86 protein-coding genes, 1 riboswitch and 1 other annotated feature are annotated in these 84816 nt (G+C 50.4%); of the genes, 58 read left to right on the forward strand and 28 right to left on the reverse strand.

Going from position 1 to position 84816, the window contains the following annotated elements; genetic code table 11:
- The first annotated feature begins 431 nt into the window (after positions 1-431).
- Positions 432-1028, forward strand: a complete 597-nt coding sequence (locus A3844_RS17375) for a YutD family protein (protein WP_074083802.1) — start codon at positions 432-434, stop codon at positions 1026-1028.
- A gap of 611 nt (positions 1029-1639) precedes the next feature.
- On the opposite strand, the gene A3844_RS17380 is transcribed toward A3844_RS17375, so the two are convergent.
- The 4 genes from A3844_RS17380 to ylbJ all read right to left on the reverse strand — a co-directional run bounded on the left by A3844_RS17380 (position 1640) and on the right by ylbJ (position 6647).
- Entirely contained in the window at positions 1640-3100 is a 1461-nt protein-coding gene (locus A3844_RS17380) for a S41 family peptidase (protein ID WP_074103058.1), read from the reverse strand.
- Positions 3101-3126: 26 nt separating this feature from the next.
- A complete protein-coding gene (locus tag A3844_RS17385; RefSeq protein ID WP_074108055.1) occupies positions 3127-4302 on the reverse strand; it encodes a copper amine oxidase N-terminal domain-containing protein in 1176 nt (391 codons plus the stop codon).
- A 199-nt stretch (positions 4303-4501) separates the two neighbouring features.
- Complete coding sequence (locus tag A3844_RS17390; protein ID WP_074083805.1) at positions 4502-5305, reverse strand: NAD kinase; 804 nt, start codon at positions 5303-5305, stop codon at positions 4502-4504.
- A gap of 85 nt (positions 5306-5390) precedes the next feature.
- Positions 5391-6647: a sporulation integral membrane protein YlbJ gene (ylbJ, locus tag A3844_RS17395; RefSeq protein WP_074083806.1), complete on the reverse strand. Its 1257-nt coding sequence runs from the start codon at positions 6645-6647 to the stop codon at positions 5391-5393.
- Between the two features lie 404 nt (positions 6648-7051).
- Here ylbJ and A3844_RS17400 point away from each other — a divergent pair, with 404 nt between their 5' ends.
- Positions 7052-7435: a globin domain-containing protein gene (locus A3844_RS17400; protein ID WP_074083807.1), complete on the forward strand. Its 384-nt coding sequence runs from the start codon at positions 7052-7054 to the stop codon at positions 7433-7435.
- A 21-nt stretch (positions 7436-7456) separates the two neighbouring features.
- On the forward strand, positions 7457-8170 hold the full coding sequence (locus A3844_RS17405) for a DUF2225 domain-containing protein (RefSeq protein ID WP_074083808.1): 714 nt from the start codon (positions 7457-7459) through the stop codon (positions 8168-8170).
- A gap of 101 nt (positions 8171-8271) precedes the next feature.
- On the opposite strand, the gene A3844_RS17410 is transcribed toward A3844_RS17405, so the two are convergent.
- Positions 8272-8502: a hypothetical protein gene (locus tag A3844_RS17410; protein ID WP_074083809.1), complete on the reverse strand. Its 231-nt coding sequence runs from the start codon at positions 8500-8502 to the stop codon at positions 8272-8274.
- The gene (locus tag A3844_RS17415; protein ID WP_074108056.1) at positions 8499-8690 is read right to left on the reverse strand and encodes a YycC family protein; all 192 of its coding nucleotides are present in this window, start codon (positions 8688-8690) and stop codon (positions 8499-8501) included. Before A3844_RS17415 ends, A3844_RS17410 begins: the two co-directional genes overlap by 4 nt.
- Before the next feature lie 128 nt (positions 8691-8818).
- Here A3844_RS17415 and A3844_RS17420 point away from each other — a divergent pair, with 128 nt between their 5' ends.
- Positions 8819-10618, forward strand: coding sequence for a M3 family oligoendopeptidase (locus A3844_RS17420; RefSeq protein WP_074108057.1), 1800 nt, complete (start codon positions 8819-8821; stop codon positions 10616-10618).
- A gap of 310 nt (positions 10619-10928) precedes the next feature.
- On the forward strand, positions 10929-11339 hold the full coding sequence (locus A3844_RS17425; protein WP_074103053.1) for an O-methyltransferase: 411 nt from the start codon (positions 10929-10931) through the stop codon (positions 11337-11339).
- Positions 11340-11456: 117 nt separating this feature from the next.
- Here A3844_RS17425 and A3844_RS17430 read toward each other — a convergent pair whose 3' ends face one another.
- A complete protein-coding gene (locus A3844_RS17430) occupies positions 11457-11693 on the reverse strand; it encodes an alpha/beta-type small acid-soluble spore protein (protein WP_025707482.1) in 237 nt (78 codons plus the stop codon).
- A gap of 101 nt (positions 11694-11794) precedes the next feature.
- Positions 11795-12769: an aldose 1-epimerase gene (locus A3844_RS17435; protein WP_074083814.1), complete on the reverse strand. Its 975-nt coding sequence runs from the start codon at positions 12767-12769 to the stop codon at positions 11795-11797.
- Positions 12770-12901: 132 nt separating this feature from the next.
- Positions 12902-13146: a binding site (T-box leader), on the forward strand.
- Between the two features lie 57 nt (positions 13147-13203).
- On the opposite strand from A3844_RS17435, the gene trpS reads away from it, so the two are divergent.
- A complete protein-coding gene (trpS, locus tag A3844_RS17440) occupies positions 13204-14193 on the forward strand; it encodes a tryptophan--tRNA ligase (protein WP_074108058.1) in 990 nt (329 codons plus the stop codon).
- Here trpS and A3844_RS17445 read toward each other — a convergent pair.
- Both A3844_RS17445 and A3844_RS17450 read right to left on the reverse strand, forming a co-directional pair.
- Entirely contained in the window at positions 14190-14384 is a 195-nt protein-coding gene (locus tag A3844_RS17445; protein WP_074103052.1) for a DUF5325 family protein, read from the reverse strand. The two genes, trpS and A3844_RS17445, sit on opposite strands and share 4 nt — an antisense overlap.
- A gap of 143 nt (positions 14385-14527) precedes the next feature.
- Complete coding sequence (locus A3844_RS17450; RefSeq protein ID WP_074083817.1) at positions 14528-15532, reverse strand: metal-dependent hydrolase; 1005 nt, start codon at positions 15530-15532, stop codon at positions 14528-14530.
- 259 nt (positions 15533-15791) lie between these two features.
- Here A3844_RS17450 and cyoE point away from each other — a divergent pair, with 259 nt between their 5' ends.
- A complete protein-coding gene (cyoE, locus tag A3844_RS17455; RefSeq protein ID WP_074083818.1) occupies positions 15792-16724 on the forward strand; it encodes a heme o synthase in 933 nt (310 codons plus the stop codon).
- Between the two features lie 13 nt (positions 16725-16737).
- The gene (locus tag A3844_RS17460) at positions 16738-17358 is read left to right on the forward strand and encodes an SCO family protein (RefSeq protein WP_143192100.1); all 621 of its coding nucleotides are present in this window, start codon (positions 16738-16740) and stop codon (positions 17356-17358) included.
- Between the two features lie 139 nt (positions 17359-17497).
- Here the strand turns inward: A3844_RS17460 and A3844_RS17465 are convergent, their stop codons facing one another.
- The gene (locus tag A3844_RS17465) at positions 17498-17854 is read right to left on the reverse strand and encodes a DNA primase (RefSeq protein ID WP_074103051.1); all 357 of its coding nucleotides are present in this window, start codon (positions 17852-17854) and stop codon (positions 17498-17500) included.
- Between the two features lie 383 nt (positions 17855-18237).
- A complete protein-coding gene (locus A3844_RS17470; protein ID WP_074108059.1) occupies positions 18238-19407 on the reverse strand; it encodes an MFS transporter in 1170 nt (389 codons plus the stop codon).
- A 292-nt stretch (positions 19408-19699) separates the two neighbouring features.
- Here A3844_RS17470 and A3844_RS17475 point away from each other — a divergent pair, with 292 nt between their 5' ends.
- The 14 genes from A3844_RS17475 to A3844_RS17540 all read left to right on the forward strand — a co-directional run bounded on the left by A3844_RS17475 (position 19700) and on the right by A3844_RS17540 (position 35848).
- Positions 19700-20137 (forward strand): hypothetical protein, encoded by a 438-nt coding sequence (locus A3844_RS17475; protein WP_074083821.1) that lies wholly within the window; start codon positions 19700-19702, stop codon positions 20135-20137.
- A 63-nt stretch (positions 20138-20200) separates the two neighbouring features.
- A complete protein-coding gene (locus A3844_RS17480) occupies positions 20201-21346 on the forward strand; it encodes a transglutaminase domain-containing protein (RefSeq protein WP_074108060.1) in 1146 nt (381 codons plus the stop codon).
- Between the two features lie 115 nt (positions 21347-21461).
- Positions 21462-23534, forward strand: coding sequence for a peptidoglycan D,D-transpeptidase FtsI family protein (locus A3844_RS17485; protein WP_074103048.1), 2073 nt, complete (start codon positions 21462-21464; stop codon positions 23532-23534).
- Positions 23535-23568: 34 nt separating this feature from the next.
- A complete protein-coding gene (locus tag A3844_RS17490; protein WP_074108061.1) occupies positions 23569-25689 on the forward strand; it encodes a peptidoglycan D,D-transpeptidase FtsI family protein in 2121 nt (706 codons plus the stop codon).
- A gap of 103 nt (positions 25690-25792) precedes the next feature.
- Positions 25793-26533 carry a Cof-type HAD-IIB family hydrolase gene (locus A3844_RS17495; protein ID WP_074083825.1) on the forward strand — a complete coding sequence of 247 codons (741 nt, stop codon included), beginning with the start codon at positions 25793-25795 and terminating at the stop codon, positions 26531-26533.
- A gap of 25 nt (positions 26534-26558) precedes the next feature.
- A complete protein-coding gene (locus A3844_RS17500) occupies positions 26559-27044 on the forward strand; it encodes a DUF456 domain-containing protein (protein ID WP_074108062.1) in 486 nt (161 codons plus the stop codon).
- 27 nt (positions 27045-27071) lie between these two features.
- On the forward strand, positions 27072-28700 hold the full coding sequence (locus tag A3844_RS17505; RefSeq protein WP_074108063.1) for a putative polysaccharide biosynthesis protein: 1629 nt from the start codon (positions 27072-27074) through the stop codon (positions 28698-28700).
- A gap of 117 nt (positions 28701-28817) precedes the next feature.
- The gene (locus A3844_RS17510) at positions 28818-29162 is read left to right on the forward strand and encodes a thioredoxin family protein (protein WP_074083828.1); all 345 of its coding nucleotides are present in this window, start codon (positions 28818-28820) and stop codon (positions 29160-29162) included.
- Between the two features lie 221 nt (positions 29163-29383).
- On the forward strand, positions 29384-30310 hold the full coding sequence (locus A3844_RS17515; RefSeq protein WP_143192104.1) for a COX15/CtaA family protein: 927 nt from the start codon (positions 29384-29386) through the stop codon (positions 30308-30310).
- A gap of 55 nt (positions 30311-30365) precedes the next feature.
- The gene (locus A3844_RS17520) at positions 30366-32135 is read left to right on the forward strand and encodes a UbiD family decarboxylase (RefSeq protein ID WP_074108065.1); all 1770 of its coding nucleotides are present in this window, start codon (positions 30366-30368) and stop codon (positions 32133-32135) included.
- Between the two features lie 12 nt (positions 32136-32147).
- Complete coding sequence (locus A3844_RS17525) at positions 32148-32909, forward strand: Cthe_2314 family HEPN domain-containing protein (RefSeq protein ID WP_074108066.1); 762 nt, start codon at positions 32148-32150, stop codon at positions 32907-32909.
- 75 nt (positions 32910-32984) lie between these two features.
- A riboswitch (SAM riboswitch) is annotated at positions 32985-33127 on the forward strand.
- A gap of 98 nt (positions 33128-33225) precedes the next feature.
- Positions 33226-34242: a methionine ABC transporter ATP-binding protein gene (locus tag A3844_RS17530; protein WP_074103042.1), complete on the forward strand. Its 1017-nt coding sequence runs from the start codon at positions 33226-33228 to the stop codon at positions 34240-34242.
- Positions 34242-34910: a methionine ABC transporter permease gene (locus tag A3844_RS17535; RefSeq protein WP_074083833.1), complete on the forward strand. Its 669-nt coding sequence runs from the start codon at positions 34242-34244 to the stop codon at positions 34908-34910. Before A3844_RS17530 ends, A3844_RS17535 begins: the two co-directional genes overlap by 1 nt.
- A gap of 59 nt (positions 34911-34969) precedes the next feature.
- The gene (locus A3844_RS17540) at positions 34970-35848 is read left to right on the forward strand and encodes a MetQ/NlpA family ABC transporter substrate-binding protein (protein WP_074108067.1); all 879 of its coding nucleotides are present in this window, start codon (positions 34970-34972) and stop codon (positions 35846-35848) included.
- A 213-nt stretch (positions 35849-36061) separates the two neighbouring features.
- Here the strand turns inward: A3844_RS17540 and A3844_RS17545 are convergent, their stop codons facing one another.
- Positions 36062-36310 (reverse strand): NifU family protein, encoded by a 249-nt coding sequence (locus A3844_RS17545; RefSeq protein WP_074083835.1) that lies wholly within the window; start codon positions 36308-36310, stop codon positions 36062-36064.
- Positions 36311-36392: 82 nt separating this feature from the next.
- Between A3844_RS17545 and A3844_RS17550 the strand changes: the two genes are divergently transcribed.
- Positions 36393-36647, forward strand: coding sequence for a YuzB family protein (locus A3844_RS17550; RefSeq protein WP_074083836.1), 255 nt, complete (start codon positions 36393-36395; stop codon positions 36645-36647).
- A gap of 11 nt (positions 36648-36658) precedes the next feature.
- On the opposite strand, the gene A3844_RS17555 is transcribed toward A3844_RS17550, so the two are convergent.
- Positions 36659-37720, reverse strand: a complete 1062-nt coding sequence (locus A3844_RS17555) for an NAD(P)/FAD-dependent oxidoreductase (protein ID WP_074083837.1) — start codon at positions 37718-37720, stop codon at positions 36659-36661.
- A 71-nt stretch (positions 37721-37791) separates the two neighbouring features.
- Positions 37792-38898 carry an aminofutalosine synthase MqnE gene (gene mqnE, locus A3844_RS17560; protein ID WP_074083838.1) on the reverse strand — a complete coding sequence of 369 codons (1107 nt, stop codon included), beginning with the start codon at positions 38896-38898 and terminating at the stop codon, positions 37792-37794.
- A 339-nt stretch (positions 38899-39237) separates the two neighbouring features.
- Here mqnE and A3844_RS17570 point away from each other — a divergent pair, with 339 nt between their 5' ends.
- The 4 genes from A3844_RS17570 to A3844_RS17585 all read left to right on the forward strand — a co-directional run bounded on the left by A3844_RS17570 (position 39238) and on the right by A3844_RS17585 (position 41625).
- Positions 39238-39597, forward strand: coding sequence for a HesB/IscA family protein (locus tag A3844_RS17570; protein ID WP_074108068.1), 360 nt, complete (start codon positions 39238-39240; stop codon positions 39595-39597).
- A 569-nt stretch (positions 39598-40166) separates the two neighbouring features.
- Positions 40167-40595: a GNAT family N-acetyltransferase gene (locus A3844_RS17575; RefSeq protein WP_074108069.1), complete on the forward strand. Its 429-nt coding sequence runs from the start codon at positions 40167-40169 to the stop codon at positions 40593-40595.
- 44 nt (positions 40596-40639) lie between these two features.
- A complete protein-coding gene (locus tag A3844_RS17580) occupies positions 40640-41137 on the forward strand; it encodes a DUF6933 domain-containing protein (protein ID WP_074108070.1) in 498 nt (165 codons plus the stop codon).
- Between the two features lie 221 nt (positions 41138-41358).
- Positions 41359-41625, forward strand: a complete 267-nt coding sequence (locus tag A3844_RS17585; RefSeq protein ID WP_074083843.1) for a hypothetical protein — start codon at positions 41359-41361, stop codon at positions 41623-41625.
- A gap of 348 nt (positions 41626-41973) precedes the next feature.
- Here the strand turns inward: A3844_RS17585 and A3844_RS17590 are convergent, their stop codons facing one another.
- Positions 41974-42837 (reverse strand): helix-turn-helix transcriptional regulator, encoded by an 864-nt coding sequence (locus tag A3844_RS17590; RefSeq protein ID WP_074083844.1) that lies wholly within the window; start codon positions 42835-42837, stop codon positions 41974-41976.
- A 163-nt stretch (positions 42838-43000) separates the two neighbouring features.
- Between A3844_RS17590 and A3844_RS17595 the strand changes: the two genes are divergently transcribed.
- The 6 genes from A3844_RS17595 (at position 43001) to A3844_RS17625 (ending at position 47629) form a co-directional block, all read left to right on the forward strand.
- A complete protein-coding gene (locus tag A3844_RS17595) occupies positions 43001-44287 on the forward strand; it encodes a Gfo/Idh/MocA family oxidoreductase (RefSeq protein WP_074108071.1) in 1287 nt (428 codons plus the stop codon).
- A gap of 235 nt (positions 44288-44522) precedes the next feature.
- The gene (locus A3844_RS17600; RefSeq protein ID WP_074108072.1) at positions 44523-44909 is read left to right on the forward strand and encodes an ADP-ribosylation/crystallin J1; all 387 of its coding nucleotides are present in this window, start codon (positions 44523-44525) and stop codon (positions 44907-44909) included.
- Between the two features lie 295 nt (positions 44910-45204).
- Positions 45205-45612, forward strand: a complete 408-nt coding sequence (locus tag A3844_RS17610; protein WP_074108074.1) for a DUF7674 family protein — start codon at positions 45205-45207, stop codon at positions 45610-45612.
- A gap of 11 nt (positions 45613-45623) precedes the next feature.
- Complete coding sequence (locus A3844_RS17615) at positions 45624-46169, forward strand: DMP19 family protein (protein ID WP_074103033.1); 546 nt, start codon at positions 45624-45626, stop codon at positions 46167-46169.
- A gap of 41 nt (positions 46170-46210) precedes the next feature.
- On the forward strand, positions 46211-46939 hold the full coding sequence (locus A3844_RS17620; protein ID WP_074108075.1) for a class I SAM-dependent methyltransferase: 729 nt from the start codon (positions 46211-46213) through the stop codon (positions 46937-46939).
- A gap of 150 nt (positions 46940-47089) precedes the next feature.
- Positions 47090-47629 carry a GNAT family N-acetyltransferase gene (locus tag A3844_RS17625; protein ID WP_074108076.1) on the forward strand — a complete coding sequence of 180 codons (540 nt, stop codon included), beginning with the start codon at positions 47090-47092 and terminating at the stop codon, positions 47627-47629.
- A gap of 155 nt (positions 47630-47784) precedes the next feature.
- Here A3844_RS17625 and A3844_RS17630 read toward each other — a convergent pair whose 3' ends face one another.
- A complete protein-coding gene (locus tag A3844_RS17630) occupies positions 47785-47994 on the reverse strand; it encodes a hypothetical protein (RefSeq protein WP_074083851.1) in 210 nt (69 codons plus the stop codon).
- A gap of 74 nt (positions 47995-48068) precedes the next feature.
- Complete coding sequence (locus tag A3844_RS17635) at positions 48069-48410, reverse strand: DUF805 domain-containing protein (protein WP_074108077.1); 342 nt, start codon at positions 48408-48410, stop codon at positions 48069-48071.
- A gap of 336 nt (positions 48411-48746) precedes the next feature.
- Between A3844_RS17635 and A3844_RS17640 the strand changes: the two genes are divergently transcribed.
- Both A3844_RS17640 and sda read left to right on the forward strand, forming a co-directional pair.
- Complete coding sequence (locus A3844_RS17640; protein ID WP_074108078.1) at positions 48747-49409, forward strand: YheC/YheD family protein; 663 nt, start codon at positions 48747-48749, stop codon at positions 49407-49409.
- 326 nt (positions 49410-49735) lie between these two features.
- Complete coding sequence (gene sda, locus A3844_RS17645; protein WP_042217282.1) at positions 49736-49879, forward strand: sporulation histidine kinase inhibitor Sda; 144 nt, start codon at positions 49736-49738, stop codon at positions 49877-49879.
- Positions 49880-50014: 135 nt separating this feature from the next.
- Here the strand turns inward: sda and A3844_RS17650 are convergent, their stop codons facing one another.
- Positions 50015-50989 (reverse strand): NAD(P)/FAD-dependent oxidoreductase, encoded by a 975-nt coding sequence (locus A3844_RS17650; RefSeq protein ID WP_074083873.1) that lies wholly within the window; start codon positions 50987-50989, stop codon positions 50015-50017.
- A 322-nt stretch (positions 50990-51311) separates the two neighbouring features.
- Here A3844_RS17650 and A3844_RS17655 point away from each other — a divergent pair, with 322 nt between their 5' ends.
- Both A3844_RS17655 and A3844_RS17660 read left to right on the forward strand, forming a co-directional pair.
- The gene (locus A3844_RS17655; RefSeq protein WP_074083854.1) at positions 51312-52505 is read left to right on the forward strand and encodes an NAD(P)/FAD-dependent oxidoreductase; all 1194 of its coding nucleotides are present in this window, start codon (positions 51312-51314) and stop codon (positions 52503-52505) included.
- A 1-nt stretch (position 52506) separates the two neighbouring features.
- Positions 52507-52788: a hypothetical protein gene (locus tag A3844_RS17660; RefSeq protein WP_074083855.1), complete on the forward strand. Its 282-nt coding sequence runs from the start codon at positions 52507-52509 to the stop codon at positions 52786-52788.
- Positions 52789-52884: 96 nt separating this feature from the next.
- Here the strand turns inward: A3844_RS17660 and hemQ are convergent, their stop codons facing one another.
- Positions 52885-53643 carry a hydrogen peroxide-dependent heme synthase gene (gene hemQ / locus A3844_RS17665; protein WP_074087165.1) on the reverse strand — a complete coding sequence of 253 codons (759 nt, stop codon included), beginning with the start codon at positions 53641-53643 and terminating at the stop codon, positions 52885-52887.
- Positions 53644-53864: 221 nt separating this feature from the next.
- Here hemQ and A3844_RS17670 point away from each other — a divergent pair, with 221 nt between their 5' ends.
- From A3844_RS17670 to dnaI, 3 genes are all read left to right on the forward strand, one after another.
- Positions 53865-54161, forward strand: a complete 297-nt coding sequence (locus A3844_RS17670) for a YuiB family protein (RefSeq protein ID WP_074108079.1) — start codon at positions 53865-53867, stop codon at positions 54159-54161.
- 229 nt (positions 54162-54390) lie between these two features.
- A complete protein-coding gene (locus A3844_RS17675; RefSeq protein WP_074087162.1) occupies positions 54391-55935 on the forward strand; it encodes a replication initiation and membrane attachment family protein in 1545 nt (514 codons plus the stop codon).
- 18 nt (positions 55936-55953) lie between these two features.
- Entirely contained in the window at positions 55954-56910 is a 957-nt protein-coding gene (dnaI, locus tag A3844_RS17680; protein ID WP_074108080.1) for a primosomal protein DnaI, read from the forward strand.
- Between the two features lie 95 nt (positions 56911-57005).
- On the opposite strand, the gene A3844_RS32375 is transcribed toward dnaI, so the two are convergent.
- On the reverse strand, positions 57006-57161 hold the full coding sequence (locus A3844_RS32375) for a YqzM family protein (RefSeq protein WP_143013460.1): 156 nt from the start codon (positions 57159-57161) through the stop codon (positions 57006-57008).
- 349 nt (positions 57162-57510) lie between these two features.
- Here A3844_RS32375 and trxA point away from each other — a divergent pair, with 349 nt between their 5' ends.
- Positions 57511-57828 carry a thioredoxin gene (trxA, locus tag A3844_RS17685; RefSeq protein ID WP_020430371.1) on the forward strand — a complete coding sequence of 106 codons (318 nt, stop codon included), beginning with the start codon at positions 57511-57513 and terminating at the stop codon, positions 57826-57828.
- A gap of 218 nt (positions 57829-58046) precedes the next feature.
- Positions 58047-60032, forward strand: a complete 1986-nt coding sequence (uvrC, locus tag A3844_RS17690; protein WP_074108081.1) for an excinuclease ABC subunit UvrC — start codon at positions 58047-58049, stop codon at positions 60030-60032.
- Positions 60033-60120: 88 nt separating this feature from the next.
- On the opposite strand, the gene A3844_RS17695 is transcribed toward uvrC, so the two are convergent.
- The 4 genes from A3844_RS17695 to A3844_RS17710 form a co-directional block, all read right to left on the reverse strand.
- Entirely contained in the window at positions 60121-61812 is a 1692-nt protein-coding gene (locus A3844_RS17695; protein ID WP_074108082.1) for a CPBP family intramembrane glutamic endopeptidase, read from the reverse strand.
- Between the two features lie 110 nt (positions 61813-61922).
- Entirely contained in the window at positions 61923-63479 is a 1557-nt protein-coding gene (locus A3844_RS17700; protein ID WP_074108083.1) for a hypothetical protein, read from the reverse strand.
- The gene (locus A3844_RS17705; protein WP_074108084.1) at positions 63476-64207 is read right to left on the reverse strand and encodes an ATP-binding cassette domain-containing protein; all 732 of its coding nucleotides are present in this window, start codon (positions 64205-64207) and stop codon (positions 63476-63478) included. Before A3844_RS17705 ends, A3844_RS17700 begins: the two co-directional genes overlap by 4 nt.
- Positions 64194-64589 (reverse strand): GntR family transcriptional regulator, encoded by a 396-nt coding sequence (locus A3844_RS17710; RefSeq protein WP_074108085.1) that lies wholly within the window; start codon positions 64587-64589, stop codon positions 64194-64196. The genes A3844_RS17705 and A3844_RS17710 overlap by 14 nt, the downstream gene beginning before the upstream one ends.
- Positions 64590-64772: 183 nt before the next feature.
- Here A3844_RS17710 and A3844_RS17715 point away from each other — a divergent pair, with 183 nt between their 5' ends.
- The 3 genes from A3844_RS17715 to A3844_RS17725 all read left to right on the forward strand — a co-directional run bounded on the left by A3844_RS17715 (position 64773) and on the right by A3844_RS17725 (position 67732).
- Positions 64773-66140: a TrkH family potassium uptake protein gene (locus A3844_RS17715; protein ID WP_074108086.1), complete on the forward strand. Its 1368-nt coding sequence runs from the start codon at positions 64773-64775 to the stop codon at positions 66138-66140.
- Between the two features lie 15 nt (positions 66141-66155).
- Entirely contained in the window at positions 66156-66827 is a 672-nt protein-coding gene (locus A3844_RS17720) for a potassium channel family protein (RefSeq protein ID WP_074087152.1), read from the forward strand.
- Positions 66828-67291: 464 nt separating this feature from the next.
- Positions 67292-67732 carry a cell wall hydrolase gene (locus A3844_RS17725; RefSeq protein WP_074103019.1) on the forward strand — a complete coding sequence of 147 codons (441 nt, stop codon included), beginning with the start codon at positions 67292-67294 and terminating at the stop codon, positions 67730-67732.
- A gap of 556 nt (positions 67733-68288) precedes the next feature.
- On the opposite strand, the gene A3844_RS17730 is transcribed toward A3844_RS17725, so the two are convergent.
- Positions 68289-69188, reverse strand: coding sequence for a LysR family transcriptional regulator (locus A3844_RS17730; protein ID WP_074084062.1), 900 nt, complete (start codon positions 69186-69188; stop codon positions 68289-68291).
- Positions 69189-69804: 616 nt separating this feature from the next.
- Here A3844_RS17730 and A3844_RS17735 point away from each other — a divergent pair.
- The 8 genes from A3844_RS17735 to A3844_RS17770 all read left to right on the forward strand — a co-directional run bounded on the left by A3844_RS17735 (position 69805) and on the right by A3844_RS17770 (position 77521).
- On the forward strand, positions 69805-70470 hold the full coding sequence (locus tag A3844_RS17735) for a succinate dehydrogenase cytochrome b558 subunit (RefSeq protein ID WP_074108092.1): 666 nt from the start codon (positions 69805-69807) through the stop codon (positions 70468-70470).
- 91 nt (positions 70471-70561) lie between these two features.
- Entirely contained in the window at positions 70562-72304 is a 1743-nt protein-coding gene (sdhA, locus tag A3844_RS17740; RefSeq protein ID WP_074084063.1) for a succinate dehydrogenase flavoprotein subunit, read from the forward strand.
- A gap of 68 nt (positions 72305-72372) precedes the next feature.
- On the forward strand, positions 72373-73137 hold the full coding sequence (sdhB, locus tag A3844_RS17745) for a succinate dehydrogenase iron-sulfur subunit (RefSeq protein WP_074084064.1): 765 nt from the start codon (positions 72373-72375) through the stop codon (positions 73135-73137).
- Between the two features lie 276 nt (positions 73138-73413).
- Entirely contained in the window at positions 73414-74202 is a 789-nt protein-coding gene (locus tag A3844_RS17750; RefSeq protein WP_167374695.1) for a DUF3891 family protein, read from the forward strand.
- A 43-nt stretch (positions 74203-74245) separates the two neighbouring features.
- Positions 74246-74983, forward strand: a complete 738-nt coding sequence (locus tag A3844_RS17755; protein WP_074108088.1) for an ion channel — start codon at positions 74246-74248, stop codon at positions 74981-74983.
- A gap of 44 nt (positions 74984-75027) precedes the next feature.
- Positions 75028-75963 (forward strand): metallophosphoesterase, encoded by a 936-nt coding sequence (locus A3844_RS17760; protein ID WP_074108089.1) that lies wholly within the window; start codon positions 75028-75030, stop codon positions 75961-75963.
- A 36-nt stretch (positions 75964-75999) separates the two neighbouring features.
- Complete coding sequence (locus A3844_RS17765; RefSeq protein WP_074084067.1) at positions 76000-76542, forward strand: GNAT family N-acetyltransferase; 543 nt, start codon at positions 76000-76002, stop codon at positions 76540-76542.
- Positions 76543-76783: 241 nt separating this feature from the next.
- Entirely contained in the window at positions 76784-77521 is a 738-nt protein-coding gene (locus tag A3844_RS17770; RefSeq protein ID WP_244169793.1) for an NADPH-dependent oxidoreductase, read from the forward strand.
- A gap of 99 nt (positions 77522-77620) precedes the next feature.
- Here the strand turns inward: A3844_RS17770 and A3844_RS17775 are convergent, their stop codons facing one another.
- Positions 77621-78433 (reverse strand): histidinol-phosphatase, encoded by an 813-nt coding sequence (locus tag A3844_RS17775; RefSeq protein WP_074108090.1) that lies wholly within the window; start codon positions 78431-78433, stop codon positions 77621-77623.
- Positions 78434-78561: 128 nt separating this feature from the next.
- Positions 78562-79464, reverse strand: a complete 903-nt coding sequence (locus A3844_RS17780) for a LysR family transcriptional regulator (RefSeq protein WP_074084071.1) — start codon at positions 79462-79464, stop codon at positions 78562-78564.
- Positions 79465-79806: 342 nt separating this feature from the next.
- On the opposite strand from A3844_RS17780, the gene A3844_RS17785 reads away from it, so the two are divergent.
- The 5 genes from A3844_RS17785 (at position 79807) to A3844_RS17805 (ending at position 84614) form a co-directional block, all read left to right on the forward strand.
- Entirely contained in the window at positions 79807-80262 is a 456-nt protein-coding gene (locus A3844_RS17785; protein WP_074084072.1) for a chemotaxis protein CheX, read from the forward strand.
- A gap of 27 nt (positions 80263-80289) precedes the next feature.
- The gene (locus tag A3844_RS17790; protein WP_074084073.1) at positions 80290-81066 is read left to right on the forward strand and encodes an SDR family NAD(P)-dependent oxidoreductase; all 777 of its coding nucleotides are present in this window, start codon (positions 80290-80292) and stop codon (positions 81064-81066) included.
- Positions 81067-81170: 104 nt separating this feature from the next.
- Positions 81171-82652 (forward strand): DEAD/DEAH box helicase, encoded by a 1482-nt coding sequence (locus A3844_RS17795; protein ID WP_074084074.1) that lies wholly within the window; start codon positions 81171-81173, stop codon positions 82650-82652.
- Positions 82649-83395, forward strand: coding sequence for an ABC transporter ATP-binding protein (locus tag A3844_RS17800; RefSeq protein ID WP_074084075.1), 747 nt, complete (start codon positions 82649-82651; stop codon positions 83393-83395). The genes A3844_RS17795 and A3844_RS17800 overlap by 4 nt, the downstream gene beginning before the upstream one ends.
- A 1-nt stretch (position 83396) precedes the next feature.
- The gene (locus tag A3844_RS17805; RefSeq protein ID WP_074108091.1) at positions 83397-84614 is read left to right on the forward strand and encodes an ABC transporter permease; all 1218 of its coding nucleotides are present in this window, start codon (positions 83397-83399) and stop codon (positions 84612-84614) included.
- Positions 84615-84816: the final 202 nt, after the last annotated feature.

Here is an 84816-nt window from a genome sequence, read left to right on the forward strand (position 1 = left end):
CTTTTAGTCTTTAGTCTTTTAGTCTTTAGTCTTTTAGTCTTTAGTCTTTTAGTCTTTAGTCTTTTAGTCTTTAGTCTTTTAGTCTTTAGTCTTTTAGTCTTTAGTCTTTTAGTCTTTAGTCTTTTAGTCTTTAGTCTTTTAGTCTTTTAGTCTTTAGTCTTTAATGAAGTGGGTCGTTGTGGAGAGTTGGAGCGCAGCAATCAACTTGCTTTTGATTTTTGCTGCCACCTCCCGCGTTGAGGGAGTCATGGAGAGGGATTTTGGAATTGGAGGAGCGCCAGCGTCCGCCTTTGTCTGCAGATTTCAACCGCTTATTGCGGTTCAATCAGAGAAATCTGCAGACAACAGCGGCCGGAAATCCAAAAACCCGCGGAATGACGGCCATCAACGCCCCCCCTCTTAGTTTAATTTGAAAGGCAGGCGACAAACGCTTGATCGTTATAGGTGGAAAGGGCTACGAGCTCGTATTGGATCATAAGGACGGCTGGAACCCGGAGGCATTTCGCGGAAGATACAGTGAAGTGCTGGACAGGTACGATTACATTATCGGGGATTGGGGCTATAGCCAATTACGCCTGAAGGGCTTTTACCGGGATAACCACCCCAAGGTGAACAGGGATACCGCCATTTCAGGTATGGTGGATTACATTAATGAATACTGCAACTTTGGCTGTGCCTATTTTGTGCTCCACAAGCTGAAGGAAATGCCGAAAGAAGGCACCTTCAAGGATATTCTGATCAAAGAAATTCCTGAGCCTGGAATGGAGGATGAACTTGAGCAGGCTGCGGTAGAACCAGCTGTAACTGCAAGGGTTCTCCGGGAGCATGTCTCCAAGCCTTCTTCCAATTCTAATCCGGCAGCCCGTGACAAGAACATGGGCGGGGCACCCAAAGAGAACGGAGCGAAAGACAGACCCGTTCGTGAGCATCAAAGCCGGAATCACCGCAATAAAGAAAGTCAGGGCAGAAGAAACAACAAGGATTCCCAGGGCAGACCACCGCAAAACCAGCCCCAGAATCCTTCCTAAGATCATTAAGAAATACACAAAAAGGTGTCGCAGCAGCCAGCTCTGAACTGGCTTCCGTGACACCTTTTTAAATGAAAAAATATGGTCTGTATGTTTATAGATGATGTTGCTTTTCTAATGGGTATGATGGAAATAGTACTTGTTTGCAAGGAACTTCAAGAGCGAGCAAATTGGAATAAGTGAACTTAAATTTACTCAAGAGCGATCCGTAAGCGGTGCGAGTTGGAATAAGTATACTTAATACAGACGAATTCACCTGTAATGGTGCGAATCGGCCAGATTAAAGGTACTTTTTCCCACTATTGCTTATTTTGGAGCGGGATAGGGCGGATTAAGTTCACTTTTTCCACTTGAGCTTGCCGCCAAAGACGAAGACGGCCAAGCAACTACTGGGGAGGTGCAGGTTCACTAAGCTAGTAGGAACTCCCAGCGCCGGCTCTAACTACTCCCAGCCTCAGTTCCAGCTCCCAGCCTTTAACCTCAACCTCATCCCTGCACCTAGCCCCACGCCCAACCTCATCCCAGCATCCAGCCCTGCTACAGCTCCCCGAGACCAGAACGGCTGTGCTATCCAGTTAAGGATGGCACAGCCGTTCTGGTCTTGATCCGGTTTACTTTGCGGTTAACTTCAATTGTTTCTGCGCTGCATTGTAGCTCCATACCAGGGACGGGAACTTATGCTGAAAGGCTTTTACATCAATAAAGGTTTCGTTGTCCTGCGACAGCGCCTCTTTGGTGGTCACGGAGAACCCGGATACTTTACCGGCACCGTTTGTAACCAGAACTTTCTTGTTCTTGGCATCCCAGGATACTTCGCTCTCCATCAGTGCAGCCAGGACGCGTGAGGAAGCGTAGATTGTATTTCCTTGCTTGATCAATCCGACATTTCCGGCAAAAGGAATGCCGTTCAGATCGAGAATGTGATTGTCTCCTGCAGCACTAATACTGGTCATTCCCGCAATTTGCAGGGCGGTGATCAGCTGTGCCGTCTTGCCTTGGACCTCAATATCAGGGGACAACCCGATATGATTGAAATCCTCTTTGCTTGGAGTCAAGTATTTCTGTGTGGTCAGCTTCAGTTCGGCTCCATTAGATACGGGAAGCAGACTCTGAATCCGCGCTTTGCCGTAAGAGCGTGTACCTACGACCGTAGCCAGCTTGTTGTCCCTCAAAGCACCGGTCAGCGCTTCAGAAGCACTGGCGCTGTTTTCGTTCGTCAGCACTACAACCGGCACCCCGATTTTACTGCCATCTGTAATGGTTACTGGTGTCAAAACACCGCTTTGATCCGAGGTGTACATCATAATGCCCTTGGCCATGAATTTGGAGGCAATATTGTAGGCTGAATCCATGTAGCCGCCTGGATTGTTCCGCAGATCGAGCACCATGGATTTCATACCTGCGGCACGCATTTTGCCGAGAACGGCGGTGAACTCTTCATCGGCGGTTTGCGTGAAACCGTCGATAGAGATGTAGGCAATCTTATCTCCGAGCATTTTACCTTTGACTGAGGTTGAAGCGATATCGCTGCGGACAACGATGTAAGATTTGACCATTCCGTTTCTGCTCACGAGCAGAGTTACTTTAGAGCCTGCTGCACCGCTCAGCTCGTCACCTTCGGTATCTTCGATTTTGACACCATCAATTTTGAGGATCGAATCTCCGCGCTTAAGCCCGGCTTTCTCTGCTGGTGAACCGGCCATAACTTCTTCAATATACAATTCTTTGGCGGTGTACATCATTCTGACGCCGATACCGACATATTCGAGATCGACCTGTTGGCTGAACTTTGCAGCCTCGTCCTTGTCGAAGTACTGGCTGTAGGGATCATCCAGTGTATTTACCATGCCGTCAATAGCTCCGCGGATCAGTGTATCCTGGTCCACTCCCTCAATATTGTATTTCTCCAGATTCTGCATAATTTCATTAATAAGGTCCGTACCCGTTGCCGCTTGCGTATTGTCTGTGCCCGTGGCAGCCTGAGAACTGTCCGCCAGAGCAGCTGGAGCAAGAATAAGAGATACTGCCAGACAGCCACTAAGGACTGAGGTCATTAACTTGCCTGATTTCATGATTGCATACACCCTTTTTTATATGATTAGTTTGAAGTATTACTGCCCATTAGATAAGAGTCATCAACAGTCCATAGACCGCCGCTGGATTTGGAGAAAACATAAACAGAAGATTGGGTTTGGCTTTCAGCTGAATCGGCTTCTTTAATAGTGTACTCCACATATACGGCAGCCTCATCCGCAGAGTAATAGAAGACATTTGAGCTATTCAGCGTGTAGACCAGGTTGTAGCCTTTAAAATATTCAGTCAGATTCTCCTTCAGGGCAGCTTCATGATCTTTCCCGTAAGTGGTCTGTGCAATTAAGCCATCGATATCCTTGGCGTTTCTTGCCGCATAATATTTGCTTAGGCTGTCCTTGATGGCGGCAGCATCGTGATGAGGAAGGACCGCAGCTGTCTTCCCTTGTTCAGGAGTAAGCAGAACGGTGCTGTCTTGGGATTCGGAGCTTTCAATCTTCCATACACCATTCTTGCGAACAAGCGTGTTCAGGTATTCTACCTGCGCATCCGGCAGATAGCGGCCGCCCTTGCGCACAGATTTTTCTACAGTATGCACGATGGCTTCATTGCCCTGAATGCTTAAGATATCCACACTTTCGATGGTGTTGACCATATCATACGATTTGAAGTATTCCTTCATATTGTCGATCGACTCGGTCTGGTCCGAATGGTGAACTACGAGCGAATAGTATCCTGCCGCATTTTCAGAATTAAGATACTCATTGGACAAATGAATAAGGTCAGTAATTTCCTTCTCATCTTTCGCAGTGTCAACGGAGGTGAGGATCATCACACTTCTGCTGGCCGTATCCCAGACAGCTGAACCGCCGGTAGCTTCAGCCACGAACCGTAAGGGTATGTATGTAGTGCCTTGGCTGGAGACCGGAGCGGTGGCTAGTTTCTTGACTAGACCATTTACTGTTGCCCGGTTACTGCCGATTTTGAGGGTGATTTCCAGATTGCTGCTTGTCCCGGTGACCGTTCCGGTTTTTGCATCCCAGAGCACCTTCATCCCCAGCTTTTCAAAAATGACCCGAAAAGGGACAAGTACAGAATTGTTCTTCAGATAAGGAGAACCGGCGGTGAAAGCAACGTTGCTTCCATTAATGTTGACTGTAATCGGTTTGTCTGCGGCAAAAGCAGGTACCGCCAGCATCAAGGCCAGCAGGCTTATGCCCATGAGGGATAAAAATTTCTTCAATAATGGTTCTCTCCTTTAAATAACAACTCTTTGTAAAATAGGTTCATTATACCATCGGAAATTTCTTGCTGTCTATCCAATCATGTAAGCTTAGTTAAAGCATGACAAAGCCGGAGATGCAGCGTCGTCTCCGGCTTTGTCTTTACGGGAAGGCTGCTCTATCTGAACAGACGAAATCCCTGTATTTTGCTGAAATATGCTAGATCAGGAAAGCTTCACGAACCCGGTTCCAAAATGGAAAAGGGCGGTACCTGGCAAAGCTGATTTTTTTGTCGGATACCTGGCAGCGCACGGAGATCAGGTCATCAACAGGAATGTTGTTGTGGTCAATGGTTAGCAGCAGCCGCTGGTCCTTACGCGAGAAAATATCGCAGTGATGGTGCTTCGGCAGCAGCAGAGGAGATCCCATTGTGCGGAAGACCCGGTTGTTGATGGAGGCAATTTCCGCAATCTGCAGGGCTTCTATGGAAGGATGCACCATCGCACCGCCGAGGCTTTTGTTGTAGGCAGTGCTGCCTGACGGTGTGGACACACACAGACCATCCCCGCGGAACATTTCGAATGTCACATCATTGATGTCAATCTGAATGACTACCGTTCCGTCTACACCCTTCAGGGTGAACTCATTCAAGGCAATATGAGAGGTGGAGCCGGATTTCTTGTGGATCTCTAGCTCAAGCAGCGGATATTTGACCATGCGTGGCTTCTGGGGCTCCGAGGTGCCAATCCCACACATGTAATCAATCAGAGTAGGCAGTTCGTCTGCCTTCCAGTCCGCATAGAATCCTAAATGTCCAGTATGGACGCCCACAAAAGACAGATTGGGGATCTGATCGATAAAAGTGTGAAAGGCGTGCAGCATCGTGCCGTCCCCGCCAATCGAGATCACGATTTCCGGAGACTTCGCATCCAGCTCCAGATTCCGTTCCGCTGCCAGCTTGTGAAATTGCTCCGCAAGTTTGATGGACAGTTCGTCCCCGCGGTCCAGAACATAATATCTCAAGATGTATAAGCTCCTTTGTATGTTTCAGTCATACACCGATCATAATCAATCTGGACCCGGAACACAATATTTGAAGTGGTAAAAGTCACAGCCTCCGTCCAAAGCGCGGAATACGGCGGATGAGGAGAACCAGGAGAGAGAGCAGCAGGGCTGTGCCCAGAAGTACCCCAAGCCAGCTCATACTGCTGGCCAAGCCGGACAGCGGGGAGGCAAAACCGGCGACGGCAGGAGTTGCACTATAGCCAGTTGAGAGGCCCGAACGGACCACGGGGTTCCAGAGCAAAAGTACGAGTCCCGTAGACAAGAACGCATGCACCAGCCTGGCAGCCATAAAGGGCAGATAGCGAAGCCCTGTTCCATTCAGGATGCTGGCAACCTGAGCGTGGACGGATAAGCCGCCCCAGGAGAGTACACAGGCTGCGGCGGCTACCTTGTATTGTAGCGGGACCGAATCGGCCGCTGAGCCGGCAGAACGGGCACCCAGCGTCACTTCGAAGAGGCCGCTGACGAGAGCCCGGGACAGGTCAGCCGGGAACCCCGCCCAGGTCAAAAGTCCCTCGGTAACGCTGATGAGTGCGGACATGATTCCGGCACGGGACATCAGCTCCATCAGCACATTGAAGAATACCACCAGGCCGCCTACCACAATAATGAGCTGCAGCGAAGCTTGAACGGCTCCCTTCAGCAACTCTCCGAGGCTTCGTCCATCCCTGCGTCTTGCTTCTGCCATAGAACGAAGAGCCAGGCGGATTCTCCCGGTATCTCTGTCGTCAGAAGCCTCCGGAAGGTTGGAGGCAGGAGAAGTTACGGGAACGGTGGCATTCTCGCGCCGGCCGTGAAAAGACATCAGAAGTCCTACTAAGAAGCCGCCTCCGTAATGGGCCAGCGCAAGGATAAGTCCCAGAGAAGCATCATGAAAGAACCCTACGGAGACCGCGCCCAGCAGAAAAATCGGGTCGGAGGAAGTGGTAAAAGCCACGAGCCGTTCGCCTTCTACACGGTTCAGCAGTTCCTGTTCACGCAGCTTTGCGGTTAATCTGGCGCCAACAGGGTATCCTGATACATAACCCATAGCCGCGACAAAGCCTCCACTGCCGGGAATATTGAAGAGTGGACGCATGAGCGGGTCGAGCAGAGCCCCGAACAGATGAACTACACCGAAGCCCAGCATCATTTCGGATATCACGAAAAAGGGAAAAAGCGAGGGGAACAGCACGTCCCACCAGACGGTAAGCCCGCGTACGGCTGCATCCAGAGAGCTTGCCGGATTCAGCAGCAGGAGCATCATACATCCGGCAAGGAGGACACCCAACAGCAGGCCGTAGTTTTTTTTCAGAATCATCGGCAACGCCTCCCGGTATATGGATAAATGTATGCAAAAAGAGGGACAAACAGCACAAAAAAATTCAGAAAGCGGTTACACTTGGATGTGCTTTTTGACTGAAATTATGGTAATATAAAATTAATTAATGCACACCTTATTAGGGATGGAGTGATGGTGATGAGTGTAGTTGCCGGAGTTCTGGTTTGTGCTTTTGTATATGTTATCCGGGTCTCTCTTGTCCCACCTGGTGATGAGGAATTTCGGACCTATTAAATACTCTAGGCGCTAAACCATGGTTTAGCGTCTTTTTTCTGTGGGTAAGCTTCACAATATGTTACTTACGGCAGGATAACCGGGCAGCGTAAATTTTGGTATAATAAAAAAGCCGTTACATGAATACGGAAGAAAGCTGGTAACCGCCGATGAATCCAAACGACAGCTTATATGACAACCTGGGAGGCGCAGAGGGTTTGCACCGGCTGGTAGAGGTTTTTTATGCCAAGGTGCAGCTTCATCCGCAGCTCGGCCCTTTGTTCCCGGCAGATATTACTCCTGTCCTGGAGAAACAGTATCAATTCCTGAGTCAATTTTTTGGTGGACCCACACTCTATTCTGAGCTGCATGGACATCCGATGATGAGGGCAAGGCATATGCATGTCCCGATTACCCCGGAGCGTGCGGAAGAGTGGCTGGCTTGTATGAAAGAGGCGCTAGAGGAAACGGGTGTGGAGGAGCCGCTGCGTTCATTTGTATTAAGCCGGCTTGCGGGTCCTGCACATCATTTTGTCAACATGCCCCAGGAGTAACGCGTAGTTGATCGTGAAAGGATGAGGGCATTGCCGGATTTGATACCTTTATACACTATTAAAGTAATCTGCTGCAACTGTGAGAAAGAATTTATAACCTCAAGAGTTCGTCCCAGCCTCAAAAAGGCAATTCGCCGTGATGCAGATTTCTGCTCTTACTACAAGGATGAGAACCCGGATTATTACGTCGTGCGCGTCTGCCCGGCCTGCGGTTTTGCCTCTACGGAGAATTCTGCGGACAAGCTCGCTGACTGGCAGCGCAAGTCTTTCGGCGATCAGGTGGGCAGCCGCTGGATTTCCCGGGACTTTGGTGATAAACGCAGCTGGGAGATTGCACTTGAGACCTATAAGCTTGCATTGATCTGTGCCCAGAGCATCAAGGATAAGGACCGGATTATTGCCAGTCTTTTGCATCATATTGCCTGGATGTACCGGTATCAAGGGGATACTGCGCAGGAGCAGCGTTTCTTGCGTTATTCACTCGACATGTATATTAAGGTCTTTGAAAATGATGGCATTGGCGGTAACGATGCCCGTCTGATGTACCTGATTGGTGAGCTGAACCGCCGCATCGGCGAATTTTCAAACGCAGTGAAATGGTTTTCGCGTCTGATCAATGACCAGAAGATTATGGATGCTGCGATGATCCGGGCGGCCCGGGAGCAGTGGGCTCTTTTGCGTGAACAGATGAATGGGGGAGAACTAAGTCCGGACGGATTATCGTCGGGTACATAAGGAGTATCTGCTGGACATCACTAAAAAAGGCACAGGAAGCTTCTCCTGTGCACCTGTTAAGCTATAGTCAACGGAAAAATGCAGCGGTCTGTGCTGAATGATCAGCGGACAGACCGGTCAAAGAGCAGGTAATCGGCGTCGTTGTCGATTACAGTCAGGCTGGTCTTACAGCAAGGGAAGACCAGCAGCCTTTTTTTGCCGTCCCGGACAAGCTGCAACTCGTCCGGTTTCATAGGCAGAAGCACGTTCTCCTTGTCGCAGAACGGACAGTACTGCACATACATGTCTCCTAAAGTGATGTCATAAGGCCAGGTATGGCTGAAGGGTATCATTGTTCGCCCTTCTCGGACGGCTGGGACCCGGCATCGCTGCCGGCGGTGTCTTCACTCTGCTTCTTGGATAGCTCCGCGATCTTTTGCAGCAAGATATGTTGAGGCATATGCATCAGGTGTTCCAGTGGAACACCGAGTTGTTTAGATAATGTAATCGCCGTTTCCGGTGAAATCTGCAATGGCTTCATGGGGAGGTCCTCCTTATAAATAGGGTTGGCGGTACTTCGGGGCATCTGCCCGTATCTGAATTCACTTTACCATGGCTGCAGGCCAAATACAAAGAAAACCAAATGTTAGTAAAGGAAGGGGAAACGAAATGAAACAACCTTTATCATTGACCTGGGAATTGGATTCTATATTTCCGGGAGGATCTGCTTCACCGCAATTTGAGAGTTTTTTGAAAAAGCTGGAGACCGACATCCAGGTTCTAGGACAGCAGGTTGCAGAGTCAGCTTCACCAGCAAATGTCGATTCAACTCGTGCACTGGATGAAGTTATAGCATTGCTGCAGAGCTGTTCCGGCCGTCTGGTTCAGGCTTCGGAATTTGCCGGATGCCTGGGTGCGCAGAATCAGCAGGACAAGGGCGCTGTACGGCTGTCCTCCAAGGTTACGGGCCTTCGTGCAGGCTTCGAGGGCGTCAGCTCCAAGTTCGATAATGTGCTGCGGCAAACCCCTGACGATGTATGGAGCGAGTGGATGGCCCGCCCGGAAATTGCTCCATTGGAGTTTGTTCTTAGTGAAAGCCGGGACTTAGCCCGTGAGAAGATGAGTCCGGAACTGGAGGGACTCGCGCTCAAACTGGCTGTTGACGGTTATCATGGCTGGAGCGAGCATTACGAAACGATTGTAAGCTCCATACAGATCCCATATGAGGATAAAGAGGGGGCCAAACTGCTGTCTGCCGGACAGGCCTTCAACAAGCTGGATGATCCCGACCCTAAGGTGCGGGAGATCATGTTCCGCAAATGGGAAGAAGCCTGGGCCGGTGCGGCCGACTATTGTGCAGACACCCTCAATCACCTGGCTGGCTTCCGTCTGAATCTGTATCAAGGCCGTGGCTGGGAGAATGTGCTCAAGGAGCCGCTGGGCATTAACCGCATGTCAGGAGCATCACTGGATATGATGTGGGACGTGATTACCAAAGCCAAACCGGCACTGGTCTCTTACTTAAACCGTAAAGCCAAGCTGCTCGGGCTTGAATCTCTGGCCTGGGTAGATGTAGATGCCCCGGTAGGCGAGTCCTCCGGCAAAATTCCCTACGATCAGGCAGCAAAAGACATTGTAACGCAGTTCCGCAAATTCAGTCCGAAGCTGGCTGATTTTGCCGAACGCGCTTTCGACAGCAATTGGATTGAGGTGGAAGACCGACCAGGTAAACGCCCAGGCGGATTCTGTGTATCCTTTCCGGAAAGCAAGGAATCCCGCATTTTTATGACCTATAGCGGCACCCCATCCAATGTGTCGACCCTGGCTCATGAACTTGGACATGCTTATCATTCCTATCTGCTGGAAGATCTTCCTCTGTTCAATCAGAACTATGCTATGAATGTGGCAGAGACCGCTTCAACCTTCGCAGAGGTCATTGTAGCCGATGCCCAAGTTAAGGCTGCAGCAAGCAGCGAGGAGAAAATTGCCCTGCTTGAAGCGAAAATCCAGAATAGTGTGGCCTTCTTCATGAATATCCACGCCCGCTTTTTGTTTGAAACCCGTTTTTATGAGAAGCGTAAGCAGGGGCTGGTGAATGCCGAAGAATTGTCGGAGCTGATGGTAGAAGCGCAGAAGGAAGCCTACTGCGGAATTCTGTCTGAATATCATCCGCATTTCTGGGCAGCCAAGCTGCATTTCTATATTACGGATGTGCCATTCTACAACTTCCCATACACCGTTGGCTACATGTTCAGTACAGGATTGTACCGGCTTGCCCTCCAGGAAGGTGCATCTTTCGCCGATAAATACGACAGTCTGCTGCGTGATACAGGTATCATGACCCTAGAGGATTTGGTGTCGAAGCATCTGGGTGTGGATTTGACGAAGCCCGATTTCTGGCAAGGTGCAACAGATTTGATTACTGCAGATATTAACGAATTCTTGAGAATGACAGAACATTCAGCCTAAAAGTTTGTCAGAACCAAGGCGTTTCATCTTTTTGCAGGCAAAAAATGAGGTTTGAACACCTTGTATTAATACGCAAAAACCCCTTTTTAGGGGTTTTTTTGTGTTGAAATACTGTCGAAATTAGACGATTGATAGAAGGAAATATACGATAAAACAATGAAATTTACGCATATATAGGGATAAACACCCAATTATGTTGAATAATGTTGAACGCTTGTACTAGGTGGCCTATAATGAGCCTAAAGCCTTATATAAGGGCTGCTAGAAAGTGAAAATAACATGAGCTTACAAAACTTTTAGGGGGAGACACATGCTGAGAACGGAACAACTATCACTGGCAAGACAGATTGATTTGGTGTTTAAGGAACTGCAGGAGGAATTGTCAGGACTGTCTTCCGGCACGGTTTTTGTGCAAATCAGAAATAACGTCATTGGGAAGTTCGGGATCCGCCATAATCCGCTGGCAGGTCGCAGTGGGGCTTTTGAGGAAGAACAAGAGGGGCTAACCGTTGGACAACAGTCTTCGTTCCGGCTTATGGCTCTGGAAAGCCTGAAATTTAAACGGCGCTGGACGCATGGTGAAATCAGCTATGAATTTGCCGTCCGTCAGGGAATGGTGGTTGTTGATGCCACACTCGAATCCAACTATAACATGGCCAATCTGTTGATCCGCTATCCACGCAATGTTCATGCCGACAAGTCCGATCAATTCTACGGCTAAGATATACATAGATCTGCACAAGCAAAAGCCCTCTTGCGTCTCGGTGAGAGGCGCAAGAGGGCTATAAAGCGGGTCCGCTTAGGCATTCAGCCTGGCGGGATACTTATGATAAGGCTGTTACTGCGAACGACCGGACAATTGTTGCTCTGCCAGCTGCACCAGACGTTTGGTGATATATCCTCCCAAAGAACCGGTTTCGCGGGAAGTGTAGTTCCCATAATAACCGTCAGCTGGGATAGTTACTCCAAGCTCCTGTGCTGCTTCATATTTCAATTGCTGCAGGGCTGCATTTGCTTGAGGAACGACTAGGTTATTGGAACGGCTACCACGACCTTGTTGACCTGCTTGACCCATGTTTGTTCACCTCCTTCGCCCGTTGTGAAGATAGTATGAGCGCTAGGAGATAAATTCATGCACGGTTCAGGAAGGTTTCGAGGATGGTAATTATATGAAAGTTAGAGTTCGGGATAGATGATTTCAAGAAGGCTTGAAACCGCAAGAGTTTGGCCTGGTTTTAAGGTAATTATGCCTGTGAAGGAAGAATCTTTGTCCAGGTTGGGTGCATCGGGAAGCCAGGTATAGGGCTCAATACAGAGAAATTGGTCTGCTGTTCCTTTGGTATATATCACCCAGTGGCGGAAGAATTCCTTGTCTGCGGTATATCGAAGCCCATAGCCGTCATTCCGCATTAGTACAGCTTCCGCAGACTGCTCATCTCCAATTCGCAGTACGGTGTCCAGATTTGTACCCGCCAGTTCCATGCCTTGATTCAGAGCTTCAAGCTCACCTAAAGGCAGCAGATTGCCGCTGGTCAGCAGTTCATTGTTCAATTCATAGACACTTTGGACGGGCAGCTCAAGCTTCCAGCGATCCGGCTCGCCATCTATCATAAACCAGGTGTGGTACCCCATTCCAAAAGGGATATTCTTGTCTCCCAGATGTGAAACCTTGAGCGTTTGCTTGAAACGGGCATCCTGCAAACGGAATGTCATCTCAAACTTTAAAGGGACGGGAAATTGCTCCATCCATCGGGGATCATCCGCAGTATTGAATTCTGTAGTCACTGCGCAGCCTTCCTCGTCTTCTTCAATATCGCTTACACACCAGGATTGCGCGCGGTGCAGGCCATGAATGTGGTGCCCTCCTGCTGAATTCGGCTCGAACTGATAGCTTGTGCCTTCGAATTGGAATTGTCCTTCACGGATACGTCCGGGAGGAATCAGTAGGGGCATGCCAAAATGATAAGGCTTCTGCAGGTAAAAGGATAGGTCGCTCTCCTCGGGCCTGCGCAGAATTTCACGGTTTTCCTTACGGTCCCACAACGAAATGACGTTGTTACCCAGTCGCGGCAAAAGCGTGACTTCCAGCTCACGGCTATGCAAAATATAGGTATCATAACCGCCCCACTGCCCTTTGGTCACCTGTTTCATGAAATGTATGCTCCTTTATTGTAACTGTAATCGAAAGACACGAATACCCTTATCATACCAGATTTATATACAGGGGTTAAGTCATTTGACAACTTCCCCAGTTCGCTCTATGATGGATGCATTCATGAACATGACAATGCGATGACAGGGACAAGTAAGCGGAAGAAGCACCTTCAGAAAGCCGGTGGTTGATGCGAACCGGTGGGGCACTTCAGGCTGAATGGACCTTGGAGCGCCGCGTTCGAACAGGTTTGGGACCTTAGTAGACCGGCCGGCTCTTCCCCGTTAACGGAAGTCAAGGCTGCTTGATACATCTCTTTTTTGGAAGAGACTGCTGGCGGCGAATAAGGGTGGTACCACGGTCTCACGTCCCTTGCGGATGTGGGGCCTTTTTGTGTGCTGCCGGAAGTAAAAACATAATCGGAGGGAATAAGATGGCTAAAAAAGTATTGTCCGGCATTCAGCCGAGCGGTTCACTGACCCTGGGGAACTACATTGGTGCGATCAAAAATTTCGTTAAGCTGCAAGAAGAGCATGAGTGCTACTTTATGGTTGTGGATCTCCATGCCATTACGGTCTCCCAGGACCCAGCTGCACTGCGGGAGAATTCAGAATCAGTAGCGGCTCTGTACCTGGCGGCAGGGATTGATCCCGTGGTTTCCAATGTCTATATGCAGTCCCATGTACAGCAGCACGCAGAGCTGGGCTGGATTATAACTACCTTAACCGCAATGGGCGAGCTGGAGCGGATGACACAGTTCAAGGATAAGTCTTCCGGCAAGGACTCTGTAGGCGCGGGTCTGTTCGTATACCCGTCATTGATGGCGGCTGACATTCTGATTTACAATGCTGACCTGGTACCCGTCGGGGAAGACCAGAAGCAGCATCTGGAGCTGACACGCGATTTGGCGGGACGTTTTAACCACCGTTTTGGTGAATTCTTCACGGTTCCAGAGCCTTACATTCCAGAAGTTGGCGCACGTATAATGTCACTGGATGACGGCACCAAAAAGATGAGCAAAAGCAATCCGAATCCTGGCAGCTATATCGCTCTGCTGGATCCGCCGGATGTTATACGCAAAAAAATAAGCCGTGCCACAACGGACTCCGGCCGTGAGGTGATCTTTGATCCGGCGACCAAGCCTGAGATCAGCAACCTGATGAGTATTTACGCTGAATGCTCCGGAATGACGCTTCAGCAGATTGCTGACCGTTACGAGGGCCAAATGTATGGAGGCTTCAAAAAAGATCTGGGTGAGGTTTTGGTAGCTACGCTTGAGCCTCTGCAGCAGAAATACCACGAGATCCGCAGTTCGGGCGCGCTGACTGACATTCTTGCTGAAGGCGCGGAACGCGCGCGTAATGTGGCCGCTCAGACGCTTGCTGGTGTTAAAGAGCGAATGGGCTTTCTGCCGCTGCGCTAAGAGGGCTGTTGTGATTTAGTCTCTGCCTTGCGTCTCATTCGGGCTTTGAGGATAAAACCCCAGCCAATATTCGCAATGCATAACACACCCAGCAGCAGAGCCAGCCAGATATTAGTGCTGATGGAGATGGATGCTGCGGTAAGAAGAAGAATGGAGGAGCACGCGAACCAGAGGGACAAGCCTTTGCCCATATAACGTCAGCCTTCTTTCTGTTGTAGTGAATAGAGATTTGAAGCATAGCAGACTCTTGAAAATTTACCCGCTGCGTAGTTCTGAGTAGCGGGATTTTTAATTGTCAAAACTAATGAAAACGCTTTATGGTGATTGTGATAGTCTAAAGCTTCATCGAACCGGGGTCAATAGCAAAACGTTCATCGAGCTTTTCACTGCTCAGCCAGCCAACATAAGTGTTAAGGGGTTGGTACTCATTGTCCATGACCAGCACGGCAACGAACGGGAATTGCTTACGGTGTAAATAACGTACATCTCCCCAGCGTACAATATATCCAGAGGCCACTTGCTCGACCTCGGCTACGGCATAGGAGGTAAAGTATAGAAAAGCCTGAATATCGGGATGGTTTTTGGAATGCTCAACGGCGGGGTGAGTGGAGCACACCGCATGCTTGAACCATTCGAGCCGTCCGCTGTTCAGAAGTCCGATATTATAGCTGCCGTCCGGTTTGGCTTTGACGACATTCCAACGCGTCGGTGAGATGGTCGGAATTACGAAATACCGTTCACCTGGGCTGTGATGGATATCTTTGTTCTTCAGATTTCTTGTCAACCGGGCATGCACCACTGTCCGCCAAATATAATAAAGCGCGATGCAGGCATACAGGGTAACAAATAATGGGGCCGGTGGAACAAGTCCGCTGATCCAGAGGATAATGGCCGCCGCATGGCTGCCGAATATAAACGGATCAAAGATATGGATAATGTTCCAGGCGATCCATTTTTCTGTGAAAGGACGTGCGGCCTGGGTACCATAGGTGTTGAACAGGTCTGTAAATACATGAACAGCTACGCCGATAAAGCTCCACATGGCGATATGGCTCAGGTGATGAAGATCTGCGAACCCAAAGACGGGTCCGATGACCAGTGTAATCAAGGCAGGCCACAGGAGTAAAAACGGCAGTGAGTGAGTGATTCCCCGGTGGTTACGGATATACAGCGCATTGTTTTTGAGGCGCAGCGCAGTATCGGCATCCGGGGCCTGAGAGGCCAATACGGTAGCGATCATGACCGCACCGGCTAATGTTGGCTGGGAAGCAACGACGGGATCAACAAAGGACAGTCCGGCAAGTCCCAGGCCCATAACGAAATGTGTAGCGGTATCCATTGGTCAGATCTCCTTTGTACGGAAGTTCTCTATTAATATCTACCCAATTTGACGTCCAGTTATTTAGGGGGTGTAAAATAAATATCGTCACGCAATTGTCAAATTGATGAACATCTTGGTCAATGATTGTCAAACTCTTTCTCTGTTTGTTATGATAAAGTTAACAGCAGAGTGAATAATGTTCTCAACTAAGAACGTTAAAAATCGGTTTTATGCTCCAGTGGAACGTAGAAGTCCCTTAGAAGGAGGAACACCAAACGTGGACAATCAATTGAGATATCAGGCTTCTTCAGATTCCGCAGCGCTGTCTGCCAAATCACCGAAGGAAGGTGCCAGCTGGCGCGACTTCATTACGGTGACGAAACCAGGCATTATCCGCTCGAATCTTATCGCTGCTTTTGCAGGATACTGGGTGGCTTCCGGCTGGGATGTGCAGTATGGACGGCTCATTCTGACTTTACTCGGCACTATGCTGGTCATGGCTTCTGCCTGCGTGTTCAATAATTATTTCGACCGTGATCTGGATATGAAAATGGAAAGAACACGTGAACGCGGGCTGCCGACAGGAAGACTGAAGCCAGGTGTTGTGCTTGCATATGCCATAGGGCTTGGGATAGCCGGTCTCGCGGTGTTGTTTGCCTTTTGTGGCATACTGGCCGGATTATTCGGCATCGTCGGCATGTTTGTCTATGTAGTAGTTTACACCCTTTGGCTCAAAAGAACATCTACATGGAGCACTTCGGTAGGTGCAATTTCAGGCGCAATGCCTCCAGTTATCGGGTATGTTGCTGTAACCGGGACAGTCGATCTCGGGGCCTGGCTGCTGTTCGCCATGCTGTTTCTCTGGCAGCCGCCGCATTTCTGGGCGCTTGGCATCCGCCGCAAGGAAGAGTACAGAGCGGCTGGATTTCCGCTCCTGCCTGTAGTCAAAGGCACCCGGCGGACCAAATTCCAAATGATTCCTTATGTGGCGCTGCTTCTGCCGATTCCTGTACTGATGTATGCTTACGACTATGCTGGAATTTTTTACCTCATTATCTCTGCAGGTTTGTCCCTCGCCTGGCTGTACTTGACCCTGAAGGGATTCCGGGCGAAGGATGATGATGCGTGGGCGAAACAGAACTTCTTTTTCTCCATTAATTACCTGACAGTCAGTCTGATTGTGCTTGTGCTGAATACGATCCACGGCTAAGGGGGAGTGTCCTGTGCAGACCTTGAAACGCTACAAGTGGACCTGGCTGATGCTGCTCTTGGCCTTAGGTCTGGCTATTTATCTGGCTGTGATCTCGTTAGGCGGCAGGAATGATAAGCTGCCTGTAATCGGTGAAGTGCAGGACTTCTCGCTTGAAAATGTGGATGGCCGGCAAATCACACTGGCAGACACGGAGGGAAAGCCGAGACTGGTGTATTTCTTCTTCACGGAATGCCCGGATGTGTGTCCCATTACCACCTTTATGCTGTCACAGACTCAGGATTTGCTGATTAAGGATGGCAGCTTCGGCAAGGATGTGGAATTCGTCTCCATTTCCTTTGATCCCAAGAATGACACACGTGAAGCAATCAAGACGTTCGCTGACCGTTTTCATGCGGACTACAGCGGCTGGTATTTCCTTCGCGGCGATCAAGAGCAGGTCCGCAATCTGGCGGCCGACTCCTTCAAGGTGCTGATTTACGGGGACAACAAGGATAATTTTGCCCATGCGAATCTGATTGGTCTGGTGGACCGCCACAACCGGCTCCGGGGACTCTATGATGCAGGAGAAACGGAGAACGTGACACCGGAATTTTTGGCAGGCGAACTGAAGAAATTGATTGGGGAAAAATAAAAAGCATTGAAAATAACGCCTTGTTCACTTCTTGCGTGGGACGCAGGAAGTGAACAAGGCGTTATTTGGATTGTTGGAGAACTAAGGTAACCGGTTCTTTGTAGTGCCGAAGCTAGCAACTGCAGCTTGTCCTATACGCTTACGTTTCCATGTAAGGTAATGGCTCTGGATAAATGATGAACTCCTCAAGTCCGGCCTTTTCCAGTTGAGTGATATTGTATTCATCGGGGGTTCCTTCCACTCCGGCATAGCCTTTACGGGTATAAATATGAACGGCATCCGGGAAAGCATCACGCAGGATACCGCGGATTTTTTTGCCTGAGCTGTCATTGTCCATGTACAGGTATACCTCTCCGTCGCCTATTCTGCGCCGCAGCGTCTCCAGCTTCAGTGTGTTTAGAGTGCCGAATGTGCATTGGATGTCAATCTCTGGCGCCAGCAGCCGCCGTAATCTGCTGCGGTCGTTTTTACCTTCAACGATGATAGTGATGGACATATACGGTCATCCTTCCCCCGTGGTGATGTGTCTATGTCGATATTTTACCTAAAAGTCGTCATTATATCAGCGATTTATTTGTTACACAATCTATAAGATGAATTTTCATTCCCCGGGAAATGTCGTAAAAAGAAACAATCACCCGGATGTAAAAGAGCCGGGTGATCGGGGGATTTGTCATTTCGGCAAATGCGGACAAACTTAGAATATTCCGGCACTGAGGATGATTACCAGCAGAATGTAGAGTACCAGAATGGTTCCTGTAGAAGTCAAGAATACAGGAGCTACGGGAGCGGGATTGGGGCCCGGACAGAAAGCACCATAGGGGTTGTATATTAGCCTACCCACATCATCCAGTGTTTCAGGGGAAGGAGGTGTCCTATTTAAGCGGCCGGACTGTTCCACTCCGGCCGGTAGGCCAGCTTGTCTGAGGTTCTGGGCGGCAGCAGCAGCAGAGCGGTCATCAGTAGCACAAAGGCAATGAAATACGGGGAGACGTAGTCCCGGAGCTGTCCTGCTGCAACCGGACCGGCAAAAGCGCCAAGCGACATGGCAATGGATTGCAGCGAGAAGGTCCGGCCCATGCGTCCGGCACCTCCAAGGCTGATGAAGAGTGAGGCCATCGCCGGAAAGAGCACGCCTTTGGCAGCCCCAAGCAGAAAGAGAACCACGCCGGCGGGAATGCCCCGGAACGCAGCCATCGTGAAGAAGCAGAGTGCCATGGCCAGGAGTGCTGCAGCGATTCTTATTCCTGGTGCAAGCCGGTTCAGAAAGAAGAGACTGAGCGTGACTAGTGCCCCCAAGCTAAGCAATGACAGCAGGATTCCGGTAGAGATCATTCCATCACTGCCCTGTGACAGGGGTAGTTCAAAGAAAAGTACTCCTTGGGAGCAGGAAACAAAGAAGGGCAGCAGATAATAGCGCCGGGATACTGGAGGGTTCGCCTGGGCCGGAGCTTGTGAGAGTGAGTGCAAAGGCAGAGCAGGGTTCGAGGCGGCCAGGCTCTGAACATGCTTAGGCACGCTGAATAAGGCCATCACACCTGTGAAGATCAGCAGCCAGCCCAAAGTGGTGAAGGTGCCGGAGTAGCCGGCCTTTGCCACAATAAAAGCTCCGGCCGCTGGTGAGACAACGGACGCTAACGTATGGATGATCCCGTGGCCGGACATATATTTCCCTTGGGTCGCGGGATCAGAAGAGAGCGAGGCCAGGAGTGTCATGCAGGCCGGGGAGAGGAAGGCCAGGGCGAAACCGCTCGCTGCCCGCAGCATCAGCAGATGCCAAGGAAGCTGTGCGTGAGCCTGAAGCAGCAGAATGGCCCCGGCTGCCGTAAGCGCGAACACAATGTAACGGCGGCTGCCGTTACGGTCGACCAGCACACCGGCCAGCAGATTGCCGGGAAGATGCGTCAGCGAATACATGCCCATCATCCAGCCAATGAAGGCCGGTCCCGCCCCCAGAGAGATGGCAAACGGTGTAAGAATAGGGTACTGGGCATGCAAATCGAAGAAGGCCAGAAAGAGAAATAAATACAGCCACAGCGCGGTTTTCAAAAGAAAGCACCTCCACAGGGGCCTGACTCTGTACCAAGGCACAGGCAGGCGCTTTTTAACAAATAAGGGTTAATGAAGCGATCACTAGTTACCAAGGATTCGGACAATGACCTACTTGTACTTTACGTGTGGTCTGGTAGGCTTATACCATTTTCTTGGGGATGGCTGGCAGGAAGCTGCTTAGCCATGAATTATATAGGTCATTCATGTATAATAATTATTATTATTGAAATGTCCCGGGGACATGCGCCCTGTAGTGACGAAATATGGCGATAGGGGTGTTGTGAAATTGATGGATCCGGCAGTGTGGTCACAGTTTATTAGGGAGAATTGGCTGGTTATCGTTATTGCTCTTGTGCTGCTGTTTGCGGTAATTAATCTGATTAAGACAGTTCTGAAATGGGCGATAGTCATTGCTATTGTAGCTGGCTTGTTCATTTACAGCGGGGTTACGCTTGACCAAATTGGCAACGCTGTGAATAAGGTTACGGATGGAACGGTAAGTACACTCAAGAGCGAAGCACAGGATATGATGCTGAAGGAAGCCAAGGAAGCCAAGTACACTTCTGGAGGCGACGGCACCTTTACCATTACAACACCTAATCTTGAAGTCAAGGGTGCTGCCGGTGAGGATAAGGTGGAAGTGATTTTCCGCGGAGTGAGTCTCGGTAAATGGAGTATGACGGAAACCACCCAATCCTTTATTGAGGAAGCCCGGAAAAATCAATAGGTTTCCAGGAAGGCTGCTTATAGTTGATATGACTTTACAGAGAAATGGAACGGGGGGACAAACATGCTTAAGGGATGGATAGACAGCCTAAGTGAAGCCAACATCATCTCCATCCTGTTGGTTGTGGTTGTCCTTTTTTCACTGCTGCAGGGCTGGGGCAGAGGCTTCGCAAGAGCGGCGGGAGGCTTGTTCGGCCTGCTAGGAAACGGGGTGCTTACTATTCTGGCGCTGGCGCTGGCCATTCCTGCGGCGATGCATTTGTCGCCTATCGCAGGAACCTGGGCGTCAGGGATAGTACTTCCGGACACTCAGCTCAGCGGATGGCAGCAATTGTATTACACTGCCGTATCTGTGCTGGCAGGATCACCCTTTGTACGTTTTCTGCTGCTTCTATTGGTATCTTACAGCTTGATCCGGCTGCTGCTCGGGCTGTTGTTCCTGCTGCTTCCTTTCCGCCTGCCCCGCTTTCGGACGAGAGAATCGGACCGGAAGATTACCTTAGCCAGCCGTCTTAGCGGTGCGGTTATCGGCGGTGTTATTGGACTGGTGCGCGGTCTTGTCCTTATTCTTGCGTTGTACATTGGTGTCGGCCTGAATCCCGATAGCGGCTTCAGCCGTTATGTGGAATCCTCCCCCATCTACAGCGAGAGTGCGGCTGCAGTATTTGAGCCGCTTGCCGGTGAGGATATGCGCAGCAGACTGCCGGTACTGACCCAAGCGGTGGCTGATGAGATGAATGATATTTTGCGGCGGAAATATGAAGTCATTGATCATGAGATTTCACCCGATATTGTGGGGGCTGCCGCTGATATTGCCGGACAAGCTGAGGGAACTGAGGACAAGGCCAAACTGCTGTATGACTGGGTTGGCTCACGGATTGCCTATGACTATGGTAAGGCTGAGAATTACGAGCGGAACCGCATCTGGCATGAACAGACCCCGCAGGATACCTTTGATACCCGGCTTGGTGTGTGTATTGATTATGCCCGCCTTTACGCCGTAATGGCACGCTCTCAGGGACTTCAGGTGCGTGTAGTTACGGGACAGGGCTACGATGGCCAGGGCGGATATGGCGCCCATGCCTGGAATGAAGTATACCTGCCGGACAGGCATGCCTGGATACCGCTTGATTCCACGTGGGCGAGCAGCGGGGACTGGTTTAACAGCAAGGATTTTGATAAAACCCATATTAAAGAAAGTGTGCTCTGAGAAGGAAGCGGCAGCCTTGAGATATATGGTACAATAACAGGGCATATTGAGCAGCCTCTCAGACTCTGGTTTGAACAGGTTCTATAACTGCAATCTGATAAGGAGAGGACACACTGTGAAATGGTTTGGCCACCCGGGGATACGTCCGGATGAAGCTCATGGCCGAAGTGCACCCAGTCTCCGCATAAATCTGTTTTTCTTCGGCACTTTTTTTATTTTTTGTGTCATAATTATTCGTCTTGCCTCACTGCAGTTCGTCGAAGCTGCGGCTTTGACCGAAGTAGAAGAGAGTCAAGAGACTAAGGCTGTTCCTCTTTCCGCGATCCGGGGGATTATTCATGCTGCCGGTGGAGAGGAGATTGCGTACAATACATCCGTTCAATCCTTGTATATCACTTTAACCAAAGACTATACAGAGACCTATAAGAACAAGGAAACCAATGAATATGAGTTCACGGAGAGTGCCCAAGCGAATACAGCTTCGCTGGCAGCGAGACTGGAATCCGTCTTCAATCAATATGGCGGCCCATCCGGCAAAAAGCTCACGCAAGCAGATATTACAGCTCTGCTCGATCTCCATTTCAAAAAGGCGCTGGGCTACTATCCGCGTAAAATCAAGACAGGTCTTACACCCAGGGAAGTGGCCCATTTTCTGGAGCACAAGGAGCAATATCCCGGTCTGTCCATTGTGGAAGAAGCGGCCCGCCATTATGACAAAGACACCGTGGCTGTACAGGCGGTGGGTTATATTAAGCCTTTTAAATCCTCCGATAAAGAAGATAGCTATAAGAATATCCGCAGTGCGATGAAGAAAAATAATGCCGATCCGGGCTTAGCGTATAAAGAGGATGAATTTGTCGGTTTTTACGGCCTCGAACTGCAATACCAGCGGGAGCTGCGCGGAAAAAACGGCTACCAGACGATTTCCGTCAATCCGCAGAATATGGCGGAGGAGGTCACCCGAACAGTCCCGCCCGTCAAAGGGAATGACCTCTGGATGACGATCAATAAGAACATCCAGCTTAAAACCGAGCAGGCAATTATGGATCAGATTCGCTGGCTGCATACCCATCCGGTACTGGGGAAACTTCATCCGGATGCCCTGACCGGGTATGCCGTTGCTATGGAAGTGGATACCGGCAATGTGGTTGCGATGGCCAGTATGCCGGATTATGATACAAATGTCTGGACTTCGGAAAAGGTTGCGCCTGAGGAATACGATAAGATTAGGGATAACAACCTGAACGGTACAATTACAGATACCACCTCCGGTATATCCGGCAATGGCCTGAAGTCCATTGTATACCTGGGGTCCACCATTAAACCGTTAAGTGTGTTAATTGGATTGAATGAAGGCTTATTCTCTACCAGTGATACTTATAACGACAAAGGGATCGCCTATTTCGGCAAGGATGACAATGCTTCTGTTAGTAATTCCTCCGGTCATGTACTCGGACAGCTGCATCCGGCGGAGGCCATTCAGGAATCCTCTAATGCTTTTATGGTCGATAAGGTCGGAGATCCGCTGTACAAGAAATATCAGGATAAAGCGACGGGGGTTTGGGATAAATATTTGAAGGCTTTTGGCCTGGGGGTATCCACTGGGAGCGGGCTGCCGCATGAAAGTGCCGGGGCCAACGATTATATGGATATCAAGGCGGCCGGAAGTACCCAGGCAGCCATGGTCTACGCATCCTTCGGCCAGAAAGGTAAATATACAGCACTGCAGCTGGCCCAGTACACGGCAACCCTCGCCAATGAGGGCGAACGGATCAAGCCCCAGCTGGTCAGCAAGATCACGGATGCGGATGGCAACACCGTTAAGGAGTATCACCGTGAAGTGCTGGATAAAATCACATTCGATCCTTCCTACTGGAAGGAGATCAAAAAAGGAATGAATACTGCCGTCAAGGCCTTTGACGGATTTCCTTATGATTTTGCCCGCAAAACTGGCACCTCTGAGATGGATGCGTACGGAGTAGTCAGGGACAATGGCGTATTTATCGCATATGCCCCGCGTGAGAACCCCAAGCTGGCGGTAGCGGTAGTGATTCCTGAAGGCGGATTTGGTTCCAACAGTGCTGCACCGGTTGCGCGTGCAATCTTTGACGCGTATGACTGGGAATACGGGCTGACTGGAGTACCCAAGAAGAACGTACCACCTGTAGCGGCGTCAACGCCGGAATGAAGGTTTATTTTAAGATGTAGAGGAGTGAAAAACTGTGAGTGTTTTCCGTAAGCAGGCCTCTTCCCAAGACGAGAAGGACAGCAAGAGCTCGCTTGGCCTGCGGCTCAACGTGTTTTTCTTCAGCACGTTTATTATTTTCTGTGTCATTATTATCCGTCTTGCCGTTGTTCAATTCGTGGAAGGCCCTACCTTAACGGAGGTAGAGACCAGCCGTGATACCAAAAATGTGCCGCTCGCAGCCATAAGGGGATCGATCCGTGCCTCCGGTGGAGAGGAAATTGCGTATTCCACGTCTGTCCAGTCGCTTTATATCACGCTAACGAAAGAGTATACAGCGAAATCTACGGACAAGGAAACAAAGATTACTTCGTTCACCCCGGAGGCCCGGGCGAATGCCTATGCGCTGGCTAACAAGCTGGTGGAGTCTTTTAATAAGTATGGCGACCCTAAAGGGGAAAAGCTGACGGTTAACGATGTCATCAATTCCCTTGATCTCAATTTCAAGAAATATTCCGGCTTCATGGCACGGCGGATTAAGGCAGGCCTTACCTCTGAGGAGGTAGCTTATTTCATGGAGCATAAAGCGGAATTTCCGGGACTCGAAGTAGTCGAAGAAAGCAACCGCCACTATGATAAGGATAAAGTCGCGGTGCAGACTGTCGGCTATATCAAGCCTTTCAAATCTTCAAGCAGCCTGGATATATACAAAAATATTCAAAATGCGATGAAACTGTTGGATGCTGATCCGGGTCTGACCTACAAGGATGATGAGTTTGTCGGATTCGATGGTCTGGAGCTGCAGTATCAAAGAGAGCTACGCGGGAAGAACGGCTACCAGGTGATCTCGGTCAATCCGCAGAACATGGCTGAAAAGGTCGAAAAGGTCGTTCCGCCAGTGAAAGGGAATGACCTGTGGACGACCATTAACAAGAATATTCAGCTGAAGACCCAAAAGGCCATTACCGAGCAGATCAGCTGGCTGCATTCCCATGCTGTGCAGGGCAAAACGCATCCTAACGCCATTACCGGCTATGCGGTAGCCATGGAAGTGGATACAGGTAATATTGTCGCCATGGCCAGCATGCCGGACTATGATACCAATGTATGGACTTCGGGATCATTGCCTACCGATGTCTGGAACCGCATCATCGATAATTATCAGAACGGAACCATCAATCCGATTTCTTCGGGTGTTTCAGGTAATGGACTCCGCTCGGTACTGCTGATGGGTTCAACAATTAAGCCGCTGAGCGTACTCATAGGCCTGAATGAAGGGCTTTTCAGTACCAGCTCTATCTACACCGATACAGGCAGTACCTCTTTCGGTAAGGAAGGGCATGAAACCAAGGTTAGAAACGCTTCCGGCCACGTATACGGTCCCATGGACCCGGCTAAAGCGATCACGAAATCCTCTAACGTATTCATGGTCGATATGGTCGGCAAGAAATTATACGACAAGTATGGAAGCAAGGGCATTGAGGTTTGGGACAAATATATGAAGGAATTTGGCCTCGGCGTATCCACACAAAGCGGCCTTCCCAGAGAGTTTCTGGGGCAAATCAACTATTCGGATACCAAAGCGGCGGGAAGTGCCCAAGCGGCACTGGTATATGCGTCCTTCGGACAGCAGGGAAGCTACACTACACTGCAGCTTGCGCAGTATGCTTCCACCCTTGCTAATGAAGGCATCCGGATCAAACCGCAGCTGGTCAGCAAAATTACGGATTCAAACGGCAAGGTTGTCAAGACCTTTGGCCGAGAGGAGCTGGATAAAGTCACCACGTTTGACGATTCCTTTTGGAGAGAAATCAAAAAAGGGATGAGCAGTGAGGTGACTGCATTTAATGATTTCCCGTATGACTTTGCCCGCAAGACAGGGACATCCCAGCAGCAGGCCAAAGGAGAACTGCGCGATAACGGCGTCTTTATTGCCTTTGCTCCGCGGGATAAGCCCAAGCTGGCTGTAGCTGTAGTCATTCCTGAAGGCGGATTTGGCTCCAACAGCGCCGCGCCGGTCGCTCGCAAAATTTTCGATGCTTATGATTGGGAATATGGACTTGACGGCGTGCCTAAGAAAAGCTTGAAAACTCAAGATACGACGGCCGGTGGTGTTCCGAATACGTCAGGCGAAAATACTCCGGCAACAAACAACTGATACTATGGACTGAACGACAGAATGTAACGACGTCGGAATGGCTAGATCCAAAAATATACAGCTCTCTGACACCAGAGAGCATACAAGAATGGAGGGGTGGCAAATGATTGCCAAATACCGCCTGCTGGCATTGGATATGGATGGAACCCTGCTGAATGATGAACAACAGATTACCCCAAAAACGGTGGAATGGATTAAAAAAGCAATGGATGCAGGCGTTCATGTCTGCTTGTCCACCGGACGCTCGTCACGGAGCGCAATGCCTTACGCAGAGCAGCTTGGGCTTGAAACTCCGATGATTATGGTGAACGGCAGTGAAGTGTGGCGTGCGCCTCATGAGCTGTACCGCCGTTCCCTGATGGACATGATGCTGGTCAAAAGAATGCATGAAATCGCTGAAGAATACGGAATCTGGTTCTGGGCGTATTCGGTGGATGAGGTCTACAACCGCGACAATTGGGATGGAGATATTGAAGGCCGGGAATGGCTCAAGTTCGGTTATTCTACGGAAGACGACGAGATCCGCCATAAGCTGCTGATGCAGCTTCAGGATTTGGGCGGCCTCGAAATTACGAATTCAACCCCACACAATCTGGAGATTAATCCGCTTGGTGTGAACAAGGCTTCCGGTATTCGGGAGGTCTGCAAGCTGCTGGGTATAGAGATGTCCCAGGTGGTCGCAGTAGGAGATAGTCTAAACGATCTGGCCGCCATTCAGCAGTCCGGCTTTGGTGTAGCGATGGGCAACGCGCAGGAAGTAGTGAAACAGGAGGCGGACGCCGTAGTCGCCACGAATAACAACGATGGGATTGCAGAAGTGATTGAGAAGTATATCTTGATTTGAATTAAAATTTTTAGGAGTTGAAGGAATGGCGATTCTGGGATGGGTTTTGATTATTGCTTTATTCGCCGTAGGCCTGGCCGGAGCGGTGTATCCGATATTGCCGGGCGCGCTGGCGATTTATCTGGCCTTTTTCGTATATGGCTGGTTCTTTTCCTTCGACCCGTTTGGTGCGGGATTCTGGATTATTCAGACGCTGATCGTGGTTGTGCTGTTTGTAGCGGATTATGTGGTCGGGGCCTGGGGCGTCAAAAAATTCGGCGGCTCCCGCGCCTCGGTCATCGGCAGCACGATTGGCCTCATCCTGGGCCCGTTCCTTATTCCGGCGTTTGGCCTGCTGATCGGTCCGTTTGTCGGCGCATTTGCCGGTGAACTGATTGCCGGTTCAAATCCGGGCAAGGCCGTGAAGGTCAGCTTCGGTTCATTGCTTGGCCTGTTCAGCAGCACAGTAGTCAAAATTGTGCTTCAAATTGCCATGGTCGTCCTCTTCTTTATCTGGATTGGCCGGTATTAATTTTAACAGCGAAGAAGGCGAAACAGTTTGTCCACCAAGAAAGAGTCATTTGTCAAAGGCACGCTTATTCTGGCCGCGGCTGCGCTCGTGGCCCGCGTGCTGGGTCTGGCCCAGCGGGTGCCGCTGGAGCATTTATTCAATGATATCGGGAATGCATCATTTACACAGGCGAACAATGTGTACCTGATGCTTCTGCCGCTGGCAACAGCCGGCATTCCTAGTACGCTCAGCAAAATGGTGTCTGAGCGTTATGCGCTAAACCGGCCGAATGAGGCGCAGCAGGTATACCGTGCGGCGCTTATTTTTGCCGCAGTTGTCGGTGTGCTGATGAGTACAGTCCTGTACATAGCAGCTCCGTATTATGCGGAGTATACCAAGGTTCCCGAGAGTACGCTCGCGATCCGGGCGATAGCACCGGCGCTGCTGCTCTTTCCGATGATTGCGATGATGCGCGGTTATTTCCAGGGTCGAAACAATATGATGGCCGGGGGCATCTCGCAGATAATTGAGCAGGTAGCCCGGGTATCGACGGCAATTCTACTTGCGTTTATTCTGCTGCGCCAGGGGTACAGCAATACATGGATGGCAGCGGGCGCTTCTTTCGGCAGTGTGCTCGGCAGCATCGGGGCGTTTGGCGTGATGCTGTATTATGCAAGGAAGCTCCGCCGCAGCGAGGAGCAAAAGGCTTTGTATGATTCAAGCGAAGCCCGGATTCCGCTGCTAAAGATTTACAAGGATATTTTCAAGCTGTCTATACCGATTGTGCTCTCTTCCGTTACAGTTCCGGTTGTGAACTTTATTGATACCTCGCTCATCGTTCCGCTGCTTAGCGGTCAAATCGGGTTGAAGGAGGCTACTCAGGCTTTGGGGATCTATGGAAGCCGTGCACAGAGTGTAGCCGGAATTCCGCCAGTACTGTCGATTGCGCTCAGCACTTCGCTAATTCCGATCATTTCCGCCGCCTACGCAAGGCGCGACGAAGTGCATCTGAAGCGGCAAGTGACGCTGGCGCTGCGGATTTCAATTCTGACAGGAACACCTATTGTCCTCTCGCTCGTGGTAGCTGCATATTCTGTGAATGGACTGCTGTTCAGCAGCCTGGACGGCAGTGGCATTGTGGCGATGCTGACACTGGGGACGATTTTCCAGATTACCATGATGACGACCAACTCCATTCTGCTCGGAATGGGAAAAGCGCGGATCTCCATGTACTATGTGCTGGCCGGCCTGCTCGTCAAATTTGGCTCAAACTTTATTCTCAGCCGCTTTTTTGGCATTTACGGCATTATTGCAGCAACGGCTCTGTGCTTCATTGTGATTACGCTGCTTAACCTGAGAATGCTCAAGTCCATCATACCTTTCGAGATCCTTGGCAGACGCTGGGGCGGGTTCGCGGTTGCTGTGTTGGCCTCAGGCGGGATCGGTTACGGACTGAATGAAGCAGGTCTAATTCTTACCCATATGATGCCTGCCCGGGTAGCTTTCTTGATCACCTGTCTTGTTGTAGGTGTAGCTGTAGTTGTCATCTATCTGGTACTGCTTATTGTTCTGGGGGTGCTGAGCCGTCAGGAAATCGCCGGTTATCCGCGGCCACTGCAGAAGGTGTTGGGTCCGCTCATGAAGCTGCAGCCCGAACGTATCCGTTCTGAACAATAATTCTATGATAATTGTCTTATTCTGTCTTTTTTATTTGACTTATTCCGTACAATTTGCTTCACTTAAAGAACATATAACAGACGCTTACTCTTAACTTAAGAAGGGACTGTTCAGTTCATGGATAAAATTACTTCCCCTGCGGAATTTCAGGTGTCGATTCAATCGCCCCGTCTGACCGTAGCTATCTTCAAGGCCGATTGGTGCTCGGACTGCAAGTTCATTGACCCGTTCATGCCTGAGGTGGAACAGAAATACACGGATCGTCTCACGCTGGTTGAAGTGGATGTTGACGCTGTAGGCGATGTCAGCCAAGAACAAAATATTCTTGGGATCCCCAGCTTTGTTGCATATACGGATGGACGCGAGCTAGTGAGGTTTGTCAACAAGCTGCGTAAGTCCCGTGAAGAGATTGAGAGCTTTCTGGACAGGGCGCTTGAAGTTTATCTGACTATACACAAGTAATAACGATGCACCGCTTTCGCCCTACCCGAGCAAAAGCGGTGTTTTTTCTAAAAATATAAGGATTTATAGGTTTCACGCTATAAATCATCCTTCTATTTCTCGCTGAAACGGATTCCGTCCCTTAAAAGGACGGCGAAGCCTTTTCCACTTGATTAAATCGCTACATAGCAGTTCAACAGGCACTTATCCCAATCATTCCTAGAAAATTGCGGGTGATCTCATTGACGATGAATCAATTGAAATGGCTCAGCTACATCACTTGTCTAATCATGTTTTTGGCGCTTCTCGGTGGTGCAGTAGTTACCAAAACCGGTTCTGGACTGGAATGCGGCAATGAATGGCCACTCTGTCACGGAAAGCTGATTCCTGCCTATACGCTAGGTTCTCTAATCGAATACACCCATCGTTTATTTAGCGGGCTGGCTGGCCTGATGTCCCTTGTCTCAATGCTGGCCTTTTGGCGTTATGCGCGTAAACGGAGAGATCTGATGGTGTACGCTCTGCTGACGCTTTTATTTGTGGTGGTGCAGGGAGGAATGGGAGCGCTTGCGGTGATTAAATCGCAGTCGGCTGCGGTGATGGCACTGCATATGGGCTTCTCCCTGATCGCTTTTGCCAGCTCGCTAATGCTTGCGCTCGGGTCGAAAAGGCGGCATGCGCTGGGGGATAATCCGCCTCCTCCGGGACCGCGCGTCAGCAAAGGCTTCCGCAACTTAACATGGGCGGCTGCGTTATATTCTTATATAGTGGTTTATATTGGGGCCTATGTCAGCCATACGGATTCCCAGGGAGGCTGCTCCGGGTGGCCGCTCTGTAACGGGGAATGGATACCGGAGCTGTCTGGCGGTGTGGGCATTGTGTTCACGCATAGGGTTGCAGCGGCATTGCTGTTTCTCCTGATCGCTTGCCTGGGACATTTAGCCTTCTGGAAACATAAAGCTCTGCCTGAGCTGAGGGCACTTGGTAGTGCTGCTGTTGTTCTGTGTCTGCTTCAGGTATTCAGCGGTGCTGCTGTTGTTCATACCCTATATAATGAACGGCTGTACATTTTTGCCGCACTGGCGCATATCCTCCTGATTGCCGGACTCTTCGGTGTTCTGTGCTACATGAGTGTGCGCGTATGGCAGCTGGAAAGAGCGAATAAATAGTCTACGCTCATCAAACTTTTGCGAGATAACGCCCTGTTTGAGGAGGAACGATATAGTGGGATACGGAAATTTGCGTCAATGGATTGAACAGCTCCGCCGGGATAAGGATATTGCCGTGATTGATGCTCCGGTGGATCCCTATTTGGAGCTAGCAGAGATACATCGGCGTGTCGTAGAAGAGGAAGGGCCGGCTTTGCTCTTTACGAATGTAACCGGAACACCGTTTCCGGTGGCAACCAATCTCTTCGGAACGGTCCGCCGGGCCAATCAGGCCTTCGGAACGCGTCCGGAGCAGCTGATGAAGACGATGGTGAGTGCAGCCGAAACACTGCTGCCGCCAACAGCATCCGGGATATGGAAGGAAAAACGGCTGCTCCTGGACCTGCTTAAGGTGGGAACCCGGAATGTACCGCAGGGAGAAGCCCCGGTACTTGGCGTCTGCCGCAGTACGGATCCGCTTAAGGAGCTGCCCCGCATCACCAGCTGGCAGGAGGAGGGAGGTCCATCGATCCTTCTGCCCATTGTCTATACAGAGAGCATTACTCAGCCGAATGACCATAACCTTGGGATATACCGGATTCAAATGTATGATGACAGCAAGGTGGGAGTGCATTGGCAAAAGCATAAAGGAGGCAGCTTCCATCACCGGGAGGCGGAACTGCTCGGAGAGACCCTTCCGGTATCCGTCTTTTTAGGCGGGCCTCCGGCATTGATTGCCGCAGCAGCGGCTCCAGTACAGGAACGGATACCGGAGCTGATGCTAGCCTCTCTGGTGCTGGGCCGAAAGCTGCAGATGGTCAAGGACCCGATGGGCGGGCACCGGATTCCCGCTGAAGCGGAATTTGCCATTCGCGGACTGGTCACGCCCCAAGAGCGTCATACGGACGGACCATTCGGTAATCACTATGGTTATTACTCCAAACCCCGCGATTTCCCGGTCATGCACGTTCAGCGGATTTGGCACCGGAAGGATGCCATCTATCCGGCAACTATCGTCGGCAAACCACACCAGGAAGATTACTACCTCAGGGAGTACATACAGCGGCTGCTGGCTCCGGTGTATCCGCTGCTAATGCCGTCCGTCAAAGCACTGTGGGAGTACTCGGAATGCGGTCCGCATTCCCTGGTGTCTGCTGTCGTGAGAGAGAGCTACCCTAACGAAGCGATGGTATCAGCCTACCGGATTCTGGGGGAAGGCCAGCTGTCCTTAACCAAATTCCTGCTGCTGACTGATGAGCCGGTCGAGCTGACCGATTTCCCGAGACTGCTGGAGAACGTACTGGAGCGCTTCAATCCCGCCTCGGATCTTATGGTATACAGCAATGTCTCCCAGCATGAGCAAGGGCATCCGGTGAATCCATTGAACAATAGCAGCAAGGCTATAATGGTAGGAGTGGGAAGTCCAGTACGTGAGCTTCCTTATGCATACACAGAAGGACTAATTCCGGGTGTCTCACAGGCAATTCCTTACTGCCGGGGATGTTTAGCCGTTTCCGGTGCATCCTATGAAGAAGATCCTGGACTTGCGACCCGGCTAGTCGCTGTTCTGCGAGCCCAGGAAACGGCCTGGCCGCTCGTGATAGTGGTGGATAACGCCGCCGATACAGTACGGACTCAAACCTCTTTTCTGTGGACGGTGTTCACAAGGTTCGATCCGGCCAGTGATATATACGCCGAATGTGAGATCAAACGCCATCATATCGGCTATAAGCTGCCCCTTGTGATCGATGCCAGAATGAAACGGGAGTATCCGGAGGAGCTGATTCCGCGCGAGGATATTGTTCAGCGGGTTGACCGCAACTGGAAAAGCTATTTCCCACACTGAGGAGGTTACAGGATGCTGCGGATATTACTCGGAGAGCCGCCCCGTGAGAACAGTGGTGTGCTGGCTGAAGCGATGGACAATATGGCTAGGCTCGCATCCATGCTGCGCAAGGACATGAACCTGCATGAAGACCGTAACCACGAATACCGCAAGCTTGAAATCTGGACGCGCGGTCTAATCTCTTCACTGGACGAGCTGGAGCAAAGCTGGTTCGCGGCTGCCTTTTTCCGCAAATCCGTTGTAGCGGGTTACATGGATGATATGTCCCCTATGGAGCAGGGTGAATATGCGAGATATGTTTATTTTTATAAAGATGGCTTCATTCGTGTGTTTTCACTGCTCGACAAGCTAGGTACGGTACTCAACAGTCTGTATGATCTGAACACCAGCAAGGTCAAAGCCCATTTCTCCTATTTTACAGTGCTTCGCCAGTTTCATTTACTTAAGCAGCATACAGAACTGGCTAATGAACTGGAGGGAATTAAGCATTCCTACCGGGAGCCGCTGGAGAATCTGCGCAAGCGCCGTAACGCCGAGATCCATTACATGAATGCTGAAATGCAGGATGATCTGTGGCAGCGGCATCAGGGACTTCATGACAGAATTCATTTGGAGGATCTGGATAGCCATCTTGAGGATTTGAAGCAGAGCCTTGAAATGGCATGTAAGACCTTGGCAGCAGCATTCAGATACAGCAATGAGCAGTGGCATAAGAGTAAGATCGCCGCAAATCTAAAGCCCAGGCCTTCTTCCTCAGTAAAAAGTTCCCTTTGACAAAAAAACTTAAACTTACTATACTTGAGCTTACATTAGCAGCTTACATGTTGCGGGAACTAATTTCATAATAAACTCTTATCGAGAGCGGCGGAGGGATAGGCCCGATGAAGCCCGGCAACCGATTTGTAGGTGAAGCGATACTCGTCGCTCTCTTCAAATGTCATGGTGCTAATTCCTACAATGCCGCGTGGTTTGCGGTCGTTGGCAGATGAGAAGGCATGGTTAATACAATCACAGGGCCTCTTTCGATCTGCAAATGATCGTTAGAGGTCTTTTTGGTTTTCATATGGGTTACTTGGGGAGGACAAATGGTTTGATAGAGCTGAAAGGTTTGACCAAGGTATACGGAAAAGGCAGCAAAGCTGCAACGGCGCTCTCCGGACTGAACCTGTCGATTCAAAAAGGGGAGATTTTTGGAGTCATCGGCCACTCGGGTGCCGGTAAAAGTACATTGATCCGCTGCATCAACCTGCTGGAGCGCCCGACGGAAGGCGAAGTATGGGTGGACGGAGTGGAATTGACCTCACTCAGTCAAGGACAGCTTCAGGAACGGCGCCGCAAGATCGGTATGATCTTTCAGCATTTTAATCTGCTGTCTTCCGCGACGGTGTACGATAACATTGCATTTCCGCTGCGGCTGTCGGGAACACCCAAGGCACAGATTGAACAGAAGGTTCTGGGTCTGCTGTCGCTCGTAGGTCTTGAAGAGCACAGCCGTAAATACCCGGCCCAGCTATCGGGAGGGCAAAAGCAGCGGGTTGGCGTCGCGAGGGCCCTAGCCAGTGACCCCGATGTGCTGCTATGCGATGAAGCTACCTCGGCACTGGACCCGCAGACGACCGATTCGATCCTGCGGCTGCTGCTGGACATCAACCGGAAGTTTCATCTGACCATCGTGCTGATTACCCATGAAATGCATGTCATTCAGAGTATTTGCGACCGGGTTGCAGTGATACATGGCGGGGGAATAGTCGAGCAAGGCGAGGTAGCCACGGTATTCCTGAAGCCGCAGCATGAAGTGACGAAGGATTTTATCCGCAGTGAACACCAGCATGAAGGTCCGCTTCGTGTAGCGCTGGATGCAGTACATGGACAGTACAGCACATCCGTCAAAATCACATTCCTTGGACAAAAGACCTATGAATCCACGCTCTCCCATGTGGTCCGGAGAACGGGTGTGGACTTTGCCATTCTTCAGGGAACGATATCAACGATCAAGGATGTACCATACGGCCAGCTCCTGGTTCGCTTTGAAGGCAGCTTGGAAGCGGTTGAGGCAACTCTTGCCGAACTGACAGCGCAAGGTCTTGATGTGGAGGTGTTCGGCTAATGGGGAATTTGAATTTTAACGAAATTAACTGGGAAGAAATGCTGGATGCGGGCATAGCTACACTACGAATGTTGGCTTATTCCGGAATTTTCACAATTATTCTTGGTTTACCACTCGGAATTGTGTTATATTTATGGGGAAGATCAAATAACTATATTATCAGGTTGGTTTACTCGGTATTATCTTTCGTGGTGAATATCCTGCGTTCCGTGCCTTTCATTATCCTGATGGTCGCCTTGATTCCTTTGAGCAAAAGCATCATGGGAACTTCAATCGGTGTTCTGGGAACCATTCCGGCGCTGGTAATCGGTGCTGCTCCGTTTTTCGCCCGGCTGGTGGAAACGGCTCTACGCGAGGTGGACCGGGGCGTGATCGAAGCGGCGCAAGGGATGGGGGCTACTACCGGACAAATCGTCTGGCGCGTGCTTTTGCCGGAAGCCCGTCCAGGTCTGCTAGCCGGAGTGACCATTACCATCGTTACATTAGTTTCATACACAGCGATGTCGGGGATGATCGGCGGCGGAGGTCTGGGTGACCTGGCTATCCGTTACGGCTATTACCGCTATGAGAAGGAAGTCATGATAATCTCGGTAGCGCTAATGGTGATTCTCGTGCAGCTGCTGCAAATGGCCGGTGACCGGCTGGTTCAACATTTTACCCGGAAATAAGGTACTTCCATATACAAGCCTTATTCATACACACATACACAATAGAGGGGGATTTACAGATGAAAAAAGTACTGCTCACATTCTTCAGCTTGACCTTGGTTTTGGTGCTGGCAGCCTGCGGCAACAACAATAATACCAACAATGCAGCGAACTCTGCGGCTACGAACGCCCCGGCTGCGAATGCATCCACAGAGCCGTCAACTGAGCCGTCTGCTGAACCGGTAACGCTGGTGATTGGCGCATCCCCGAAACCGCATGCGGAAATTCTAAAGGCAATTGCCCCGCTTCTTGAAAAGCAAGGCATCAAGCTGGAAATCAAAGAATTCACGGACTATATCCTGCCCAATACACAGCTGGCCGAGAAAGAACTGGATGCCAACTTCTTCCAGCACAAGCCTTACCTGGATGACCAGAACCAAAAGAACGGCACGGATCTGGTATCCGTTACGGCAGTTCACGTTGAACCCTTTGGTGCCTACTCCAAAAAAATCAAATCGATCGATGAGCTGGCTGACGGCGCAAAAGTAGCGATTCCGAACGATGCCACCAACGGTGGACGCGCCTTGATCCTGATGGCCAAAAATGGCCTTATCACTTTGAAGGACGATACCAATATCGCTTCCACCACAGCAGATATCACCGAGAACAAAAAGAACCTGAAAATCGTGGAATTGGAAGCTGCTATGCTTCCCCGCCAGCTGGATGAAGTAGATCTGGCCCTGATCAACACCAACTATGCGCTGGAGGCAGGCCTTGTTCCAACCAAAGACGCATTGTTTATCGAAGGAGCAGATTCTCCGTATGCCAACCTGCTGGTAGCCCGTCCTGACAACAAGGACTCTGATGCCATTCAGAAGCTGGCTGCAGCACTGACTTCCCCGGAAGCCAAAGCCTTTATTGAAAAGGAATACCAAGGTTCGATCATCCCTGCGTTCTAAGAGGGATTCATAACTGGAGAGGTGAAATTCAGACCAGAGATTGCAGGGTAGCCATAAGTGGCTGTTCGGGCAGCCTCTGGTCTTTACTAATAGCTCTGCTACTCCGGTACCTGTACCTGTCCGCCCTAAAAGTTGATACGCCATGTGAAATCCACTATAATAAAAAAATCCCGGCCTTCTTCATCGGAAGGCCGGGATCGTTATGATACGGGATTAGAATACTTGAATAACTTCTTCCACGCCGTCTACTTCTTCAAGGAGGGCGCGTTCGATCCCGGCTTTAAGCGTGATCGTGGAGCTTGGGCAACTGCCGCAGGCACCCATAAGTTTCAACTTAACAATGCCGTCTTCGACATCGATCAGTTCGACGTCACCGCCATCGCGCTGCAGGAACGGACGAAGTTTATCGAGCACTTCCAGTACTTCATCATACATGGTGGCGCTTTGTACATTCTCACTCATTTCTCAATCACTCCTTTCGTATGCTTATTATAGTACAAAAAGTTAAAAAATAAAATGGTTCACACAGAATAAGGAGAACATCATGAGACCACTTATTGAATTTTGTGCCAGCAATATCGGTCATGGCACAGAACCGCTGAAGCGCAAGCTGGAACTAAATCCCGAATATGATGTCATCGAATATGGCTGTCTGAACAATTGCGGGCAATGCTATCTGCAGCCCTTTGCCATGCTTGACGGTGAAATTATTGAAGCAGAAACTCCTGAAGCGCTTGAAGAAGCCATTGAGGCAGCCATTAAGGAACAGGAAGCCTGGGACAATCTTGAAATTGACTAGTCCCGGTTTTTTTAGCCGAAATGCCGCTTGGACATCCAGAGCACACCGCTTTTCAGCAGGCGGGGAACCCGTCCTATCACAGAACGGCGGCCCATCAGGCCAAAGCCGGCATTTTTGCCCAGAGAGCCAAGGGTGCCCTTCAGCTTGATTTTGTGCAGCTTCGGTGTTTCATCGCGCCATAGTGCTTGAATAATCTGTGCCACCTGTTCACCTTGCGCTCCTGCCGCCTGTGCGCTGGGTGCAAAGGGAAGACTTGCACAGTCCCCAATCACATAAACCTCCGGATAATCAGCCACATTATAATACTGACCCACAACAATCCGTCCGCCCCGGTCCTTCGGCAGCTCTAGCTCCTGGACGACCTGCACCGGCTGGATGCCTGCGGTCCATACGGTTACATCTCCGGGAATGGCCTGGGTGCCATTGAAGATGGCATCCTTTTCAACGTGGGATACAGAAATTTGGCCCAGGGTCTCCACGTGATGCTCACTGAACCATTCCTCTACATACTGCGACAGCTTCGCGGGAAAGGAGGACAGCACGCGTTCTCCCCGGTCCAGAATGGCGATGTTCAGATCCGGACGGCTCTCCCGCAGCTCTGCAGCAATCTCCACTCCGCTAAGTCCGCCACCTACAATGTTAACGGTTCCGTATGGTTTCACGTCATTCAGACGGCGGTAGGTTTCACGTGTCCCGGAGAAGCTCTGGATGCTGCAAGTATGCTGTTCTGCTCCTGGAATATGATGATAATTATCCGTACAGCCGAGTGCAATGGCCAAAATGTCGTAAGACAACGGTTCCCCTGTCTTCAGAAATACCACACGGCTCCCCAGATCAATGGAGCCCACTTCTCCGTAACGAACCGTAAGACGGGGGTGAACCGGGAACTGGATGCGCAGATGGTAATCCGTGACGGTGCCCGCAGCCAGTGCGTAGTATTCCGTCTTGATTCCCTGATAAGGCATCCGGTCAATCAAAACAATTTCCACATCATGGGGGAGATGGTTGTCGAGTAATTCTTGAATAAGGGCAAGACCGCCGTAGCCGCCGCCCAAGACGAGTACTGTTCTCATGACATCTTCCTTTCGAATATGGCTCAAGTAATGGCCATTGCAGCTGTTATCGGATGAATTCCGGCTTGCAGTTATTCGTATACCTTAATCTCGTTGTAGAAGGTATCCCGTTCTACCGGAATCTTACCGGCGCCCTTCACCAGCCAGATCAGCTCTTCGCGGGTCAGTCCCTCTGGAGTTAAGGCCCCAGCCGCGTGGCTAATCCGTTCCTTCAGAATCGTGCCGTGCACGTCAGATGCGCCGAAGCTCAGGGCAACCTGGGTTAGCTGTGCCCCGATATTGATGAAATAAGCCTTAATATGGTCGAAATTGTCCAGCATTAGACGGCTGATCGCAATCGTTTTGAGGTCCTCGTAGGCCGAGTTACGGCGCATGATTCCGGCGTTCTTATTCTTGGGCTGCATCGACAGGGGAATGAATACCATGAAGCCGTTCGTTTCATCCTGAAGATCCCGGATTTGCAGCATATGCCGCACGCGGTCCTCATGAGACTCGATCGATCCGTACAGCATCGTGGTATGGGTCTTCATGCCGAGCTGGTGTGCCGTCCGGTGAACCTCCAGGTATTCCTCTACATTGGCTTTGTTGACCCGCATTTTTTTGCGGTATTGGTCAGAGAGAATTTCTGCTCCACCGCCTGTAAGCGACTGAAGTCCGGCTGCACGCAGTTCCTCCAGCACCTCACGGATACTGAGTCCGCTGATTCGGGTGAAGAAATCGATCTCCGCCGCTGTGTAGGCCTTCAGAGTCACCTGCGGGAACGCTTCATTCAAGGCCTTAAGCGAATCCACATAATATTGAAAAGGTACCTTATCATTATGGCCGCCGACAATATGGAACTCACGCACCCCGGGGTGGATATGCTGTTCGACATATTGCACCATTTCCTGACCGGAAAGGGTATAAGCGCCTTCTTCACCGTCATCCTTGCGGAAATTGCAGAATGCGCAGTGTGCTTCGCAGACATTGGTGAAATATAGGCTCATGTTTTCGATAAAATATACCTTGTTGCCGTTCTTGCGCTGATTGACTTCATTGGCCAACTGGCCGATGGTGAGTAAATCATTGCTTTCATATAAATAAACGCCATCTTCCAAATTTAATCGTTCTCCGCCGCGAACCTTCTCGATGATGTTCGCCATTTTGGCGTCTGTGTGGGGTGTTATAAGAGTAGACATATGATTCCTCCTGAAGGTTATGGCGAGGCAAATGCATCGCAGAATAATTCCCAAAACAAACTTAGGGAGTGGCCGTCCATTACAAATAGCTGCGATGTCAGCTGCCTGCGTGACAATTTTCCGAATTTTACGCATACCGCTTTACCTATTATAAACCTCTCACAGGGGAGCGGGCAACCGCTGAGAAGAGATGGGATAGGAGGGTGCAGATATAAACGGCAGGTTCAGTTTGGACTTGAGGGCAGGGGGATAGTGGAGTATACTTAATTTTATATAAAAAATGACTTTTGGCTGGATCAGCCATCGAATACAGAATATTTATTCAGGAGGTTAGAGACCATGATTACAATCAGTGAATCAGCAGCAGAACAACTCAAGACTATGCTGGCTGAACAGGAAATTCCAAATATGTTCCTTCGGCTTGGTGTTACTGAAGGCGGCTGCAGCGGCTTCTCCTACGCCATGGGCTTCGACGACAACGAGAGCGATCAGGACGTATACCTGGATGTTCAGGGCATGAAGGTTGTCGTAAGCAAAGACGATATCCGTTACCTGAATGGCCTCGAAATCGACTTCGAGGAATCCGGCATGACCGGCGGCTTCACCATTAATAACCCGAACGCCACCGCCACCTGCGGCTGCGGATCATCGTTCCGTACGAAGGACGATGCCGGCAAGCCTGCGGCTGAGCCTTGCTAAACTGAGGTGGAGCAACGCTACCTGCGGCTGAGCCGTGTTGTGCTGCGGATGAACTGTGTTAGCTGAGGCTGAACTGCGCTGAACTACGACTGAGTCGTCCTAACTGCTGTTGAGCTGGCTTCCATGCAGCATCGGCTGAAGACGATGTTGACTTTTTGATCCACACGCTCGTAAGCGATGTTTAATGCTGCGGAGTGAGGCGCCCAACATGAACGTTTGGATGAAGTGGAATTACTCCCACTAAACCGAGACCTTAGGCAGCTGGATCATCATTAGGTGGAATAAGTCCATCTAAAATAGCTCAATTAGACCACATCTGCTGATTTCCTCTGAATGAAGTGGAGAAAATCCCACTAATTGCTGCTACACAACAGTTTTCGGCTAATCAAATGGAGAAATTCCACCTAAAGATTAGTGTGTTACTACTTTTATCGCTTCATATACAATTGCGAAGCCTTCAGGTGCATGTGCTGGAGGCTTTTTTTGTACCGTCCACAGCAAGCCGGCGGAAGTTCCAGTATTTAGCTGTGCTTGTATACTGAGTGAAAGAGGAGCGTTCTTGAACAGGTATGAATAATCCAATCCTGGTAAGACTGGCAACCCCGGAGGATGCCGAAAGTCTGGCAAAGCTTAACTATGAGTTTAACGGAGTTCTAATGGACATGCATACAATTCAGGAAACACTGGTTTCGTCAAATGAACTGGTCGCGCTGGGCATACGCGGAGATACACCGGTAGGTTTTGCATGCGGCCAATATTTCAAATCCGTATGTTATCGGGAGTTGTATGGAGAAATTACTGAAATGTATGTGAGTGAGAATGCGCGAAGAAGCGGGTGCGCCACATCATTACTTTCTTTTCTGGAAGCGGAACTTCGGGCCCGAGGGGTCAAAGAAATTAAATTAATAACCGGCGCAAACAATGAGGCAGCTATCGCAACCTATACGAATAATGACTACACAAAACAAGAACATGCCGTGCTGTCCAAAACATTATGAATACATTAAACAGCTACCCATTAGGACAACAAAGGGAGAACAACATGATCACCATAGCTTTGACGAAGAAGCTTTTTGAGCTTAGCGCTTTGGTAGAGGAACAGGACAATGAAGAAGAGGCTGGATTTTATAAGTGGCATGCTAATGTGTTCCGGATGGCTAGGAAGAATAACGTGATTTTTATGAACAATCAGACGCGGTATAACTTTATTTTATTTGGAATGAAGAAGGAACATTTTAAAAACATTAACCATTTATTCGTCCAGTCTCTGATAGAGAACTTGCGAGCCGATGAGGTCAGTGATTCAAACATTACGGAGTATGTAAGTAAAGCAGATGCAATCAAGTTCACGAAAACCTATAGTCGAAGTGTGCGGGGTTCTATGACAGACATGGTGAAGATGACAGGATTCTTAATTTCGGATTATCCTCCTCACGCAATGAATATTATAGCGCTTAATCAAAAAAACAATCGGTGTCCTTTGGTTAAACTAAGCAGCTTCCCCGAACGATTGATGAAAGAGGCATTGGGTTTGCACTAATATGAAGGAGGAGGACTCGTATGAGGCCGTTACATCGGTCATTCTGACTCCTGTTCCCCCTTCTCGGGGTTGTAAGTCCAAACAAACTGCATAATAATTTTCCAATAAGAGGTAATGAATACTCACTGTCGAATAAGTGATAGATATACAAATGGAATCAATTTGTGTACGGAGTTTGAATGTTGTAAACGCTCACAATAGAGATGCAGGAGGCGCTGACGATGGACGGAAGCAAGTCGTTGATCTATCAAATTCTCAAGACAATTGAAGAGGGCAAAGAACCGGTGCTGGAGAACCTGGAAGGGATAACAATAGGGGGGTATCATAGCGCACTGGAACAGATTAAGGAGAACAATCTGGCCAGCAATATCAGCTTCTCCCTTAGCGGAAAAGGTAAAAAAGCGGTCCGTGTTGCGAACACAAGCGGCTCCAAATTGACCCCTCAGGGTATCAACTATATCCATATCCAGGACAGCCGCAGCTTCTAGCGTTCCATAAGAGGAGTGTTCCTTATAAAAGATAGGCAAAAGCATACTATCCATCCACTCCGGGGGAATCCGGATACAACTGATTTCGTCTATATTGAGCTCCAGAGATATAGCGACGGGAAAGTGACCCCGAAGCATTAGTTCTTAAGGGAACTAGGTGTAGAGAAGGTATACTATAAGATTGAAACGCAGAAACCGGAATTTCGGCTTCTGCGTTTTTGCATGGGTTGAATAGGAAACTGTTTTAGAACCTTCCAGCTCCCGAAAGCTTCAGCGTGAGATTTGCTGATTGGTATACTTGGCGACAGCCGCTGCAATTCCAGCCGCTTGTCCCGGCGCAGCGCCACTCTAGCTGTTGAACAAGCGGTACTCGCGTGGGGATACTCCGCTCAGCTGCTTGAAGACTTTACCGAAATGGGAGAAGTTCCCGAAGCCGCACTGCTCGGAAACGGAGGTGACCGATAATCCGGTTTCCTTTAATAAGCGCTGTGCTTGCCTGACTCTTGTGAGATTGATGTATTCGCTGAATCCGAAGCCGGTAACTTCCTTGAACATTCGGCTAAGATGACTTTTGCTGATGTAGAAGCGGGAAGATAAGTCGTCCAGCTCCAGAGGTTCAGCATAGCTGGCATGAATATGGCGGACTATAGCGGTGATCTTCTGCTGTACCGGTGTAGGCTCGTAGTGAACAGACGGCTCCTGTCTGAGCAATTCTCTGGCCGTGAACAGCAGCAGCTCGGTCGCCGCATGGACCGCGTGGATTTCATAGCCCGGGGGTTCTTCAGTAAGCTCCCCGAGCAGTTTCAGCAGCAGCGCCTCCAGCGGGAGGCGCTGCTGTAGCTTCAGCCTCAGTATAGGATACTCATGGGAGAATACAGACAATAGCAGTTGCTTATGTTCTGCGGAGAATCCGTCGAAGAAGGCAGGATCATAATACAGCAGCATTCTTTCGTAGCCGGGGATGCCGGCGTCGGAGGTTCTATGCACTATATCCGAGCCGATCAGCACGATATCTCCGGGCTGTACGGTGAAACTGCGGTCATGGATGAAGTAATTCCGCTCACCGGAAAAAAGATAATACAGTTCATATTCACGGTGAAAATGGGTTTCCGTCATGGTGTGAAAATCATTCCTGTCGAACTCTATCTGAAGTCCATTCCGGGAAGCTGTAAGGTCAAATCTAATTTGATCCGGCACCTGCCCAATGTCCATACCCAACTCTCCTCATATAGAAAATAACATATGCAGCTATTATAGCAAAATAAGCGGGGTATTAGATAAAAGGAGTGATAATTGCAGAGAAACCATATAAATATTGTGTTACTCTATGGCTGAAAGCCAACAAATAGGATGAACTATAGGAGGCGAAAGAGAATTGGATAAGAAACGTTATGTACAGGTAGGCATTGGGGGCAGGGCACAATTCTTCTATGAAGCCATTGCAAAGGAATACAGGGATTCCGCAGAGCTTACCGCTTTTTGCGATGTGAACCAGACGCGTATGGATTATGCCAATAAGGTTCTCTCGGGAACCTATGAATATCCGCAGGTGCGCACTTACCGGACTGAACAATTTGATGAGATGGTTGAAACCGATAATCCGGATATCGTCATTGTTACCAGTGTGGACCGGACACATCACCGATATATTATCCGGGCGCTTGAGCTGGGCTGTGATGTCATTACGGAGAAGCCCATGACCGTCGATGTGGAGAAATGCAAAGAGATATACGATGCTGTGGAGCGAACAGGACATAAGGTGCGGGTTACCTTCAATTACCGTTATGCTCCGCATCACACGAAGGCCCGCGAGCTGATCTCCTCCGGGGTGATCGGGGATGTGCATTCGATCCATTTTGAATGGCTGTTGAATACACAGCATGGTGCGGATTATTTCCGCCGCTGGCATCGGGATAAGCGTAACAGCGGAGGCCTGCTTGTCCACAAATCGACTCATCATTTCGATCTGGTCAACTTCTGGATCGGTGCGGAGCCGGAGACGGTATTTGCCTTTGGTGATCTGAGATTCTACGGCCGGGAGAACGCCGAACGGCGCGGCGTAACTTCGTTCTACCAGCGTGGCACCGGCAATCCGGCAGCCTCGGAAGATCCTTTCGCCCTGCATCTGGATCAGAATCCCGTGCTGAAGGAGATGTATCTGGATGCGGAGGCGGATGACGGCTACCAGCGGGATCAAAGCGTATTCGGCGACGGCATCAGCATCGAGGACACCATGGGGGTAATGGTCCGGTACAGCAACAAGGCCATTCTCACCTATTCGCTGAATGCCTATATGCCTTGGGAAGGCTACCGGATCGCTTTTAACGGCTCCAAAGGAAGAATCGAAATGAGCATAGTAGAGAAATCCTATGTCAATGCCGGAGGTGACCGGTCACTGGAAGGTGCCGTGGAGGGCAAGCATATTGTGGTCCATCCCATGTTTGATGCGCCTTATGAGGTCCAAGTGGACGAAGGAGCAGGAGGTCACGGCGGGGGAGATCCGGTGCTGCTGAATGATCTGTTCGGAACCCCGGACGAGGACATCTACCACCGGGCAGCTGACCACCGGGATGGAGCCCGCTCCATCATGACCGGCATCGCTGCCAACCAAGCCATCCGCACCGGGCTTCCGGTCCGGATCAAGGATCTGATCTCAATTTAATTTAATAGGTGCGCAGATCTGGAGGCTTTTTTAAATATAATCCGTATTTTATATGTTGTACGCAATAAGTTGCCTATCCTTATATTTCTCGCTGAACGGCTACCGTCCTAAAAAGGGCGGCGAAGCCGTTTCTGCTTGTCTGGGCTCATCCAGTTTCCAGTTTTTAGCGGGACTGATATACTGAATTGTAGTGTGGATAACGTTCTGAAGGCAGGATAATAACGGAGGAGCTCATATGAAAACCTTATACCGGCCCGTCGGCCTCACGGAAATGAAACTAATACTCGATCTGCACCTCGGCGGCTTTCCTCCCAGATTACCGGAACAACCGATTTTTTATCCTGTTCTTAATAAGCCGTATGCTGATCAAATCGCGAGAGAATGGAACACCAAGGACCTATTTTCCGGCTATGCCGGATTTGTAACTGAATTTGACGTGGCCAGTCCTTATATCGATCAGTATGAAGAACATGTTGTAGGAGCCAGACATCATCTAGAGTTGTGGATACCTGCTGAGGAAATGGACGAATTCAATCATCAAATTGTTGGTCCAATCCGAGTGGTTGATATTTACTACGGTACCGATTATGTGGGTCTGATTCCGGGGGGGATCTGTTTTTGAGAACCAAAGCGCAGCCCAGCAGTTGATTACTTGGAAAAATATTTTAGAATGCAATGCTATGGATTTTTACAGTGAGATCAGAGAGCATTGGCAGCATATTTTCACGAGTTATCCCTATTGGAGTCAGAGGGGTTTTACGGGGTACGGATTATCAGAGGCTACAAAAAACGAAGTGCTTGGAACAATGAAAGAATATTGGAATGGGCTTTTTCCGGATATGGTTTTACTTAGCCTAGGCAAGGAGGCATTATGATTCTGATGTTGCGTCTATGGTCGGAATAAAATGGAGGGTACTATGAGCGTATGGAGAAGAAAGGCTCTGGAGTTGTTTTGTGATGCCAGATTTCATTTTACTCAAAAAGATGACACCGTATATTCCCTGTTACTTGAGTTGCACATTAGGCTCGATGAGCTCCACAGAAATAATAATACCTTTGAGCTTACCAAAATCTATAATTACGTAGAATGGTGCTTTCATCAAGGCAACCGAAGCCATTATCTGTGCAATGCTGCGGCAGTAGGTTTCTATGAGCATTTAGTAGATGATGAAATCACACGCAATGCCATTCCCTATTGGGTCAAACCTGATATTTTCGAAGCGGTCCAATCACTTTTTGAATGGAGGCTAGAAAATAAACTAGCTCTATATATTGAGTTGGTTATGGAATATAACAAAATCAACAATACGCAATTCATAAGTTGACTGGAGGAACGATGATGAGTAACCCGAAGGCGAATATCAATACATGGTTTCCTAAAGAATCTTCAACCCTCTCAGCGGAAGAAATCGTTGATTCGGTATGCAGCAGCATCTATGAGCCTGAGAATGCGGCTGCCCGGGAGGATGTGCTGAAATCACCTGGATTCCTGAGGGAGATTATGCTGCTGATCGATCTGGATACAGAACTCACGATGAATGGCATCCTGGGCTTTCTGGAGAATTCATCCGGCCGGTATTTGCTGGAGACTATTCAAGCACTTCAGCATATTGGCGCAGCCGAAGATGCGGAGATTTTAGAGCAGATCTACCAGCAGCTTGAAATCACTCCGGCTCAGCGAATAAAATCTCCCGGTCTGCATGAAGTCAGCAGCTTTCAAGACCGGTACATCCTGAATGCAGAAGTGTTAGATGGAATACTCAGGCTGTCCGAGGCACTGTATTTGAATACACCTGACCGCAATATTTTTGATAACCTGGTTGGCTATCTTTCTGCGAACAGACATCTGCTTGATGAAGAACTGAAGAAGTATAGCTGGTGATGCTGTCTAGCTGTGGCGAAGGAAATAATCTAATCTAGGAGATGCACAAAATGCCGGAAACGATCAAAACCAATGTTGATTTACTCCATATGCTGGACTCGCTAATGAGAGAGCCCGTCCCGTTTTGGGACAAATTCTATAGTGACAGAACGAAGGGGGTTCCCTTTTTTGTAGATAAGCCGGATGAAAATTTGGTCTCTTATGTAGAATCGGAGATACTGCAGGGCGGACGCATGCTGGAATTGGGGTGCGGACCTGGACGGAATGCGATTTATGCGGCGCTTCATGATTTTGATGTGGATGCAATCGATCTTTCGGAAGAAGCCATTGCCTGGGCGAAGGAACGTGCAGCTGAAAAAAATATTCAGGTGAATTTTACCTGCGGATCGGTTTTTGACCTGTCTCCCGAGTCAGAATATGATCTGGTCTATGATGCAGGCTGTCTTCATCATCTGTGGCCCCATCGGCGAATTGGATATATGGAGATGATCCATCATGCGCTGAAGGACGGGGGATATTTTGGATTAACATGTTTTGCTCCCGGGTTTACGGAAATGGGAGGAGCCATGGAATTAAGCGACTGGGATGTGTACCGGGACCGAAGCATGCATGGCGGACAAGCGTACAGCCAAGAGAAATTAAGCGAACTCTTAGGCGGATATTTTGAGCTGGTGGAGATCCGGTTGATGAAGGAATGTGCGGAGAAGGACGAAGTGTTCGGCGTTCCTTTTCTATGGACAAGCCTATGGAGAAAACACCTGAAGGGATAACTGCATAGGCCAGATTACTTACAAACTAAAAACCTATGTGAAAATGAACGTATCCTTGAGTTCATCTGTACTATCTTTCTATGCAGGTCGAATTAAACGGACAGCAAGCTGACTCCGTAAAAACTTTGAAGTATGAAGGAAGGGACCCCCATGACTCTATTGGAAACAGAACGGTTAATCATTCGTGAATTTGTCCTTGAAGATATGGAAGCGGTGCATGCCTATGCCTCAGATCCTCTGGTGGCGAAATATATGATATGGGGGCCGAACTCAGAAGAGGAAACCGGAAGCTATATTAATTTGACCATGGAAATGCAACGTCAGAGTCCGCGGCGAGACTTTGAATTTGCCGTAGTTCTCAAACAGACCCATCAGCTGATCGGTGGCTGCGGCATTCACGTAAGTGAACCGAGCCAAGGGGAAATTGGCTATTGCTTCAATCGGCTGTTTTGGAGACAGGGATATACCTCTGAGGCTGCTGATGCCGTGCTTGATTTTGGTTTTCGGGAACTCGATCTTCACCGTGTATACGCTACTTGCCGTCCGGAGAATGTGGGTTCAGCCAAAGTTATGCAGAAGCTTGGCATGGCCTATGAGGGACATTTGCGTGAACACATGTGGCATAAAGGGAAATGGCATGACTCCTATCTGTATTCGATTTTAAAACCGGAATATGATCGCCAGAGATGAAATGGTTCATACTGGAACATTAATCAGCGAATTAAGCTGTCCATCTGCACAAGCCATCCGTTCTGTTTTTCATAGAGTATAGTAAAAACCCTGTACAGAAAAATCTCTGTGACAGGGCAGTACAGGCAAGGCAATGAACGGAAAGAATCCTTCAATCATGCAGGGATAATGAATTTGAAATTAATCATAAAGACGACCAGCGCGGCGGAAGCCAGAGAAAAGGTAATACAGCCTGCACCCAGGGCGCTGCGGCGGTCTCTGATGAATTTGAAGCCCAGTGCCCCAATAAGAACCGTAGTTCCCGCCAGAACGACTGTCATACCCACCATTGCCAGCCAGTATAGCACCTCAAAAAACTCTGCCATGAAGAGTCCTCCCCTCCAGGCCATAATACAATGATTTTTAAGGATTTTCCAGCAGAATGTCAAGATATGTACAGCTAGTAATTGAAATTAGACCCGTATTTATTGTTGCCTTCGCTTGGCAGGCAAGCAAAAACAGTTAAGATAACGAATCCCACCATGGGAATCAAACAGAACAGAACCCACCAGCCGCTCTTTCCGGAATCGTGTAGTCTTCGTAACAGAACTGCCAAAGACGGCAAAAACATGGCGAGCGAATAGAGCGGTGTCAGTAGGTGAATGATTCCAAGCATCTCCTGTAGAAAAGCCAAAGCGATGAAGAAGATAATATTGAACAGAAAGAACATCCAATATTCTGTCCGGGTGGCCCTCCCTGTGAATCCTCTATAGTTTTTTAATGCTTTTATGTACCACTGCATTGACCCAACTCCCTAATCTATTATGATTATGTATTGATTTTTTATCGGCACAGCTTTAACGAAATATGATAGCAGCGCTCTCCAGACCATCTGACATTCTATGCATCCTTGCTAATTTCAGGCGATTGCTGTCGATTGCCGTAAGGCAGGCTTTGTCGGAATCTGCGGCTTGAGCGGCGCATCCCATAAATGGATATACCAGGACATAGAGCCCCGCAGCTATATGCCCTTTTTTGCCATGTCTACCTGCTTACACGGACAATCATACAGGAGGGTGGGAGCTTTTCTGAGTAAAGTATAGGGTAGGCTGGGGAATGTGAAAGGAGTGGGAGAACAATGGCGGGAAGACAACTGGCCAGCAAGTGGCTGAAAACCGAGGCGCTGCTGAGCGATCCTCGGGTTGCCGGTTACATTCCGAGAACGATGGAATATAGCGCTGCTGGGTTGTTAAGGATGCTGGGTATATACGGTTCGGTCGTAATAAAACCTGTTGTCGGCGGTGGCGGTTACGGGGTAATCAAAGTGTTCCGTAGCAGCCGGGCATATGGATTCACACATATGAACAGTACAAGAATGTATCGGGATTTCTCATCCATGAGACGCGCGCTGGACATGTTTAAGGTCAAACGCAGATATCTAATGCAGCAGTGTATCTCACTCGCCCGGATTGATGGACGTCCTATTGATTATCGGGTCAAGGTGGTGAAGAACGGGGATCATTGGGAGTTTCGGGCTATGGTGGGAAGAGTGGCCCGGCCAGGGCTATTCGTGACGAATCTCTGTAAGGGAGGCACGATGTTAAGCTGCCGGGAGGGGTTAAGAAGATCCTTACCCCGAATTAGGACTTCTGCCAAAAAAGCAGAGATGCGTCGTCTGACCCTGATCTGCATAGAACTGCTGGAGCGGCATTTTCCGGGGATCGGTGAACTTGGGTTTGATTATGCTGTGGATCAACGTGGAAAAATCTGGATTCTGGAAGTAAATACCCGTCCGAAATGATTAAGCAATTTTTAAGAATTGACGATAAATATAGTAATACGATAGAATTGCGATTAGTTGTGTGATTCACGAGGTAATATTTGATAAAAAATTCCACGGAATTATGAACAATGTAAAAATATTTCAGACCCATTTCCTGCGGATGAGACCTGTGTATAACTTTTATCCCCATAGTCCACTGTACAGTGAATGACTTTCAGGCCCTTACTAACATCTTATACACAGGATTTCCACAGTCGCTTGTGGATAGTGGGAACGCTTGTTCGAAAAATGATAGTTTGCTATGATAGATTCAGATCCAAATAAAGGAAAGGTAGGTGAACGTTATGGTTGAATTGTCGGATGAGATGCTCTTGGACTCTTACCATAGAGCAATAGAACTGCAATTAGAGCATGATTTCATCGCTCTTCTGCTCGCTGAAATTCGCAAACGGAACTTACACTCTCCAGTTCATGCGGTTCTTCACTAAGACGCAGAGACACCTTTGCAGCAGCTCCTACATTCAAACCGCAAGCATCACAAAATAGGGTATCTGTTCAGATTGAAGTGCAATCAACCTGAACAGATACCCTTTTATTTGGTTCAATAGGAAGCGGATGTTCCGTTAGAGCTTGAGATTGCTGCTGTGCCCCGGAGACAGCTTGGCTTCCGGGTCAAGGTAGACCTTGGCATTGTTCACTGCCGTAGGGGCTTCTCCAAATCCTACAGCAATCAGCTTCAGCTTGCCTGGATATGTAGTAATATCGCCGGCAGCGAAGATCCCTGGAATGCTGGTCTCCATGCGGGAGTCAACCACGATAGAGTTGCTCTCAATGTCGATGCCCCACTCGGCAATCGGTCCCAGCGAAGAGACAAAGCCGAAATTGACGATTACGCTATCTACTTCAAGTTCTTGCGTTTCTTTGGTTTTGATATGGGACAAGGTAACCTTGGTAATGAATTCTTCGCCGTGCAACTCGGTGATCTCTGAAGGCGTAATGACATTAACCTTGGATGCCATGAGGTTCTCTACACTATGCTCATGAGCGCGGAATTTATCCCGGCGGTGAATGAGGGTTACCTCTTCAGCAATGGGTTCCAGCATCAGTGCCCAATCCACCGCAGAGTCGCCGCCACCGCTGATCAGCACCTTTTTCCCCTTGAATGCATTCAAATCACTTATAAAATAATGCAGATTGGCTCTCTCAAAACGGGCGGCCTCCGGAAGTTCCAGACGGCGTGGTTCAAAGGCACCAACTCCTGCTGTAATGATCACTGCCTTACTATGATACTCTGCTTTATCGGTAGTGATAACGAAATGGCGTTCGTCCTGCTTGATAAGCGAAACGACCTTCTCCTCCAGCCGGATATCGGACTGGAACAGCTCCATTTGGCGGGAAAGGTTATCTACCAGCTCCTGACCGGTGACTTTTGGAAAGCCGGCCACGTCATAAATATATTTTTCAGGATAAAGAGCAGCAAGCTGCCCTCCCAGTTGGGGCATACTTTCAATTAGGGTTACCGATGCCTGGCGCATCCCGCCATAAAAGGCGGCAAACATCCCGGCCGGACCGCCTCCTATGATTAAAAGATCGCTCATAGGAACGGATTGCTCTTGTGTCACGAATATTACACCTCCGAGTTGATAGTTTCAAATTGCCATACTGGCTTATCTAACATTATAAACATTGTGACACCGACCTGCAAAGGCTTGATTTCGGAAGAAAAATGTGACATTTTGCTGCATGATTATATTTGATTAAAACGATACTAAGGTTTACAATGGATATGGTTATTTTAGAAATCCTTTAAGTTTAATTGGAAATTCTTCTGAATTTAAGTGTATAAATTCACAAAATAAACCGAATTTTTTTACAAAAAATAACACATAGACAGATTTACCTGTTGGAAGGAGCCGGAACATGAGCAGTATTCCCAAAATCGTTATCCTAGGCGCGGGATATGGAGGTATTTTGACCGCGCAGCGGCTGCAGAAAGCTTTGAACTATAATGAAGCAGATGTGACACTGGTGAACCGCCATGAGTATCACTATTTCACTACCCATCTACATATGCCTGCTGCGGGTACAGACAGCATCGAGCATACCCGGGTATCGATTTCCAAATTAATTGATGAATTCAAAATTGATCTCGTTAAATCTTCCGTACAGGAAATTCGCACCCAGCAAAAAAAGGTAATTCTGGAAGACGGTACGCTGTCGTATGACTATCTCGTAATCGCCCTTGGAGGGGAACCTGAAACCTTCGGAATTCCGGGACTGGATAAATATGCGCTGACTATCCGCAGTATTAATTCCGTGCGTTTGATCCGTGAGCATATCGAATATCAATTTGCCAAATACAAGAATGAGAACAATGCACAGGAGCATATTAATTTCGTTGTGGGCGGCGCAGGTTTCAGCGGCATTGAATTTGTGGCTGAACTGGCAGACCGCATTCCGGCGCTGTGCAAGGAATATGATGTGGATCCAAGCATGGTCAATATCTACAATGTGGAGGCTGCTCCTACGGCACTGCCGGGCTTTGCACCTGAACTGGTAGAGCATGCGATGACAGTGCTAACGAAGAAAGGTGTAACCTTCAAGATCGGTGTAGCCATCAAAGAGTGCCTGCCTGGCGGCGTTATCCTTGCCACTGGTGAAGAGATCAAAGCCTCAACTATTGTCTGGACCGGCGGCATCCGCGGCAACCGGCTGATCGAAGCAGCAGGGTTTGAAGCCATGCGCGGACGGGTTAAGGTGGACGAGTACTTGCGCGCTCCGGGACATGAAAATATCTTTATTATCGGCGATGGCTCTTTGATGATTAATCCGGAAGGACGCCCTTACCCGCCAACGGCACAGATTGCCATGCAGCAGGGTGAATGCTGCGCACATAACCTAGTGGCCGCGATTCGCAGCCAGCAGCCTAGAAAGTTTGCCTTTAGCAACAAAGGCACAGTAGCTTCTCTGGGGAAAGGTCAAGGTATTGCCGTAGTTGGCGATAAGACCTATAAGGGCTGGACAGCAGCGCAGCTGAAGAAGGTTGTGGATATGCGTTATCTCTTCATCATCGGCGGTATACCGCTAGTCCTAAAAAAAGGAAGATTCCTCTAGGATGCGCCACTGCAGCGTGCAAGTCCGCGGCCTGCTGACGCGTGAGGAGCTGGACCGGTATAATGGTCTGATTGAGGTCGGATCTTATCTGGAGGACCAGAGCCGTTACGATCTCGCCTACAGTGTCCAGAAGGAAATCGACATCCTCATACTCCCGGCGATTGAGCGGCTGAAGGATAAAGGGCGGGCCCGCGACCGGGCGACGGCTGAATACCTGGAGAGTCTGCGTGAAGAAGAGGAAGACTGCGAAGAGGATGACGAAACCGGTTCATCAACGGTTTAATTCAAATACTATGTATGACTTCATGAACATGACAAAGGGTGTGTCTCCATTATGGGAGACACACCCTTTCTGCATAGGAACAGGAGATTACTGTTGTTACAGCTTCAGCAGTTCTTCGAAACTGTCCAGTGTCAGCAGATTGCCGACATAGAACGGGCCAAATTCACCATAGCGGGCGCTGACCTCATCAAAGCGCATCTCGTAGACCAGCTTCTTGAACTGCAGCGCGTCGTCGGCAAATAGGGTGACGCCCCATTCCCAGTCGTCGAAGCCGACGGAGCCGGTAATGATCTGCTTCACTTTGCCGGCATACCCGCGGCCGATTAATCCGTGCGAATGCATCAGCTCGCGGCGCTTCTCCATATCGAGCATATACCAGTTGTCGGCAAGCTCGCGTTTTTTGTTCATCGGATAGAAGCAGATATGCTTCATTTGCGGCAGAACAGGCTTCAAGCGGGCGGCTACATGCGGATTCTGCATAGGATCACTGCCGTCTCCAGCGCTTCCGCCAGCGGCATAGTTGCTGAGCTCAACGATACTGACATAGGAATAGGACTTGGTAGTATACTGGGCAAAGGCGATTTTGTTAAAGGCGGTCTCAAGCTGGTTCAGTGCTTCCAGACTTTCCCGCAGAAACATCATCACGAAATCAGCCTTCTGGCCGACAATGGAGTACACTGTGGTGCTTCCTTCCTTGGCTTCCTCAACTGTATCCCATTCCTGCATGAAGGCATGCAGTTCTTCCAGGGCAACAGCACGTTCTTCGTCATCGGCAGCCGTCCAGGCCGTCCAGTTCAAAGAGCGGAAGTCATGCAGGGCATACCAGCCTTCCAGTGTCAACGCGGCTTCGTTCATGTATTCTCACTCCTTAGCATAAGTTTATATGTACATCCGCTTAATCTATTTGCATTGTATCGCATGCAGGCAGGCAGAGCAAACGCGCAGCTCCAGGATTTGCTGTGTGAAGATCCGGGATGAAGATAATGTTCATTGCTTCGCTACATTTTTTCTAGTAAACTTACTATTAATTAAGGTTTGCTGTGCGGTTCTTTATAGAGAGAGGGGATGGCGGTACGATGGGGTTTATTCCTGTGTTTGTTCTGGCCGTTTTGTTCTTTGTTATGATGTTTGGCATTGGCTTTATCCTTAACATGTTAATGAAGACTACCTGGTTCCCTGCCTATCTGTTTGTCCTTGTGATTCTGCCTGTGGTCGTCTATTCGATCTGGGATCGGAGCGCCATGAGCCTGTGGGAGCATTTGTCCACCTTCCATGTCGTGGATTACCTCACGGGTATTGCGGGTCTGGCTGGAGCAGTGCTCAGTGGCTGGACAATTCAGAAGCTCAGGCTTGGCGGCTACAAAATGTTCTAAGGGTTTCGTGCGCATACAGAGCGGCTGCTGTCCTTACCTAAGGATGGAGAGCCGTTTTTTCTTGGAATATAAGCATTTATCTGTTCACGCCAGCAATGGATAACAAGCTGTCGATATCAGGGGGATAAGCACTGAATTTGGACTTTTTTTTACATTTCCGGGCGGAAGTTTTGTGATAGAATAGAAATCTAAATGGATTCGTGTAGAAAAAGAGGGAGGTAATCCGCAGATGCGCATGAGTCACCTGCATCATTTCACCGAACATCATCGGTACTGCGTTTCCCGCGAATTCGGTCTAAGCAGTGTAGATGCACGTATGCTGGGCTCGGTCTATCAGCCGATGGTAGGCGCTTTTGCCATCAGTCTGTACCGTCTGCTGTTTGAGCATATTCCGGCTGAAGCAATCGGCTATTCTCCGGTGGAGCAGCAGCGACGTCTGTTCATGACGCTGGGTGTGGAACCCAATGAGAAGGGCCGCAAATATATAGTGGATCAGGCTTCCCGGCTGGAAGCGGTGGGACTGCTGCAGACCTGCCGAATCTTTGTAGCGGAGACTGATGATTATATGTACGAATACGAACTGCTGCCGCCGCTGTCGCCGGCTGATTTTTTTGCAACCCAGCATTTAACACTGCTGCTGCGTGACAAAATCGGTAAATTTGCCGTGCTGTCCCTGCGTGAGCAGTTCTGGAACCGGGAACCGGAGGAATGGAGCCGCCGGTCGATCGGCAAAGAAAATATTTCCCTGCCCTTTTATGATATTTTTCAACTCAATACCCATGTGATCGATTATGAACTGGAGCAGGCTTTGGCTGAGGTGGCAACGGTCAAGCAGCCCGGCATGCGGGAAACCGGGGAACCTGCTATCGGGTACAGTGATATTATCCTGCGGTTTCCGCGGGAGTCGGTCAACCGGGTTCATGTCGAGAAGCTGCGTTTTGACCATACCCAGATGGGGATGATCAATTATGTAGCTCATAAGTATGAGCTTAGCCCGCAAGACCTGTCCCGTCTGCTGGATGAGGACGGGGTATTCACACCGGATGGCGAAGTGATTCTGGATGCACTGCAGTACAAGGCAAGCCAGCATTTCCGCCAGGATATGAAACGCCAGGAGAAGCGGGAGGTTGCCGCAGCGAAGGTGGTGGCGCTGCGCTCTGCTGCTGCCGTGGAAGGCGATGATTCCATCGCTCCGCTGGAGCAGTCCGTCGAAATGGAATATTATGTGGAGGTGCCTCCGCAATTTCTGTCCAAATGCGACATTCACCAATATAATATGATGCTTCGCAACGAGCCTTATACACGCCTGCTGCAGACTTTTTTCCCGGGTGCCGTGCCCACACAGCTGATGGATACTTTTGAGAAGATTGATCTGAATTATAAGCTGAGCGGGGAAGTCATTAATGTACTCATTCATTATCTGATGACCATGGTAGCCTCCGGGGGCGATCAGCGGATGAACCGTAACTTCGTGGAGGCGATTGCCTCGAATATGCTAGTCAAGCAGGTGAACACCTACGAGAAGGCTGTCCGTTATATCCGAGACCAGACCAAGGTTAAGGGTAAAGGTTCAGCAGCGGGGTCAACGGCATCAGGTGGAACGCGCCAGCGCAGCTACAGCAAAGCCGGCGGCCGTTCCGGCAAAGCCGAGATTCCGATTGTGCTGGATGACGGCAGCGCCGGGACGGTATCCGAAGAAGAGTTCGCGGCGATGATGAAGAAGGCGGCTGAAATCAAGGCCAGTAAGAAGAAAGGCGTATCCAAGACGCCATAAAGAAAGCGAGGTGCGGCTATGGAGTCTATGGGCGAAGTGCTGCGTTCGATGAACAATTCCGCGCTCCGCCAGCGCTCCCGTGATCTTGAGCAGAACCTGCTGAACCATCCTTTGGTGAAGCAGCTTCAAGCAGAGCATCCTGAGCTGGACGAGTCGCGGCTGCGGCTTCATTTAAGCCGCCTGTATCAATATGTAGAAGAAAGCCGCCATTGTGCGAATTGTCCCGGCCTGGAGAAATGCCCGAATGATTTCCAGGGCCACTACAGCAAACTTACTGTTGAGACGGTTAATGGTACGGCAGATCTGTACGAACGGAAGACAGCCTGCAACCTTAAGATTGCCCGGGATAACCAGGATAACATCCGCAAGCGTATCCGCAGCTTTTATGTGGATGAACGCGTGTTGAACGGCGGCTACGATGAGATTGACATTATGGGCAAGGACCCCCGCCGGGTCTCAGCTGTGAACCGGATATTTGATTATATAGCCAGTGCCAAAGAGAATGGCCTAACCTCACGGGGGATATATCTGCAGGGCTCTTTTGGAACAGGCAAAACATTTTTGATGTGCTATATGCTGCATGAGCTGGCGATTGCCGGGTACAGCGGCGTGATCGTATACATGCCTGATTTCATCGAGGAGCTCAAGCTGATTATGATGGATAATCAGAAGCTTAAGGAAATGGTGGACACGATGAAGAATTGTGACCTGCTGATCTTTGACGATATCGGGGCGGAGAACCTCAACCCCTGGGCCCGTGACCATGTGCTGGGTGCGATCCTGAACCACCGGATGAACCGTAAGCCGACTTTTTACACTTCAAACTATCCTTTGGACGGGCTGGAGAAGCATCTGAGTATTACAAGCAAGGACGGCGAGGAGATCTATAAAGGCCAGCGCCTGATGGACCGGATTGCACCGTTTGTGGATGTGATTCCGCTTCACGGGGAGAATCAGCGGGGAATGAGCAGATAAAAGATATCCTATAAATTAGCAAAATCCGGCTTCTTCCATATAGGAAAAGGCCGGATTTTGCGCTTTGGCAGGCAATACGGGGTATGGCCCGGTAATTACTCCGACAAAAACTTGATAATCACCATACCAAAGAAAACAACGGTCATGAATCCCGTCATTCCGAAGAAACCAGCCAGCAAATCGCCCAGGTCATTGCGTGGCTCCTCGTTGACATGCTCCCGCGGATCACGTGCTTGCGCGTTGACATCCATCTTTTTTCCTCCTTGCAGTTGCATGACTGCAATTAGTGGGTTACAGTTAGACGTGTGAGAGAAGTCATTGACAATTAATGCGCTTTCCTCAAGTATACGAAGTCCCTGGAATGTTGTAAAGCAGAGACTGCGGCGGAATATTTGATTTTATGCAATTTAATTTCATAAAACATTACACAAAGTCACTGTAAATATGTTATACTGTGGATGTGTCGGTAAATGGTAATCTGGTTATCATATTACATGAAACATTTTATCCGTTATAATTTCGGAGTGAATTCGCCACACTAGGCTTATGAGTTATAGAAGCGGATGAAAGCTTCGTACAACTTAAAGGAGGAACAATATCATGGCTATCGTGAACGTGTCTGACCAATCCTTTGTGGGTGAAGTTGAAGGTCAAGGTACTGTAGTAGTAGATTTCTGGGCACCTTGGTGTGGCCCTTGCAAAATGCTTGCCCCAATTCTGGAGGAGCTGTCCACCGAGCTGGGTGACGATGTGAAAATTGCCAAGCTGAACGTGGATGAAAATCCGGAAACGGCTTCCCGTTTTGGAGTCATGAGTATTCCTACCTTGATTTTCTTCAAAGACGGCCAGCCTGTGGATAAAGTTGTAGGACTGAACTCCAAGGATTCCCTTAAGAATATTGTAGCCAAACATCAGTAAGATGATGCTGTTTTCCCCGGGGCATCTGCCCTGCCTCCAAAGCGCCTTCGGTTTATCCGAAGGCGCTTTGTGCGTCGAATGGAAACCGCGCTCTTTTGAAATATACGAATGTTTGTGGTATCAGAAATAAGTTGGATTCCGGGGTTTGGGGTTGAACCCATAGCGACTTATATCTTAAACTTAAGTTATCACGGTGTTGTACAGGTGGGGGAGAAATCATGGATTATATGGATAATATCCGCAACAAACTGGCACTATTGCCCGACCTGCCCGGGTGCTATCTGATGAAGAATGAAGAGGGCACGATTATTTATGTGGGCAAGGCCAAGGTGCTGAAGAACCGGGTCCGCTCATATTTCACAGGCAGCCATAACGGGAAGACGCAGAGGCTAGTCGCCAATATTGTCGACTTTGAATATATCGTTACGTCCAGCAACATGGAAGCGCTCATTCTGGAGTGCAATCTGATCAAGAAGCATATGCCGCGTTATAATGTGCTTTTGAAGGATGACAAGACATTCCCGTATCTGAAAATCACGAATGAAGCTCATCCGCGCCTGGAGGTTACGCGCCGGGTGATTAAGGATAAAGCAAAATATTTCGGACCGTATCCGAATGCCTACGCGGCCCATCAGACCAAGAAGCTGCTCGACCGGATGTATCCGCTGCGCAAATGCGGTGTAATGCCCAAGGAAGTCTGTCTGTACTATCATATGGGCCAGTGTCTGGCGCCCTGCGAGAAGGAAGTGCCTAAGTCTGCTTACGAGGAGATTACCCAGAGCATTGCCAGTTTCTTGGGGGGCGGCCATGAGGCAGTCAAGAAGGATCTGCAGAAAAAAATGCAGGAAGCCGCGGAGGAACTGTATTTCGAACGGGCCAAGGAGCTTCGTGACCAGATTATCAACATTGATGCCTTGATGGAGAAGCAGAAAATCAACACCGCTGATACCAAAGACCGCGATGTATTCGGTTATGCTGTGGACAAGGGCTGGATGTGCGTACAAATCCTGTATATGCGTCAGGGGAAAATGATCCAGCGTCACTCCTCGGTGTTCCCTTTCTACGGGGAGGCGTACAGCGATTTCATCTCCTATGTAACGCAGTATTATAGCGAGAACCCGGCGCTGCCGCAGGAAATTCTGCTGCCGGAAACCGTGCTTGAAGGCACGGATGCATCAGGCAAACCGCAATTGGCTGTTAGCAATGAGGCTGAGGGGGCAGATACCGAAGATACGCCGGATAATGTGGCGGGGCTCGCGGCTGAGACTGCTGGTGAAGCTGAGGTGGCTGAGGTGGCTGAGGTGACTGAGGTGACTGAGGCGGCCACCGAAGGAAACGTGGACGCAGCAGGCGGTGCAGCTGCGCTTCAGGAATGGCTGGGTGTCAAGGTACTGGTACCCCAACGCGGCTTGAAGAAGCAAATGGTCGGAATGGCATGCCAGAACGGCCGGGTGGCACTGGATGAGAAGTTCCGCCTGATCGAGCGGGATGAAGAACGCACTTCCGGTGCAGCCAGCAGCCTGGGGCAGAGCCTGGGCCTGGAGTCGCTTAGCCGGATTGAGGCTTTTGATAACTCGAATATCCAGGGAACCAACCCGGTATCCGCGATGGTTGTGTTTATAGACGGCAAGCCGGCGCGCAAGGAATACCGCAAATACAAGGTCCGCTCGGTACAGGGACCGGATGATTACGAAACGATGCGCGAGGTAATCCGCCGCCGCTATGAACGAGTGCTGAAGGAGAACCTGCCGCAGCCGGATCTGATTGTGGTCGATGGAGGGAAAGGGCAGATCTCCTCCGCCATTGACATTCTGCAGAATGAGCTGGGGCTGTACATCCCGGTCTGCGGTCTGGTGAAGGACGACAAGCACAGAACGGCGCAGTTGCTGGTCGGGGATTCCGCCGAACCGGTGAGCCTGGCACGGGACAGTCAGGAATTTTATCTGCTGCAGCGTATTCAGGATGAAGTTCACCGGTTTGCGATTACGTTCCACCGCGAACAGCGCGCCAAATCGATGGTGACCTCGAAGCTGGATTCCATTCCGGGCATCGGCGAGAAGCGGCGCAAGCTGCTGCTGAAGCATTTCGGGTCCCTCAAAAAAATCAAGGAAGCCGCAATCGAGGACTTCCGCCCGCTGTCGATCGGCGACAAGCTGGCTGCACAGATTCTGGATGCCCTCAAGGATGAAGAACCGTCATTATAAAGTACTATCATTTATGCATCAATGCAGAAACGGCTGAGCTCTCCTTATCATAAGGAGGCTCAGCCGTTTTGTGTGTGTGCTCTTTGAGTTATACTAGTGGATTCACCGGTTCAGCCTGTTCCACTTTGCGCGGCGGATTGAACCGGTACACGATATAACCCACGATGAACGGCAGCACGATGGTGACAATACCCGCGCTGATATTTACGGATTCCTTCATAAAGATCAAGGTGGCGCCCATCAGGATGCTGTCAAACACCACGTGGCTGAACATAACGGCGATGAAGCCGTAGCGCAGGAAAATGTAGCTGAACAGCAGGCCGATCACGGTCAGCTCAATCGGACGCGAGCTGATGGGATAGATCGGATACAGGGTGTGTCCGAACGCCCAGACCAGTGTGGTGATCAGAGAGGCCAGGAAGGTATTGCGAACGATTTTCTTGACCATACGGATACCGAACAGACGGTAGATGGCTTCCTCGGACAACCCGGCAAGCCAGGCCACAATAGGCAGCAGCCAGGCATATCTCATGTTGTATGGAGACTGGCTGGCGTCGGTGGTGGACCAGTTATGCAAGGTGAATGACAGGATAATGAACATGATGGTCTGTACGCCAAGCAGGATAAAGGCCCAGACATAGCCGGCACGCATACTGTCCAGCACATACCGGCCATAACCCGGTTCTTTGGCGCGCGGCCAGGGGTTCAGACCTTCTTCTTTACGCCACAGGCCGTTGCCTCCCACCAGCGAGAAGTAGAGCATCAGAGACATCAGCAGACTGTAGAAGATATAGAAGATGAGCGTGATGAGGCCCGTTAAACGGCTCTGTAGGCTGTCTCCGCTGGCCTCCGGCAGCATGTTATAGGTGCTGACCAGCATGATTACAAAATGGGCGGCGCTGAGGAAGATCCCCCGCTTGAACGAAGTATGCCCTCTGCGCAGAATGCTGTAGATCAACGCCAGAATGCCCAGTGCCAGTGTGGGTATGCCATAGCCGAGCCCGGTCACCCAAGTGGCCATGGACGTTTGATCTTTGACATAGCTGATATGCCAGGCGGGAGCCGAGAATCCAGCCCGGAAATACGAGACCTGTTCCTGCTGGAATTTGAACCGGTATTGCAGCTGCGATTCTCCAACCTTGACCGAGCTGTCGGTATAGACCAGTCCATAATTGTCACTATCCGCCTGGATTTGCAGCTTGGAGGGATTGGCTCCCCAAGACTGAAGCCAGGGACGGGCGAGGTTCTCCTTCTGCTCAAGTGAAAGCTCCGGCTCACTGGCCGCGCTTTTGCTGGAAAGAGCGGTAGCAGAAGTTGTCTCCGTTCCCGTGCTGAAGCCGGAATGTTCGCCGCGCCCAAAGCCTACGACCTTGCCGGTATACATATTAAGATCCACTGACAAAATCGGGATGGCTTGGCCGGGAGCGTGCAGCACGGCATGAAAAACATCGAACGGATAACGCTGATCGAGCTTCTTCTTGGAATATTGATCCAAAAGTTTTTCCCGGGACATATAGCCGTAGAAAGAAGAGTCGGTCCGGTAGCTTACAGCCCACTTTTCTCCTGTGGACTCCGGATGGCCAAGCTGCTTGGCTGCGAATACGGCGGCTTGCTCGCGGGCCTCATTCTTGCTGATTGGGGTGGTGTCAGACTCACTTGTGCCCCCGAGGAGCTGGGGAGCGATCTGGAACATAATGAACACGATGAGACCGATAATACCCGCAAGAATAAGTCTGGTAGTAAGGGGCCGCTGCTGTAGGGGCTGGCCGACGGAATTCATGTAACGCCTCCTTGTGATGATAATGATGCTGTTATTTTTCATTATAGTATTTCTGGCAGACCTTTTACAAAAAAATACTGTATTATCCTTTTACGTGAAGATAGCTGTACTTATGCTTGTTTTGTCCGTACGGCTTCATTCTTCTGCATCAGCACAAGATGGTAATATTTAGAGCCTGCAAGAATACAGCATACCGCAAAAGGCAGACCCAATAGAGCAGTCCAGCCGAGTAACGCCCAGTCGGGATGCCAGCCGCTGCTATAAGATGCCGGGAACATATATGTATTGATCAGATTGCTCTGTAAAGGAACCGCAAAGGCGACGGGCAAAAACAGCAGGGAGAGTGCTCGTGACCTCATCAGATAATAGCTGATTTGCAGCAGGCCAAGTGCCAGTGTCAGGGCCAGTGTATAGACCAGAAATGAGAAAAACAGCCAGAACACATATTGGGTCATCTCGTGAAAACTGGACTTGCCTGCAGCGAGACCGGCCAGAAGGCCAACAACAGCTGATACCCCCAATACCACATTCACACGCATCACTGTAACCCATACAGCGGCAATCCCTGACAGCAGCAGCCGCAGCCGGCTCTGTGGGAATCCCAGCCACCAGGGTAATTGCTTGCGTTCAAAGCTATTGCGCAGCAGCATCCAGAATGAACCGAACAATACCGGAAATATGAAAGGTAAACGGATTGCGGACTGCATCGCATTCAGATTGCCGGAGGTGAAATAAAACATCGCAATGGCAATAACGGGAGCGGCAAGCTTCAAGATGCGTACAGCTTGATGCTTCTCCATCTGTTGCAGACGGCTGGAGTCAAGCTTGTATAGGGTGACGAATGGTGATTGGCTCCTTGCCGAAAGGTGTCTGTCCTTTTCCGGTTTTCGGACGGACTCTGCCTTTGAGGATGCTGCCGCAGGGATGCTGCGTTCCCCCATTTGTCTAAGCCCGTTCACCGCAATCCGGGGCATCAGAAAATAACAGGCCGGCCACCCGACAACGAGGAGTGCAGCTGTATAGAGGATGATATACGATGGTGCTGTATATTGCATATCATAAATGCCCAGAGCCTGTGAGTTGAGAAGCCCTATAAGAATAAACGGCAGCATCCAGAGAATTGAATACGGGAGGAGCAGCACCCGCGCAACTCTGCCGGGACGCATGATGAGGCTCGCCAGCAGGCCGAATACAACGGCTATTGGCAGAAGAACAAGGATGAACATTACGTAAGCTGTAAGGGTATAGATCAGCTCTCCGGCGGGAAGCGGCGTATAACGTCCTGTAAAGGTTGAAAGGCAGTACAGGACAATCGCCTCTATATACAACAGGAGCGTAAGATTGAGGCTGTGTCTAAGCAGGCTGGCCCCTTTGGCATAGAGCAGGGTGAGCCGGCTGTGGGGAAAGGTAAGCACCCAATCCCTATTCCGCTGCCCTGGAAAGGAGGCCATATGAAGAAAGGAGATGCCCACGCTCACGGTCCACAGCAGGAGGGCAACGGTTATGAACGGAGACCGCTGCGATGTGTTGAAGCCCGGGAGATACATCCCGAGAAGCAGCAACAGAGAGAACAGGACCATCACAGTCAGACTGCGCTGCTTCTTGCTGAATCTGGCTGGACCATAGCGGCTGTATTCCAGGTTGATTAGTGTTCTAAACGCGCTCATGCGAACACTTCCCGGTATCTGGATTCCACTGATTTGCCGGAGCGGCGCAGAGTGTCAACATCCTCGATGCCCTGGATTTTTCCTTCGCCCATCAGGATCAGCCGGTCGAACAATAGCTCCATCTCACGGATATCATGGGTTGCAATGAGAAAGGTCCGGGCGCCATCCGCCAGCTCGCTGACCACAGCCGAGGCGATGCGTTCTCTGGAAATCAGGTCAACGCCGGTAAACGGCTCATCCAGCATAATCAGCGGTGCCTTCCGCGACAGGCAGGTCAGCAGCTGGAGACGTGCCTCTTCTCCCCGGGACATTGCGGAAATGAGGACCTCGGTTGAGACGGAGAGCTGGAGCAGCAGCTGTTCAGCTTTGTCTGCGTCCCAGTCCGGGTAGATGCCTTGGGCAAAACCAAGCCATTGCTCTACAGTCAGCCAGCCGGGAAGATTCGCGCGGTCAGGCAGCATAGACAGTACACCGAGCCGGTCAACTCCCGAAGGCTTGCCGAAAATCTGTGCAGAGCCTGAATCCGGTAGGGTCAGGCCGGCAAGAATACGCAGCAGAGACGATTTGCCTGCGCCATTCGGTCCGAGCAGGCCGGTAATGCTGCCTGTTGGGATCTGAAAGCTGATCCCGTCCAGTATCATTTTTTTCTTCACTGTTAGTCTTACATCCTGGCACTCCACCGCCACGGGTTCATTATAGGGTACGGAAAGCCTGTTATTGTCTGTCATTTGAATCCTCCTTATCGAAATTCAGCATTTGCTCTGCCGAGAGTCCGAGTGACTCCGCTATGATCTTGAACTCTAGGACGGCCTTGCGCATGATCGTCTTGCGTGCCTCTGCAATGACCGCCTCCTCAAGGGTAACGAAGGTTCCCTGGCCGCGACGGGTGACGATTAGACCGATACGCTCAAGCTCCTGGTAGGTTCTGGCCGCAGTCGTCGGATTTACACTTCTTCCCGCGGCCAGCTCCCGAACAGAAGGCAGGCGCGAGCCGGGCGGGATGAGCCCGGTTACAATCCGTCCACGGATGGCGTCAACAAATTGCTCATAAATCGGGAGCGAAGGATTGATCTGGAATTGCTCCGGTAAAAGCTCATAGGATTGCTCCATCGGTTCCTTCCTCCAACCTTGTTGTTATGTGTGTATGGATACATACCATACACTTAATAAGTGAAGTGTACCATCTTACACCATACAATAGCAAGAGCAGGAATGATGGATATAAAATGAACCTTTGTGAAGTTGGGTAATAACGATTATAATTTGTATGTTTATTACGTAAGTTGCGAAAGGATGAGATGGTTGGCTTCACCCATTCCAAAAATTACAAATTTCAGATTTCTGAAGCTGTCTCCGCCGCAGATTCTGGTGCTTGGCTTTGCTGCCGTCATTCTGACCGGGACCTTGCTTCTGATGCTTCCGATGTCGAGTACATCAGGAGTATCGCTCAAATTCATTGATGCATTGTTTACTGCAACCTCGGCTACCTGTGTCACCGGGCTTGTGGTGGTGGATACAGGTACGTATTTCACTGTGTTTGGACAAATTGTAATCATGCTGCTTATTCAAGTCGGGGGATTAGGGTTCATGACGATGGCGACCCTGTTCGCCCTGGTGCTGAAACGCAGAATCTCCTTGCGTGACCGGCTGATTCTTCAGGAAGCCATGAATCAGAGCTCCATGGAAGGCATTGTACGGCTGATCCGCAAGGTGCTCATCTATTCACTCGTCATTGAAGCCGCGGCTGCAGCTATACTCTCATTGCGCTGGGCATTTGATATGCCGCTGGGGCGTGCTGTCTACTTTGGTATTTTTCATGCGGTATCGATGTTCAATAATGCGGGGTTTGATATCTTTGGAGACTACCGAAGCTTGACTGGATATGTAAACGACCCTATTGTCAACTTTGTGGTCATGTTCCTTATCATTTCCGGGGGTATCGGTTTCATCGTAATGTCAGATTTGGTGGAATTTCGGCACACGCGCAGGTTGTCTCTCCACAGCAAGGTGGTTCTGTCGATGACGGCGGCGCTGATTTTACTTGGAGCAGTTGTTATTTTTGTATTTGAATTCACCAATTCCCGGACCATGGGGCCGCTGAGCTTCGGGGGTAAAATCTGGGCTGCCTTCTTTCAATCCGTCACCCCGCGTACAGCGGGAGCGAATACATTGGACATTGGCAGTCTTCGTCAGGCCTCACAATTTTTCATCGTCATCCTGATGTTCATCGGTGCTTCACCAGGCTCCACAGGCGGGGGTATCAAGACTACGACCTTCACCCTGATGATCGGTGCAGTAATCTCAATGCTGCGCGGCCGCGAGGATATTGTCTTATTCCGCTACCGGCTTGCACAGGAAAGGGTGTTCAAGGCGCTGACGATTACGCTACTGGCGCTTCTATTGGTTGTGTCTGTGTCCATGATACTGTCAACCACGGAGGATCGGGCGTTTCTTATGATACTGTTCGAGACTACCTCCGCTTTCGCTACAGTGGGCCTCAGCATGGGGCTTACGCCGGAGTTGAGCCAGTTTGGTAAAATCCTGATCAGTCTGACCATGTTCGCCGGACGGCTTGGGCTTCTAACACTGGCGTATGCAATTGGGCCGAAACAGGGTAAGCAATTATATAAATACCCGGAAGGCAAAATGATAATTGGATAAGGAGTTACGGACATTATGAAAGCACAGCAGTTTGTCATCATCGGTCTTGGCCGCTTCGGCTCAAGCCTTGCCCTGGAACTAATGGCCATGGGCTATGAAGTGCTCGGTATTGACCATTATGAGGAACGCGTAGAGGAAATGAGCGGCCAGCTGACCCATGCCGTCGTTGCGGATGCCACGGATGAGGGGATCATGCGCTCACTGGGTGTGCGCAACTTCGACTGCGGCATTGTGGCGATTGGCGATAACATGGAGCGGAGCATTCTGGCGGCGATTCTGCTGAAAGAACTGGGTGTGAAGCAAGTGGTGGCCAAGGCGATTTCGATCCTTCACGGACGGGCCTTGTCCAAGCTTGGTGTAGACCGGGTGATTTTTCCTGAACGGGATATGGGTATTCGTGTCGCTCATCAGCTGACTACGCCCAACCTGCTGGACTATATCGAGCTCTCCAAAGATTACAAGGTGGTTGAGCTGACTGTTCCCGCCTGTATGGATGGTAAGAGCCTCTCTGAGCTCAACACGCGGGCCAAATACGGCTGCAGCATTATTGCCCTGAACCGGGAAGACGGTGTAATTGTCGCCCCGACAGCCCATGACCATGTGCATCAGGGGGATATTATGGTGGTTATCGGTTCCAATGCAAGCATAGTGGAGTTCGAGGACGAAGCGGTGAATGTGGAGCTGTGAGCTACTACTACTATAGGTTATGTTAAACGATAGAAACACAAACAAACGCCCGGATACGCATCCGGGCGTTTGTTTGTGTTTGGAGCGAGGTAAGGGTGATGAATATCCGTGAGTAGGCATCTTTGATATTGGCGGAATTTACTTTGTCATTGTGTAGTCCGTAGCCCCAAGATTGCATTTTGCCGCCAGCCTGATAATGGCCTGCGATACACATTCCCGACTGCATCTACATCAGGACTCGCTGTCAGGAGAAAATAAAGTTCTCTACTGAAAATAAAGGAATAGACTTGGCAAATATAAATGTAGACTGGGAAAATAAAATATGGGACTGACGATGCTTCATTAAGCTGACGGGCAGAAGAGTGTGGTGGAACGGCTGTTTATTATCGCTCTCTCTTTTGCCAGAGTAACACATCCGCTTCACCTACAATATGATAAGTCTAGAAATCTAAAGAGGTGAGCCAATGGCAGTCGTAAAATCCAGGAAACAGGATATTGATATGTTGGCAAGGTTGCTTCGAGCTGAAGCTGAGACCGAAGGGGAAATGGGCATGCTCCTTGTTGGAAATGTTGGCATTAACCGAATAAGAGCGAATTGCTCCGATTTTACAGGAATCCGGACAATTCCACAAATGATCAACCAGCCGCATGCATTCGAAGCGTTACAACATGGTATGTACTATCAAAACGCAAGAGACAGGGAACGCCGTCTGGCGCAGAGGGCTGTGAATGGGGAGCGGAATTGGCCAGGCGAATTCTCCCTATGGTATTTCCGTCCAGGATCGTTCGAAAATCCCGGACCATGTCCGCCAACTTGGTATGATCAGCCGTTCGTAGGACGATGGAAGAAGCACTGTTTTTATCAACCGACCGTGGAAGAATGTGAAAATATATATAATACGTAAATGAAAAGAGCTCTTAGGATCTCTTAACTTGACCTGTCACAGCCATGTGTCGGTTGACAAGAACTTTATCCCATTAAGTGCCGCGTAAATCGCGGCTTCTTTGGGTTTAGTGGAATAAAAGTTGTTGTCACGGTCATTATTCGGAAACTATACCCACGTGACAGGCCGTCCGATGTCGGATTACAAGAACATTAGCCGAATGAAGTCTGCTTGAATTGCGGGCTTTATTTATTACCGGATCAAGCTTTTGTCATTTGTTAATGTCAAGAACATTGTCCGATTGCCGACGAGCTTTGCCGGTCGGCAGCCTGTTTATCGAACGGGAAAGAAAGTTAAAAAAAGGAAAATCACGATGGGTAGAGAATAAGTTGTTGTCGGGTTAGAGATTGAACTAACGGGGAACTTTAGTTCAATGAAACAGCGACAGTCTTTGACGTTATTATCTCGTCCTTGGCTGTCGCTGTTTCATTTTCTAAGGTCAGTCTAAAACTATATCTTCTGTTAACACTCGCAATTTCCCCCTTCTGCACTCAACTGCAGGCGCAGCAAGGCATCGCTATTCCCGTCCCGGCAAGAACACTGCTTCAGTTACCTGCACGAGGCAGCGTGCAGCCGTGCTCAAGCTCCCGTTACTTGGATAGATCAGACATGTCGTCCGTTGGGTCTGCTCCAGCTCCTTGATGTGCAGCGAGACCAGCCCGCCGCCGTTCAGCAGCTCGGAGCGCAGATAGGATTTCGGCAGCAGTGCCGCGGCTTTGATCGTTGGCAGCAGCCGGACGATCGCCTCGAAGGAGTCGATCTCCATACGCACATCGGGATCGGTACCGCTGCGCTGAAACAGCTCGTCGGTCATACGGCGGTACCATGTGCCCTTGGAGAAGAGGATCATCGGCAGCCGGGAGAGGTCACTCATGGTCAGCTTCGCAGACAGAGCCAGCGGGTGATGCTCCGAGACAACCAGACGGAGCTGATCCTCGAACAGAGGGATACAGCGCAGACCCGGCTCCTGAGTGGAGGACGCGATAATTCCGAGATCGGACCTGCCTTCGCTGACCGAGGAGACGATCTCATGCGTCTTGCCGGTGATCAGCTTCAGCTCGGCTGCCGGATATTTCTCCATGTAGGCGTTCACCAGCGGCGGCAGTGTGGTCTGGAGTGTAGTTAGGCTGGCACCGAGTGTTACAAGCTGCGGTTCCCCTTCCTTGAACTTCGATAGCGCTTCCAGAAATTTGGAACGCTGCTGCCTTTGCTCCAGCGCATAGGTATAAGTAAGGCGCCCTACCTCCGTCAGCTCCAGCCGCTTGCCGAACCGGTTGAAGAGTGCAACGCCGAGCCGTTCCTCCAGCTTGGAGATTTTGCGGGAGAGGGCGGGCTGGGACAAATTGAGCTGGCGCGAAGCCCGGTTCAGGCTGGAATGCTCCACGACGGCAGCAAAAATATCCAGATCATCAAACATAAGCGCTCCTCCTAAAAGTTTTGTGAGCATAACATCCTGAATCCTCTTCGTACAAAACTTACTTCGTAAGCATAAACCCTAGTTTTGTGAGCATAACATCCTGAATCCTCTTCGTACAAAACCCGCTTCGTAAGCATAGACTTAGTTTTGTGAGCATAACATCCTGAATCCTCTTCGTACAAAACCCGCTTCGTAAGCATAAACTTAGTTTTGTGCCAAATCCCGAGAATTCAGTTTTTATGGAAAGTGATAAATGACATATCCGTTATAAGGAAGTATCCTTTGCCAGCAAGGGATAGCAAGGCTTTTCCAGTAATTATCACGTTCTAAATGAGAGTTATTATCACATTAAAAATATTCTTATGCGTTTATTGTATAACGTTTAATAATTAGATTGCAATTCCCTTATAAGAGAAAAAGGAGTAACATGAAAAGTGACACAAGATATTCACATATTGTGAAACATACAGCAAAGTCCGGGAAAACAATGAATAGCGGTGAAAAAAGACAATTTACGGGCTTTTCGAATCCTGATGCCCCCTGTTTCAACTGTACTCCCGGCGGTGTATGCTCATTAATGAAAACGCTGTTTTATATCGGAAAGGGGACACTTTGCATGAGAGGATTTTATTCCAGAAAGATTCATTCCTTGCTTGGCGTTATCCCGCTCGGGTTCTTTTTCCTGGAGCACATGCTGACGAATTTCTCGGCAGTAGAGGGAGGCGCTTCCGGTTTCACGGACAGCGTGTTATGGCTGAACAGCCTGCCGCTCGTCTTCTTCCTGGAATTGTTCGGCATATGGCTTCCGCTGCTGTACCACGGGGTCTACGGGCTGTATATTGCTTATCAATCCAAGCCAAACCTGAACCGTTTCAATCTTGAACGGAACTGGCGGTATACGCTGCAGCGGATTAGCGGAGTGATCACCTTCATTTTCATTGTCTGGCATCTGTACGAAACACGGTTTCAGGTGGCGGTCGGCAAGGTGGAGCACGAAGAGCTTGGCGGTGTCATGCATAACATCGTAACCCAGCCTCTGCTGCTGGCTGTGTATATTATCGGTATCCTGGCAGCCTGCTTCCACTTTTCGAACGGTCTCTGGTCGTTCCTGATCAGCTGGGGCATTACTGTGGGGCCGCGTTCCCAAAGAGTATCTTCCGTAATCTGCCTGGGTCTTTTCGTGATTGTCAGCTTCATGTTCCTGTTCTCCCTGGTCACCTTCCGTGATGATGAGTTCCAGGCTACGGCTTCGGCTGTACAGTCGCTGCGCAGTCTGATTTAAAAGAAATATAGAAAGTGCGTCCATCTTTGGACGAACCTTAGGATGTAATATACGGGTAGAAATTCCGCATAACAATTAGGAGGGAACAATCATGGCATCAGCCGATATCATTATCGTGGGCGGAGGGCTTGCCGGCCTGATGGCTACCATCAAGGCGGCGGAATCCGGCGCGCATGTACATTTATTCTCCCTTGTTCCTGTCAAAAGATCGCACTCGGTCTGCGCGCAAGGCGGCATTAACGGTGCGGTGAATACCAAAGGCGAGGGTGACTCGCCCTGGGAGCATTTTGACGACACTGTATACGGCGGTGACTTTCTCGCCAACCAGCCTCCGGTCAAAGCCATGTGCGAAGCAGCACCGGGCATCATCCATCTGATGGACCGGATGGGCGTTATGTTCAACCGCACCCCGGAGGGGCTGCTTGACTTCCGCCGGTTCGGAGGCACGAAGCGGCACCGGACAGCCTTTGCGGGTGCGACAACCGGCCAGCAGCTGCTGTATGCACTGGATGAGCAGGTCCGGCGCTGGGAGGCTGAAGGCATGGTCACCAAAAGCGAGAACTGGGAATTCCTCTCGGTGATCCTGGATGACGAGCGGGTATGCCGCGGCATCAGTGCCCAGAATCTGAAGACGATGGAGATTCAGACCTTCCCGGCAGATGCGGTGATTCTGGCGAGCGGCGGTCCGGGAATTATTTTCGGCAAAACAACGAACTCGGTCATCAACACCGGAACGGCTGCCAGCGCTGTCTACCAGCAGGGTGTACATTACGCCAACGGCGAATTCATTCAGATCCATCCGACCGCAATTCCCGGCGATGACAAGCTGCGGCTGATGTCTGAGTCGGCGCGCGGCGAAGGCGGACGCATCTGGACCTACAAGGACGGCAAGCCGTGGTACTTCCTGGAGGAGAAATATCCTTCTTACGGGAATCTGGTGCCGCGCGACATTGCTACCCGGGAGATTTTTAACGTATGTGTGGATCAGGGGCTTGGCATTAACGGTGAGAACATGGTGTACCTGGATCTCTCCCACAAAGACCCGAAGGAGCTGGATGTGAAGCTGGGCGGCATTATCGAAATCTATGAGAAATTCATGGGCGATGATCCCCGCAAAATCCCAATGAAAATCTTCCCGGCTGTGCATTACTCAATGGGCGGCATGTGGGTCGACTATAACCAAATGACCAATATTCCCGGGCTGTTTGCGGCAGGGGAATGCGAATACCAATATCACGGTGCGAACCGGCTCGGCGCGAACTCACTTGTATCTGCGATCTACGGCGGCATGGTTTCGGGGCCGAAGGCTGTTGAATATATTAAAGGGCTCAAGAAATCGGTACAGGACATTTCCTCTACCGTCTTTGACACCTTCCATAAGACGCAGACGGATAAATATGAGTCTCTGCTGGCGATGTCCGGCACAGAGAATGCCTATGTCATCCACAAGGAGCTGGGCGAATGGATGACCGCCAATATGACGGTCGTACGCGAGAACAAGAAGCTTGAATCGACCATCAGCAAAATCAAAGAGCTGAAAGAGCGTTACCGCAGCATCAACATGAATGATACCTCTCGCTGGAATAACCAGGGCGTAGCCTTCACCCGCCAGCTATGGAACATGCTGGAGCTGTCCGAGGCCATGACCCTCGGGGCCCTGCTGCGTAACGAGAGTCGCGGTGCGCACTATAAGCCGGAATTCCCGACACGTAATGATGAGGAGTTCCTGAAGACCACCAAAGCCAGTTGGACAGCAGAAGGTCCGCAAATCTCCTATGAAGCGGTGGACGTGTCACTGATCCCTCCACGGGTGCGTGATTACTCGAAGGATTGACCTGCGGTGAAGTATACGAAGCGATTTCATAGTTGCAATGCTCACAAAACTTTTAGGAGGTAACAGATATGGCGGAAACGGCTGCAGCTCCCAAAAACGTAAAGTTTATCATTACCCGCCAGGACGAACCGGAAACGGCCCCGTATACGGAAGAGTTCGAGCTGGCGTACCGTCCGGGGATGAATGTAATCAGTGCTCTGATGGAAATTCAGCGCAACCCGGTCAATGCCGGAGGCGCCAGCACGGTTCCGGTCTGCTGGGAATCCAACTGTCTGGAAGAAGTATGCGGCGCCTGCTCGATGGTAATCAACGGCAAGCCGCGCCAGGCCTGTGCTGCGCTTATTGATAATCTGGAACAGCCCGTGCGTATCGAGCCGATGAAGACCTTCCCTGTGGTCCGTGACCTGGTGATTGACCGCAGCCGGATGTTTAACGCGCTCAAACGGGTTAAGGCTTGGATTCCTATTGACGGCACCTACGATCTGGGTCCGGGCCCGCGTATGCCGGAGAAGAAGCGCCAGTGGGCCTATGAGCTGTCCAAGTGCATGACCTGCGGTGTCTGCCTGGAAGCCTGTCCGAATGTCAATGAGAAGACCAATTTCATCGGTCCGGCGGCCATTTCTCAGGTCCGTCTGTTCAACGCCCACCCTACGGGCGAGATGAACGCCGACGAGCGTCTGGATGCCCTGATGGAAGACGGAGGCATCGACGGCTGCGGTAACTCACAGAACTGCGTACGGGCCTGCCCGAAAGGCATCCCGCTGACGACTTCGATTGCCGAGATCAACAAGCAGACTACCAAGCATATGTTCAAACGCTGGCTGGGTGTGTAGGATTAGACAGCCCACCTTATGTATATCAAAGCTGTAAAAAGCTAAAGACACAGTACATCTCCGGGTTAGCGGAGATGTGCTGTGTTTTGCTTTGGAAGTAATTAATTGTTTCTTTCCTGCCGCAAAACGGGTACATTTTTACACAGTCCTACAGGAATGATTCAGTTTACAAGGATCGGTATCAGGTCTTGGATTCCAATAAATATAGGTGGATATGTTATAATCTCACTAGTCGATGCAACACTCAGACAGTGGATAAACCAGGGAGGTATGACAGTGATTTGTCGTGAACAGGACGGATATTTGGTAATGCTGAGGCAGCATGAGCACGGTCTGCTGGCCGGCAAATTTGCAGAATGGTTCAAGGAACAGCATGTTCCGGCGGAAGGACGCCGTGCAGAGGTGCTGCGGGCAGTCAGCAATCATGACCGGGGCTGGATCGATCTCGATGAGACCCCTTTCTGGAATGATGCGGAGGGTGCGCCGTATACCTTTATGGATTTTCCGCTTGTGCCGAAGCTAACCTTCTATAGACGGGGACTGGACGAGATTGAAGCGGACACTCCATACGGTGCATTACTATGCAGCTCACATTATGAGCGGCTGATCGAGGTGTCAGGGGAGGACTGCCCGGAGCTTACCGCCTACCTGAAGCACGAGGAGGACCGCCGGGCACGCATCCATCGTCTCCTGGAGAACAGCAAGCCGCTCGCAGAGGGCGAATTGTATTATGATGCCAGATTGCTGCAGTTCTGCGATGACCTCTCCCTTTATCTGGGTCTTAGTGAGCCGGGAACCCCGAAATCGGAGGAGCATCCCTGGTTCCGTGACGGATTCTCGGGAAGTGAGGACTTCAGCTTCACCTCCGGACGCCTGATTTCAGCGGAGTGGCAGGACAAGACTACGCTCCTGCTGGATCCTTTTCCATTCACAGAGAACGTCGAGGTGAGTTTCAAGCTGCGCCGGGTCTCCAAAAAGGATGTGGAGCGCAAAGGAATCGCCCTTGCCTTCAGCGGCACCCCCGAAGAAGAATGCCGGATTACTGTGGCCAGCAAGCCGGAATAGGCCGCGTTGTTGACATGGAACCGGGAACAGGAGTGTTATGCCCATGGCATGGTGGATGTGGACCCTCAATATAGCTGTAATTGTTATGATCTCATGGTGGTTTTACCGGATGAAGCTGAGCCGGATGGGAAAAGGAGTGCTCTTGATCCCGATTCTGATCTATACGCTGATCTCCGCCGAAGATCTTCTGAACTGGATTGATCTTCACACGATTTTGCCCGGGGACCAGGGAATGCGTGCACTGATCCTAATTGTTGCCCTGGCATCCATGTTGTTCTATGTGCTCTTTATTTTTCACGAAATCAAGGAATCCAACAGCAAAGAGGTCAGGATGCAGGAGACGCTCGTGCGTATCAGTATTGCAGCATTCACCTGCATTATTTTTTTCACTGTCGTATATACATCCATATATAAGCTGTTTGGACATTCCTCCTTTGATGGAAATGGACTAGGCGAAGATTTGCTCAGCCAGCTGATTACCTTCCTCTATTTCAGTGTAGCCACTTTCACAACGGTCGGGTACGGAGATGTAGCCCCGGTGGACAATACCTCGCGCCTTGTGGTTGTCATGCAGATCAGCTTCAGCTTCATCACCGTGGCTTATGCGTTATCCATGCTGGGGTTGTTCCGCAAGATTCTGGGCCCGGGTTCGGAAGAGGAGATCGAGGCAGAGATTGATGTGAATATTGAATCAGAGGTTGAAGAAAAGGTAGAGGAGGCTAAGGAGGAGATTCAGGAAGAAGAGGATGAGGAATCTTCCCGCTCCAAGCCCGCCCATTAATCTTCTTCCCCGACAATTATCCTGCATGAAAGGAGAACCTCTCTATGAATAAAAAACAGTCTGGGGCTTCTCCGGGCCTCATGGCAGCTACTACAGAAGACAGCACCCGGCACAGTGCTCCTCCCCTGCAAACAGGCGGTGGCCGCAAAATCACCCGCCGCCAGTTCCTCGCAAGGGGAGCAGCTACCGTAATTGGGGCAGGTCTGGTCACCAGCGGCTACGCCTGGCAGGGGGAGCCTAACTGGCTGGACATCACCCGGCTGGAATTGTCCTTTAAGAATCTTCCGTCCGCTTTTGCCGGCACGCGGCTGGTTCATTTCAGTGATGTGCATTTGGGTTTTAACAAGGATGTACATGATCTGAAACGGCTCGCTGGACATATCAAGGAGGCCCAGCCGGACATTATCTGCTTCACTGGCGATATTGTGGACAGCTATGCCGAGGATCTGAAGGAGTCCGTACCGATTCTCGCAGAGATGAGTGCACCGCTTGGCAAATATGCAATCCTGGGCAATCATGATTATAAGAATACAGAGCTGCTTACCCGTCTGCTGAACGATGCCGGCTTCCGCGTGCTGCGGAATCAATCGTATCTGATACAGCAGGGGGGCGCGACTATAGCGGTTACAGGAATTGACGACATGCTGCATGGCAAGCCTGATCCCCAGGCTGCCCTGAAGGGTGTTCCTGAGGATATGTTCACGCTGCTCATGATGCATGAGCCGGATTATGCAGATACGGCAGAAGCATATCCTTTCCATCTCCAATTGTCCGGTCACAGTCATGGCGGGCAGATCCGCCTGCCCTTTCTGGGTGCGGCATACACGCCATACGGAGGCAACAAGTACATAAGCGGTTTGTATTATACGGAGAAGAAGCGAATGCCCGTGTATGTGAACAGGGGGGTTGGCGAAACCTATATGCCATTCCGGTTCATGTGCAGGCCTGAACTCACCATTTTCACCCTGCGGCGCGCGTAGTACAAACAAGGTCCCGGCATAGAAAAGGAGAAGCCCATGAGCACTTTCGATACGGTATTATCCATGGCACGGCAAGGTGAAAAAGTTGAACTAAAGACGATGCCATCTACCGATGCCGGGGTGCTGAGTGCGCTGCTGATGCATCCGGAAGTGAAGCCTCATATTCTGCTGCGCCATGGGGACAGTTCACCGCATACCTATCTGGAGAAGCTGGTGACCCGGATGTTGTATGCCTTTGACCCTTGCGCACTTCATGCCGGGATTTATGTCAGAGGACGGCACGAACTGATTGGAACAGCCTCGCTGCAGAACTGGAACCGTTATGAGAACAAGGCTGTCCTTGGCTATATACTGAATCCGTTATGGTGGGGGCAGGGACTCGCCACTGAAGCGGTCGGGCTGCTGCTGGATTACGCCATCCAGGAGCTGGGAGTTCAGAAGATCGAGGGACGCTGCCGTGGCGACAACCTCAGGTCAGAGCGTGTCATGATCAAGAACGGGTTAACTCTGGAGCGAATCCTCCCTATGCCGGGCAGTTCAGGGGATGTAATGAAAGTATTCACATTGTTACACAAATGAAATAATGCCGTTATGAAACTCTAACAGTGTCCGGTTAAACTAAGTACATGACCCCCTTTTGAAAATATAAATGCTGTTGGGACCCGATGATTCGGGTCCATTTTTTTGTGCTGATTCTCCTTGGCACCGTTATCGGGAATATAGAGCAGCTTGGCCAAGACTGGCGGCTTCCCGGGCAATTAGGATATGATGGTCTGTATACAGCAGCAATAGACCAGGAGGTTATCATCCTTTGAACGAAGTGATCCGAACATTAATGAACCACCGCTCCTTCCGGCAGTATCATGAGCAGCCCGTGGAGCCGGAGAAGCTAAAAACCATTATTGAAGCTGCCCAGGCAGCCCCGTCCTGGGTTCACGGTCAGCAGGTATCCATCATTGCCGTGCGGAGCGAAGAGCGCCGCAAGCAGCTTGCGGTGCTGAGCGGGAATCAGAAGCATGTGGCGGAAGCACCGGTATTTTTAGTGTTTTGCATGGATTTTTACCGGGCCAAAGTGGCAAGTGAGCTGGAAGGACAATCCTTTGAGGCCGCAAGGGACGTGGATGCTCTGCTAGTAGGCGCAACGGATGTGGGCATTGCCTTATCCAATGCCATTGCTGCAGCGGAGTCGCTGGGGCTGGGCATCATCCCGATAGGCGGGGTTCGCCGCCATACAGCGGAGGTGATAGAGCTTCTGCAACTGCCGGAATATGTATTCCCGATTGTCGGGCTGTGTGTCGGCTACCCTGCCGGGGAGCTGCCGAAGAAGCCAAGGCTACCTATGGAAGCTGTTCTTCATGAGGAACGGTACAATCCGGAGGTGAAGGGCCTGATTGAAGAATACAATCTGACCCACCGCAAGTTCCTGAATTCCCAGGGGTTGACGGAGAGGGATTGGAGCAGCACTATAGCCCACTTCTACACCCTCAATCCCCAGTATGGGGATGCACAGCATACGCTGAAGCAGCAGGGCTTCAACTGCGATAATCTGACCAAATAACAAAATGCACCACAGCCACTCACGATAGACGGCAGCAGTCGTCCATCATGTTCAGGGCTGGGTGCTTTTTTTTGTAGCTATAGTATACCTTATGCTGAACTATTGGAGCGGCACGGATATTTTCTCCTTCTGTTTGAAGTATACCCAATGGTCGAACCCGATTTCCTTAAGCCTGGCCATCACAGCTTCATGCTGCTCAGCAACGCGTGAAGGCTTATGCGCATCGGAGCCAAAGGTGACTTCTACGCCGTAATGCAGCGCCCGCGACAGGATATCATCCGAGGGGTACCATCCGCCGCATAGCTTGGTGCTTCCAGAGGTGTTGATCTCAATAGCGATGCCGCATTCCCCGATCACGCGCAGGCATTCATCGATTTCAGCAGTTGCGGGGATATCCGAGAACTGTGGAAAATTACCCTTCATGGCATCAATGTGACCGAGGATCTGGAACATTCCGCTGCGTGCAGAGGCGGTAATCAGCCGGTAGTACTCAGCCTTGCTGGCAATCTTCCCTTTCTGGTCCAGGCCTTTCCAGCGGCCTTTATTGAAAATGCTCACCCCGCCCACATTGTGAACCGAGCCGATGATGTAATCAAACGGATAAGCCGACAAGGTACGGCGGTACAGCTCTGCATGTTCTGGGAAGTAGTCCGATTCGATGCCTAACAGAACATCAATAGTGCCTGCATATTCTTTTTGCAGGGCCAGCACCTCTTCTACATATTGCGCAAGTTCGGATTTGGCCATGGCTATATGGGGAAAAGCCTGCTCTGACGGACTGCCGAAGTAAGGGGTATGATCAGAAATGCCGATCACATCGAGCCCCGCGGCAATTCCGGCTTCAATATAATCCCTGATCGTTCCGTCAGCGTGGCCGCAGCGGAAATGATGGGTATGCAGGTCGAATTTCATGGATAGAACATCTCCTTAGGCCAAATTAGCGGAAGTAAACTTCAGAAGTATAGTCTTCACTTCGCGGGGGGATTTTATCGGGTGTCCGGGGCACCTGCAAAGTTCGGAATACCTTCACATTGCGGGGCTCACTCTGACCCGATAAATTGAGCTTCCGGCATCCCCTTGAGGTCGCTTAGAAACTGCCGCATGGCTGAGTTGACGTATTTCCCTGATTTTGTGATTACGCCTACAGGATGAGTGACCTCAAGCTCAATAATCGGCACGATCTTAAGGGTGCCATTACGCACCTCAGCCGATACCGACTGCTTGGAAATTACCGCCGCGCCAAGATCCAGCTCCACCATCCGTTTGACTTCTTCACTGCTGGTCAGTTCCATAATAACCTGCGGCTGGATGCCATGCTTGGCGAACACATCATCCGCGAATCTACGGCCGACTGTGTCTGGCGAGAGCAGGATGAGCGGGGTATTGCGAAGCGCTTCAATTCCGGCCGATTTGACCTGTGCGAGAGGATGACGGGGAGAAACTACTAATTCAAAGGTGTCATAGTAGAGTACAGAGGTTGTCATTCCCGGACTTCTGCCGATCAAGTAGCCGATACCGACATCGACCAGGCCGTTCTCCACATGCTGATAAATTTGTGACGAGGACATGGACGAAATGGAAGTTTTGATATGCGGGAACTGGTCCTGAAAATAAGAAAGGATTCGCGGCAGAATCTGAATGGCAATCGAGGTGGTCGTACCGAGTATAATATGCCCCTGGGGATTCTCATCCAAATCTGCAAGGCGCTGCTTAAGCTCATCGACGATGCTTACAATCTGTTCCGCGTGTGACAGAAATACCTGTCCCCTGTCTGTCAGGGTTACCGGCTGGTTCCGGTCTACGAGCTGAGTTTTGAACTCTTCTTCAAGGCTTTTGATCTGCGCTGATACCGCCGGCTGGGTCAAATTAAGCAGTTCACCCGCCTTGCGGAAGCTCATGGTTTTGGAGATGGTAATCAGCGTCTCAAGCTGGCTGATATTCATGGACGTACCCCCTTTTGGCCTGATGACGGATGCCGCCTTTTGTTTATAGGATAATAAAAAATGCTTTTCACAGGACCCGGGAGCCCTCTTATGGAGTAGGGTTATGAATATGGATGACGCTGCCTTTTCTATACCTATCTTACGCCGGATGTCGGCATTTGATTAAATTATAGGAGATAACCTCCGGCAGGGCAATGTTACCCGGAAAACTATCTTCATAATTCCTTCGACAAGACCATTAATTTTTGGTGAATAATACCGATATATGAAGTATAATAAATCATTATTACTTAGGACTTTTGGTACATGACTAAAGCCTGGTAGAGGGGGGACAGCACTTTCATGAAAGCAGAAGTAATCAATCCGTTTTTAGAATCTGCAAGAATTGTTATTGAACAGGTGATACAGGTCTCGCCATCCACCGGTAATCTGGGCATAAAGGACATTGAACTGATTGATAATCATATATGGATACAGGTGGGAATGACAGGTCAACTGAGCGGGAACATTATTTTTGGGATCGCTGAACAGGTAGCGCTCAAGATCGTGTCGGCCATGATGGGTGGCTATGTGATTACGGAGATGGACGAGATGGGCCAGAGTGCGATTTCGGAACTGGGCAACATGATCAGCGGCAACGCCAGCACCATTTTGTCGAATCAGGGGGTAGCCGTAGATATTACTCCGCCGAAGCTGATGAAGACAGACGGCATGTCGGTAATGCCGCGCAAAGCGCTGAGCATTCCGCTCTTAATGGAAGGCATCGGAGAGCTTGATATTCAGGTAATGATCTCTTAGTTAGACAATTGGAGCTGAACTTCATTCATGGTATTACAAGACAAGGTGGTTGTTATTACAGGAGCTTCGAGCGGGATTGGAGCGCTGACGGCCCAGATGCTCAGCAAGCGTGGGGCTGTGCCTATCCTGCTGGCCCGTTCGGAGGACAAGCTGAAAGAAACTGCGGCCGGTATCCCGGGCGTTTTTGGCCTGTATATCTGTGACGTTACCGATGAGGAGCAGGTAGTGAAGACCTTTGCGGACATCCTTAGCACATATGGCAGAATTGATGTTTTGCTGAATAATGCCGGCTATGGAAAATTCGCTTCATTTACCGAGATGGAGTCCCGCGAATTCGATGAGATGATGGATGTAAATTACATGGGCATCGTACGGTGTACCAAGGCTGTAGTCCCGCATATGCTGGAACGGGGAAGCGGACAGATTGTTAATGTGGCGTCGATGGCCGGCAAAATCGGCACGGCACGGTCCGTTGCTTATAGCGCAACCAAACACGCTGTGCTGGGCTTCACGAATGCGCTGCGTCAGGAGCTGCGCCAGCAGGGAATCATCGTCTCGGCAGTCAATCCGGGACCGATTGCTACAGAGTTCTTCCGTACAGCTGACCCTTCCGGCAGCTATGAGAAAAGTGTCGCCCGGATTATGATGACACCGGAACATGTGGCCAAGAGGATCGTGAAGCTGATCGAGAAAGGGAAGGAAGAGATTGATCTTCCCGGCTTCGCGGCATGGGGGATCCGCTTTTATGGTCTTTTCCCCCGTCTGGCGGACAAGCTTACCTACAATATGATGAACCGGAAATAATAACAATGGCTTTAGAATGGATCAAACGGCCCTCCATTTGGTGGAGAGGCCTTTTTGGCATATAATGAACATATTATCTCAAACGAAAAGGATGAATTACAATTATGAATAAAGCTTCTTTTGCGGCCATCGGGATCCAGGAAGACCTCGTTGCCCGATTGTCGGAATTCGGCATTCAAGATCCATCCCCTGTTCAGGAGCAGACCATTCCTCTGCTGCTGGAGGGAAGAGATGTGCTTGCCGCATCCCAGACAGGGACCGGTAAGACGCTGGCGTACCTGCTGCCGCTGCTCCAGGGAATTCATCCCGAGCAGAAAGGGATGCAGAAGCTGGTGCTGGCACCTACGCAGGAGCTGGCGATGCAGATTCTCCGCGAGGCGGAACGTTATGGGGCTCATCGTGGCATCAAGGTGATGGGTCTGATCGGAGGTGCTGCGATCAAGCGCCAGATTGATAAGCTGCGTGAGCATCCGCATCTTGTTGTGGGTACCCCCGGACGCATCCGGGAGCTGATTGGTCTGCGTAAGCTGAAGATGCATGAGGTGACCACGATTGTCATCGATGAAGCGGACCAGATGTTCCAGCTCAGCGGAGCAGGCGAGGTGGCGAAGATCGTCAGCAGCGCGCTGCGTACGCGTCAATTGGTCATGCTGTCCGCGACCATCGGACCGGAGACGAAGGCACTTGCAGCACGGGAGATGAAGAACCCGGCTGAAGTCGGCATTGATCCGGGGGTCATGACCGCGCAGAGCCTTGAGCATCACTACGTGGTCAGCGAGGAACGTAATAAAATAGATATGCTGCGCCGTGTGATCCGCCATTACAACCCGGATCGGGCGATTGTGTTCGTCAATGCCACCGACGATATCGCTGAGGTGACTGCGAAGCTGAACCATCTGGGTCTGACGGCAGCCGCATTATACGGCGATGCGGATAAGGTGACGCGCAGCAATGTGCTGGCCCGCTTCCGTGACGGCAAATTCCGTGTGCTGGTGGCCAGCGACGTGGCCGCCCGGGGTCTGGATATTGAGAATCTGACGCTGGTCGTCAGCTTCGATCCGGCCTTCGACTCGGAGCACTATGTGCACCGGGCCGGGCGTACAGGCCGCATGGGACGCCGCGGCCTGTCCGTAACGATCGTCACGGAGCAGCAGACGTTCATCATGCGCAAGTTCGCCAAGGAGCTGGACATCCAGCTGGAGGAGAAGGAAATGGTAGGCGGCAAGGTACGCGCCGCCGATGAGGCCCGCAGCGAGTACCGCGGCGGGACGGATTCGGGACGCCGTGAGGGCAGCAGCCCGCGCGCGGACGGATCTGCGGCGCGCAGCAGCAAGCCGCAGGTGCGGACTTCGGCAGCGGGAGGCCCGGCCTCCGCAGCCGGGATACAAGCACCGCAGCCGGGTACGGCAGCGGGCTTCGATGAGCGGCGCGATCAGCAGCGCCGCAGCCCGGGTTCCGCCGCAGGGGCCCGGAGCGGCGCTCCTGCAAGCAAGGCGCGCAGCAGTGCGGAGCGCGAGAAGAACCGCAAGAATAAGGGAGCGCCCAAATGGCTGAAAGACAAAACCCCGAGAGGTGATGGTCAATGAATACTGCCCCCGTACTGCAAATTACGGGCTTAAGCGGAGGATACAGCCTGAACAAGCCGGTGCTTCATGATATCGGCCTTCAGGTGCAGCCTGGAGAAATGGTCGGGCTGATCGGATTGAACGGAGCAGGCAAAAGCACGACGATGAAGCATATTCTGGGCCTGATGTCACCGCATAAAGGCGAGATCACCGTCCAGGGCAAGACCCGGAGCAGTGATCCGGAAGCCTATCATGGAGCACTGTCATTTGTACCGGAATCGCCGCTGCTCTACGAGGAAATGACGGTCCGAGAGCATGTCGAATTTACCGCCAGGGCTTACGGCGTGGACCGCAGCGATTATGAATCCCGCAGCAGCCAGCTGGCCGCACTCTTTAATATGGAAGACAAGATGGATACCCTGTCCTCGCATTTATCCAAGGGCATGAAGCAGAAAGTCATGATTATGTGCGCTTTCGTGGCACGTCCGGCACTGTATGTGATTGACGAGCCTTTTCTGGGGCTGGATCCGCTGGGCATCCGTTCCCTGCTCGATTTCATGCTGGATCTGAAGAAATCCGGGGCTTCCATTCTGCTAAGCTCCCATATTCTTTCCACCATTGAGAATTACTGCGACCGCTTCATTGTCCTGCACCGCGGCCAGGTGATCGCGGAGGGTACGCTGGCGGAAATGACCGCGGCTGCCGGGCTGCAGGGATTGAATCTGGAGCAGCTGTTCTACGAATTGGTTCAAGGAGGGAAATGATATGGATTTGAAGGAGCTGCGCCGGCAGCGGCGCAGCCGGTTCACCGGGAGCCTGATTCCTTACATGGGTTATATCATTCAGAGCGGTGTAGCCATGCTGTTCCTGCTGGTGTTAATTATCTTCTCGGCCTGGTACACTTCACTACTCCGTGATATTCCGGCAGGCATTCCAATCCGCTGGATCATGCTGATTTTCCTTCTGCCTGCGGTAGCCCACAGCAGCTTCAGGACGTATCTGCAGAGTCCTGACACCATCTTTTTGCTGCCGCAGGGGCACCGGATGAAGGAATATTTCGCTCCAGCCTGGGTTGCCGGGAATGTCTGGAAGATTCTGCGGCTGGCCTTCGTGCTGATTACACTGTGGCCCCTCTACATACGCACGGATGATTCTCATCAAATGCTGTTTGCCACACTTGTTGTCCTGATCCTGGTGAAGCTGCTGGCAAGCTTTGGTCTGTGGCGGGAGCTTACCATGCTGTCCCGTCCGGCATCTCTTGGGTATAACCTGCTGCGCTGGGCTGTCTCTGGGCTGATGATTGCCGCATGGCTGTGGCAACCCTCTCTGCGTGCGCTGATCTTCATCGTGATTCTGGCCTCAGCCTATCTGGCGGCGCTGGCGGTTCCCGGACGGCACTCCGTTCCCTGGGAACGCCTCATTGCTACCGAACGCAATCAGGGTGCGATAGCGCTGATGATTCTGGGCTGGTTCGTGGATGTGCCGGGACGGGAGCAGCGGGTTTATGTCCGGCGTTATTTGTCCAAATGGGGCGGGGGCATCTCATGGCGGCGTAGTACCGCCTACCGCTTCCTCCTGACTAAAAGCTTCGCCCGGGGCGACATCTTCGGCATTGTGTTGCGAATCGCAGTTCTGTCGTTGCTGCTGGTCTGGTGGAACCGGGGCAGTTATGTGGGTAGCGGCATTTATCTGTTTTTCCTGTTCATCATGGGCGTGCAGCTGTCAGCGCTGCGTAAGCTGCACAGTGAGTCGTTCTGGCTGACCGTCTATCCTCTGCCGGAGGGCAGCAAGGCAAGCAGTACGATTCAGTTCATTTTCCGCGCGCATTTACTGCTGGCTGTGCTGACCGGTCTGCCATTCCTGACCGCGGTTGTAGAGCGTCCACTGCCTGTAATCGGCACCTTTCTTGCCGGCGGGCTGCTGGCCTATCTCTTCAAAACCCGTGCTTCCCGCAAAGCTGCGCAGGAGGACGACGACATTTAGAGAGGTTGAACTTGGAACTTGATGAAGCGGTTTATTATTCCAAATGGAATAAGGATCACTAAATGAGCTCATTTGGCCATGAAATATCCCATGTGGGAAAAAGGATCACTAATTCTGCTGAAAAAGGCCATATTGGATGATTCTGTATGAATTAGGTGGACAAACTTTTTAGCCCCCTAATCCATTTGGACACTTTTAACCA

It is taken from the genome of Paenibacillus helianthi, from assembly GCF_001909055.1.
Classification (GTDB): Bacteria; Bacillota; Bacilli; order Paenibacillales; family Paenibacillaceae; genus Paenibacillus_AQ; species Paenibacillus_AQ helianthi.

Bases quoted from the DNA above. Each gene is read 5' to 3' on its own strand.
- A3844_RS17670 (WP_074108079.1), top strand. From the start codon at position 53,865: ATGGGGTTTATTCCTGTGTTTGTTCTGGCCGTTTTGTTCTTTGTTATG.
- A3844_RS17410 (WP_074083809.1), bottom strand. From the start codon at position 8,502: ATGATACCCTTCAGCCATACCTGGCCTTATGACATCACTTTAGGAGAC.
- A3844_RS17710 (WP_074108085.1), bottom strand. From the start codon at position 64,589: ATGGAGCAATCCTATGAGCTTTTACCGGAGCAATTCCAGATCAATCCT.
- A3844_RS17640 (WP_074108078.1), top strand. From the start codon at position 48,747: ATGGCGGGAAGACAACTGGCCAGCAAGTGGCTGAAAACCGAGGCGCTG.
- A3844_RS17755 (WP_074108088.1), top strand. From the start codon at position 74,246: ATGGCATGGTGGATGTGGACCCTCAATATAGCTGTAATTGTTATGATC.
- A3844_RS17400 (WP_074083807.1), top strand. From the start codon at position 7,052: ATGAATCCAAACGACAGCTTATATGACAACCTGGGAGGCGCAGAGGGT.
- sdhB (WP_074084064.1), top strand. From the start codon at position 72,373: ATGGCGGAAACGGCTGCAGCTCCCAAAAACGTAAAGTTTATCATTACC.
- A3844_RS17570 (WP_074108068.1), top strand. From the start codon at position 39,238: ATGATTACAATCAGTGAATCAGCAGCAGAACAACTCAAGACTATGCTG.
- A3844_RS32375 (WP_143013460.1), bottom strand. From the start codon at position 57,161: ATGGATGTCAACGCGCAAGCACGTGATCCGCGGGAGCATGTCAACGAG.
- uvrC (WP_074108081.1), top strand. From the start codon at position 58,047: ATGGATTATATGGATAATATCCGCAACAAACTGGCACTATTGCCCGAC.
- A3844_RS17510 (WP_074083828.1), top strand. From the start codon at position 28,818: ATGGATAAAATTACTTCCCCTGCGGAATTTCAGGTGTCGATTCAATCG.
- A3844_RS17580 (WP_074108070.1), top strand. From the start codon at position 40,640: ATGATCACCATAGCTTTGACGAAGAAGCTTTTTGAGCTTAGCGCTTTG.
- A3844_RS17735 (WP_074108092.1), top strand. From the start codon at position 69,805: ATGAGAGGATTTTATTCCAGAAAGATTCATTCCTTGCTTGGCGTTATC.
- A3844_RS17780 (WP_074084071.1), bottom strand. From the start codon at position 79,464: ATGAATATCAGCCAGCTTGAGACGCTGATTACCATCTCCAAAACCATG.
- A3844_RS17765 (WP_074084067.1), top strand. From the start codon at position 76,000: ATGAGCACTTTCGATACGGTATTATCCATGGCACGGCAAGGTGAAAAA.
- A3844_RS17420 (WP_074108057.1), top strand. From the start codon at position 8,819: ATGAAACAACCTTTATCATTGACCTGGGAATTGGATTCTATATTTCCG.
- A3844_RS17800 (WP_074084075.1), top strand. From the start codon at position 82,649: ATGAATACTGCCCCCGTACTGCAAATTACGGGCTTAAGCGGAGGATAC.
- A3844_RS17555 (WP_074083837.1), bottom strand. From the start codon at position 37,720: ATGAGAACAGTACTCGTCTTGGGCGGCGGCTACGGCGGTCTTGCCCTT.
- A3844_RS17620 (WP_074108075.1), top strand. From the start codon at position 46,211: ATGCACAAAATGCCGGAAACGATCAAAACCAATGTTGATTTACTCCAT.
- A3844_RS17630 (WP_074083851.1), bottom strand. From the start codon at position 47,994: ATGGCAGAGTTTTTTGAGGTGCTATACTGGCTGGCAATGGTGGGTATG.
- A3844_RS17475 (WP_074083821.1), top strand. From the start codon at position 19,700: ATGGATCCGGCAGTGTGGTCACAGTTTATTAGGGAGAATTGGCTGGTT.
- dnaI (WP_074108080.1), top strand. From the start codon at position 55,954: ATGGAGTCTATGGGCGAAGTGCTGCGTTCGATGAACAATTCCGCGCTC.
- A3844_RS17535 (WP_074083833.1), top strand. From the start codon at position 34,242: ATGGGGAATTTGAATTTTAACGAAATTAACTGGGAAGAAATGCTGGAT.
- A3844_RS17445 (WP_074103052.1), bottom strand. From the start codon at position 14,384: ATGGGCAAAGGCTTGTCCCTCTGGTTCGCGTGCTCCTCCATTCTTCTT.
- A3844_RS17785 (WP_074084072.1), top strand. From the start codon at position 79,807: ATGAAAGCAGAAGTAATCAATCCGTTTTTAGAATCTGCAAGAATTGTT.
- sda (WP_042217282.1), top strand. From the start codon at position 49,736: ATGGTTGAATTGTCGGATGAGATGCTCTTGGACTCTTACCATAGAGCA.
- A3844_RS17730 (WP_074084062.1), bottom strand. From the start codon at position 69,188: ATGTTTGATGATCTGGATATTTTTGCTGCCGTCGTGGAGCATTCCAGC.
- A3844_RS17725 (WP_074103019.1), top strand. From the start codon at position 67,292: ATGGCAGTCGTAAAATCCAGGAAACAGGATATTGATATGTTGGCAAGG.
- trpS (WP_074108058.1), top strand. From the start codon at position 13,204: ATGGCTAAAAAAGTATTGTCCGGCATTCAGCCGAGCGGTTCACTGACC.
- A3844_RS17695 (WP_074108082.1), bottom strand. From the start codon at position 61,812: ATGAATTCCGTCGGCCAGCCCCTACAGCAGCGGCCCCTTACTACCAGA.
- trxA (WP_020430371.1), top strand. From the start codon at position 57,511: ATGGCTATCGTGAACGTGTCTGACCAATCCTTTGTGGGTGAAGTTGAA.
- A3844_RS17585 (WP_074083843.1), top strand. From the start codon at position 41,359: ATGGACGGAAGCAAGTCGTTGATCTATCAAATTCTCAAGACAATTGAA.
- hemQ (WP_074087165.1), bottom strand. From the start codon at position 53,643: ATGAACGAAGCCGCGTTGACACTGGAAGGCTGGTATGCCCTGCATGAC.
- A3844_RS17610 (WP_074108074.1), top strand. From the start codon at position 45,205: ATGAGCGTATGGAGAAGAAAGGCTCTGGAGTTGTTTTGTGATGCCAGA.
- A3844_RS17650 (WP_074083873.1), bottom strand. From the start codon at position 50,989: ATGAGCGATCTTTTAATCATAGGAGGCGGTCCGGCCGGGATGTTTGCC.
- A3844_RS17615 (WP_074103033.1), top strand. From the start codon at position 45,624: ATGATGAGTAACCCGAAGGCGAATATCAATACATGGTTTCCTAAAGAA.
- A3844_RS17715 (WP_074108086.1), top strand. From the start codon at position 64,773: ATGAGATGGTTGGCTTCACCCATTCCAAAAATTACAAATTTCAGATTT.
- A3844_RS17425 (WP_074103053.1), top strand. From the start codon at position 10,929: ATGCTGAGAACGGAACAACTATCACTGGCAAGACAGATTGATTTGGTG.
- A3844_RS17700 (WP_074108083.1), bottom strand. From the start codon at position 63,479: ATGAGCGCGTTTAGAACACTAATCAACCTGGAATACAGCCGCTATGGT.
- A3844_RS17775 (WP_074108090.1), bottom strand. From the start codon at position 78,433: ATGAAATTCGACCTGCATACCCATCATTTCCGCTGCGGCCACGCTGAC.
- A3844_RS17525 (WP_074108066.1), top strand. From the start codon at position 32,148: ATGCTGCGGATATTACTCGGAGAGCCGCCCCGTGAGAACAGTGGTGTG.
- mqnE (WP_074083838.1), bottom strand. From the start codon at position 38,898: ATGTCTACTCTTATAACACCCCACACAGACGCCAAAATGGCGAACATC.
- A3844_RS17480 (WP_074108060.1), top strand. From the start codon at position 20,201: ATGCTTAAGGGATGGATAGACAGCCTAAGTGAAGCCAACATCATCTCC.
- A3844_RS17435 (WP_074083814.1), bottom strand. From the start codon at position 12,769: ATGAAACAGGTGACCAAAGGGCAGTGGGGCGGTTATGATACCTATATT.
- ylbJ (WP_074083806.1), bottom strand. From the start codon at position 6,647: ATGATTCTGAAAAAAAACTACGGCCTGCTGTTGGGTGTCCTCCTTGCC.
- A3844_RS17465 (WP_074103051.1), bottom strand. From the start codon at position 17,854: ATGTCCATCACTATCATCGTTGAAGGTAAAAACGACCGCAGCAGATTA.
- A3844_RS17805 (WP_074108091.1), top strand. From the start codon at position 83,397: ATGGATTTGAAGGAGCTGCGCCGGCAGCGGCGCAGCCGGTTCACCGGG.
- A3844_RS17545 (WP_074083835.1), bottom strand. From the start codon at position 36,310: ATGAGTGAGAATGTACAAAGCGCCACCATGTATGATGAAGTACTGGAA.
- A3844_RS17655 (WP_074083854.1), top strand. From the start codon at position 51,312: ATGAGCAGTATTCCCAAAATCGTTATCCTAGGCGCGGGATATGGAGGT.
- A3844_RS17790 (WP_074084073.1), top strand. From the start codon at position 80,290: ATGGTATTACAAGACAAGGTGGTTGTTATTACAGGAGCTTCGAGCGGG.
- A3844_RS17720 (WP_074087152.1), top strand. From the start codon at position 66,156: ATGAAAGCACAGCAGTTTGTCATCATCGGTCTTGGCCGCTTCGGCTCA.
- A3844_RS17430 (WP_025707482.1), bottom strand. From the start codon at position 11,693: ATGGGTCAAGCAGGTCAACAAGGTCGTGGTAGCCGTTCCAATAACCTA.
- A3844_RS17590 (WP_074083844.1), bottom strand. From the start codon at position 42,837: ATGGACATTGGGCAGGTGCCGGATCAAATTAGATTTGACCTTACAGCT.
- A3844_RS17500 (WP_074108062.1), top strand. From the start codon at position 26,559: ATGGCGATTCTGGGATGGGTTTTGATTATTGCTTTATTCGCCGTAGGC.
- A3844_RS17450 (WP_074083817.1), bottom strand. From the start codon at position 15,532: ATGGATACCGCTACACATTTCGTTATGGGCCTGGGACTTGCCGGACTG.
- A3844_RS17550 (WP_074083836.1), top strand. From the start codon at position 36,393: ATGAGACCACTTATTGAATTTTGTGCCAGCAATATCGGTCATGGCACA.
- A3844_RS17635 (WP_074108077.1), bottom strand. From the start codon at position 48,410: ATGCAGTGGTACATAAAAGCATTAAAAAACTATAGAGGATTCACAGGG.
- A3844_RS17380 (WP_074103058.1), bottom strand. From the start codon at position 3,100: ATGAAATCAGGCAAGTTAATGACCTCAGTCCTTAGTGGCTGTCTGGCA.
- A3844_RS17705 (WP_074108084.1), bottom strand. From the start codon at position 64,207: ATGACAGACAATAACAGGCTTTCCGTACCCTATAATGAACCCGTGGCG.
- A3844_RS17415 (WP_074108056.1), bottom strand. From the start codon at position 8,690: ATGAAGCCATTGCAGATTTCACCGGAAACGGCGATTACATTATCTAAA.
- A3844_RS17495 (WP_074083825.1), top strand. From the start codon at position 25,793: ATGATTGCCAAATACCGCCTGCTGGCATTGGATATGGATGGAACCCTG.
- A3844_RS17625 (WP_074108076.1), top strand. From the start codon at position 47,090: ATGACTCTATTGGAAACAGAACGGTTAATCATTCGTGAATTTGTCCTT.
- A3844_RS17760 (WP_074108089.1), top strand. From the start codon at position 75,028: ATGAATAAAAAACAGTCTGGGGCTTCTCCGGGCCTCATGGCAGCTACT.
- A3844_RS17660 (WP_074083855.1), top strand. From the start codon at position 52,507: ATGCGCCACTGCAGCGTGCAAGTCCGCGGCCTGCTGACGCGTGAGGAG.
- A3844_RS17540 (WP_074108067.1), top strand. From the start codon at position 34,970: ATGAAAAAAGTACTGCTCACATTCTTCAGCTTGACCTTGGTTTTGGTG.
- A3844_RS17405 (WP_074083808.1), top strand. From the start codon at position 7,457: ATGAGGGCATTGCCGGATTTGATACCTTTATACACTATTAAAGTAATC.
- A3844_RS17675 (WP_074087162.1), top strand. From the start codon at position 54,391: ATGCGCATGAGTCACCTGCATCATTTCACCGAACATCATCGGTACTGC.
- A3844_RS17795 (WP_074084074.1), top strand. From the start codon at position 81,171: ATGAATAAAGCTTCTTTTGCGGCCATCGGGATCCAGGAAGACCTCGTT.
- sdhA (WP_074084063.1), top strand. From the start codon at position 70,562: ATGGCATCAGCCGATATCATTATCGTGGGCGGAGGGCTTGCCGGCCTG.
- A3844_RS17600 (WP_074108072.1), top strand. From the start codon at position 44,523: ATGAAAACCTTATACCGGCCCGTCGGCCTCACGGAAATGAAACTAATA.
- A3844_RS17575 (WP_074108069.1), top strand. From the start codon at position 40,167: ATGAATAATCCAATCCTGGTAAGACTGGCAACCCCGGAGGATGCCGAA.